General features: G+C 73.4%; 103 protein-coding genes and 3 tRNA genes (1 of these 106 cut by a window edge). 34 read left to right on the top strand and 72 right to left on the bottom strand.

Translation table 11 applies throughout. The annotated features are described in order from the left end of the window. Positions 1-529 carry the 3' portion of an AraC family transcriptional regulator gene (locus ACFVNO_RS04830; protein ID WP_378889408.1) on the top strand. The gene continues 368 nt to the left of window position 1, outside the view, so only the last 529 of its 897 coding nucleotides appear in the window; the start codon falls outside the window, past its left edge; it ends in the stop codon at positions 527-529. On the opposite strand, the gene ACFVNO_RS04825 is transcribed toward ACFVNO_RS04830, so the two are convergent. Next, entirely contained in the window at positions 444-1,370 is a 927-nt protein-coding gene (locus ACFVNO_RS04825) for an NAD(P)-dependent oxidoreductase (protein WP_378889405.1), read from the bottom strand. The two genes, ACFVNO_RS04830 and ACFVNO_RS04825, sit on opposite strands and share 86 nt — an antisense overlap. 150 nt (positions 1,371-1,520) lie before the next feature. On the opposite strand from ACFVNO_RS04825, the gene ACFVNO_RS04820 reads away from it, so the two are divergent. Beyond that, entirely contained in the window at positions 1,521-2,078 is a 558-nt protein-coding gene (locus tag ACFVNO_RS04820) for a TOPRIM nucleotidyl transferase/hydrolase domain-containing protein (protein ID WP_355255814.1), read from the top strand. 20 nt (positions 2,079-2,098) lie between these two features. On the opposite strand, the gene ACFVNO_RS04815 is transcribed toward ACFVNO_RS04820, so the two are convergent. Genes ACFVNO_RS04815 through ACFVNO_RS04800 form a run of 4 tightly spaced genes read right to left on the bottom strand, consistent with a single transcriptional unit; the run spans position 2,099 to position 5,769 of the window. Continuing rightward, on the bottom strand, positions 2,099-3,196 hold the full coding sequence (locus ACFVNO_RS04815; RefSeq protein ID WP_378889401.1) for an NAD(P)-binding domain-containing protein: 1,098 nt from the start codon (positions 3,194-3,196) through the stop codon (positions 2,099-2,101). 10 nt (positions 3,197-3,206) lie between these two features. Then, entirely contained in the window at positions 3,207-4,406 is a 1,200-nt protein-coding gene (menC, locus tag ACFVNO_RS04810) for an o-succinylbenzoate synthase (protein ID WP_378889397.1), read from the bottom strand. Beyond that, positions 4,403-5,041, bottom strand: a complete 639-nt coding sequence (locus ACFVNO_RS04805; protein ID WP_220562366.1) for a MurR/RpiR family transcriptional regulator — start codon at positions 5,039-5,041, stop codon at positions 4,403-4,405. Before ACFVNO_RS04805 ends, menC begins: the two co-directional genes overlap by 4 nt. Continuing rightward, complete coding sequence (locus ACFVNO_RS04800; protein ID WP_378889975.1) at positions 5,038-5,769, bottom strand: GNAT family N-acetyltransferase; 732 nt, start codon at positions 5,767-5,769, stop codon at positions 5,038-5,040. The genes ACFVNO_RS04805 and ACFVNO_RS04800 overlap by 4 nt, the downstream gene beginning before the upstream one ends. 102 nt (positions 5,770-5,871) lie before the next feature. Here ACFVNO_RS04800 and ACFVNO_RS04795 point away from each other — a divergent pair, with 102 nt between their 5' ends. From ACFVNO_RS04795 to ACFVNO_RS04785, 3 genes are all read left to right on the top strand, one after another. After that, positions 5,872-7,008 (top strand): M20/M25/M40 family metallo-hydrolase, encoded by a 1,137-nt coding sequence (locus ACFVNO_RS04795; protein ID WP_378889392.1) that lies wholly within the window; start codon positions 5,872-5,874, stop codon positions 7,006-7,008. Between the two features lie 83 nt (positions 7,009-7,091). Next, entirely contained in the window at positions 7,092-8,534 is a 1,443-nt protein-coding gene (locus ACFVNO_RS04790; protein WP_378889389.1) for an SLC13 family permease, read from the top strand. Between the two features lie 9 nt (positions 8,535-8,543). Then, positions 8,544-10,154: an amidohydrolase family protein gene (locus tag ACFVNO_RS04785; RefSeq protein WP_378889386.1), complete on the top strand. Its 1,611-nt coding sequence runs from the start codon at positions 8,544-8,546 to the stop codon at positions 10,152-10,154. On the opposite strand, the gene ACFVNO_RS04780 is transcribed toward ACFVNO_RS04785, so the two are convergent. Then, positions 10,138-10,509, bottom strand: coding sequence for a cupin domain-containing protein (locus ACFVNO_RS04780; protein ID WP_355255820.1), 372 nt, complete (start codon positions 10,507-10,509; stop codon positions 10,138-10,140). The two genes, ACFVNO_RS04785 and ACFVNO_RS04780, sit on opposite strands and share 17 nt — an antisense overlap. A gap of 103 nt (positions 10,510-10,612) precedes the next feature. Between ACFVNO_RS04780 and ACFVNO_RS04775 the strand changes: the two genes are divergently transcribed. Together ACFVNO_RS04775 and ACFVNO_RS04770 are read left to right on the top strand one after the other, a co-directional pair. Beyond that, positions 10,613-11,596 carry a DUF5937 family protein gene (locus ACFVNO_RS04775; RefSeq protein ID WP_378889382.1) on the top strand — a complete coding sequence of 328 codons (984 nt, stop codon included), beginning with the start codon at positions 10,613-10,615 and terminating at the stop codon, positions 11,594-11,596. Between the two features lie 216 nt (positions 11,597-11,812). After that, positions 11,813-12,073, top strand: coding sequence for a hypothetical protein (locus ACFVNO_RS04770; RefSeq protein WP_220562373.1), 261 nt, complete (start codon positions 11,813-11,815; stop codon positions 12,071-12,073). A gap of 156 nt (positions 12,074-12,229) precedes the next feature. On the opposite strand, the gene ACFVNO_RS04765 is transcribed toward ACFVNO_RS04770, so the two are convergent. Then, entirely contained in the window at positions 12,230-12,796 is a 567-nt protein-coding gene (locus ACFVNO_RS04765) for a TetR family transcriptional regulator (RefSeq protein ID WP_355255826.1), read from the bottom strand. A 22-nt stretch (positions 12,797-12,818) separates the two neighbouring features. Then, positions 12,819-14,324, bottom strand: coding sequence for an MFS transporter (locus ACFVNO_RS04760; RefSeq protein ID WP_378889378.1), 1,506 nt, complete (start codon positions 14,322-14,324; stop codon positions 12,819-12,821). Between the two features lie 139 nt (positions 14,325-14,463). Here ACFVNO_RS04760 and ACFVNO_RS04755 point away from each other — a divergent pair, with 139 nt between their 5' ends. Together ACFVNO_RS04755 and ACFVNO_RS04750 are read left to right on the top strand one after the other, a co-directional pair. Next, a complete protein-coding gene (locus tag ACFVNO_RS04755) occupies positions 14,464-14,985 on the top strand; it encodes an SRPBCC domain-containing protein (protein ID WP_355255832.1) in 522 nt (173 codons plus the stop codon). Between the two features lie 252 nt (positions 14,986-15,237). Further along, positions 15,238-15,582, top strand: coding sequence for a DoxX family protein (locus tag ACFVNO_RS04750; protein ID WP_355255844.1), 345 nt, complete (start codon positions 15,238-15,240; stop codon positions 15,580-15,582). On the opposite strand, the gene ACFVNO_RS04745 is transcribed toward ACFVNO_RS04750, so the two are convergent. After that, positions 15,567-16,793, bottom strand: coding sequence for an MFS transporter (locus tag ACFVNO_RS04745; RefSeq protein ID WP_378889373.1), 1,227 nt, complete (start codon positions 16,791-16,793; stop codon positions 15,567-15,569). The genes ACFVNO_RS04750 and ACFVNO_RS04745 overlap by 16 nt on opposite strands. Positions 16,794-16,908: 115 nt before the next feature. Between ACFVNO_RS04745 and ACFVNO_RS04740 the strand changes: the two genes are divergently transcribed. After that, the gene (locus ACFVNO_RS04740; RefSeq protein ID WP_378889370.1) at positions 16,909-17,823 is read left to right on the top strand and encodes a LysR family transcriptional regulator; all 915 of its coding nucleotides are present in this window, start codon (positions 16,909-16,911) and stop codon (positions 17,821-17,823) included. Positions 17,824-18,057: 234 nt separating this feature from the next. Here the strand turns inward: ACFVNO_RS04740 and ACFVNO_RS04735 are convergent. Both ACFVNO_RS04735 and ACFVNO_RS04730 read right to left on the bottom strand, forming a co-directional pair. After that, positions 18,058-18,131, bottom strand: a tRNA-Pro gene (locus ACFVNO_RS04735). Positions 18,132-18,299: 168 nt separating this feature from the next. Further along, positions 18,300-18,920 carry a TetR/AcrR family transcriptional regulator gene (locus ACFVNO_RS04730; protein WP_355255853.1) on the bottom strand — a complete coding sequence of 207 codons (621 nt, stop codon included), beginning with the start codon at positions 18,918-18,920 and terminating at the stop codon, positions 18,300-18,302. A 93-nt stretch (positions 18,921-19,013) separates the two neighbouring features. Between ACFVNO_RS04730 and ACFVNO_RS04725 the strand changes: the two genes are divergently transcribed. The 7 genes from ACFVNO_RS04725 (at position 19,014) to ACFVNO_RS04695 (ending at position 27,889) form a co-directional block, all read left to right on the top strand. Continuing rightward, positions 19,014-20,546 carry an MFS transporter gene (locus ACFVNO_RS04725; RefSeq protein WP_378889365.1) on the top strand — a complete coding sequence of 511 codons (1,533 nt, stop codon included), beginning with the start codon at positions 19,014-19,016 and terminating at the stop codon, positions 20,544-20,546. 280 nt (positions 20,547-20,826) lie between these two features. Then, on the top strand, positions 20,827-22,074 hold the full coding sequence (locus ACFVNO_RS04720; protein ID WP_378889362.1) for a helix-turn-helix domain-containing protein: 1,248 nt from the start codon (positions 20,827-20,829) through the stop codon (positions 22,072-22,074). Positions 22,075-22,273: 199 nt separating this feature from the next. Then, positions 22,274-22,777, top strand: coding sequence for a hypothetical protein (locus ACFVNO_RS04715; protein WP_355255862.1), 504 nt, complete (start codon positions 22,274-22,276; stop codon positions 22,775-22,777). A 518-nt stretch (positions 22,778-23,295) separates the two neighbouring features. Then, positions 23,296-23,892, top strand: a complete 597-nt coding sequence (locus ACFVNO_RS04710) for a TetR/AcrR family transcriptional regulator (protein WP_378889358.1) — start codon at positions 23,296-23,298, stop codon at positions 23,890-23,892. Positions 23,893-23,968: 76 nt separating this feature from the next. Beyond that, on the top strand, positions 23,969-25,240 hold the full coding sequence (locus ACFVNO_RS04705) for an MFS transporter (RefSeq protein WP_378889355.1): 1,272 nt from the start codon (positions 23,969-23,971) through the stop codon (positions 25,238-25,240). 286 nt (positions 25,241-25,526) lie between these two features. Further along, a complete protein-coding gene (locus tag ACFVNO_RS04700; RefSeq protein ID WP_378889352.1) occupies positions 25,527-27,305 on the top strand; it encodes a TIGR03767 family metallophosphoesterase in 1,779 nt (592 codons plus the stop codon). Positions 27,306-27,457: 152 nt separating this feature from the next. After that, positions 27,458-27,889 carry a cyclopropane-fatty-acyl-phospholipid synthase family protein gene (locus ACFVNO_RS04695; RefSeq protein ID WP_220562397.1) on the top strand — a complete coding sequence of 144 codons (432 nt, stop codon included), beginning with the start codon at positions 27,458-27,460 and terminating at the stop codon, positions 27,887-27,889. 38 nt (positions 27,890-27,927) lie between these two features. Here ACFVNO_RS04695 and ACFVNO_RS04690 read toward each other — a convergent pair whose 3' ends face one another. Further along, a complete protein-coding gene (locus tag ACFVNO_RS04690; RefSeq protein WP_378889349.1) occupies positions 27,928-28,410 on the bottom strand; it encodes a TipAS antibiotic-recognition domain-containing protein in 483 nt (160 codons plus the stop codon). Positions 28,411-28,619: 209 nt separating this feature from the next. Here ACFVNO_RS04690 and ACFVNO_RS04685 point away from each other — a divergent pair, with 209 nt between their 5' ends. The 3 genes from ACFVNO_RS04685 to ACFVNO_RS04675 all read left to right on the top strand — a co-directional run bounded on the left by ACFVNO_RS04685 (position 28,620) and on the right by ACFVNO_RS04675 (position 30,887). Then, positions 28,620-29,444, top strand: coding sequence for an SAM-dependent methyltransferase (locus ACFVNO_RS04685; protein WP_355255879.1), 825 nt, complete (start codon positions 28,620-28,622; stop codon positions 29,442-29,444). Positions 29,445-29,532: 88 nt separating this feature from the next. Continuing rightward, the gene (locus tag ACFVNO_RS04680; RefSeq protein ID WP_378889345.1) at positions 29,533-30,369 is read left to right on the top strand and encodes a DUF1963 domain-containing protein; all 837 of its coding nucleotides are present in this window, start codon (positions 29,533-29,535) and stop codon (positions 30,367-30,369) included. Between the two features lie 113 nt (positions 30,370-30,482). Next, positions 30,483-30,887, top strand: a complete 405-nt coding sequence (locus ACFVNO_RS04675) for a four-helix bundle copper-binding protein (RefSeq protein ID WP_355255885.1) — start codon at positions 30,483-30,485, stop codon at positions 30,885-30,887. 91 nt (positions 30,888-30,978) lie between these two features. Here ACFVNO_RS04675 and ACFVNO_RS04670 read toward each other — a convergent pair. From ACFVNO_RS04670 to ACFVNO_RS04660, 3 genes are all read right to left on the bottom strand, one after another. Beyond that, positions 30,979-31,052 (bottom strand) — tRNA-Pro (locus ACFVNO_RS04670). 96 nt (positions 31,053-31,148) lie between these two features. Next, the gene (locus ACFVNO_RS04665) at positions 31,149-31,808 is read right to left on the bottom strand and encodes a dienelactone hydrolase family protein (protein WP_378889341.1); all 660 of its coding nucleotides are present in this window, start codon (positions 31,806-31,808) and stop codon (positions 31,149-31,151) included. 81 nt (positions 31,809-31,889) lie between these two features. After that, positions 31,890-32,255, bottom strand: a complete 366-nt coding sequence (locus ACFVNO_RS04660; RefSeq protein ID WP_355255891.1) for a VOC family protein — start codon at positions 32,253-32,255, stop codon at positions 31,890-31,892. Positions 32,256-32,420: 165 nt separating this feature from the next. Here ACFVNO_RS04660 and ACFVNO_RS04655 point away from each other — a divergent pair, with 165 nt between their 5' ends. Further along, positions 32,421-33,359 (top strand): helix-turn-helix domain-containing protein, encoded by a 939-nt coding sequence (locus tag ACFVNO_RS04655; protein WP_220562408.1) that lies wholly within the window; start codon positions 32,421-32,423, stop codon positions 33,357-33,359. Further along, positions 33,356-33,919: a dihydrofolate reductase family protein gene (locus ACFVNO_RS04650; protein ID WP_355255894.1), complete on the top strand. Its 564-nt coding sequence runs from the start codon at positions 33,356-33,358 to the stop codon at positions 33,917-33,919. Before ACFVNO_RS04655 ends, ACFVNO_RS04650 begins: the two co-directional genes overlap by 4 nt. Here ACFVNO_RS04650 and ACFVNO_RS04645 read toward each other — a convergent pair. Further along, the gene (locus tag ACFVNO_RS04645) at positions 33,898-34,419 is read right to left on the bottom strand and encodes a DUF523 domain-containing protein (RefSeq protein ID WP_355256040.1); all 522 of its coding nucleotides are present in this window, start codon (positions 34,417-34,419) and stop codon (positions 33,898-33,900) included. The two genes, ACFVNO_RS04650 and ACFVNO_RS04645, sit on opposite strands and share 22 nt — an antisense overlap. Before the next feature lie 235 nt (positions 34,420-34,654). On the opposite strand from ACFVNO_RS04645, the gene ACFVNO_RS04640 reads away from it, so the two are divergent. Then, positions 34,655-36,082 (top strand): MFS transporter, encoded by a 1,428-nt coding sequence (locus ACFVNO_RS04640; protein WP_378889972.1) that lies wholly within the window; start codon positions 34,655-34,657, stop codon positions 36,080-36,082. A gap of 75 nt (positions 36,083-36,157) precedes the next feature. On the opposite strand, the gene der is transcribed toward ACFVNO_RS04640, so the two are convergent. The 16 genes from der to uvrB all read right to left on the bottom strand — a co-directional run bounded on the left by der (position 36,158) and on the right by uvrB (position 54,672). Next, the gene (gene der / locus ACFVNO_RS04635; protein WP_378889969.1) at positions 36,158-37,621 is read right to left on the bottom strand and encodes a ribosome biogenesis GTPase Der; all 1,464 of its coding nucleotides are present in this window, start codon (positions 37,619-37,621) and stop codon (positions 36,158-36,160) included. Between the two features lie 207 nt (positions 37,622-37,828). Next, positions 37,829-38,533: a (d)CMP kinase gene (cmk, locus tag ACFVNO_RS04630; RefSeq protein WP_378889336.1), complete on the bottom strand. Its 705-nt coding sequence runs from the start codon at positions 38,531-38,533 to the stop codon at positions 37,829-37,831. A 103-nt stretch (positions 38,534-38,636) separates the two neighbouring features. Continuing rightward, positions 38,637-39,749 carry a prephenate dehydrogenase gene (locus ACFVNO_RS04625; protein WP_378889966.1) on the bottom strand — a complete coding sequence of 371 codons (1,113 nt, stop codon included), beginning with the start codon at positions 39,747-39,749 and terminating at the stop codon, positions 38,637-38,639. Positions 39,750-39,866: 117 nt separating this feature from the next. After that, a complete protein-coding gene (gene aroH, locus ACFVNO_RS04620) occupies positions 39,867-40,229 on the bottom strand; it encodes a chorismate mutase (protein ID WP_220562414.1) in 363 nt (120 codons plus the stop codon). A gap of 111 nt (positions 40,230-40,340) precedes the next feature. Next, positions 40,341-42,269: a pseudouridine synthase gene (locus tag ACFVNO_RS04615; protein WP_378889332.1), complete on the bottom strand. Its 1,929-nt coding sequence runs from the start codon at positions 42,267-42,269 to the stop codon at positions 40,341-40,343. A 268-nt stretch (positions 42,270-42,537) separates the two neighbouring features. Continuing rightward, the gene (scpB, locus tag ACFVNO_RS04610; RefSeq protein ID WP_220562416.1) at positions 42,538-43,113 is read right to left on the bottom strand and encodes an SMC-Scp complex subunit ScpB; all 576 of its coding nucleotides are present in this window, start codon (positions 43,111-43,113) and stop codon (positions 42,538-42,540) included. Then, positions 43,110-43,952, bottom strand: coding sequence for a segregation/condensation protein A (locus tag ACFVNO_RS04605; protein WP_355255905.1), 843 nt, complete (start codon positions 43,950-43,952; stop codon positions 43,110-43,112). Before ACFVNO_RS04605 ends, scpB begins: the two co-directional genes overlap by 4 nt. Before the next feature lie 121 nt (positions 43,953-44,073). Further along, on the bottom strand, positions 44,074-44,466 hold the full coding sequence (locus ACFVNO_RS04600; protein WP_220562418.1) for a hypothetical protein: 393 nt from the start codon (positions 44,464-44,466) through the stop codon (positions 44,074-44,076). Beyond that, positions 44,463-45,422 carry a ParA family protein gene (locus tag ACFVNO_RS04595; RefSeq protein WP_220562419.1) on the bottom strand — a complete coding sequence of 320 codons (960 nt, stop codon included), beginning with the start codon at positions 45,420-45,422 and terminating at the stop codon, positions 44,463-44,465. Before ACFVNO_RS04595 ends, ACFVNO_RS04600 begins: the two co-directional genes overlap by 4 nt. Positions 45,423-45,640: 218 nt before the next feature. Continuing rightward, positions 45,641-46,681, bottom strand: coding sequence for a tyrosine recombinase (locus tag ACFVNO_RS04590; protein WP_355255909.1), 1,041 nt, complete (start codon positions 46,679-46,681; stop codon positions 45,641-45,643). Further along, positions 46,678-47,343 carry an NUDIX domain-containing protein gene (locus ACFVNO_RS04585; RefSeq protein ID WP_378889324.1) on the bottom strand — a complete coding sequence of 222 codons (666 nt, stop codon included), beginning with the start codon at positions 47,341-47,343 and terminating at the stop codon, positions 46,678-46,680. The genes ACFVNO_RS04590 and ACFVNO_RS04585 overlap by 4 nt, the downstream gene beginning before the upstream one ends. A gap of 42 nt (positions 47,344-47,385) precedes the next feature. Then, entirely contained in the window at positions 47,386-49,026 is a 1,641-nt protein-coding gene (locus ACFVNO_RS04580; protein WP_220562422.1) for a CTP synthase, read from the bottom strand. A gap of 656 nt (positions 49,027-49,682) precedes the next feature. Beyond that, entirely contained in the window at positions 49,683-50,606 is a 924-nt protein-coding gene (locus ACFVNO_RS04575; RefSeq protein ID WP_355255914.1) for a hydroxymethylglutaryl-CoA lyase, read from the bottom strand. A gap of 89 nt (positions 50,607-50,695) precedes the next feature. Next, the gene (locus ACFVNO_RS04570) at positions 50,696-51,691 is read right to left on the bottom strand and encodes a GNAT family N-acetyltransferase (RefSeq protein ID WP_355255917.1); all 996 of its coding nucleotides are present in this window, start codon (positions 51,689-51,691) and stop codon (positions 50,696-50,698) included. A gap of 302 nt (positions 51,692-51,993) precedes the next feature. After that, on the bottom strand, positions 51,994-52,428 hold the full coding sequence (locus ACFVNO_RS04565) for a DUF3060 domain-containing protein (RefSeq protein ID WP_220562425.1): 435 nt from the start codon (positions 52,426-52,428) through the stop codon (positions 51,994-51,996). Positions 52,429-52,575: 147 nt separating this feature from the next. Next, positions 52,576-54,672, bottom strand: coding sequence for an excinuclease ABC subunit UvrB (gene uvrB / locus ACFVNO_RS04560; RefSeq protein WP_355255920.1), 2,097 nt, complete (start codon positions 54,670-54,672; stop codon positions 52,576-52,578). A gap of 244 nt (positions 54,673-54,916) precedes the next feature. On the opposite strand from uvrB, the gene ACFVNO_RS04555 reads away from it, so the two are divergent. Together ACFVNO_RS04555 and ACFVNO_RS04550 are read left to right on the top strand one after the other, a co-directional pair. After that, positions 54,917-56,098 (top strand): hypothetical protein, encoded by a 1,182-nt coding sequence (locus ACFVNO_RS04555; protein WP_355255923.1) that lies wholly within the window; start codon positions 54,917-54,919, stop codon positions 56,096-56,098. Positions 56,099-56,291: 193 nt separating this feature from the next. Then, a complete protein-coding gene (locus tag ACFVNO_RS04550) occupies positions 56,292-57,335 on the top strand; it encodes a hypothetical protein (RefSeq protein ID WP_378889316.1) in 1,044 nt (347 codons plus the stop codon). A gap of 168 nt (positions 57,336-57,503) precedes the next feature. On the opposite strand, the gene coaE is transcribed toward ACFVNO_RS04550, so the two are convergent. After that, positions 57,504-58,106, bottom strand: coding sequence for a dephospho-CoA kinase (gene coaE, locus ACFVNO_RS04545; RefSeq protein ID WP_355255929.1), 603 nt, complete (start codon positions 58,104-58,106; stop codon positions 57,504-57,506). 55 nt (positions 58,107-58,161) lie between these two features. On the opposite strand from coaE, the gene ACFVNO_RS04540 reads away from it, so the two are divergent. Beyond that, positions 58,162-59,574 (top strand): hypothetical protein, encoded by a 1,413-nt coding sequence (locus tag ACFVNO_RS04540; RefSeq protein ID WP_355255932.1) that lies wholly within the window; start codon positions 58,162-58,164, stop codon positions 59,572-59,574. On the opposite strand, the gene ACFVNO_RS04535 is transcribed toward ACFVNO_RS04540, so the two are convergent. The 4 genes from ACFVNO_RS04535 to polA all read right to left on the bottom strand — a co-directional run bounded on the left by ACFVNO_RS04535 (position 59,561) and on the right by polA (position 65,388). Further along, on the bottom strand, positions 59,561-60,052 hold the full coding sequence (locus ACFVNO_RS04535; RefSeq protein WP_355255935.1) for a GNAT family N-acetyltransferase: 492 nt from the start codon (positions 60,050-60,052) through the stop codon (positions 59,561-59,563). The two genes, ACFVNO_RS04540 and ACFVNO_RS04535, sit on opposite strands and share 14 nt — an antisense overlap. Positions 60,053-60,228: 176 nt before the next feature. Further along, complete coding sequence (rpsA, locus tag ACFVNO_RS04530) at positions 60,229-61,719, bottom strand: 30S ribosomal protein S1 (protein ID WP_220562431.1); 1,491 nt, start codon at positions 61,717-61,719, stop codon at positions 60,229-60,231. Between the two features lie 460 nt (positions 61,720-62,179). Next, positions 62,180-62,623 (bottom strand): alternative ribosome rescue aminoacyl-tRNA hydrolase ArfB, encoded by a 444-nt coding sequence (gene arfB / locus ACFVNO_RS04525; RefSeq protein WP_355255938.1) that lies wholly within the window; start codon positions 62,621-62,623, stop codon positions 62,180-62,182. Between the two features lie 20 nt (positions 62,624-62,643). Further along, the gene (gene polA, locus ACFVNO_RS04520) at positions 62,644-65,388 is read right to left on the bottom strand and encodes a DNA polymerase I (protein ID WP_378889309.1); all 2,745 of its coding nucleotides are present in this window, start codon (positions 65,386-65,388) and stop codon (positions 62,644-62,646) included. Positions 65,389-65,442: 54 nt separating this feature from the next. Between polA and ACFVNO_RS04515 the strand changes: the two genes are divergently transcribed. Then, positions 65,443-65,850 carry a hotdog fold thioesterase gene (locus ACFVNO_RS04515; RefSeq protein WP_355255944.1) on the top strand — a complete coding sequence of 136 codons (408 nt, stop codon included), beginning with the start codon at positions 65,443-65,445 and terminating at the stop codon, positions 65,848-65,850. Between the two features lie 365 nt (positions 65,851-66,215). Next, complete coding sequence (locus tag ACFVNO_RS04510) at positions 66,216-67,469, top strand: ABC transporter substrate-binding protein (protein ID WP_355255947.1); 1,254 nt, start codon at positions 66,216-66,218, stop codon at positions 67,467-67,469. Between the two features lie 1,021 nt (positions 67,470-68,490). On the opposite strand, the gene ACFVNO_RS04505 is transcribed toward ACFVNO_RS04510, so the two are convergent. The 5 genes from ACFVNO_RS04505 to ACFVNO_RS04485 form a co-directional block, all read right to left on the bottom strand. Beyond that, positions 68,491-69,435: an ABC transporter ATP-binding protein gene (locus ACFVNO_RS04505; protein ID WP_378889304.1), complete on the bottom strand. Its 945-nt coding sequence runs from the start codon at positions 69,433-69,435 to the stop codon at positions 68,491-68,493. A 2-nt stretch (positions 69,436-69,437) separates the two neighbouring features. Next, positions 69,438-70,280: an ABC transporter ATP-binding protein gene (locus ACFVNO_RS04500; protein ID WP_355255953.1), complete on the bottom strand. Its 843-nt coding sequence runs from the start codon at positions 70,278-70,280 to the stop codon at positions 69,438-69,440. Beyond that, complete coding sequence (locus ACFVNO_RS04495; RefSeq protein WP_355255956.1) at positions 70,270-71,262, bottom strand: branched-chain amino acid ABC transporter permease; 993 nt, start codon at positions 71,260-71,262, stop codon at positions 70,270-70,272. The genes ACFVNO_RS04500 and ACFVNO_RS04495 overlap by 11 nt, the downstream gene beginning before the upstream one ends. An 11-nt stretch (positions 71,263-71,273) precedes the next feature. Further along, positions 71,274-72,833, bottom strand: coding sequence for a branched-chain amino acid ABC transporter permease (locus ACFVNO_RS04490; RefSeq protein ID WP_355255959.1), 1,560 nt, complete (start codon positions 72,831-72,833; stop codon positions 71,274-71,276). 316 nt (positions 72,834-73,149) lie between these two features. After that, a complete protein-coding gene (locus ACFVNO_RS04485; RefSeq protein ID WP_220562440.1) occupies positions 73,150-73,719 on the bottom strand; it encodes an ANTAR domain-containing response regulator in 570 nt (189 codons plus the stop codon). A gap of 156 nt (positions 73,720-73,875) precedes the next feature. Here ACFVNO_RS04485 and ACFVNO_RS04480 point away from each other — a divergent pair. The 3 genes from ACFVNO_RS04480 (at position 73,876) to ACFVNO_RS04470 (ending at position 76,064) form a co-directional block, all read left to right on the top strand. Next, positions 73,876-73,958 (top strand) — tRNA-Leu (locus ACFVNO_RS04480). Between the two features lie 103 nt (positions 73,959-74,061). Continuing rightward, a complete protein-coding gene (locus ACFVNO_RS04475) occupies positions 74,062-74,856 on the top strand; it encodes a transcriptional regulator (protein ID WP_378889299.1) in 795 nt (264 codons plus the stop codon). 248 nt (positions 74,857-75,104) lie between these two features. After that, positions 75,105-76,064 carry a DUF1266 domain-containing protein gene (locus tag ACFVNO_RS04470; RefSeq protein ID WP_220565249.1) on the top strand — a complete coding sequence of 320 codons (960 nt, stop codon included), beginning with the start codon at positions 75,105-75,107 and terminating at the stop codon, positions 76,062-76,064. A gap of 199 nt (positions 76,065-76,263) precedes the next feature. On the opposite strand, the gene pyk is transcribed toward ACFVNO_RS04470, so the two are convergent. The 6 genes from pyk to gltB all read right to left on the bottom strand — a co-directional run bounded on the left by pyk (position 76,264) and on the right by gltB (position 86,104). After that, entirely contained in the window at positions 76,264-77,697 is a 1,434-nt protein-coding gene (pyk, locus tag ACFVNO_RS04465) for a pyruvate kinase (protein ID WP_355255965.1), read from the bottom strand. Between the two features lie 326 nt (positions 77,698-78,023). After that, complete coding sequence (locus ACFVNO_RS04460; protein ID WP_355256050.1) at positions 78,024-78,956, bottom strand: prenyltransferase; 933 nt, start codon at positions 78,954-78,956, stop codon at positions 78,024-78,026. Between the two features lie 71 nt (positions 78,957-79,027). Next, positions 79,028-79,435 carry a DUF2784 domain-containing protein gene (locus ACFVNO_RS04455; RefSeq protein WP_355255968.1) on the bottom strand — a complete coding sequence of 136 codons (408 nt, stop codon included), beginning with the start codon at positions 79,433-79,435 and terminating at the stop codon, positions 79,028-79,030. Between the two features lie 24 nt (positions 79,436-79,459). Next, positions 79,460-79,885 (bottom strand): DUF2784 domain-containing protein, encoded by a 426-nt coding sequence (locus tag ACFVNO_RS04450; RefSeq protein ID WP_355255971.1) that lies wholly within the window; start codon positions 79,883-79,885, stop codon positions 79,460-79,462. A 168-nt stretch (positions 79,886-80,053) separates the two neighbouring features. Continuing rightward, a complete protein-coding gene (locus ACFVNO_RS04445) occupies positions 80,054-81,511 on the bottom strand; it encodes a glutamate synthase subunit beta (protein ID WP_355255974.1) in 1,458 nt (485 codons plus the stop codon). A 30-nt stretch (positions 81,512-81,541) separates the two neighbouring features. After that, the gene (gene gltB, locus ACFVNO_RS04440) at positions 81,542-86,104 is read right to left on the bottom strand and encodes a glutamate synthase large subunit (RefSeq protein ID WP_378889294.1); all 4,563 of its coding nucleotides are present in this window, start codon (positions 86,102-86,104) and stop codon (positions 81,542-81,544) included. Between the two features lie 564 nt (positions 86,105-86,668). On the opposite strand from gltB, the gene ACFVNO_RS04435 reads away from it, so the two are divergent. Further along, entirely contained in the window at positions 86,669-88,363 is a 1,695-nt protein-coding gene (locus ACFVNO_RS04435; protein ID WP_378889291.1) for a bis-aminopropyl spermidine synthase family protein, read from the top strand. Between the two features lie 40 nt (positions 88,364-88,403). On the opposite strand, the gene ACFVNO_RS04430 is transcribed toward ACFVNO_RS04435, so the two are convergent. The 14 genes from ACFVNO_RS04430 to hisI all read right to left on the bottom strand — a co-directional run bounded on the left by ACFVNO_RS04430 (position 88,404) and on the right by hisI (position 100,364). Continuing rightward, positions 88,404-89,393 carry a hypothetical protein gene (locus ACFVNO_RS04430; RefSeq protein ID WP_378889288.1) on the bottom strand — a complete coding sequence of 330 codons (990 nt, stop codon included), beginning with the start codon at positions 89,391-89,393 and terminating at the stop codon, positions 88,404-88,406. Positions 89,394-89,637: 244 nt separating this feature from the next. Beyond that, positions 89,638-90,798: a hypothetical protein gene (locus tag ACFVNO_RS04425; protein WP_378889286.1), complete on the bottom strand. Its 1,161-nt coding sequence runs from the start codon at positions 90,796-90,798 to the stop codon at positions 89,638-89,640. 142 nt (positions 90,799-90,940) lie between these two features. Further along, entirely contained in the window at positions 90,941-92,035 is a 1,095-nt protein-coding gene (gene lgt, locus ACFVNO_RS04420) for a prolipoprotein diacylglyceryl transferase (RefSeq protein ID WP_355270082.1), read from the bottom strand. A gap of 55 nt (positions 92,036-92,090) precedes the next feature. Next, the gene (locus tag ACFVNO_RS04415; protein ID WP_220562450.1) at positions 92,091-93,068 is read right to left on the bottom strand and encodes a thioredoxin domain-containing protein; all 978 of its coding nucleotides are present in this window, start codon (positions 93,066-93,068) and stop codon (positions 92,091-92,093) included. Between the two features lie 49 nt (positions 93,069-93,117). Continuing rightward, positions 93,118-93,624 carry a MauE/DoxX family redox-associated membrane protein gene (locus tag ACFVNO_RS04410; RefSeq protein WP_220562451.1) on the bottom strand — a complete coding sequence of 169 codons (507 nt, stop codon included), beginning with the start codon at positions 93,622-93,624 and terminating at the stop codon, positions 93,118-93,120. 337 nt (positions 93,625-93,961) lie between these two features. After that, positions 93,962-94,768: a tryptophan synthase subunit alpha gene (trpA, locus tag ACFVNO_RS04405; protein WP_220562452.1), complete on the bottom strand. Its 807-nt coding sequence runs from the start codon at positions 94,766-94,768 to the stop codon at positions 93,962-93,964. After that, positions 94,768-95,985 (bottom strand): tryptophan synthase subunit beta, encoded by a 1,218-nt coding sequence (gene trpB / locus ACFVNO_RS04400; RefSeq protein ID WP_355270080.1) that lies wholly within the window; start codon positions 95,983-95,985, stop codon positions 94,768-94,770. The genes trpA and trpB overlap by 1 nt, the downstream gene beginning before the upstream one ends. A 258-nt stretch (positions 95,986-96,243) precedes the next feature. After that, on the bottom strand, positions 96,244-97,050 hold the full coding sequence (trpC, locus tag ACFVNO_RS04395) for an indole-3-glycerol phosphate synthase TrpC (RefSeq protein WP_355270079.1): 807 nt from the start codon (positions 97,048-97,050) through the stop codon (positions 96,244-96,246). A gap of 243 nt (positions 97,051-97,293) precedes the next feature. Continuing rightward, a complete protein-coding gene (locus ACFVNO_RS04390) occupies positions 97,294-97,665 on the bottom strand; it encodes a CD225/dispanin family protein (RefSeq protein ID WP_378889281.1) in 372 nt (123 codons plus the stop codon). A gap of 43 nt (positions 97,666-97,708) precedes the next feature. Continuing rightward, complete coding sequence (locus tag ACFVNO_RS04385; protein WP_378889279.1) at positions 97,709-98,233, bottom strand: DUF2752 domain-containing protein; 525 nt, start codon at positions 98,231-98,233, stop codon at positions 97,709-97,711. Between the two features lie 93 nt (positions 98,234-98,326). Then, on the bottom strand, positions 98,327-98,686 hold the full coding sequence (locus ACFVNO_RS04380; protein ID WP_355270077.1) for a CD225/dispanin family protein: 360 nt from the start codon (positions 98,684-98,686) through the stop codon (positions 98,327-98,329). Between the two features lie 315 nt (positions 98,687-99,001). Beyond that, complete coding sequence (locus tag ACFVNO_RS04375; RefSeq protein ID WP_220562458.1) at positions 99,002-99,274, bottom strand: HGxxPAAW family protein; 273 nt, start codon at positions 99,272-99,274, stop codon at positions 99,002-99,004. Continuing rightward, positions 99,274-100,023, bottom strand: a complete 750-nt coding sequence (locus ACFVNO_RS04370; RefSeq protein WP_378889276.1) for a Trp biosynthesis-associated membrane protein — start codon at positions 100,021-100,023, stop codon at positions 99,274-99,276. The genes ACFVNO_RS04375 and ACFVNO_RS04370 overlap by 1 nt, the downstream gene beginning before the upstream one ends. Beyond that, positions 100,020-100,364: a phosphoribosyl-AMP cyclohydrolase gene (gene hisI, locus ACFVNO_RS04365; protein ID WP_220562460.1), complete on the bottom strand. Its 345-nt coding sequence runs from the start codon at positions 100,362-100,364 to the stop codon at positions 100,020-100,022. Before hisI ends, ACFVNO_RS04370 begins: the two co-directional genes overlap by 4 nt. Positions 100,365-100,515: 151 nt before the next feature. On the opposite strand from hisI, the gene ACFVNO_RS04360 reads away from it, so the two are divergent. Continuing rightward, on the top strand, positions 100,516-101,520 hold the full coding sequence (locus ACFVNO_RS04360; RefSeq protein WP_220562461.1) for a sugar isomerase: 1,005 nt from the start codon (positions 100,516-100,518) through the stop codon (positions 101,518-101,520). A gap of 13 nt (positions 101,521-101,533) precedes the next feature. On the opposite strand, the gene ACFVNO_RS04355 is transcribed toward ACFVNO_RS04360, so the two are convergent. The 10 genes from ACFVNO_RS04355 to hisD form a co-directional block, all read right to left on the bottom strand. Then, positions 101,534-103,390: an ABC transporter ATP-binding protein gene (locus ACFVNO_RS04355; protein WP_355270073.1), complete on the bottom strand. Its 1,857-nt coding sequence runs from the start codon at positions 103,388-103,390 to the stop codon at positions 101,534-101,536. Next, a complete protein-coding gene (locus ACFVNO_RS04350) occupies positions 103,387-105,363 on the bottom strand; it encodes an ABC transporter ATP-binding protein (RefSeq protein WP_355270071.1) in 1,977 nt (658 codons plus the stop codon). The genes ACFVNO_RS04355 and ACFVNO_RS04350 overlap by 4 nt, the downstream gene beginning before the upstream one ends. A 269-nt stretch (positions 105,364-105,632) precedes the next feature. Beyond that, positions 105,633-106,211, bottom strand: a complete 579-nt coding sequence (locus tag ACFVNO_RS04345) for a peptidoglycan-binding protein (RefSeq protein WP_378889273.1) — start codon at positions 106,209-106,211, stop codon at positions 105,633-105,635. 229 nt (positions 106,212-106,440) lie between these two features. Continuing rightward, the gene (gene hisF / locus ACFVNO_RS04340) at positions 106,441-107,214 is read right to left on the bottom strand and encodes an imidazole glycerol phosphate synthase subunit HisF (RefSeq protein ID WP_355270067.1); all 774 of its coding nucleotides are present in this window, start codon (positions 107,212-107,214) and stop codon (positions 106,441-106,443) included. After that, the gene (priA, locus tag ACFVNO_RS04335) at positions 107,211-107,960 is read right to left on the bottom strand and encodes a bifunctional 1-(5-phosphoribosyl)-5-((5-phosphoribosylamino)methylideneamino)imidazole-4-carboxamide isomerase/phosphoribosylanthranilate isomerase PriA (RefSeq protein ID WP_355270065.1); all 750 of its coding nucleotides are present in this window, start codon (positions 107,958-107,960) and stop codon (positions 107,211-107,213) included. The genes hisF and priA overlap by 4 nt, the downstream gene beginning before the upstream one ends. A gap of 31 nt (positions 107,961-107,991) precedes the next feature. Beyond that, entirely contained in the window at positions 107,992-108,654 is a 663-nt protein-coding gene (hisH, locus tag ACFVNO_RS04330) for an imidazole glycerol phosphate synthase subunit HisH (RefSeq protein ID WP_355270063.1), read from the bottom strand. Positions 108,655-108,667: 13 nt separating this feature from the next. Beyond that, on the bottom strand, positions 108,668-108,826 hold the full coding sequence (locus ACFVNO_RS04325) for a hypothetical protein (RefSeq protein WP_220562468.1): 159 nt from the start codon (positions 108,824-108,826) through the stop codon (positions 108,668-108,670). Between the two features lie 2 nt (positions 108,827-108,828). Then, on the bottom strand, positions 108,829-109,422 hold the full coding sequence (gene hisB / locus ACFVNO_RS04320) for an imidazoleglycerol-phosphate dehydratase HisB (protein ID WP_306371343.1): 594 nt from the start codon (positions 109,420-109,422) through the stop codon (positions 108,829-108,831). Positions 109,423-109,453: 31 nt separating this feature from the next. Then, the gene (locus ACFVNO_RS04315; RefSeq protein WP_378889266.1) at positions 109,454-110,551 is read right to left on the bottom strand and encodes a histidinol-phosphate transaminase; all 1,098 of its coding nucleotides are present in this window, start codon (positions 110,549-110,551) and stop codon (positions 109,454-109,456) included. 98 nt (positions 110,552-110,649) lie between these two features. After that, complete coding sequence (gene hisD / locus ACFVNO_RS04310; RefSeq protein WP_378889263.1) at positions 110,650-111,945, bottom strand: histidinol dehydrogenase; 1,296 nt, start codon at positions 111,943-111,945, stop codon at positions 110,650-110,652. 258 nt (positions 111,946-112,203) lie between these two features. Here hisD and ACFVNO_RS04305 point away from each other — a divergent pair, with 258 nt between their 5' ends. Beyond that, positions 112,204-112,764 carry a ferritin gene (locus tag ACFVNO_RS04305; protein WP_355270058.1) on the top strand — a complete coding sequence of 187 codons (561 nt, stop codon included), beginning with the start codon at positions 112,204-112,206 and terminating at the stop codon, positions 112,762-112,764. Positions 112,765-112,981 lie beyond the last annotated feature (217 nt).

Raw genomic sequence — 112,981 nt, 5'->3', positions numbered from 1 at the left:
GCCCGCCGAGCGGGTGCCCCGCGCCCTGCTGCGGTGGCTGGGCACCATGGACGACCCTTTGGACGGCCTGGCCGGGGCGGAGCTGGCCGCGTCCCTGGCCGACCTGCTCCTGGCCTGGTCGGGGCGGTCCGCCCCGGCCCGGCCCCGGGGCGGTCCCCTGCCGCTGGCGGCGCTGGAGCGGGCGCGCGGGCTCATCGCCGACGACCCGGCCGCCGCGCACTCCGCCGAGGAGCTGGAGCGGGCCTGCGGACTGGACCGGTGGACGGTCGCGCGGCGGTTCCGCGAGGCGTTCGGCACCAGCCCCACCCGGTTCCGCGCCATGCGGCGGCTGGACCGGGCCCGGCGGCTGATCGCCTCGGGCGTCCCCCTGGCCGCGGCGGCGGTGGAGGCCGGGTTCGCCGACCAGAGCCACCTCACCCGCGTCTTCAAGGGCGCCTACGGGCTCACCCCCGGCCGCTGGGCGGCGGCGCTGGAGCGGATGCCCGCTCCGGAGCGGGGCCGGGGTCGGCCGCCCGCAGCGCCTCGATGACGGCGGCCATGTCCCGGCCGCCGTGGCCGGAGCGGTCGGCGTCGGCGAACGCGCGCAGGCACGCCTCCATCAGCGGCGCCGCCGCACCCGCCGCACGGGCGGCCTCCACGACCAGGCGGCTGTTCTTGAACACGTCGGTGACCGCCGCCTGCGGCGCGAAGTCCCCGGAGACGAGCTTGTCCGCCTTGGCCCGGGAAACGGCGCTGGCCATGGGCCCGGCGTCCAGGACACGGGCCAGCAGGCCCGGGTCCAGCCCCTGGCGCTCGGCGAAGTGGAACGCCTCGGCCAGCCCGGTGACCAGGGTGATGAGGAAGGTGTTCACCGCGAGCTTGAGGGTCAGGGCGGCGGGCACCGGCCCGCACACGACCTGGTCGGCGCACAGCGGCGCGATGATCCGGGCGGCCTCCGCCACCGGCTCCGGGTCGCCCGCGAGCATCGCCACCAGGGTCCCCTCCTCGGCCGGCCCGCGCGAGCCCGAGACCGGGGCCTCCACGTAGCGGCCGCCCGCGGCCTCGATGTCCGCCCCCAGGGAGCGGGAGGCCGCCGGGGCGATCGTGCCCATGTGGACGACCGTGCGCCCGGCGACGCCGACGGCCACCTCCCCCTCCGCCGTGCGGCCCAGCACGGCGTCGGCGGCCGCCTCGTCGGAGAGCATGAGGATCACCGCGGAGCAGGAGTCGAACACCTCGGCCGGGTTCGCGGCGATCCGCGCGCCCGCGCGTTCCAGGGGCCCGCACCGGTGCGGGGACCGGTTCCACACCACGAGGTCGGTGCCCGCCCGCAGCAGCCGCAGCGCCATGGGGGTCCCCATGATCCCCAGTCCGACGAAACCGATCGCCATGTCCTCGTCTCCTCCCGGGAGGGTGCCGTCCGGGCGCCGCCCGGCGCCCCGCACGTATCGGAGCACCGCGGGGCCGAGCGCGTCTTGAACGATCGTGCGGCGGCGAAAACGGCGTGCGGCCACCGGTCCGCGGACCGTAGTGTGACGCCCGTGGAAGGGCTGAACGGCTTGGGCACCGCGATCCTCGTCGAGGGCGAGAGCGATCGCGCCGCCCTGCTGGCCCTGGCCCCGGGGCGCGGACTGGACCCGCGGCTCCTGGGCGCGGCGATCGTGCCGATGGGCGGGGCCACCAACGTCGGCCGCTTCGTGGCCCGGCTGGGGCCGCGGGGCGCCGGGCTGCGCCTGGTGGGGCTGTGCGACGCCGCCGAGGAGCGGCACTTCGCGCGGGCGTTCGCCGGGGCGGGCCTGGGCCGGGACTTCCACGTGTGCGTGGACGACCTGGAGGACGAGCTGATCCGCGCGCTGGGCGTGGCCGGGGTGGAACAGGTGATCGCCGGCCAGGGCAGGGAGCGCTCCCTGCGGATCTACCGCAGGCAGCCCGCGCACCGGGGCCGGCCGGCCGACCGGCAGCTGCACGGGTTCATGAGCAACAACAAGGAGCAGTACGCCCGGGCGATGGCACGGGCCCTGGCCCCCGAGCGGGTGCCGGGGCCGCTGGCGGCGGTCCTGGCCGCGCTGGAGGCGGCGGCCGGGGAGGCCTCCGCCTGAACGGGGCGGGCCCGGTCGGCTCAGGCGGCGGCCGGTGCACCGCGCAGGTACTCCACCACCTGGCGGGCGACGGTCCGCCCGGCCCGGTTGGCGCCGATGGTGCTGGCCTGCGGCCCGTACCCGGCCAGGAACACGCGCGGGTCGCGCACCGAGCGGCCCTGCTCCACCCTCACCCCTCCCCCGGGTTCGCGCAGCCCCAGGGGGGCCAGGTGGGTGAGCTCGGCGCGGAAGCCCGTGGCCCAGATGATCGCGTCCACGGGCTCGAAGGTCCCGTCGGCCCAGCGCAGCCCGTCGGGCTCCACGGCGGCGAACATGGGGCGGGCGACCAGGAGCCCGCGTTCGACGGCGGCCAGGTTGCGCGGGGTGGCGGGCAGGCCCGTGCCACTGGAGATGCTGGGCAGCGGCCGCCCCGCGCGGGCGGCCTCGTCCGCCCGGCGCACCGCGGCGACCCCGGCCCCGGGGTCGTCGGTGAACCGCACCGGGCGGCGGGTGACCCAGACCGTCGAGGCGGCCACCCCCTCCAGTTCGTGCAGGAAGCCGGTGGCGGAGGTGCCCCCGCCCACCACGGCCACGCGCAGGCCCGCGAAGTCCCGCGCGGACCGGTACTGCGGCGTGGACACCTGCACGCCCCGGAAGTCCGCGGCGCCCGCGAAGTAGGGGCGGAAGGGCCGGGCCCAGGTGCCGCTGGCGTTGACCAGCGCCCGGGTGAGCAGGGCTCCCCGGTCGGTCTCCACCCGCAGGCGGCCGTCGCCGGCCTCGCGGACCGCCGTGACCTCGACCGGGCGGCGCACCCGCAGGTCGAAGGCGCGCTCGTAGCGGTCGTAGTACTCACGGACGACGTCGCGGGCCGGGCGGTCGCCGTCGGCGGTGGCGAAGCTCAGCCCCATCTCCCGCATGCCCGGCAGGTCGTCGACCTTGTGGGCGTCGTCCAGGCGCAGCGCCTCCCAGCGGAACTGCCAGGCCCCGCCGGGGGCGGGCCCCCGGTCCAGGACCACCGCGTCGGTGCCCGGTACCAGGCCCAGGCGGCGCAGGTGCCAGGCCGCCGACAGGCCGGCCTGGCCCGCGCCCACCACGACCGCCTCGGCCTCCTGCGGCTCCCCCGGTGCGGTGCCCGTCATGGCGTCCCCCTTAGCGTCGTCGCCGTCCATGGGCAACAACGCGCGGCGGGGTTTCTTCCCGGTGCGGCGCCGGGGCTCGGACGGCCGCGGCGGAGGCCTCCCTGACCAGGCTCCGGGTCGCCACCGTGCGCAGGAAGCCGGTGTCCGGCACCCACCCCGCCCCCGGCCGCGACGGCACCCGCACGGTCCCGCCGGTGCACACCACCGGTTCGGTGGTGATGTCGCGCGCGTAGTACTTGTCCGAGCCGGACACGTCCGAGGGCAGGGTGAACCCGGGCAGGGAGCTGAGCGCGACGTTGGCCGCACGGCCCACGCCGAACTCGTGCATGCCGCCGCACCAGACCGGGACGCCGTGGTCGCGGGCGATGTCGTGCGCGCGCACGGCCTGGGTCAGACCGCCCATCCGGGACACCTTGATGTTGAGGACGCGCCCGGCCCCCAGGGCCAGCGCGGTGTTCAGGTCCTCGGGGTCCTCCACCGACTCGTCGAGGCAGACCGGGGTCTCCATGGTCCGCTGGAGCCGGGCGTGGGCCAGCAGGGCCGACGGGGCGAAGGGCTGCTCGACCATGAGCAGCCCGCACCCGTCCAGTTCCCGCAGGATCGCATGGTGCTCCTCGGTGTCCTCGTAGACGCCGTTGGCGTCGACGTGGACGGGCACGCCTGGGAAGGCGGCGCGGACGGCCCGCACCGGCTCGACGTCCCAGCCCGGCGCGATCTTGAGCTTGACGCGGCGGTAGCCCTCGGCGACGCGGAGCCCGACCTGTTCCAGGAGGGCGTCGATCCCCGGTTCGATCCCCAGGGAGACGCCCGCCTCCACGGTGTCGCGCCCGCCGCCCAGCGCGCGGGCCAGGGGCACGCCCCGGCGCAGCGACCACAGCGCCCAGGCCGCCATGTCGAAGCCGGCGCGGGCGAAGCGGTTGCCGCGCACCCGGGCCATGGCGCGGGCCAGCTCCCCGGGGTGCTCCCAGTCGGTGCCCAGGACGATCGGCACCAGGTGGTCGACCGCGACCGACCAGCAGGTCTCGACCGTCTCGGCCGAGTAGAAGGGGCCACTGGGCGAGGCGATCTCGCCCCATCCCTCCGCCCCGTCGCCGTCGGTGAGCCGGACCAGGATGTGCTCCAGCTCCGTCTTGGCGTGGGAGCTGGTCTGGAAGCGGTGGACCAGGGGCAGCCGCACCCGGTGGAGTTCGATGCGGTCGATGCGGGTCATTCTTCCTCCGTGTAGAGGCCGAGTTCGGCGGAGAGGGCGTCCCGTTCGCGCAGGCGGCGCCCGGCCCCCTTGGAACTGGCGATGGTCAGGGTCGCCAACAGGTGCAGGGAGAGCGCGACCGAGGTGGGCGAGTTGGTGTAGGAGGCGCTGGAGAGGTCCAGGACGACCGCGGCCGCGGCGTAGCGGACGAGCGGGGCGTCCTCCGCGTCCGTGATGAGGACGAGGGTCCCGCCGCGCTCGGCGTAGGTGCGGGCGACCTCGACGGTCTCGCGCCGGTACCGGGACAGGGAGACCGCCACCAGCAGGTCCCCGGCGCGGATGTCGCTGAGCACGTCGAGGGCGCGCAGCGCGGAGCCGTCGACGAAGTGGACGCCGGACAGGCCCGCCGTGAGGTCGGAGGCGAGCATGCAGGCGTAGCCCAGGGACTTGCCCGAGCCCAGGAGGTAGCGGCGGCGGGCGGAGACGATCAGGGCGGCGGCCCGCTCGATGGCGTCCTCCTCCGCGGCCCAGGCCAGGGCGGTGTCGAACTCGGCGCGCTGCTGTTCGAGGACGCGCTGCTTGAGCACCTGGGCGGAGCGGCGCTGGACGTTGCGGTCGAAGCGCTCGGACGGGGTGGTTCCGCGCTGGGGGGTCATGTCTCTCCTCGACTGAAGGTGTAGACCACGGTGTCGGGAGCATTCTCCGGCCTGGCGACCGAGACGAGCCGCAGGCCTTCCGTGAAGCGGGCCCGCAGTTCCGCCGAGAGGCGGGCCCGGTCCCCGGGGTCCTCCGCCGCGGTCCGGGGCCCGGCGGGCGCGGTGACCGTGGTGCGGTGGCCGGGCCCCTCGGCCCGCGGCCGGCCGGCCGCGGATCCCAGGCTCCAGCTGACGATGACGCGGTCGGAGCCCCCGTCGTCGTAGAAGTCGGGGAGGAAGCGGATGCCGACCGCTCCGAGGACTTCGAGGTTGAAGTGCGCGTTGCGCAGCGAGTAGGGGTCGAAGGCCCAGCGCATGGTGTCCACGCCGGTCCTGCGCGCCGCCTCGGCCTGCCCCCGCTTCAGGGCCCGGCCGACGCCGCGCCCCTGGACGGTCGGGGCCACGACGGCGGTCTGAGAGTAGTGGTAGGGCGCTCCGCCGTCGACGGCGTGGACGCCGTAGCAGAAGCCGACCAGCGAACCGTTCTCGTCGAAGGCCCCGAGCACGCTGCCCCCGTTCTCGCGCAGGGCGGCGAGGAGGCGGGGGCTGACCGCGTGCTCGGGTCCCTCGTAGCCGAAGACAGAGCGGTAGAGGCCGGAGGCCGCGGACCACTCCGCGGCGGTGGTGAGGTCCCGGACGGTGATCCCGTCCGAGTCCGGGCGTCCGGGGGAGGAGTGCTGGACACGCATCGTCACGCTTCGCCTCCGGAGAAAGATAGCGAACGTATCATTCGACCTTCAGGTGCTTTTTCCCTATTGACAGGATTTTTGTGGCAACCATAGCATCCGTATATGAAACGGATCACCACTGCTCCCCCGGTCTCCGACGACCCCCTCGGCACCCTCCGCGCGCTCACCCTGCTGGAGTCGCCGAGCGGGGACACGGCGGCCCTGGCCGCCCTGGCGGGGGTGCTGGAGCCGCTGGCGCGCCGGGCGGGAATGGACACCGCCCGCCGGGCCGGGACGGCGGGTGACCACCTCCTGTGGTCGTTGCCGGCACGCGGGGTCGACGGCCCGCCGCTGCTCTTCCTCAGCCATTACGACACGGTCTGGCCGACCGGCACCCTGGACTCCATGCCCTGGAGTGTGGAGGGGGACGTGGTCCGCGGGCCCGGGGTGTACGACACCAAGGCCGGGATCGTGGCCCTGCTCGCCGCCGTCGAACGGGTCGTCGCCTCAGGGGAGCCCCACCCCGAAGTGCGGGCGGTCGTCGTGGCCGACGAGGAGGTCGGATCGCCGACCGCGGGCGACCTGGTCCGCTCCGAGGCCGAGTCGGCCCGGGCCGTGCTGGGCCTGGAGCCGCCCCACCCCGGCGGGGACCTGAAGACCGGCCGCAGGGGCAGCACCCGGGCCCGCATCGAGGTCACCGGTGTGGAGTCGCACGCCGCCCTGGACCCCGACGCCGGCACCAACGCCATCGACGAGCTCATCGACCAGCTCCTGGGGGTGCGCGAGGTCGCCTCCCGGCTCCCGGTCCTGCTCAACACCGGCACCGTGCGGGGCGGCGGCCGGACGAACGTCGTCGCCGGCCGCGCCCACGCCGACCTGGGCCTGCGCTTCGCCGACCCGGAGAACGAGCGGACCGTCCTGGGCGCCCTCGAAGGGCTCACCCCGGTGCGCCCGCACGCCCGGGTCGCCTCCCGGCTGCTCTCCCACCGGCCCACCTGGCGGGAGGACGACGCCTCCCGGGGCCTGGCCGCATCCGTCGCGGAGATCGCCGCGGGCATCGGCCAGAGCCTGGGCGGGCGCCCCGCCGACGGGGCCGCCGACACCAACACCACCGGGGCCCTGGGCGTCCCCACGGTCGACGGGCTGGCGCCGCACGGCGGCGGCGCCCACGCCCGGGACGAGTGGGTGTCCGCGTCCGGCCTCACCGAGCGGATCGACCTGCTCGCCGCCCTCGTCACCGGCCTGCACCGCACCGTCTGAGACGGCGCCCGGCCACCCGGGGCCGGCCCCTTCCGGGGCCGCCCTCCTCCTCCCCCTCCCCTCCCACGATCCCGAGGAAGACCATGACCGCCTCTCCCCCCGAACGGACCGCCGACGGCGCGGCCGCGACGGCGAACACCCCCCGCGGCGCGCGCGTCGTCCGCGTCCTGAACCCGGTGCTGTCGGCCGTCGGCCTGGCGGCCTGCCTCGTCTGCGGACTGCTCTACGAGCCGCCCACGCTCTGGGGCCTGCTGCCCATCCTGCTGTTCGCCGCCCTGGTCGTCCTGGGCATGAACATGCTGCCCGCCTCCGTGGTCAGCACGGTCGGCGGCCTGCTCATCCTCATGCCGGGCCCCGGCGCCATGGCCGACATCGCGGTGGCGTCGCTCGGCAACCAGGTGACGCTCATCGGCGTGATCATCATGTTCGGGGCCGCAGTGGGCGAGGTCATGCGCCGGACCCGGGTGGCCGACGTAATCGTCGGCGGGATCGTCGGCCTGGTCGGCGGGCGCGGCCCCCTGGTGACCGCGTTCGCGGTCATGGTGGCCTGCCTGGCGCTCGTGGCCTCCCTGGGGACCCTGGCCGGGGCCCTGGCCATCGCGGCGCCCCTGGTCATCCCGGTCGCCGCCCGCCTGGGCTACACCCGCAGCGCGACCGCGGCGATGATGTTCATCGGCGGCTGCGCCGGCCTGGCCCTGGCCCCCTTCGCCGGGTCGAACGTCGCCATCATGACGGCGGCGGACGCCGGCTACCTCGAGTACCTCCTCTACGGCGCGCTGCCCCTCACGGCGGTCTCGCTGGCGGTGGGCCTGCCCGTGGTGCGGTGGATGCAGCGCCGCACCGAGGGCACCGGGGACGAGTACGGCGAGGCCGACATGGTCCAGGGGACGGACCGCCCCGACCGGCGCGCCCGCGCCGCGACCGCGCTCTTCTCCGTCGTCCTGGCGGGGTCGGTGGTGTGGGCCGTGGTCTCCGGCGTCGGCATCCTCTTCCCCCTGGTCGCGCTGCCCGTCCTGGGGCTGCTCACCGGTCTCGTCGGCGGGCTGGGCCCGGTCGGGACCCTGCGCGCACTGGGCACGGGGGCCAGGAGCATGATCGGCATGCTGGTGCTGTTCGTCCTGCTGGCGGTGCTGTTCGTGGTGCTCGACTCCCTCCAGCCCTTCGACGTGATCCTGGAGCTGTACGGCGAGCGGCTGGAGGGCCTGGGCCCCTTCGTGTTCGCGATCGCCATCGCCCTGCTCGGCTGGGTCGGGGTCCCCGGCGCCACCGCTGCCCAGGTGGTGCTGATCGACGAGCTGTTCGGCGGCCTGGCCTCGAGCATCGGCATCGGCGTGGCCACGTGGATCATCGTCCTGCTCTTCGCGTCCAAGGCCGACACGTACGGCCCCTTCCCCAACGCGAACATGGTCGGCGCCATGGGCATGGCACGGTCGACGAACCTGAAGAACGTCCTGATCACCGGATGGGCGGTGCTGATCCCCGTCTGTGCGGTCTACACCCTCATCATGTTCATCGAGACCCGCTGAGGAGAACGCGTGCACGACATCGTCATCATCGGAGGGACCGTCGTCGACGGTACGGGGGCGCCCGGCCGCCGTGCGGACGTGGCCGTCGACGGGGACCGGATCACCGCGGTCGGGACCGGGCCCCTGCGGGGGCGCAGGACCATCGACGCCACGGACCGGATCGTGTCACCGGGGTTCGTGGACCTGCACTCGCACGCGGACTTCACCCTGCCCGCCTCGCCGGGGGCCGTCACCCAGCTCGCCCAGGGCGTGACCACCCTGGTCACCGGCAACTGCGGTCACTCGCCGTTCCCGCTGACCGAGCGGAACAGGGACGCCGGAGGCTTCGCGGGCTTCGACCCGGCCGCCCTGGACTGGTCCTGGACGGACGCCGAGGGGTACGCCGCCATGCTGGACGCGCGGCGCCCCGGCGTGAACGTGGGACTCCAGATCGGGCACAACATGATCCGCTCGGCGGTCCTGGGCGGCGAGGACCGCGCCCCCGGCGACGCCGAACTGGAGGAGATGCGAGGCCACGTGTCCCGGGCGGCGGAACAGGGCGTGCTGGGCTTCTCCACCGGGCTCATCTACCCGCCCGGCCTGTTCGCCGCCACGGACGAGGTGGTAGCGCTGGTGCGGCGGGCCGCCGAGCACGGCATGCTGTACTCCACTCACGTCCGCAACGAGACCGACCGGGTCCTGGAGGCCGTCGCCGAGGCCCTGGAGACGGCCCGGTCCGCGGGGGCGCGGCTCCAGGTGTCGCACCTGAAGAGCATGGGCCCGGGCAACCACGGGCTGGCCCTGAAGGCGCTGGACCTCATCCTGCGCGAGCGGGAGCGGGGGCTGGACGTGACCTGCGACGTCTACCCCTACACCGCGTCCAGCACCTCGCTGGCCTCGCGGTTGCCGGCCTGGGCCCTGGACGGCGGCGCGGCCGCCGTCGCGGCGCGGCTCGCGGACCCGGCCGAGCGCGCCCGGATCGTCGAGGGCCTGCACGAGCGCTTCGGCCGGGACATCGACCCGGCGGGCATCGTCCTGGCCGAGCCGGGCCCGGGGCCCTTCGCGGACCGGGCCGGGTGGTCGGTCACGGAGATCGCCGCCGAGCGCGGCATGGACCCGGCCGAGGTGGTGCTGGCCGTGCTGGCCGGGCACGGCGACGTGGCCATCGTCAACCACGCGATGTCCGAGGACGACGTGCGGGGCGTGCTCGCCTCCCCGATCAGCGCCGTGGCCAGCGACGGGTGGGTCCTGGACGCCTCCGGCCCGGGGCGGCCGCACCCGCGCAGCTTCGGGACGTTCGCCCGGGTGCTGGGCCGCTACGTGCGCGACGAGGGGGTCCTGGGCCTGGAGGAGGCGGTGCGCAGGATGACGTCCCTGCCCGCGGCGAGGGCGGGGCTGGCCGACCGCGGGGTGCTGGCGCCCGGGTCCGCGGCGGACGTGGCGGTGTTCGACCCGGAGCGGGTCGCGGACCGGTCCACCTACGAGGACCCGTGGCGGCTCTCCGTCGGCACCGAGGCGGTACTGGTCAACGGGGTCCCCGCCGTCGAGGGGGGCGAGGCCACCGGCGAGCGGCCCGGGCGGGTCCTGCGCCGGGCCGCCTGGGGCGCCGGTCCCGGAGGGCGGGTCACAGTTCGTCCTTGAACTCCTGGATCATGGTGTCGGAGGCGTGCACGCACATGATGCGCAGGCGTCCGGTGCCGGAGTTGACGAACCCGTGCCACACGTGGGGGCCGACCACCGCGGTGTCCCCGGCCCGGGCCACCAGTCGCTCCTCGCCGATGGTGATGGTGGCCTCGCCCTCCAGGACGGTCCAGGTCTCGCTGTAGGGGTGGCGGTGCAGGCCGGGGCCCTGGCCGGGCTCGTTGTCGACGAGGAAGAAGCTGATCCCGGAGCCGTACCTGCGGCCCTCGAAGAGCAGGGTGCGGCGGGCCTCGCCGATGACGATCTCGTCGAACGGGATGGCGCGGGGGGCCGCGGTGTTCGCGGTGGTGTCCATGGTTTCCTCTTCTCCTGTGGGGCCTCCGAGCGGTTCGCGTCCCCGCCGTCCGGCCGATGTCCCCACTCTGGCGGGCGGGCCCGGGAGGCTCTACTGTTTCGACATGGATCGAAAGAGCGCCCGGTTCCACATCGGCGCCGACGACGTGTCGGCCATCCGGTTCGGGGTGTCCCCGGGCCACGAGCTGGCGCACGCCGTGCGCATCCTGCTGAACCCGCAGCGGCACCCGCTCCAGTGGGGGTGGCTGCGGTCGGTGCGGGCGTCGGTGCCGGCCGCGGCCCTGGACCGGCTGACCGCGGTGATCCGCCGGGAGGGGTACTTCCCGGACTTCCTCACCGCGGCGCCGAGCTGGGACATGACCCCCGAGGAGGAGATCGAGCGGCTGCGCGCGGTGCCGATGGACGCGGTCCGCTTCGACCTGGGCAAGGTGCTGGTGCGTTCAGAGGGGCGCGCCAGGGACCTGGTGGCGGGCATGATCGAGCACCCGCGGCGGACCCGGGACATGATCGCCGACGCCTGGGAGCAGGTGTGGGAGGCGACGATGGCCCCGCACTGGCCGCAGATCCGCCGGCTGATGGGCGCGGACATCGACCTGCGGATGCGGCGGATGGGCGCCGGCGGGGTGGGCGCGATGGTGGCGACCCTGCACGAGACGGTGCGCTGGCATCGCAACACCATCGAGGTGTCGCTGCGCATGCACGACGAGGACGTGCGGTGCGAGGGCAGCGGGGTGGTGCTCGCCCCGTCGGTGATGGGCACCGCCCGGTGCGCGGTGCTCACCGAACCGCCGGTCCAGCCCTCCCTGTTCTATCCGGTGGACGGGCTGGCCGAGACCTGGATCCACGGCCCCGCCGCCGAGGAGGCGCTGACGGAGCTGCTGGGCGCGGGCCGGGCCCGGGTGCTGGCCTGCCTGGACGGGCCCCGGACCACCTCTGAGGTGGGCGACGCCTGCGGGATGGCGGTCTCCACGGCCTCCCACCACCTGGGGGTGCTGCGCCGCTCCCGGCTGGTCCACGCCCGCCGGGAGGGGAACCGGGTGCTGCACACCCGCACCCCGATGGGCGAGACCCTCCTGGGCCGCGGCTGACCGGGCGCTCCGCCGCCCCGGCCACCCCGACAGAACACGATAAAAAACCAGAATTCGTATATATGAATTCGCTTGACCATTGCTTTACCCCCGCTTTCCCCCGGCTTTAGACCCGTGGAATTTATGATCATCTCGATCCGGATGAGCGCGATCGCGCACCCGCCCCATCGGGTTCCTTTCCGGTCACCCTTTACGGGACAAAAGAAGAGGTGGTTCGTGAAGTTCGCCAAGACGCTCGCCGTCGCCGCCATGACGACCGTCGTCACCCTCGGTCTCGCCTCCCCCGCCGCGGCGGTCGAACCGACCCCGCAGTGCGAGCACAACGGCAACGTTCCTCCCTGCTGGGAGTACTACTCCTGGTACTGGACCTACTCCGCCTGCCACGAAGAGGGGCGCAAGCAGGTGCAGAGCAGCCGCTACTCGGACTACCTCTGCGACGGCGGGGCCACCGTCTACCTGTGGCTGCGCCGCGTCTGATCCCGGCCCGAACGAGAAGGGGCCCCGCCGGAATTCCGGCGGGGCCCCCGCATATCCGGACAACACGGGGTTCGAAAAACAGCACCCGCCCGGAACGGGAAAAGGGATTCCGAAAACGGCACCCCGCGCCGCCCGGAACGGTTTCGGGCCGGGCGGTCACCGGCCTCCGGTGAGGGCGTGGCTCAGGACCGCGTGCAGGTGGTCGACGTCGGCCTCGGCGCCCCCCAGCAGCAGGGAGGCGCACAGCCCGTCGGAGGCGGCGACCAGGGCCTCGACGGCGGCCGGGTCGTCGGTGCGGGCGCGGGCCAGCCCGGCGACCTCCTCCCGCCACCGCCGGGCCAGCGGGCGCAGCGCGGGGCGCCGCGCCGCCAGGGTGGACAGTTCGCGTTCGGCGAGCGCGCGCTCGCGCCCGGGGCCCGCGGACTCCGCGAGGAGCTCGGCCAGTCCCCGCAGGGTGTCCCCGCCGGCGGCGGTGACGGCCCGGATCCTCGCGGTGTAGTGGTCGGCGACGGTCGACAGCGCCGCCACGAGGAGGTCGTCGAGCGTGGCGAAGTAGTAGGTGGTCAGACTGGCGGTCACCCCGGCCTCGCGGGCGACGGTGCGGTGGGTGACGCCCGCGGCGCCGTCGCGGTGCACGACCCGCAGGGTCGCGTCGATGATCTCGGCCCGGCGGCGCTCCCCCCTGATCCTGCGCCCGTCGGTGACCGCCGTCGTCTCGCCCATGGTGCCTCCCTCACCGCCCAGGCTAGTGGCCGCCGCCCGTTCCGGCCCCGATGGGGCGGACGTGCCGCAGGGCGACGGCGCAGACCACGGCGAGCACGGCGACGACCGGTCCGGTCGCCAGGGCCGCGAGGTTGAGCCCGGCGACGAACGCGTCGACGGCGTCCCGGACGGTGGCCTCGGGCAGCCGGTGGGCCACCGACCGCACGCCCGACAGACCCTCGCCGACCCGCGCGGCCACGGCGGCGGGCGCGTCGTCCGGAGGGGCGACCCTGGAGCGGTGGACGGCGGTGGACAGCCCGCCCAGCAGCACCACGCCGACCGCCAGCCCCAGTTCCTGCACGGTTTCGGACACCGCCGCCGCCGAACCCGCCCTGTCCGCGGGCGCCGCGCCCACGACGATGTCGGTCCCCAGGGCCGCGATGGACCCGAGCCCGAGGTAGACCAGGGTGAACCCGGCGACCACGCAGACCCGCTCCCCCGGGCCGGCGGCGGCCAGCAGCGCGTACCCGGCCAGCGAGGCGCCGAGGGTCGCGGCCATGACGGTGCCGGGGCGGATCCGCCGGGCGGCCAGCGGGGCGCCGACCGCGGCGGCGAGCATCGCCAGCGCGGGCGGTCCCATCCACAGCCCCGCCTCGGTGGCGGGGAGCCCTTCGACCAGCTGCAGGTACTGGGTGACCAGGAACATGACCCCGCCGACGCCGACCAGCCCGACCAGCAGCACGAGCAGGGCGGCGGAGAAGGCGCGGTCGGCGAACAGGGACACGTCCAGCAGCGGCTCCGGGGAGCGGAGCTGGCGGCGGACGAACAGCACCGAGCAGACCGCGCCCAGCAGGGCGGCGCCGAGGGTCCACGGGTCGGGCCCGTCGGCGGCCAGGTGCTTGACGGCGTAGACCAGCGGCAGCAGCGCCCCCAGCGACAGCGCCACGCCGGGCAGGTCGAAGCCGCCCCGGCCGGGGTCCCGGTGCTCCGGCAGCAGGAACGGGGCGGCGGCCGCGACGACCGCGGCGACGGGGACCGCGAGCAGGAACACCGACCCCCAGGGGAAGTGCGCCAGCAGGGCGCCGCCGACCACCGGGCCCGCGGCCATCCCCAGCGCGAACATGGTGGCCCAGATCCCGATGGCCAGGGCGCGGTGCCGGGGGTCGGGGAACAGCGTCCCCACCAGCGCGAGGGTGGAGGGCATGAGCGTGGCCCCCGCGACGCCCAGCAGCGCCCGGGCGGCGATCAGCCACTCCGCGGTGGGGGCGAACGCCGCGAGGACCGAGAAGAGGCCGAAGGCGACGACGCCCACGGACAGCAGCCGGCGGCGGCCGATCCGGTCCCCCAGGCTCCCCATGGTGATGAGGAACCCGGCGATGAGGAGCCCGTAGGCGTCCATGATCCACAGGGTCTGCGCGGCCGTGGGCTCCAGGTCCGCCGCCAGGCTCGGCAGGACGAGGTAGAGCACCGTGACGTCCAGGCCGAGCAGCACCGTCGGCAGTGACAGCAGCGCGAGACCGGCCCAGGCGCGCGCTCTGGGGCGTTCCACGGGTGTCTCCCTTCTCTCGAGAAAGTTGAACGAGAGTACAAGTTGTACCATCGTTCAATTTTTTGGGGAAGGGGCGGCCCCGGGCGGGGAACGTGAGCGGAACCGGAATCAGGGCGGGCGGGCGGCGGTTGGCAGCGGTATGACCGAGACCTCCCCCGTACTGCACGGCACCTTCACCGTGCCCTTCACGCTGGCCGCCACTCCCGGCCGGGTGTTCGCCGGATTCTCCGACGAGCCGCTGCGCCGCCGGTGGTTCCGCATGCCGGGACCGTCGGCGACGGCCCGCCACCGGCTGGACTTCCGGACCGGCGGCACCGAGGAGGCCGGGAGCGTCTTCCCCGGCACGGAGGGGCCGGAGGAGCTGGAGTACCGGTCCCGGTTCCTGGACATCGCGCCCGACCGGCGCATCGTGTACGGGTACGAGGCCCGGGTGAACGGGGTGACCCGGTGGACCTCCCAGGTGATCCTGGAGTTCGCGCCCGAGACCGGGGGGACCCTGCTGACCTGGACCGAGCAGTACGCCTTCCTGGTGCTGACCGGGGACGGGTCCCAGGACGTCGCCCACCTGAAGGGCGCCACCCGGCTGCGCCTCAACGGGCTGGCCTCCGTCGTGGAGGACCGCCCGGCCCCGGGGCGCCCGCTCAGCCGCCCCCGCCGGTAGCCCCCGGGCGGGTCACCGGTCGCCGGTCCACGCCTCCCCCCGCCATCCGTCATCCGGGTACTCCTCCCCCTGCCAGCGGCCGTCCGACCAGTGCTCGTCCGGGGGTGCTCCGCCCGGCCGGCGCCCCGCCCCGGGCGGAGCACGGGGGCGCCGCCCGGGGCGGTCCCCGGGTCCGGGCGGCGCGGTGTCACATCAGGGGGACGCGGTCCGTCCCAGGGGTGTAAACGACCCCGAACGGTCCGGAGCCGAACGATGTCCTTTCTCCACCTCGCCGCCGTCCTGCCCGCGGCGCTCCTCTGCGCCGCCGCGGCGGTCGCGAACCTCACCGGCCACCGCTACCCGCGCGAAGAGGCGGACCGGCTGGGTGTGCCCCGCACGTGGATCCCGGTGCTGGGGACACTGCTCGGCGCGGGAGCGCTGGGGCTGCTGGCCGGCCTGGCCGTACCCGCCGTGGGGCTGGCCGCCGCGGCGGGGCTCGTCCTGTACTTCATCGGCGCCCTCGTCGCCCACCTGCGCGTCGGGGACCTCCGCCTCGGCGCCTGGGCGCTGTTCTCCGTCCTGTCCGCGGCGGCCCTGACCGCCTACCTGCTGTTCTGATCCCGGGCCCCCGGCCGCCCGCCCGCTCCGGCCCCCGCACCCAGGGCCCCGACGGCGAGGGCGGCCAGGGCGAGCCCCGCCGCGCCCCACAGCAGCGGGGCGGTCCCCGCGGTGTCGACGACGGCTCCCCCTGCGAAGGCGCCCAGAGCGATGGAGGCGGTGAAGACCCCGGCGTACAGGCCGGTGACGTGTTCGACGCGGTCCGGCGCCGCCGCGGTCATCCAGAGCTGCCCGGCCACGGAGAGCCCGCCGTAGGCCGCGCCCCACAGGGCGACCGCCGCCACCACCGCGGCGGCCGTCCCGGAGGCCGCCAGAACGGCGACGGCCGCGGCGATCCCCCCGGCCAGCAGCAGGACCGTCGGTCCGGGCCGACGCGCCGCGAGGGCCCCGGCGCCGAAGTTGCCGACGAGCCCGAAGACCCCGTACAGCAGCAGGAGCACGGCGATCGCCCCCGCCGGGAACCCCGCCCGGTCCTCCAGGACCGGGCGGACGTAGGTGTAGGCGGCGAAGTGCGCGACGACCAGGAGTGCCACGGCGGCCAGGCCGGCGGCGACCGCCGGGCGGAGCAGGCGGCGGCGTTCGCCGCCGCCCTCCGCTCCGGCGGGCTCCGGGCGCCGCAGCCGGGGCAGCACGGCGGCCAGCCCGACGGCCAGCACGAACGCGAGGACGGCGAACACCGCGAACGCCGCCCGCCAGCCGGCGAGGCCGCCGACCAGGGTGCCCAGCGGCACGCCCAGGACGGAGGCCGCGGCCACCCCGCCGACGGTGACCGACACGGCCAGGGCGGCGTCGCGCGGCGAGACCAGGCGGACGGCGACCGCCGCCGCCAGGCCCCACACCGCCCCCATCCCGATCCCGAGGACGATCCGCGAGACGACGAGGAGTCCGAAGCCCCCGGCCAGGGCGGTCAGCAGGTTGCCCAGGCCCAGGACGACCATCGCCGCCGCGAGCACGGCGCGGCGGTCGAGGTCCCCCAACAGGCGGGGCACCACGGGCGCGACCGCCGCAGCGACCAGGCCGGTGACCGTCAGGCTGGTGCCCGCCGCCCCGGGGGACACCCCGAGGCCCTCCGCCATCGGGGTCAGCACCCCCACGGGCAGCATCTCGGACGTCACCACGGTGAACGTGGCCGATGCCAGGACGGCGACCGCGGCCCGGCCGCGGGGAGAGGTCCGCGCGTGATCGCGCGCGGGAGGAGAGAGTCGTTCCATGGGGTCCACCCCACCGCTCCGGAGCCCCGGGAACAACGGCGATCCGCTCAAGGATCGATGAGCTAGGCTCATCGATATGCCGGACACCCCTCCTTCGACGAACCGGGTCCCCCCGATGAACCAGGTGCACCTCCAGCAGGTCGAGTGCCTGGTCACCCTGGCCGAGGAGCTGCACTTCGGCCGGACCGCCGAGCGCCTGGGCTACTCCCAGTCCCGTGCCAGCCAGCTCATCGCCTCGCTGGAGGGGCGCGTCGGCGCGCGGCTGGTGGAGCGCACCAGCAGGCGGGTGGCGCTCACCCGCCTGGGTGCCGAGTTCGTCGAAGAGGTCCGCCCCGCCTACCGGGCACTGGCGGCCGCGTTCTCCCGGGCGCGCGAGAACGCCATGCGGGGAGCGCTGCGGGAACTGCGGATCGGCTTCACCGGCATGGTGTACGAGGAGGTCACCCGGACGTTCCGCGCCCTGCGGGAGGAGCACGGGGTCTCGGTGCACACCTGCGACCTGCCCCTGGGCACGCCCTTCGCGGCGGTGCTGGAGGGCGCGGTGGACGCCGTGATCGCCGAGCTCCCCGTCCACGAGCCGGAACTGACGGTCGGGTTCCTCTTCCCGCCCCAGGACCGGCTGCTCGCCCTGGCCGGTGACCACCCGTGGGCGGACCGGGAGGCGGTCCCGGTGGAGGACCTGGCCGGGTCCGACCTGCTGCACCGCGTCGGCGACGCCCCGGACTACTGGACGGCCGCCCACACCCCGCCGGCCACGCCGGCGGGCCGCCCCATCCCCTCCACCCGGGGTGTCGCCACCCTCCAGGAGGGGCTCGCCCTGGTGGCCTCAGGGCACCACACCATGCTGGTCTGCCGCCCGCTGAGCGAGCACAGCACCCGCGCGGACGTGCGGTTCCTCCCGGTCCGGGGGCTGGAGGGGGCGAGCCGCCTCGGGCTGCTCTGGCGGACCGACCGCACCGTCCCCCCGCTCACCGTCCTGGCCCGGCTGCTGGCCGACGCCCACGGAGCGCCGCATCCCTCCCCCGCCTGACCCGCCCCCGCGAGCGCCGGACGGCGCGCCGGGGCGCTCCCCGGCGTGCCCCCCTGCACCGGGCACCCAGACCACGACACCTGGGAGGACGCCGCCGCCACCCACCTCCGCGGCGTCGTCTGGCCGCACCGCCCGAGGCGGTGCGGCCGCGGTCCCGGACGGCCGACGGGGGCACCGGTGTGCTCCCCCGGCGCACGGAAAAGGGCGTTCACCTCGGTGAACGCCCTTCATCTGTCGGGACGGCGGGATTTGAACCCACGACCCCTTGACCCCCAGTCAAGTGCGCTGCCAAACTGCGCTACGTCCCGCCGGCGCCACCGCGGCGGCGCCAACAGGTAAGACTGTATCGCATGTTCGTACGGCTCCGAACCGCCGCCCCAGGGGTGTACGGGATCCGCGGACCGGCGGCCCGCCCCGCCCGTCGGCCGGGCGAACACCTCCGAGGAGTCGACGGGGCACGCCTCCGCGGCGGCCGGCTACCGGGGGTGCGCGCCCTCGGCGTGTCCGGCGGCCTTCGCCGCCAGGGCGTCGTAGTCCGATGCCAGGCCGCGGAGCAGCCCGGTGACGGCCCGACCGATCTCCCGGGCGTCCACCGGCGCGTGCCCGAACAGCAGCCGGTAGTGCACCAGCGATGCCAGGCCGTCCACTGTCAGCTCCAGGTCGGCGTCGGCGCGCAGGTCACCGCGCTCGCGCCCCTTCTCCAGGGTGGTGCGCACGGCCGCCCGGGGCGGGTCGAACAGAGTGTCCATGAACGTGCGGCGCAGTTCGGGGTCGGATGAGCAATCGGCCAGCAGGGGTCCGAAGAACTCCGGTCCCATACACCGGAAGGTCCGGGCGAACAGCGCCAGGGATTCATTGAGGTCGCACAGGGTGCAGCCGGTGTCGGGGGTCTCCACCCGCCCCAGACGGCGGCTGAGTTCGGCCAGCACCAGCCGCTGCCGGTCGGGCCAGCGCCGGTACACCGCGGCCTTGCTCACCCCGGCCCTGCGGGCGACGCGCTCCACGGCGAGTTCGCGGTAGCCCGACTCCTCCAGGAGGTCGGACACCGCACCGAGCACCGCCCGGTCGATCTGGGCGTCGCGTGGACGACCGCTCATTGACGTTCCCCTCCTTCAGTGCCTACCCTTTCATTTCGATTCGGTCCGTACCGTATCGTATTCACTCAGGACCTCCGAGAGCGAGGAACCCCCATGACCGCCGAGCCCCCGTCCCCTGTCGACCACCCGCCCGCCCGTGCCGGGCGGCGTGAGTGGGCGGGCCTGGCCCTGCTCACCCTCCCCCTGTTCGTGCTCGCCCTGGACGCGAGTGTGCTGTTCCTGGCCGCTCCGCACATCGGTGCCGACCTGGCCCCCGACGCGAACCAATGGCTTTGGATCATGGACGTCTACGGCTTCATGATCGCCGGGTTCCTCATCACCATGGGCGCTGTCGGCGACCGCATCGGGCGTCGCCGGCTGCTGCTCCTGGGCTCTGCCGCATTCGCGCTCGCCTCCCTGTGGGCTGCGCTGGCCGACTCCCCGATCGCCCTCATCGCCGCCCGTGCGGTGCTGGGCGTCGCCGGGGCCACCCTGATGCCGTCCACGCTCGCCCTCATCCGCACGATGTTCCGTGACGACCGCCAGCGCACCACCGCCGTCGCCGTATGGATGACGACCTTCTCGGTGGGTGTGGCCCTGGGTCCGCTCATCGGCGGGGCCCTGCTGGAGGTCCTCCCCTGGGGATCGGTCTTTCTGCTCGCCCTGCCGGCGATAGTGCCGGTGGTGCTGTTGGGGCGGATGCTGCTTCCCGAGAGCCGCGACCCCGCCCCTGCCCGGACCGACCTGCCGGGGGCCGCCCTGTCGGTGATCGCGATGATCTCCCTCGTGTACGGGCTCAAGGAGCTGGTCGCCCAAGGGCCCGAACCCGCGGGGGCGATCGCCCTGCTGCTGGGCCTGGCCGCCGGAACGGTGTTCGTGCGTCGGCTGCGCCGGGTGCCCGCCCCGCTGGTGGACCCGGCGCTGTTCGCCTCCAGGGCCCTGCGCACGGCCCTGGTCCTGCTCCTGCTCGGAGTTTTCAGCGCAACCGCGGTGAACTTCCTGGTGCCCTCGTTCCTACAGGCGTCCGCCGGCGCGGGACCGCTGGTGGCAGGCCTTCTGACGGCGCCCGTGGCGGTGGCGGCGATCGGCGGTTCGCTGGCCGCCCCCGCCATGGCGGGCCGCTGGGGACCGCTGCCGGTGATCGCGGGCGGCGCGGTGCTCTCCCTGGCGGGCCACCTGGTCCTGGCCCAGGCCGCGGCCGGTGGGCCGGTGTGGGCGCTGGTGGCCGGGGGCGCGCTGGCGGTGCTGGGCGTGAGCCCCACCACGGTGCTGGGCACCGACCTGGTGGTGTCCTCGGCCCCCGAGGAACGCGCGGGGTCGGCGGCCGCGCTCTCCGAGACCGGCGGCGAGCTGGGCGTCGCCCTGGGCATCGCGGTGATGGGCGGTCTGGCCTCGGCCGTGTACCGGTTCCGGGTGGAGTCCCTCCTGCCCGCGGAAGTGGACCCGGCGACGGCCGCGGCCGTCGCCGAGAACGCGGTGTCCGCCGAGCGGGCGGTGTCAGGCCTGCCCCCGGACACGGCCGGAGCGGTGCTCACCGCGGCCGGGGAGGCCTTCGCCTCGGGTGTCTCCGCCGCAGGCTACGCCTGTGCCGCCGTCGCCCTGCTGCTGGCGGGACTGGCGGTGCGCTCCGCCCGCACACGGCGGTGACCACCGCAGCGACGGACGCGCGCCGCCACCGGGCCGCGGTGATGATGGTCGGCGGTAGCGATGTGCGGGTTCAGGGGTTCCGGGCCTTCGCACCACCGGTGCGCGATTCCACCCTGGTGCGCGATTCCACCCTCCGGCGGTCCGGCGACGGATCGTGGGGAAACCCTCCCGGAGCGTGCGCGCCGCCCCTACGCTGGTGCCGTCCGCCCGCGCGGCACGGCCGGCGCGGCACCGGCGGACGGCACGGGCCGCCGCGGCGGCGTATCGGGAAGGACTCCGCATGGCCTCCGACGGCATCGGGGAGATCGAGGAAACCGCCGGCTCCGACATCCCCTTCGGCACCCGCCTCAAGCTCCACCGCTCCCGCAGAGGGCTGACCCGCGAAGTCCTGGGCGGGCTGGTGGGCCGCTCGGCCTCCTGGGTGAAGGCCCTGGAGACCGGCCGCCTGGGCACCCCCAAGCTGCCGCTGCTGCTCAAGCTGGCGGACGCCCTGCGGATACGCGACCTGGCCGAGCTGACCGGGGCCGGGTCGATCCCGGTCGAGCCGTTCAGCGGCCCCGGGCACCGGCGCCTGCCCGCCGTGCGGGCGGCGGTCAACGCCTTCGCGCCCGACGCCGACCGCCCCGTGCCGGGGCTGCCCCACCTGCGGGCCCGGCTGCGCGGGGCGTGGCGGGCCCGGCACGCGGCCCCCGACCACCGCGAGGTGCTGGGCGCGCTGCTGCCGGAGCTGATCGAGGACGCGCAGGCCGCCGTGCACGCGGCGGACCGCGAGTCCCACCGGCGGGCCGCCCGCGCGGTACTGTCCGAGGTGTACTCGCTGGCGCAGTTCTTCATCGCCTACCAGCCCGCGCAGAGCCTGCTGTGGCGGGTGTGCGAGCGCGCCGTCGTGACCGCGCGCGAGGCCGACGACCCTCGCGCCCTGGGCATCGCCGCCTGGCTGATGGTCCAGGCGCACCGCGACGCCGGCGACTGGGACGCCGCGGACGCGGTGGCCGAGGGGGCGCTGGCGCACCTGGGCGCCCACCTGGACCGGCGGGATTCCGACGAGCTCCGGTCGCTGTGGGGCTCCCTGCAGTTCGAGGCCGGGTACACCGCCGCCCGGCGCGGCGAGAGCGGCGCGGCCTGGCACCGGTGGGACACGGCGCGGCGGGCCGCGGAGCGGCTTCCGGCGGGGTTCTACCACCCGGTCACCTCGTTCTCCCGGGCCGTCATGGGCGCGCACGCGGTGACGGTGGCGGTGGAGCTGCGCAACAGCGGCGAGGGGGTGCGCCAGTCGCTGCGGTCGGAGGCGCACACCATCCCGTCGCGGCCGCGGCGGGCCCGGCACCGGATCGAGCAGGCCCGGGCGTACCGGCTGGACGGGCGGGAGGGCGAGGCACTGCGGCTGCTGGCGCAGGCGCACGCGATCGCCCCGGAGACCATCCGCTACAACGGGCACGCCCGCGCCATGATCATGGAGGGCCTGCACTCGCGCGAGCACCGCGCGCGGGCGGCCGGACTGGCCGACCGGGTGGGCGTCCCGGCCTGAACCGCACCCGCCCCGCCGATCGGAGCGCCCGTGACCCGGTCTTTGCCCGGCAGGGGGCACATTCCCTACCCCCTGCGGGGCGCGGACCGGGTTAGCGTCGGTGGGGTCCCGGACCGGGAGGGGGTCCGGGACCCCACCGACGGTTTCGAGGAACACCGACGATGATGCGCATCGGCGGCCGCCCACGGGGGGCTCGCGAGTGAACGGCGGAGCGGTGACGCCCGCCCCCGGCGACAGGACCGCCTCCCGGGAGACGGCGCGGTCGGAGGACGGCGGGGCCGGGGAGGCCGTGAAGGCGGTGGTGGTCCACGACCGGGCGGAGATCGAGGCCTGGGCGCGGGCCCGGGGCGTCGCGGTCCGGCAGGTGGACGAGGACTGGGAGTCCATCACCTACGAGGCGGAGGCGGTGGAGCCGGGCGGGACGCGGGCCCGCTGCCGGTACCGGTACCCGATCCCGCGGCCGGCGGCGCTGCGCCGCCTGGCCCGGACCTACGTGGTGGGGATGGTGCACGACGCGGGACGGGCGCGCTGCCACCACGTGCGCCGGGTGATCCCGGTGGGCGCGACCGAGGACGAGCTGCGCCGCAACGCCGTTCTCGTCGCCTCGGCGCTGATCGACCTGCAACGCCATGAGCGCTGCGGCGCCAGCGTGGTCACCCTGACCGCGTACACGGTGGTGTCGGCCCTGGAGTGGAAGGGCTGACCCGGCGCCGGGCGGCGCCTGCGGCGGCGCGCGGCGCCGTGCCCCCGCACCGGTCCCTGGCCCCGCGGCACCCCGCCCGTGAGCCACGTCACCCGCATCCCACCGGCGACCCGTGCTAGGTTCCATATTGAAACGATCGGTTCAAAACGGATCGCCCCCGCGTTCCCACGGCCCTGCCCCGCCCTCCCCTGCACCCCTTCACGGATCGGACGACCGACGACATGAGCGACATCCTCGACGGCAAGCGGACCCTCGTGACCGGCGGAGGCCGCGGCATCGCGCCGGGCCGGTCCGGCGCCCCGGAGGAGATCGCCGAGGCGGCCGCCCGCCTGGCCTCGCCCTCGGCGGGGTACGCCACGGGCGCGCGCCCGGGCGTGGACGGGGGGGTCCGACACCTGAACCCGCCGACCCGCCGCCCCCGCAGCCCACCGTCCGGCCCGCCCCTCCCCGCCCCTTCCTCCCCGAACCCGCGCACCGGTTCTGGTCCGAACGTTCCACAACCGGGTAGCGTGGCGTCCATGGGAAGACCACGGGGGTTCGACGAGGAGCAGGTGGTCAGGGCCGCCCGCGACGTGTTCTGGGAGAAGGGGTTCGACGGGACCTCCACGGCCGACCTGTGCGCGGCCACCGGACTGAACCGCTCCAGCCTGTACAACACGTTCCGGTCCAAGGAGCACCTGTTCCTCAGGGCCCTGGCGCGGTACACCGAGGACACCACCGACGGCCAGGTGGAACTCCTGGACGACGACGGCCTCAGCGGCCTGGACCGCATCCGGGCGCTGCTCGCCCGCATCGTGGACGACGCGGTGCGGATCCGGGAGGAGGGCCCCGGGTCGGGCTGCTTCGTGGTCAACACGACCACGTCGTTCGCCGCGCACGACCCGGCGGTCGCCCGGCTGCTCGGCACCGACCGCGACCGGCGCCTGGCGTCGCTGCGCACGGCCGTCCTGGCGGGCCGCGCCGACGGGTCGGTCCACCCGGACCGCGAGCCCGAGGCGACGGCCTGGTACATCGTCTCGGTGATCTCCGGCATCCGGGTGGCCGAGCAGTCCGGCGCCCGGCGGGAGGTCCTGGAGTCCGTCGCCGGGACCGCGGTCGAGGCGCTGCGGGCCTGAGCCCTGCCCCTTCCGGCCGGGCTTCGCACACCCCGATTTTGAAACGATCAGTACAAAAACCCAAAGGAGAGCCCCCGTGCCCCCTGCCGTGCCCCTCCTGGCACTCGGCCTGTTCACCATGGTCACCAGCGAGTTCCTGGTCGGCGGCCTCATGCCGCAGATGGCCGAGGACCTGGGGGCCAGTGTCACCCGCATCGGCCACCTCATCACCGCGTTCGCCCTGGCCATGGCCCTGGGCGGCCCGGCCGCCGCCCTGGCGGTGCGCCGCCTGCGCCCCGACCGCGCCCTGCTGGCGCTGTTCGCCGTCTTCCTCCTGGGCAACGCCCTGGCCGCCCTCGCCTGGTCCTATCCCGCCGTGTTCGTCGCCCGGGTCCTCACCGGGGCGGCCGCCGGCGGCTTCTTCGGGGTGGCGGTGTCCACCGCCTCCCGCCTGGTCCCCGCCCACCTGCGCGGTCGCGCCGTCGGCACGGCCCTGCAGGGGGTGATGGTGGGCACCCTGCTGGGGCTCCCGCTGTCGACGCTCCTGGGCGGATGGCTCGGCTGGCGGGCCGCCTTCGCCGCCGTCGGCGTCCTCACCGTCGCGGTGGCCGCGGCCACCGCCCGCTACCTGCCCCGGCTGGAGCCGACCGCGGCCGGCCGCGGGCACGGCGGCGGGGTCGACGCCGGGACCGGTGGCGGGGTCGACGCCGGGGACGGCGTGGACGGCGCCGGGATCGCGAAGGGGACCGGGGCCGGCGAGGCCGCCGCGTTCCGCGACCCCCGCCTGTGGGCGGCCATGGCCACCTCCACCCTGATCATCGGCGCGACCTTCAGCGCGTTCAGCTACTTCACCCCGATCCTCACCGAGGTCACCGGCCTGCCCCGGGAGCTGGTCCCGCTGCTGCTGTTCGGCTACGGCGCGGCCACGGTCGCGGGCACCGCCGTGGTGGGCCGGCTGGCCTCCTCCCACGCGGTCGCCGCCATCGTGGCGGGGCTGGCCCTCAACACCGTGTTCCTGACCGGGTTCGCCCTGTTCGCCGCGTCCCCGGTCCCGGCGCTGATCGCCATGGCGGGCATCGGCCTGGTCGGCATCACCCTCAACCCGGCGATGGTCACCCGCGTGCAGCGGGTGGGCGGGGCCGGGACCATGGTCAACACCGCGCACAGCTCGTTCATCACCCTGGGCGTGGTGGTCGGCTCCTGGGCGGGCGGGGAGGGCATCGCGGCCTTCGGGCTGCGCGCGCCCCTGTGGATCGGCGCCGCGCTCGCGCTGCTCGCCCTGCTCGCGATGGCGCCCGCGGTCCTGGCCTCCCGGCGGTCCGGCTCCCCCGCCGGGGCGGCGGCGGTGTCCGCATCCGGCCAGATATGAAAAACCCTCACCTTTATGACGGTTCACCGAGGCCGCCGCGAACGGCCGGCCACCGGGCTCCGACACCGCGGTGACCGGCCGGGACACACGCGGGGTCGGTGCTCCGTCACCGAGCGTTCCCGATCCGGAGCCGAACCGGGAATCGTACCCACCGGCCCCGCGCCCCTCCCCGCGGGGGTGCGGGCCCCCGCCCGCACCCCCGTTGCCAACGGGCCGGTCCCGGTCTTCAATGACGACGCCCCGTCCCCCGCAAGGCCCGCCCCCGGGCCGAAAGGACACCGTGCCCATGGCCTCCCTCGACCGCCGCCGCTTCCTCCTGGGGAGCGGCCTCCTGGGGACCGCAGCCGGGCTGGGCCTGGCCGCCCCCGCGCACGCACTCGACGCCGCCTCCCTCGACCGACTCGTCCGCCGGAGCCTGGCCCGGGCCGCCGCCCCCGAGGGCACCACCCTGGTCCAGGCCGCCGCGGCCGTCGGCGACGGCTACCGCCTCCTGTCCGCGGGCCCCGGCTGGCCGCTGGAGGTCCGCGAGGACCTCGTCCCCGCCCGGTCCGGCCGCGACGACCGGCGCGTCCCCCTGGCCGCGTTCGTCCAGTTCACCGACCTGCACATCGTGGACGCCCAGAGCCCGGTCCGCTTCGAGTACACCCACCCCCTGCTCGGCTCCAGCGCCCACCGCCCGCAGGAGACCCTGTCCGCCGTCGGCGCCTCCGCCCTGGTCTCCCGGGTGAACTCCCTGCGGGTCGGGCCGATCACCGGGCGCCCCTTCGACTTCGTCATGACCACCGGCGACAACACCGACAACCACGAGCTGATCGAACTCGACTGGCTCATGGCCGTGTTCAACGGCGGAGACCTCACCCCCGACACCGGCGATCCGGGCCGCTACGAGGGCGTCCAGGACAGCGGGTCCGAGCTGTACTGGCACCCCGAGCGCGACCTCGCCGACCGCTACAAGGCCGACCACGGCTTCCCCGTCCTGCCCGGGTTCCTGGCCGCCGCCCGGGCCGGGTTCCGCGCCCCCGGGCTCGACGTCCCCTGGTACTGCACCATCGGCAACCACGACGACACCCCGGCCGGGTCCCTGCCCGCCGGGACCCTGACCGAGTGCTTCACCGGCGACCGCAAGATCATGTACACCGACGACCGGGCCGCCGCCCGCACCGCCGAGGCCATGACCGAGGCCGACAGCGTCGGCGAACTGCCCGCCGCCGTCGAGGGGCTGGCCGAGCCGGGGGCGGCGACCGCGGCCGGGTCGATCGTCTCCACCGTCACGGCCGACGAGCGCCGCGCCCCCTTCGACACGGCCGGGTTCGTCGCCGCCCACCGCGACGGGGCCAACACCGGCCCCGGGCCGGTCGGCCACGGCTTCACCGAGGAGAACGCCGACGGGGTGGACTGCTTCTACACGTTCACCATCGCCGAGGGCGTGACCGGGATCAGCCTCGACACCACCACCCTCGCCGGGCTGGCCAACGGCTCGATCGGGCACACCCAGTACCGCTGGCTGGAGAACACCCTGCGCGCGGGCAGCCCGGTCTACTACGACCTCCTCGGGCGGCGGCGCTCCCAGCAGGTGACCGGCGAGCTGTTCGTACTGTTCAGCCACCACACCAGCGACACCATGGACAACCCGCTGCCGGACCGGCGCCGCCCCGCCGAGCTGCGCTACACGGGCGGGGTGCTGGTGTCGCTGCTCAAGCGGTACCCCAACGTCCTGGCCTGGGTGAACGGGCACACCCACCGCAACACCGTGCGGGCGCACACCGCCGACCGCCCCGAGTGCGGGTTCTGGGAGATCAACACCGCCTCGCACATCGACCACCCGCAGCTGGCCCGCTGCATCGAGATCGTGGACAACGCCGACGGCACGGTGTCGCTGTTCACCACGCTCATCGAGGCGGACAGCCCCTACCGGGTGGAGCACGGCGACTTCTCGGCGGACGGCCTGGCCTCGCTGTACCGGGAGCTGTCGGTCAACGACCCCTACGCCGACGGCGCGAACCTGGGCTCGGCCCGCGACCGCAACGTCGAGCTCCTCGTCCCCGCCGTCCCCCCGACCCGCTAGCCCCCGACCGGCGGTTCCCGGGCGTCCCGCCGTGCCGACCGCGGCACGGCGGGACGCGGGGCGAAGGAACCCGGCACGGCGGGACGGCGGGGCAGAGGAACCCTGCACGGCGGAACCCGCCGCGGCGGCCGCCGTCCGCCTACCATGTCCGCATGAGCGCCTTGTCCCCACGGCTGCGGGCGGTCGTCGACGCCCTCCCGCTGCGTCCCGGTCTGCGCGTGATCGAGATCGGCTGCGGCCCGGGCGCCGCGGCGCGCGAGGTCGCGCACCGGGTCGGCCCGGACGGCCACGTGCTCGCGGTCGACCGCTCCGCCGCCGCGATCGCGCAGCTCACCCGCTCGGCGCCGGACCTGATCGCGGCGGGCCTGCTCACCGCCCGGCAGGGCACCGCCGAGCAACTGGAGCTCGCCGAGGGCGAGGAGCCCTACGACCTCGCCTTCGCCGTCCGGGTGGGCGCGTTCGACGGGCGCCACCCCCGCGCCGGCGCGCTCGCGCTCGAACGACTCGCCCGCGCCCTCGTGCCGGGAGGCGTGCTGCTCATCGACGGCGGCGACCCGCTGCGCGAGGTGGCCCTGCCCTCCTGACCCGCCGCCGGCCGACGGCACCCCGGGGCCGGACCGGCTCAGCCCCCTTCCCGCGCCCGTTCCCGCCGCCGGGCCCGCTCCGCGTTCGCGACGATCGCGGCCCGCAGCCACTCCGCGGCGCCGGGGGCGGTGTTCTCCTCGATGCCCTGCCGGTACCTCTCGTCCTGGACGTAGAGCTCGCTCTTGGCCACGTGGAACCCGTGGTCCATCGCGTAGAACCACCGCGACACGTGGAGCCGGGACGCCTCCGCGACGTCCATCGCCTCCGTGCCGCGCGGGTCCGCGCCGGCGGCCATCAGTTCGCGGATCCTCGCCTCGATGGCCGCGTTGTCCCGGTTGATCCGCTCCCACTCGGCCCGGCCGTACCCGGCGACGCGCCGGGCGGAGTCGGCGTACGCCTCGGTGCCGCCCCACCGGTGTTCGACCTCGTCGAGGTACTCCTCCTCGCGGTCCGCGAAACCGCCCCAGACCTCGCGCTTGTCGTCGTCCGACAGCGGGGACCCCGCTTCTCTCCTCGTCATGCCGCCATGGTGCGCCCTGACGCCGCGTCGGGGTCAAGTGCTCGGCGACCGGGCCCCACGTGTTCCGCGGACGGCGCGGCGGATCCGGCGGGTGCGGTGTCGTCTAGTGTGGGGGCGAACGAGAACCCCGCCGTGGCCGGGCTTTGCGGCGTTCGGACGCCGACGGCCCGCCTCCGCGGCGGCCCCCTGCGCACCGAGGTGGTTGCCCCATGACCGACGCCCCGTCCCCGTCCTCCCCCGCGGGCTCCGACGACCGCCCCCCGGCCATCGACACCACCCGGACCCACTCGGCCCGGATCTGGAACTACTGGATGGGCGGCAAGGACCACTACCCGATCGACCGGATCGCGGGCGACGCGGTGGCCGAGGGCTTCCCGGAGATCGTGGACCTGGCCCGCACCAGCCGGAAGTTCCTCATCCGCGTCGTCACCCACCTGACGCGGGACGTGGGCATCCGCCAGTTCCTCGACATCGGCACCGGGATGCCCACCGCCGACAACACCCACGAGGTCGCCCAGTCGATCGCCCCGGAGTGCCGGGTGGTCTACGTGGACAACGACCCCCTCGTGCTCGCGCACGCGCGCGCCCTGCTGGTCGGCACCCCCGAGGGGGCCACCGACTACATCGACGCCGACCTGCGCGACCCCGACACGATCCTGGAGCGCGCCGCCAAGACCCTGGACTTCGACCAGCCCGTCGCGCTCATGCTCATGGGGATCCTGGGCCACATCCCCGAGGACGACGTCCAGCCGATCGTGCGCCGCCTGCTGGACGCCCTGCCCTCCGGCAGCTACCTGGCCAGCTACGACGGCGCCAACACCAGCGAGGCCTACAACAGGGCCATCGAGGCCGGCAACGAGCAGGGCGACGTCCCGTACCTGCTGCGCAGCCCGGAGTTCATCGCCGCCCGGTTCGAGGGCCTGGAGCTGCTCGAACCCGGTGTGGTGCCCTGCCCCCGGTGGCGCCCGGCGCCCCTGGAGGCCCACACCAAGCGCGGCCTGGACCAGTACGGCGGCGTCGGCCGCAAGCCCTGACCCCGAGGCCCGGGCGAGCGGTGCCGTGGCGGCGCCGCCCGCCCGGACCGGGGGCGGGAACGTCCGCCGCAGGGTCTACGGTGTCCGCGTGACGAACGGAACGGACGAGACCGTGGACAGGGTGCGGCGTTTCCGCGCCGGAGCAGCGGAGCGGGGCCTGCCGCCGGACGCCGCGGAGAGGTGGGTGCGGTCCCTCCGGCCCGCGGCGTACCTGGCGGACGGCGGCGACGGACCGGTGGCGGCCCGCCTGGGCGGGCGGCCGCGGCTGCCGCACGGGGCGCCCGTGCCCCCGCACGGCTTCGTCGCCTCCGTCGACTGCGCCCTCCTGCGCGCGGACGCCACCGACCTGCCGCTGCCCGCCGACGGCCACCTGCTGTTCTTCGCCGTGCCGGACATCGACTTCACGGGGCGCCGCGAGGACGTGGTGCGGTACGTCCCCGCCGGGACGGCGACGGCCGAGCTCCCCGACGGCGAGGGCAGGGAGCTCTTCCCCGGGCGGGAGCTGCGCACGGTGGCGTACGCGTCCAGCGCCCAGGAGTCCGGGAGCTTCACCAGGAGTCAGTACGGGGATCCCCCGCCCCAGGACGAGTACGAGCGGACCTACAGGCTGTCCGAGGCGTGGCAGGCCGCGGGCGGTGACGGCGGCGGCGACTGGCGCCTACAGCTGGGCGGCCACCCTCTGGTCCCCGACATCGACCCCCTGGAGGGCCTCCGCGGCTACGACCCGGACGAGGAGGGCTCCGAGCGCACCCGCACGGGCGGCCGCGACGACTGGACGCTGCTGGCCACCTGGCGCTGCGGCGACGACGCCCTGGACGAGGTCGGGCTGGACGGGCTCGTGGTCCACTGGCTGGTCCTGCGCCGGGACCTGGCCGCCCTGCGCCTGGACCGGGTGCTCACCTTCGTGGACATGTGGGCCCCGTAGGGAGCACGACCCCCTGACCTGGGACGCGGCGTTTACCGCCGCGTCCGGCGGTCAGTGGCGAACAGGACGGGGTCCGGCGTCCGGGCCGGAGCCCCACTGTGCCAGGAGGCGTCATGAGTACGGCGGGTCGGATGCTGGAGAGCCACCCCGGGGGTCCGGGCGGGGTGGACGGCGAGAAGCTGCGGGTGTGCATCGAGGCGTGCTTCGAATGCGCCCAGGCCTGTACCGCCTGCGCGGACGCCTGCCTGGGCGAGGAGGCGGTCGCGGAGCTGGTCACGTGCGTGCGCACCGACCTCGACTGCGCCGACCTGTGCGAGACCACCGGTCGGGTGATCTCGCGCCGCACCGGCCACGACGCCGACGTCGCCCGCGCGGTGCTGGAGGCCTGCGCGCTGGCCTGCGAGAGCTGCGCCGACGAGTGCGAGCGGCACGCCTCCATGCACGAGCACTGCCGGGTGTGCGCCGAGGCGTGCCGCCGCTGCGCCCGGGCCTGCCGGGAGCTGGCCGGCTCCCTGTGACCGGCCGGGGCGCCGGCGCCCCGGCCCGCGCGTCGGACACACGCCCGGAACACGAAGAAGGGCGTTCACTCGCGTGAACGCCCTTCGCCTGTCGGGACGGCGGGATTTGAACCCACGACCCCTTGACCCCCAGTCAAGTGCGCTGCCAAACTGCGCTACGTCCCGTCGGGCCAGGCCGCTGGCCTCGCCGACGGGAAAGACTCTATCGCATCCGCCGGACCCTCCGCACCGCAATTGCGGGTGCGCGGCGCCGCACCTCCCTCATTCCCCGCGTCCGCCCATCGCGCGGGCGAACCAGGCGGAGGCGGCGCGGGCCGCCTCCTCCAGGGCGCCCTCCTCCTCGAACAGGTGCCCGGCGCCGGGGACCACGTGGATCCGGCCGGGCCCGCCGAGTTCGCCGAGGGCGCGCTCGTTGAGTTCCAGCACACGCGTGTCCGCGCCGCCGACGACGAACAGGACCGGGGCGCGCACCCGCCGCAGCGCCTCCTCGCCGGCCAGGTCGGGGCGGCCGCCGCGGGAGACCACGGCGGCCACCCGTCCGGGGCGCTCGGCCGCGCACCGCAGGGCCGCGGCGGCCCCCGTGCTGGCGCCGAACAGCCCGACCGGCAGCCCCGCCGTGCCCTCCCACTCCGCCAGCCGGTCCACCGCGCCCGTGAGGCGCCCGGTGAGCAGACCGATGTCGAAGCGCAGCCCGGCCGTGGCCTGGTCGACGCGCTCCTCCTCCGGGGTGAGCAGGTCGAACAGCAGCGTCGCGATCCCCGCGTCCCGCAGGACGGCGGCGACGGCCCGGTTGCGGGGGCTGCGCCGGGAGCTGCCGCTGCCGTGGGCGAAGGCCACCGCGCCGACGGCGGCGGGCGGCAGGTCCAGGTCCCCGTCGAGTGCGGCGTCCGCGGTGTGCACCGTCACTTCACGCCCTCTCATGGCGTCTCCTCCCGGTCCCCTCGACGGGTCCGCTACCCCCGGGCCCGGAACGCACACACGCGGCCCCGCCTCCCGGGCCGGTCATCCGCCCAGGGTGCCGTCAAGCCGCTCGACCAGGCAGAACTCGTTGCCCTCGGGGTCGGCCAGGACCGCCAGCAGGTGACCGTCCTCCTCGAAGACGGGCCGCAGCACCCGCGCGCCCAGGGCGCGGACCCGCGCGATCTCGGCCTCCACGTCGTGGACGACCATGTCCAGGTGCATCCGGTTCTTGCCCGCCTTGGGCTCGGGCACCTGTTGCAGCAGCAGGTCGGGCCACCGCCCGCCCGGGTCGCGCAGCGCCAGGTACGGGCCGTGCTGCGCCTCCTCCCGCTCGAAGCCGAGCACGGCGCACCAGAAGTCGGCCGCGGCCCGCAGGTCGCCGGTGTCGAGTACGCAGACCAGTCGCATGTGCCCTCGCTCCTCCGCGGGGCCGAAGGCCCGGTGCCCCCGGCCGGATGCGGCACACCCTACGCCGCGGCGGCGCGGCCGCCCACCGCCCGCGCGGGCCCGCCCCGACACGGGTGCGCAAGAACGGTCAAGCGCCGCCCGGGGCCGCCCGAACATACTGGTCCCATGACCGAACCCACCACCGGCCGGGACCGGCTCCGCGAGCTCCTCGACGCGGTCCTGGCGGACGAGGACGGCGGTGAGGGCACCGCCTTGGCCGCCATGGCCGAGCGGGCCTACAGCTCGCCGTTCCACTTCTCCCGGCGGCTGAGCCGCGACACCGGGGAGTCACCCGTGGCGCTGCGCCGCCGGGTGCTGCTGGAGCGGGCCGCCTGGCAGATCCGGCAGGGGTCCAGCGTCACCGACGCCGCATTCGCCGCGGGCTACCGGTCGGTGGAGGGGTTCATCCGCGCGTTCGGGCGGGCCTTCGGGCACCCGCCGGGGGCGACCACCTCCGGCAGCGGCACCTGGCTGCCCGCGCCGAACGGCATCCACTTCCACCCCCCGATCCACCTGTGGATCGAGTCGCCACCCCAGGAGCGCCCCGCGATGGACGTCGTGTCCCTGCAGGTCCACCACGACATCGCCGACACCGGTCGGCTGATCGAGGCGGCCTCCGGGCTGTCGGAGGAGGCCTACCGCAGGGTGCACGCCCCCGGGTGGACCGTCCTCACCTGGGACGGGCCCGAGGAGTCGATCGCCGCCGTCCTGGACCACCTGGTGTGGGCCAAGGAGGTGTGGTGCGCGTCCGTCGACGGCACGGACTTCCCCGAGCGCGGCGGCGACGGCCTGGAGGAGCTCGCCGAGCGGCACCGGGTGATCGGCCCGCACTGGGTGGCGACGGTCGAGGGCATCGGCCGCCGCGGCGCCTGGGGCGACCGCCTGGTCGACGCCCTGTGCGATCCGCCGGAGAGCTTCGTGCTGGGGTCGGTGGTCGCGCACGTCCTGACGTACGCGGCGCACCGCAGGCAGCTGGTGCGGCACATGCTGCGCGCCGAGGGGGTGGAGGTGGACCACGGGGATCCCATCGAGTGGTTGCAGGACCGATACGGAGGCACATCATGACCCGGACCGTCTACAACACCGCGACGAGCCTGGACGGCTTCCTCGCCACGGAGGACCATTCTCTGGAGTGGCTGTTCGCCGCGGAGGCCGAGGGCGTGGCGCAGGGCGAGAGCGCAGAGAGCGAGGTCGAGGAGTTCATGAAGGGGGTCGGCGCCGTCCTCATGGGGGCCACGACCTACGAGTGGGTGCACCGGCACGAGGGCGACAAGGACTGGGCCTACGACATGCCGTCCTGGGTGCTGACCCACCGGGAGCTGCCGCCGTTCAAGGGCGCGAACGACATCCGGTTCGCGGCCGCCGACTCCGACGACGAGCTGCGGGCCCTGCACGCGAAGGTGGTGGAGTCGGCCGGGGGCAAGGACCTGTGGCTGCTCGGCGGCGGCCGGATCGCCGCGGACCTGGCCCGGCTGGGCCTGCTGGACGAGGTGATCGTGTCCATCGCCCCGGTCACGCTGGGGTCGGGCGCCCCGCTGCTGGCGGGCCGGGTGGACCTCCGGCCGCTGGACGTGCACCGGACGGGGGCCTTCGCCTGCGCCCGCTACGAGGTCGTGCGCTCCTGAGCCCGGCCGTCGCCGGCGCCCCGCAGGCGGGCGTCGGCGGCGGCGAGCCCGTGCTCGTTGAAGACCGCGACGCCGTTCCCGGCCAGCAGGTGGGCGGTGACCCCGCGCCCGACGCGCTTCCGCCCGGTGAAGGTGCCGTCGTAGACCTCGTGGAGCCCGCAGGAGGGGCTGGACTCCTTCAGGACGGCCACGGTCGCCCCGCGCTCGCGTGCGAAGGCCAGGGCGGCGCGGGCCCCCGCGACGAAGTACGCGGTGACGTCGTCGCCGTCGGGGGTGAGGATGCGGGCCCCGCCGTCGAGCACGTCGGCGGCGGTGGCCCCGGGCTCGATCTCGGCGGGCGGCCGCGGCACGGGCAGCCCGCCCGCCACCTCGGGGCAGTGCACCACCATGCGCCCCTCGGCGCGCCAGCGGTCGAGCAGGGCGTCGTCGACGGTCTTGGCGCGGCCGTCGTAGCGGACCGGGCGGCCCGCCAGGCAGGCGCTGACCAGGACCTTGTCCATGTTCCTCTCCTCCCGGGCGACACCGACCACGTTACCGCTCCTCCGTCACCGCCCCTCCGCGCCGGAGGCATGGGGCGACACGGACGGAACACCCCGACAATCCAGGCAATATCACACAAGGTCGCTATCGTGTTGCTTTGAGTGATTTCATGGAGGGGGACACGTGAGCGAGAACCGGCCCGGGGAGCAGCCCGGGAATCCGCCGGGCGAGGCGGCCGCGAAGCAGCCGGCGGCGCTGGCCACCGAGCACCGCACCACCCGCAAGGCCGTCACCGCCGCCGCGATCGGCAACGCCACCGAGTGGTACGACTTCGGCGTCTACAGCTACCTGGCCGTCACCATCGGCCTGGTGTTCTACCCCTCGCAGTCCCAGGGCGTGCAGCTCATCGCCACCTTCACCACGTTCGCCGCGGCCTTCCTCGTGCGCCCGCTCGGCGGCCTGTTCTTCGGCCCGCTGGGCGACCGGATCGGCCGCAAGCACGTGCTGGCCTTCACCATGCTGCTCATGGCGGTCAGCACGTTCTGCATCGGGCTCATCCCCTCGGCCGCCACCATCGGCATCGCCGCGCCGGTCCTGCTGCTCGTCGCCCGCATGCTCCAGGGCTTCTCCACCGGCGGCGAGTACGGCGGCGCCACCACCTTCATCGCCGAGTACGCGCCCGACAAGCGCCGCGGCTTCCTCTCCTCCTGGCTGGAGTTCGGCACCGTCAGCGGGTACGTGGGCGGCGCCGCCATCGTCACCGTCCTGACCCTGCTGCTGGGCCCGGACACCATGCTCGCCTGGGGCTGGCGCATCCCCTTCCTGCTCGCCCTGCCGCTCGGCGCCGTCGGCCTCTACCTGCGGGTCAAGCTGGAGGAGACACCGGTGTTCTCCGACAGCGCCGAGCACGCCGAGGGGTTCGCCAAGGACCCCGAGGGGCACCGCCGCAAGGGGCAGCTGCGCGAGACCGTCGTCGGCCAGTGGCGGAACATGCTGCTGTGCATCGGCCTGGTGCTCGTGTTCAACGTCAACAACTACATGGTGACGGCGTACATGCCCACCTACCTGGAGGCCGAGCTGGGGTACGGCTCGACCGCGGCCCTGCTGCTCACCCTGGCCGCGATGGTCCTCATGCTGGTCGCCGTCACCGGGTTCGGGCGGCTCAGCGACCGGGTGGGGCGCAGGCCCGTGCTGCTGTCGGGCAGCCTGTTCTCCATCGTGCTCACCCTGCCCGCGTTCTGGCTGCTGCAGACCGGCAACCCGGCGGGGGTGGCCCTGGGCATCGTGGTGCTGGCGATCACCCTGGTGCACTTCTCCGGCGCCGCCCCGGCGACGCTCCCGGCGTTCTTCCCGACCAGCGTCCGCTACGGCGCGCTGGCGATCAGCTTCAACATCTCGGTGGCGCTGTTCGGCGGCACCACCCCGCTGGTGGCCGAGTCGCTGGTGCAGTCCACCGGCAACCTCTACTCGCCCGCCTGGCCGGTGATGGCGGCCGGCGCCGTCGGCCTGGTCGTGGTGTGGCGGATGCAGGAGAGCGCCGGGCGCCCGCTGCCGGGCGCGCCCGCCATCCCCGTGCCCGAGCACACCCCGGGCGGCACCCGGCTGCCCTACCCGCGCCCCACCGGCGAGAGCGGGCCCCACGTGCCGCCCAGCAACGTGCGCAGGCTGCCCTCCGAGTCCTGAGCCGCGGACAGGCGAAGGGGGCGCCTCCCTGCCGGGAGGCGCCCCCTTCGGCGTCCGGGCCGCGCCCGTGCGCGGTCAGCGGCGGCGGCGCTGGCGGTCCGGGCGCACACTGCCCTTGGACGCCTTGCCCACGGGCCCGCCCTTCTTCTCCCGGATCCTCATGCTGATGTGGATCGGCGAGCCCTCGAACCCGAAGTCCTCGCGCAGGCGCCGCTCGATGAACCGCCGGTAGTTGTCCTCCAGGAACCCGGTGGTGAACAGCACGAACTGCGGCGGCTTCGCCCCCGCCTGCGTCGCGAACAGGATCTTGGGCTGCTTGCCTCCGCGCACCGGCGGCGGGGTCGCCGCCACCAGCTCCTTGAGCCAGTTGTTCAGCTGCCCCGTCGGGATGCGCTGGGACCAGCCGGCCAGGCTCGTCTCGATCGCCGGGACCAGCTTCTCCATGTGGCGGCCGGTCCGGGCGGAGATGTTCACCCGGGGCGCCCAGGCGACCCGCGCCAGCTGGCGGTCGATCTCCTTCTCCAGGTAGATCCGGCGCTCCTCGTCGAGGATGTCCCACTTGTTGAACGCCAGCACCAGGCCGCGGCCGGCCTCCACCACCTGCTCGACCACGCGGATGTCCTGCTCGGCCAGCGGTTCGCTGACGTCCATCAGGACCACCGCGACCTCGGCCCGCTCCAGGGCGGTGCCGGTGCGCATGGTGGCGTAGTAGTCGGCGCCCTGGAGGGCGCGGAACCGGCGGCGGATGCCGGCGGTGTCGATGAACTTCCAGGTCTTGCCGCCCAGCTCGATCAGCTCGTCGACGGCGTCGCGGGTGGTGCCCGCCACCGAGTCCACGACCACGCGGTCCTCGCCGGCGAGCCGGTTGAGGAGGCTGGACTTGCCCACGTTCGGGCGCCCCAGCAGGGCCACCCGCGGCGGGCCGTCCTCGGTCTCGGGCGCCTCGGCCTCCCGGGCCTGCTCGGGGAAGGCCGCCACGACGGCGTCCAGCAGGTCGCCGGTGCCGCGGCCGTGCAGGGCGCTGATGGGGTAGGGCTCGCCCACGCCCAGGTTCCACAGCTCCAGCGCGTCGGACTCCTGCATGCTGCCGTCGACCTTGTTGGCCGCCAGCACCACGGGCCGGTTGGTGGCGCGCAGCACGCGGGTGACGGCCTCGTCGGCGTCGGTGATGCCGACCGTGGCGTCCACCACGAACAGGACCACGTCGGCGGTCTGCGCCGCGTATTCGGCCTGGCGGGCGACCATCGCGGCCAGCCCGCTGACGCTGGTCTCCCAGCCGCCGGTGTCCACCAGGGTGAACTGGGTGCTCTGCCACTCGGCGTCGTAGGCGACCCGGTCCCGGGTCACCCCCGGCACGTCCTCGACCACGGCCTCGCGGCGGCCGATGATGCGGTTGACGAGACTGGACTTGCCCACGTTGGGGCGGCCCACCACGGCCACCACCGGCAGCGGGGCGGTCTCGCCCCCGGTGCCGATGTCGGCGTTCTCGAAGTCGTCGTTCACGTACTGCTCCCGGTCCTTGAGTCCCCGCGCGCCCAGGATGCGTGCCGCGGGGAGTGCGAAAGCCGACCGGCCGCGCCCGTGCGATACGGGGCGGCCCGATCGGCGCGGACGCCGTCGGCGTCCGCGTGTGTACCGCGAAGGGCAACCTCCGCGGGTGTCCGTGTGTTCCCCCCGGTGTCCGATGTCACCCCGCGCTCACGGGGCCGGACCGGGGAGGGGCGGCCCCTGCGGGCGCCCGGAGGGTCAGGCGCGGGCCGCCGCGGCGGCCTCGTCGACGAGCTTGACGACCAGGGCGACGACCTCGTCCAGGTCCAGCCCGGTGGTGTCCAGCTCGGCGGTGTCAGAAGTCAGCGTCAGCGGCGAGTGGGCGCGGCTGGAGTCCAGCTTGTCCCGCAGCTCCAGGGCGGCCTGGGTGCCGGCCACGTCGCCGGTGCGGATCTCCTTGCTGCGGCGCTGCGCGCGGGCCTCCGCGCTGGCGGTGATGAACAGCTTCACCGGGGCGTCGGGGGCGACCACCGTGGTGATGTCGCGGCCCTCCACCACGATGCCCGCGCACTCGCGCCGGGCGGCGTCGATGATCTCCCGCTGGGCGCTCACCAGCAGCTCACGGGCCCGCGGCACCGCCGAGACGGCGCTGACACTGCCGGTGACCTCCTTGGTGCGGATCTCCACGGCCACGTCGCGGCCGTCGACGGACACCGTCGGGGCGGCCGGGTCGGTGCCCATCTCGATGACCGGGCGCCCGACGGCGGCGGCCACCGCGGCGGAGTCGTGCACGTCCACGCCGTTGTCGAGCATCCACCAGGTCAGCGCGCGGTACATGGCGCCGGTGTCGAGGTAGCGCAGGCCGCGCGCCCTGGCCACACCCTTGGAGGTGCTCGACTTGCCCGACCCGGAGGGACCGTCGATCGCGATGACGATGCCCTCGGTGCTGCCCTGCCCGCTCACGTGATCCTGCCTCTACCGCTCGTCGTACTGCCGACGCCCCAGCCTACCGGCGCGGAACACTCGCGGCGTCCACGCGCGGCACCGCCCACGCGGTGCGCGCCGTTCAGGCGCCCGGGTGGACCGACCAGCCGTCGGCGGCCAGCGCCCGGCCGAGGGTGTCCACCCCCGCGGGCAGCACGTACAGCTGCGCCACGCCCAGCGGCAGGCCCGGGGTGTGCTCGATGCGCACGTCCTCGATGTTCACGCCGGCGTCGGCGGCCGCGGCGAACAGGCGGCCCAGGGTGCCCGGCTCGTCCGGGATCACCACCGGGATCACCGTATAGTCCGGCAGCGTCGGCTCGCCGTGCTTGCCGGGGATGCGCCCGTGCCCGTCCCGGCCCCGGACCAGCAGGTCCCGCACCGGTCCGGCCTCCATGTCCGGCCCGGCCAGCGCGTCGGCGGTCCGGAACAGGTCCTCGGCCACCGCGCGCAGCACCCGCGCGACCGGGGCGGCGTTGTGGGTGAGGATCTCCGTCCACAGCGACGGGTCGCCGCCCGCCACCCGGGTGACGTCGCGCAGGCCCTGGCCGGCCAGGGTCAGGGCGTCCTCGCCCGCGTCGAGCAGCCGGGCCGCCACCGCGGAGGAGGCCAGGTGCGGGACGTGGGAGACCAGCGCCACGGCCCGGTCGTGCGCGGCGGCGTCGACGACCAGCGGGTCGGCCCCGCACAGGCGGGCCACCTCCGCGACCCGCTCGACCGCGCCCGGGTCGGCCTTGCCGGTCGGGCACAGCGCCCACGAGCGGCCCAGGAACAGGTCCGCGCGGGCCGCGCCCGGCCCCCGCTTCTCCCTGCCGCCCATCGGGTGCCCCGGCACGAAGGTCGCCAGGTCGCAGCCCAGGTCCTCGGCGGCCGCCACCACGCTCGCCTTCACGCTGGCCGCGTCGGTGTAGACGTGCGCGAGCCCGTCGTCCTGGGCCCGGCGCAGCACCTGCGGGACCACCGCGGGCGGGGCGGCGATCACCGCGACGTCGGCCGGGTGGCCGCCGGAGCCCTCCAGCGGCTCCCCCGCGCCCAGGTCGCAGGCCAGCCGCAGGGCGGCCGCGTCCGGGTCGGACAGCAGGACCTCCACGCCGTGCGAACGCAGGGCCAGCGCGATCGACGTGCCGATCAGGCCGGCCCCCAGCACCGCGACCCGGCGCACGGACGGCCGTCCGTCGCGCGCCCCCGCGTCCCCGATCCCGCTCACCGTGCTCCCCCGCCCCGTACGTCCGATTCCGTGTCATCCCAGATTAGGGCGTGTCCGGCGGGCACCGCCCGCGACGGGTCCGCGGAACGGCGGCCGGGGCGGCGGCGCCTACTGCGCGATGTCCAGCCGCAGCGCCTGCGCGCCCCGCAGGTACACGTGGTGCAGCTCCGCGCGCGGGCGGTCGGTCTCCACGTGCGCCATCAGCCGCACCACGCGCGGCAGGGCGTGCGGGACCCCGATCTCGGTGGCGCACATCAGCGGGACGTCGACGAACCCGAGCTCGCGGGCGGCCAGCGCCGGGAACTCGCTGGTCAGGTCCGGGGTGGCCGTGAAGAGCACGCTGATGACGTCCTCCGGCTCCAACCCGTTGCGCCGCATCACCTCGGAGACCAGTTCGGCGGTGGCCTCCAGCACCTGCCCGCGTTCGTCCGCGTCGACCTGCACCGCTCCGCGAATGGCCCGTACCGCCACGTCGATCCCGCCTTGTCCGTCGTTCCGCGTTCCCGTCCCCGGTCGGAGGAACGGGAACGGCGGCCGCGACCCCGGGTCGCGACCGCCGTCAACTGTATAACCAGCCGGGACCTACAGCCCGGCGGCCTTGTAGAGCTCGCTGACCTCGCGCGGGGTCAGCGCCCGCATCGTGCCCAGCTTGAGGGTGTTCAGGTCGATCGGGCCGACCTGGGTGCGGGCCAGGTCCGCGACCGGGTGGCCGACGGCCTCCATGACGCGGCGCACGATGTGCTTGCGGCCCTCGTGGAGGCGGATCTCCACCAGCGCCTTCGCGCCGTCGTTGTCGACCACGCGGAAGGAGTCGATCTCGACCGGGCCGTCCTCCAGCTCCACGCCCGCGCGCAGCTGCTTGACCACGCTGTGCGGGACGGGGCCGGGCACCTTGGCGATGTAGGTCTTGATGACCTTGTACCGCGGGTGGGTGAGCCGGTTGGACAGCTCGCCGTCGTTGGTGAGCAGGATGAGGCCCTCGGTCTCGGTGTCGAGCCGGCCGACGTGGAAGATCCGCTCCTCGGTCTGGCCGGTGTAGTCGGCCAGGGTGGGGCGGCCCTCCGGGTCCCACATGGTGCTCACGACGCCGCGCGGCTTGTTGAGCGCGAAGTAGAGCTTGTCCGGGGACGTGACGACGCGCATGCCGTCGACGCGGATCTCGGACTTCTCCGGGTCCACCCGGGCGCCGAAGCGGCGGACGACCTCGCCGTCCACGCTGACGCGGCCCGCGGCGATCATCTCCTCGCTGGCGCGGCGGCTGGCGACGCCGGCGGCGGCGAGGGCCTTCTGGAGGCGGATGCCGCCCTCGACGTCGGTGTAGCTGTCGCGGGCCTCGTCGGGACGGTCCTCGTCCTTGGGGTCGTACTCCGAACGCAGCGCGTTGAGGCGCTCGCGGGCGGCCTTGGAGAGCTGGTTCTCGCTCTTGATGTCGCCCATGCGCACCTTGCGGCCGCCGGGGAGGTCGCCGGAGTGGTCGATCTTGTGCCGGGGCTTCTTGGGACGCGCGTCCCGGTCGCCCTCGAAGGAGCGCCCGCCGGGACCGCGCGAGTCGCGGTCGCCGAAGGAGCGGCGGTCGTCGCCGTCGCGCCCGCCGCGGAAGCCGCCCTCGCGCGAACCGCCGAAGGAGCGCCCGCCGCGGTCGTCGCGGGAGCCGCCGTGGGAACGGCCGCCGGGACCGCGCGAGTCGCGGTCGCCGAAGGAGCGGCGGTCGTCGCCGTCGCGCCCGCCACGGTAGCCCCCGCGGTCGCCGCCCTCACGGGAGCCGCCGTAGGAACGCCCGCCACGGTCGTCACGCGAGCCCCCGTAGCCGCCACGGCCACGGTCCCCGCCATCACGGCCACCCCGGAAGCCGCCCTGGCCACGGGAGTCACCACCGTCACGCCCACCGCGGTAACCACCACGGTCGCCACCCTCACGCGAACCGCTGAAGGAACGGCGGTCGTCGCCGTCGCGCCCGCCACGGTAGCCCCCGCGGTCGCCGCCCTCACGGGAGCCGCCGTAAGAACGCCCGCCACGGTCGTCACGCGAGCCCCCGTAGCCGCCACGGCCACGGTCCCCACCGTCACGGCCACCCCGGAAGCCGCCCTCGCGGGAGCCGCCGAAGGAGCGCCCGCCGGGACCGCGCGAGTCGCGGTCGCCGAACGAACGACGGTCATCGCCGTCGCGCCCGCCGCGGTAGCCCCCGCGGTCGCCGAAGGAGCGGCGGTCGTCGCCGTCGCGCCCGCCGCGGAAGCCGCCCTCGCGCGAACCGCCGTAGGAGCGCCCGCCACGGTCGTCACGGGAACCCCCGTAGCCGCCACGGCCACGGTCCCCGCCATCACGGCCACCCCGGAAGCCGCCCTGGCCACGGGAGTCGCCACCGTCACGCCCACCGCGGTAACCACCACGGTCGCCGCCCTCACGGGAGCCGCCGTAGGAACGCCCGCCGCCGTAGCCGCCGGAGTCACGTCCGCCACGGGAGTCGCGGTCGCCGTAGGAACGACGGTCTCCACCGTCACGAGAATCACTCATGGAACGTCCCTCACCTGCGCCACGGAAATCACGGCCGCCGCTGCGGCCCCCACCAGTACCACGGAAGTCACGCCCGCCACGGGAGTCACCACCGTCGCGCGGGCCGCGGAATCCGCCGCGGTCCCCGCCGTAGGAGCGGCCTGCACGGCCGCGGTCGTCCCCACCCCGGGGACCTCGTTCGTCGCGGCGGTCGCGGCCGCCGCCGTTGTCGTTTCGATCGCCGCGCTCACCGCGCGGGGCGTAGTCCCGCGCACCGCGGGAACTGTCGTTAGGTGTGCTCACCGGTGTCGTCTAGACCTTCGATGTCGTCGGGCAGGAACGGTGCCAGATCCGGCAGCTCGTCGAGGCTGCGCAGGCCGAGCCGTTCCAGGAAATAGGAGGTGGTCCGGTACAGCAGGGCACCGGACTCCGGGTCGTGACCGGACTCTTCGATCAGCCCCCTCAGTACGAGGGTACGCATGACGCCGTCGCAGTTGACACCGCGGACCGCGGAGACCCTGCCACGGGAGACCGGCTGGCGGTAGGCCACCACCGCCATCGTCTCCAGCGCGGCCTGGGTCAGCCGCACCTCCTGCCCCTCCTTGAGGAAGTGCTCCACGATGTCGGCGCACTCCGGCCGCGTGTACACGCGCCAGCCGTCGGCCACCGCCCGAAGGTCGAAACCCCTGCCCTGCTCGGTGTATTCCCGCGACAGCGATTCGAGCGTCTCGGAGACCACCGCCACCGGCACCCCCAGCGCGCGGGCCAGGTCGTACTCCGAGACCGGCTGGTCCACCACCATCATCACCGCCTCCAGGTCGCGGCGCAGGGTCGGCGGCACCTCGGCGGTCTCCTCCACGGTCACTGGTCCTCCCCCTTCTCCGCGTCCGCCGGATCGGCGTCGTACTCGCTGTCCACCTCGACCTCGCCCTCGCCGCCGGTCCAGGTGACGACCAGCTCCCCGAGCGGCTCGGGCTGGTCGAAGCCCACGTTCGCGGCCCGGTACAGCTCCAGCAGCGCCAGGAACCGCGCGATGACCTCGAAGGTACCGTCGCACTCGGCGGCCAGCTCCGCGAACGTCATGCTCCCCCGCTCGCGCAGCACCGCCACCATCAGCTCGCCCTGCTCCTTGACGGAGGTCTTGGGCTGGTGGATGTGGGTGACCGGGACGCTCGGCGGCTCCTTGGGGGTGAACACCATCCCGGCCAGCGCCGCGAACTCCTGCGGCCCCAGCTTGAACAGCACCTCCGGGCGCAGCGCCTCGAACCGCTCCTCCAGCGGCACGGCGCGCGCGTACCGGCGGCCCTGCGCCCCCAGCCGGTCGCGCAGGAACGCCGCGACCTCCTTGTACGCCCGGTACTGCAGCAGCCGGGCGAACAGCAGGTCGCGGGCCTCCAGCAGGGCGAGGTCCTCCTCGTCCTCCACATCGCCGCGCGGGAGCAGCCGGGCCGCCTTCAGGTCCAGCAGGGTGGCGGCCACGAGCAGGAAGTTGCTGGCCTGGTCCAGGTCCCAGGCCTCCCCGTGGGCGCGGATGTGCGCGATGAACTCGTCGGTGACCTTCGACAGCGACACCTCGGTGATGTCGAGCTTGTGCTTGGCGATGAGCCCCAGCAGCAGGTCGAACGGCCCCTCGAAGTTGTCCAGGTGCACCAGGAAGGCGTTCTCGCCCGCCTCCACGGCCTCGTCCGGAGGTCCCCCCGTCATGCCCCCGGCCCCTCGTCGTCGTAACCCATGCACACAAGGGTGTCACCGGCCAGCCCCCGCCGGTGACACCCTCGGTCGTCCCCGCCCCCCGGTACCCCCTCCGACACCGGGCGGGCGTTGTTCAGTCCTCGCTCAGCCGCCGCACCAGCATGCTGGCGGGCCCGTGCTCCTCGAAGTCGGCGAGCAGGACGGCGACCGCCTCACGGACCAGGCGGCCCCGGTCGGCGGACAGCCCGTGCTCGGCGCGCAGCGACAGCCGGGTCTGCTCCAGGGCCAGCAGCTCGGGCCCGGAGATGTAGACGGTGATCTTCTCGTCGTGGCGCTGCCTGCCGCTGGGCTTGGGTGCGCCGTCGACCACCCTGGTGGAGCCCTTGGCGCGCGCGGGGCGCGTCCGGGGCTCGGTCCTTCGCTGTTCCGGTGCCGTGTACTGGCGTTCGGTCTCCGTGTCGGGCACCGCGTCCACCTCGGTGCCGCTGGGGCGGAAGAACAGTTCGTCCGCCCCGGGTAGGGTCACGCGCCGCGACCGCTGAGAGGCCACCTCGCCAGCACCTCCTTGGCCAGTTCCCGGTAGGCGTTGGCGCCGGCCGAGGAGGAGTCGAACCTGGTGATGGGCTCGCCCGCCACGGTGGCGTCCGGGAAGCGCACGGTGCGGTTGATGACCGTGCCGTAGACCTTGTCGCCGAAGCCGTCGATGATGGTGGACAGGACCTCGCGGGCGTGGAGTGTGCGCGGGTCGTACATCGTGCCCAGGAAGCCGTCGATGACGAGGCGCTCGTTGAGCCGCTCCTGGACCTTCTGGATGGTGTCCATGAGCAGGGCCACACCGCGCAGCGCGAAGAACTCGCACTCCAGCGGCACGATGACGCCGTCGGCGGCGGTGAGGGCGTTGACGGTGAGCAGGCCCAGCGAGGGCTGGCAGTCGATGAGGACGACGTCGTAGTCGTCGATCACCGGTCGCAGCGCCCGGCCGAGCATCTGCTCGCGGGCCACCTCGCCGACCAGCTGCACCTCGGCGGCGGACAGGTCGATGTTGCTCGGGATCAGGTCCAGGCCGTCGATGTCCGTCTTGAGCAGGACGTCCTCGACCGTCACGTCCCGCTGCATGAGCAGGTTGTAGACGGTCAGGTCCAGCTCGCGCGGGTCGAGCCGGCCCAGCCCGACCGACAGGGCTCCCTGCGGGTCGAAGTCGACCAGCAGCACCCGTCTGCCGTACTCGGCGATGGCGGCGCCGAGGTTGATGGTGGTGGTGGTCTTGCCGACCCCGCCCTTCTGATTACAGAGTGCTACAATCCGTGCCGGGCCGTGTTCGTCGATGGGCTCTGGCACCGGATAGGTCCGTTCAGGTCTTGACGCGTGCAGATCGGCCCCCGTGTTGCGTGTCGTGCCCCAGGGGTTGGTCACCGGGTCGGCGAGTTCCTGCTCGCCGACGGCCGCGCCGTGCGCGGCGGCGTCGTTCTCCGACCAGTTCACAACCCTGGACCTCCCCTACGGACCGGCCACGGCCCGAAGGGATGCCGTGCCCCTGGAGCCTGGCGGCCGTCGGAAACTCAATATGTCGACAGCAACGTACCTCTGTGCGGCGACTCTAGAACGCCGACACGACGCACTTCAATGAAACCCGAGTGTAGAATCCCACGTCCTCGCCCCGGAGGGAAACCGAACGCACATATCCGGTCACGCGCGATCCCCTACCCCTGGGGGCTTTCCCGCAGGTCGGAGCCGCCGCGGCGGTGCGCGCGCGGATGGCTGGCCGCGTAGACCTCGCGCAGCCGGTCGACTGTCACAAGTGTGTAGACCTGTGTAGTGGTGACCGAACTGTGCCCCAGGAGCTCCTGCACGACCCGGATGTCCGCACCGCCGTCGAGCAGGTGGGTGGCGAAGGAGTGCCGCAGGGTGTGCGGGGACACCCCCGCCACCCCCGCGCGTTCGGCCACCGCCCCCAGCACGCCCCAGGCGCCCTGCCGGGTGAGCCTGCCGCCGCGCGCGTTGAGGAACAGCGCCGGGCCGCCCCGGCCGCGCCCGGCGCGGGCCAGCACCGGCCGGGCCCGCGTCAGGTAGGCGGCCAGCGCCCGCCGGGCGTGGGAGCCCACCGGAACCAGCCGTTCCTTGCCGCCCTTGCCGGTGATCCGCACCAGCCCCACGTGGTCCTCGGGCACGGGGGCGTCCAGGCCGACGGCGTCGGCCACGTCGTCCACGTCGGCGCCGACCGCCTCGGAGATGCGCGCGCCGGTCCCGTACAGCAGCTCCAGCAGGGCCCGGTCGCGCAGCGCCAGCAGGGCGGCCCGGTCGCCGGCGGCGACGGGGGCCTCCACCGGTCCGGCGGCCGCCAGCAGGCGCTCGACCGTCTCCACCGGGACTGCCTTGGGCAGCCGCATCGGGGTGGCGGGCGGGGCCAGGTCGGCGGTCGGGTCGGTGGCGGCCCGCCCCTCGCGCACCGCGAACCGGTGCAGGCCGCGCACGGCGGCCAGGGTGCGCGCCGCCGACGCCGCCGCCAGCGGCGCCCGCCCGTCCCCGCCCTCGCGCAGGGCCCGCACGAAGGAGCCCGCCACGGCGGGGGTGACCAGGTCGACCGAGTCCACCCCCGCCGCGGCCAGGTACTCCCGGTACCGGCGCAGGTCGGCGCGGTAGGCCGCCAGCGTGTTGTCGGCCAGCGCCCGCTCGGCGCTCAGGTGGTCCAGGAACGCCGCGCACACCCGCTCCACCCCGGAGGGGCCGCCCGCGCCCGTCACGGCTCGGCGGGCTCGCGCAGGCCGGTGAAGCCCTCGCGGGAGGCGGCGTGCGCGGCCAGGACGCCGATCACCGTCGCCCCGTTGTGCAGCCGCCCGGCCAGGGCCAGGCCCACCGCCTCGTCCAGCGGCACCCACTCGGCGACCAGGTCGGCCTCCTCGTGCTGGCGCTCGAAGTCGATCTCCTCGGCCGGCACCTCCGACAGCCCGCGGGCCAGGAACACGTAAATGCGCTCGTTGGAGAAGCCGGGGCTGGGGAAGAAGTCGGCGAGCTCGTGCCAGGTGTCGGCGCGCAGCCCCGCCTCCTCCACCAGCTCGCGGCGGGCGGTGGCCAGCGGACCCTCGCCCTCGCCGTCGATGATCCCGGCGGGCAGCTCCCACAGCGTGTGCCGGGTGGCGTGCCGGTACTGGCGCTGCAGCAGCACCCGGCCGGCGTCGTCCAGGGCCAGCGCGGCCGCGGCCCCCGGGTGCTCCATGTAGTCGCGGGCGGCGAGGCTCGTACCGCGGCCGCCCGGGCCGGGCATCCGCACCCAGTCGGTGCGCATGCCCACCAGGCGGGAGCGGAAGCGGTCCTCGGACCGCTCCACCGGCCACGACGCGGGGGCGTCCGCGATCTTCGCGTCCGCCCCCGTGTTGTCGGTTCCGGCCGGGCGGGTGTGACTCATATGCTCTCGCCTCTCAGGCTCGTGCCCCGCCCGGCCCCACCTTCAGGACTTCTTGTTCTCCAAGGCCGCCGCGATCAGACCGCGGAACATCGGGTTGGCCTTGGTCGGCCGGGAACGCAGTTCCGGGTGCGCCTGCGTGGCGATGTAGAACGGGTGGACGTCCCGGGGCAGCTCGACGTACTCCACCAGCTTGCCATCCGGGGACAGCCCGGAGAACACCAGACCCGCCTCCTCCAGCTTGGGCCGGTAGGCGTTGTTGACCTCGAACCGGTGGCGGTGGCGCTCGGACGCCTGCGCCTGGCCCCCGTACAGGTCGCGCGCCAGGGTGCCCTCGCCCAGGTCGGCGGGGTACAGGCCCAGCCGCATGGTGCCGCCCATGTCGCGCTCGCCCGAGACCACGTCCTCCTGGTCGGCCATGGTGGCGATGACCGGGTCGACGGCCTTGTCGTCGAACTCGGTGCTGTTGGCGCCCTCCAGGCCCAGCACGTTGCGCGCGTACTCGATGACGATCGCCTGCAGGCCCAGGCAGATGCCCAGCAGCGGGACGCGGTTCTCGCGGGCGTAGCGGATGGCGCCGATCTTGCCCTCGATGCCGCGCACGCCGAACCCGCCGGGGATGAGGATGCCGTCGACGCCGTCCAGCTCGGCGGCCGCGCCCGAGGGGCTGGCGCAGTTGTCGCTGGCGACCCAGCGGATGTTCACCCGGGTGTCGGTGGCGAACCCGCCGGCGCGCAGCGCCTCGGAGACCGACAGGTAGGCGTCGGGCAGGTCGATGTACTTGCCGACCATGGCGATGGTGACCTCGTGGTCGGGCTGGTGCACGCGGCGCAGCAGCGAGTCCCACTCGGTCCAGTCCACGTCGCGGAACGGCATGCCCAGGCGGCGCACGACGTAGGCGTCCAGGCCCTCGCGGTGCAGGACCTTGGGGATGTCGTAGATGGACGGGGCGTCGGGGGTGGAGACCACGCCCGCCTCGTCCACGTCGCACATGAGGCTGATCTTGGCCTTCAGGCTCTGGGTGATGGGCCGGTCCGAGCGGCACACGATGGCGTCGGGCTGGATGCCGATGCTGCGCAGGGCGGCGACCGAGTGCTGGGTCGGCTTGGTCTTCATCTCGCCCGAGGGGCCCAGGAAGGGGATCAGCGAGACGTGCAGGAAGAAGCAGTTGTCGCGGCCGATCTCGTGCCGGATCTGGCGGACCGCCTCCAGGAACGGCTGCGACTCGATGTCGCCGACCGTGCCGCCGATCTCGGTGATGACGATGTCGACCTCGGGGTCGTCCATCGCGTAGATGCGCGACTTGATCTCGTTGGTGATGTGCGGGATGACCTGCACGGTGTCGCCGAGGTAGGCGCCCTGCCGCTCCTTGGCGATGACGCTGGAGTAGATCTGCCCGGTGGTGACGTTCGCGGTCGCCGACAGCTCGGTGTCGAGGAAGCGCTCGTAGTGGCCCACGTCCAGGTCGGTCTCGGCGCCGTCGTCGGTGACGAACACCTCGCCGTGCTGGAACGGGTTCATCGTGCCGGGGTCCACGTTGAGGTACGGGTCCAGCTTCTGCATGGTGACCCGCAGCCCGCGCGACTTCAGGAGCCGGCCGAGGCTCGAAGCGGTGAGGCCTTTGCCGAGACTGGAGGCGACGCCGCCAGTAACGAAAAGGTGCTTGGTACTCGCGGCGGATGCCAAAGTGTTGCTCCCGTGGGTTGAGTGGCTACGGCGGGCTCGGAGGAGCCAGAGCGGCCGTGCGGCGGTCCGGTTCCGAGGCGGTGGGATCATCGCTTCGGTCCGCCCGGACATCCACGGGGCACCAGGATAACAGGCCCCCGCGGAACCACATCCGCAGAACACCTTTCCCGGGGCCGCTGTTCCCACCGCGACCTGCGGCGATCCCGGGGGCCAGGGGAAGGCGCCCCCGCGGCGGCGGCCGTGTCGTGTGCGTCACGGTCGCGGAAACGCCCGCCGGAAGGGGCCTCCCGTCCGCCGCCGCCCCTTCCTGCGCCGCCCCCGCTTCGCGACGAACACCACAGGCCCCGCCCGCCCCACCCGTCACCCGGGTGGCCGGTCTCGGACCGGCGGGGACCGTATCCCCGGCCCCTGCCGGACGGGATCCGCGAAGGGACACGCGCGTCCCCGCCGAGCGCGTACGACCGCCCCGGCCCGGGAGGGCCCCGCCCCGGCGGGGGCCGAGAGGACCCGTCGCGAAGGACCCGAAGGGACACGCAGGTCCCCGCCGAGTGCGTACGAGCGTCCCGGCAAGGGACGAGAGGGCCCGTCCCGCGAAGGGCGCGAAGGGTGCCGCGAGCGAGCACCGTCGCCCCGCCCCGGCGGGGCCGGCGGGCCGGTCAGGCGGGGAAGTCCCCGGCGCGGCCCAGGTAGGCCGGGGGCGCCTTGTCCAGGCGCTCGCCCGTCCAGTCGCCCAGGGCGGCGGCCGCCGACAGGCTCACGCCCGTGTGCAGGCCGCTGCGGTGCAGCAGGTACAGCAGGTCCTCGGTGGCGATGTTGCCGGTCGCGGCGGGCGCGAACGGGCAGCCCCCGAAGCCGCCCACGCTGGAGTCCAGCACCCGCACCCCGGCCTCCGCCGCCGCCCAGGCGTTGGCGTAACCGGTGTTGCGGGTGTTGTGGAAGTGGCAGCGCAGCGCGCGCCCGCCGGCGACCGCGGCCACCGCCCCCACGAGTTCGGTGACCTGGTGGGGCACCCCCACGCCGATGGTGTCGGCCAGCGCGATCTCCACCGCCGAGGTGTCGGCGATGCGCCGCACCACCTCCACCACCCGCTCCGTGGACACCTCCCCGTCGAAGGGGCAGCCGAACGCCGTCGACACGGTGACGCTCAGCGGGACGCCGGTGCCCTCCAGGGCCCGGTCGATGTCGGCCAGCGCGTCGAGCATCCCGTCGACGGTGGTGCCCTGGTTGCGCACGCAGAACCCGTCGGTGGCGGGCACCGCGACGTTCACCTCCGACACCGCGGCCTCGAGCGCCCGGTCCAGGCCGCGCCGGTTGAGGACCAGCCCGATGTGGGAGACGCCCGGGGCGCGCCGCACGCCCTTCATGATCTCCTCGGCCCCGGCCATCTGCGGGACCCTCTTGGGGTTGACGAAGCTGACGGCCTCGATACGGCGCAGCCCCGCGTCTGCGGCCCGGTCGATCATCGCGATCCGGTCCTCGACCGAGAGCACCTTCGCCTCGTTCTGCAGCCCGTCGCGCGGCCCCACCTCGACGATCTCGACGTGCTCGCCGCCCGCCGGCCCCCGGTCGTCCACGGTCATGTCCGTCCCCTCCCACGCGCCCGTGCGTTCGCGCACAGGCTAGCCCAGGGGACCGCGGACGCCGGGAGGCGGGGCCGGTCGGCCCGCGGTCAGCGCAGGGCGAGGGCGGGGCGGATCTCCCAGGTCGTCCAGACCGGGCGGTAGCCCATGCGGTGCCAGAACGGGCCCGACAGCGGGTTCATGGCGGCGTAGTTGAGCACCGAGACGCCCACCCCGTGGCTGTCCAGGGCCTGGTGGGCCTGGCCGACCAGGGCGGTGCCGATGCCGTTGCCGCGTTCGGCGGCGGTGACCACGCCGTAGCCGATGTGCGCGATCGGGCGCGCCTTGACCAGGGACTTGGCCCAGCGGGACCGCTCGGGCGGGGACACCCACAGCAGGCCCACGGCGCGGCCGCGCCGCTCGGCCAGCCAGATCCAGGAGCGGTCCCGCTCCAAGGCGCGGGCGGCCACCTTGCGGGTCTGCTCGGCGGTGTCGGGCTGGAGGAAGACGCCGCCGAAGTGCTGCTCGTAGCGGTGCTCCTCCATGAGGAGGCCCACCACCTGGGTGAGGTCGCTGCGGTCGGCCAGGCGGATGGTGACGTCGCGCGGCGGCAGCGACGGGGGCACGCCGCGGCGGCGCTGGCGCGCGGCGAGCACGGTGTAGGGCTGCAGGCCGTGGCGCTGGAGCGGGATGATGCCGCAGACGTCGCGGGCGGGCCAGCTCACCAGGGCGGCCGACTCCGAGCCGGTGCCGGTGGGCAGGTCCTCCAGCTGGTCGCGCCAGCTGGTGAGCAGCGAGTCCAGGGCGCGGGCGGGCTCGGGGCCGCCGACGATGGGGGTCAGCCAGTGCTGGTCGGGCACGCCCCAGATCCGGCCGACCTCGCCGGGCTGGTACCAGGTGTAGTGCATGGCGCCCGCCGCGACCGTGCGGCCGTCCTCGTCGCTGACGGTCAGCAGGGGGTAGGAGTCGGCGGCGAAGCTCACCGGTTCGGGCAGCAGGGGGTCCGCGGCCGCCCAGCGCTGGGCGGCGGACCGCACCAGCGGGTCGAGGCCCGCATCGCCTCCGGGCGACTCATCATGTCGCACCCGGGCGACATAACCGCTCATCCACCCCTCCCCTAGCGGGTCTCACGTGTCCGCCCCCGCCGTCGTGCCGCCCCGACGACGGGCGGGACGAAACGACCGTACCGCCTCAGAGTCGGACGGGGGAACGATACAGCCGACCGACACCGAAAGTTCACCCTCGGTGGTGGCATCCGTCCGATCCGTGGCCCTCCTCCGCGCCGACGCGGACGTGGACGCTGACCACCGTAACCGATCGAAGGTCACTCTCAGGTGGCGGGGCGGTCAATCCGGCGACACGGAATCCCGTCGTGACACGGGATCGCGGCGCCCGGGCGCCGCGGGGGTCACTCCTGGGCGACCCCGCCCTCGGCGACGGTGGTGTTGCGGCCCTGGTTGACGATCGTGGGCTCGCCGCCCGCGAAGGAGATGGTGTTGTCCACTCCGACCAGCACGATCTTGTCGGCCGAGCCCACGTCGACGGTGGAGCCGCGGCCGGTGGCGCGGACCACGCCGCAGGACCCGTCGAGCACCACGACGGCGTCGTCGGCCGAGACCACGACCTCGCGCCCCTCGCACTCCTCGTGGATCTCGGAGCCGTCGTCCACGACGATGAGCACGTCGTGGGCGTCGACGTTCTCCTCGGGGATCGTGACGGCGTCGGACCCGGGCGGCAGGTCGGGGCCCTCGATCTGCTCGCGGCCGAAGGCCAGGCCGCACCCGGTCAGCATGGTGCCCAGCAGCACGGCGCCGCCGGCGACCACCTGGAGTCGAGCCCTCATCGTTTCCCCCACACCCGGATTCATCCGGCAATTGCGACATACATCCTGCGCAAGACCAAGATTATGTCACGCGGAGGTAACTACGCGACCCTATCGTTGCTCCACCGTATCCGGACCGAGACCGAGCGGGGCGGGAAGCCCCACGGCTCAGGGGGTCCCGGCCGCGTCCATGCCCCGCAACTCCCGCTTGAGCTCGCCGATCTCGTCCCGAAGCCGGGCCGCCAGCTCGAACCGCAGGTCCGCCGCCGCCTGGTGCATCTGCCCGCTCAACTGGTCGATGAGGCCCGCCAGCTCCGCCCGCGGCATGTTCGCCGCGTCCACGCCCCGCTCGCCCAGCGCCGGGACCGGGGCCTTGGCCGCCGCGCCCGCGCCGCGGTACCCGCTCGCCATCAGCTCCTCGGTGTCCACGTCCTCCCGGTTCAGGGAGTCCAGGATGTCCGCGATCTGCTTGCGCAGCGGCTGCGGGTCGATACCGTGCTCGGCGTTGTACGCCAGCTGCTTCTCGCGGCGCCGGGTGGTCTCCTCGATCGCCGCCCGCATCGAGTCGGTGACGTTGTCCGCGTACATGTGCACCTGGCCCGCCACGTTGCGCGCCGCCCGGCCGATGGTCTGGATCAGGGAGGTCTCCGACCGCAGGAAGCCCTCCTTGTCCGCGTCCAGGATCGCCACCAGCGACACCTCGGGCAGGTCCAGGCCCTCCCGCAGCAGGTTGATGCCGACCAGCACGTCGAACTCGCCGACCCGCAGCTCCCGCAGCAGCTCCACCCGGCGCAGCGTGTCCACCTCGCTGTGCAGGTACCGCACCCGGATGCCCAGCTCCGCGAAGTAGTCGGTGAGGTCCTCGGCCATCTTCTTGGTCAGCGTGGTGACCAGCACCCGCTCCGAGCGCTCGGCCCGCACCCGGATCTCGTGCACCAGGTCGTCGATCTGCCCCTCGGTGGGCTTGACCAGCACCTCCGGGTCCACCAGGCCGGTCGGCCGGATGACCTGCTCCACCACGTCGCCCGCGCTCTGGCGCAGCTCGTAGCGGCCCGGGGTCGCCGACAGGTACACCGTCTGCCCGATCCGCCCGACGAACTCCTCCCACTTCAGCGGCCGGTTGTCCAGCGCCGACGGCAGCCGGAACCCGTGGTCCACCAGGGTCCGCTTGCGGGAGGCGTCGCCCTCGTACATCGCCCCGATCTGCGGGACCGTCACGTGCGACTCGTCCAGCACGAGCAGGAAGTCGTCGGGGAAGTAGTCCAGCAGCGTGTTGGGCGCGCTGCCCGGGGGGCGCTCGTCGAAGTGCCGCGAGTAGTTCTCGATGCCCGAGCACGTCCCCAGCTGGCGGATCATCTCCAGGTCGTGGGTGGTGCGCATCCGCAGCCGCTGCGCCTCCAGCAGCTTGCCCTGGCCCTCCAGCTCCGCGAGCCGCTCGCCCAGCTCCGCCTCGATCGTCTGCACCGCCCGCGCGGTGCGCTCCTCGCCGGCCACGTAGTGCGAGGCGGGGAAGATGAACATCTCCTCGCTCTCCCCCAGCACCTCCCCGGTCAGCGGGTGCAGGGTGAGCAGCCGCTCGACCTCGTCACCGAACATCTCGATGCGGATCGCCAGCTCCTCGTAGACCGGGATGATCTCGATCGTGTCGCCGCGCACCCGGAACGTGCCCCGCGTGAACGCCATGTCGTTGCGGGTGTACTGCATCTCCACCAGGCGCCGCAGCAGGTCGTCGCGGTCCACCTCCATGCCCACCGACAGCTGCGCCATCCGGTCCACGTACTCCTGCGGCGTGCCCAGGCCGTAGATGCACGACACAGACGCCACCACGATCGTGTCCCGGCGGGTGAGCAGCGAGTTGGTCGCCGAGTGGCGCAGCCGCTCCACCTCGTCGTTGATCGAGGAGTCCTTCTCGATGTAGGTGTCGCTCTGGGGGACGTACGCCTCGGGCTGGTAGTAGTCGTAGTACGACACGAAGTACTCGACGGCGTTGTTCGGCAGCATCTGCCGCAGCTCGTTGGCGAACTGCGCGGCCAGCGTCTTGTTGGGCTGCATCACCAGGGTCGGCCGCTGCAGCTGCTCCACGGTCCAGGCGACCGTCGCCGTCTTGCCGGTGCCGGTCGCGCCCAGCAGCACCGTGTGCGCGTCGCCGCCGCGCACCCGCCGGGTGATCTCCTCGATCGCCTTGGGCTGGTCGCCCGCCGGACGCATGTCCGAGACCACCTCGAACGGGTTCTCACTGCGCTTGATCTCGGTGACCGGTCGCACGTCGCCCTCATCCCCTCGTCGCCCGGGGCCCGACCCCGCACACGGGCCCCCGTCCACCTAACGCTACCGACCGCCCACGACATCCCGCGGCCGGAGGCCGACGCGCCTCCCCGCGGCACCGGAGGCCGGACCGTCCGTCCACAGCCCGCCGAAGACCCCTGACCGGGCGGGGATCCCGGGGTTACCATCGAAATCAGCGCACTGTACCCCCGGAAACCGTGCCCCCGGAATAGAGGTGCCAGCCGTGTCCCACCCCTCCCGACCCACCTTCGATCCGACCCTGCCGCGCCGGACGATCGCCCGTCTGCACGCCCACCCCGAGCGGCTGCTGCCGGATTCGGTCGGCCCCTCCTCACGGCTCACCTGGCGCCGCGGCGCCGCCCTCACCGCCGCCGGCGGCACCTCCCTGGCCGCGCTCGCCCTGCTCGTGCCCGGTGCGGCCACCCCGCTCATCGCCCTGCTGTGCCTCATCGTCACCGCCGTCGTCCTGGGCCTGGTCTCCGACCGGGGCTCGCTCGCCGACGACTGGGCCGACCTGCTCATGCACGGCTTCTGGGCGCTGCCGCTGTCCGCCGCCGCCGTCCTGACCGGCCACGTGGTCCTGGGCGACGCCCTGGAACCCCTGGCCGCCGCCGTCCCCGGCAGCGCCTCCGCCGCCGCCCTCTACCTGGCCGTCGCCGGGGGCGGGGCCGGCGCGATCATGCGCCCGGGCATGCTGCCCCGGCTGGCCTCGGAGAACCGCCGCCGGTACGTGCTGCCCGAGGACTTCGGCCGCCCCTACAGCTACGCCACTCGGCACGAGGAGCCCGAGGCCCACCTGTTCGCCCGCCTGCAGCAGGCCACCGACCGCGTCGAGGAGGGCACCCGCGTGCTGGGCGCCTCCTTCGACGCCGCCCACACCCTGCCGCTGCTCCGCGAGGAGGAATGGCGCATGTCGCAGGAGCTGCTGCGGCTGCGCGCCCTGCGCCGCGAGCTGGTCCAGCGCAAGCGGGAGGCGGTGTCCCGGCAGGTCACCCGGGCCCTGCAGCCGCAGGAGGAGGCGGTGGCCCGCGCCCACGCCGCCCTGGCCGAACGCATCGGCGTCCTGGCCGACTACGGCGAGCGCGTCCACGCCGCGGTGACCGCCCACCGCGAGTGGGAGCAGTGCCAGGCCATCGCCGACCGCGCCGCCGAGTACGCCGACCTGGCCCTGACCACCGCGCGCGGCGCCATGCAGACCGACGAGATCGACGACAGCCTGCTCAGCGTGCGGGCCGCCCACTCGGTCCGGGAGGAACTGGTGCGCGAGGCCGTGGACGCCGGGTCCTCCCTGTCGGCGGCGCTGCACCCCGAGGCCGGGCGGACCCGCCGCGAGCCCCTGGACATCCCCCGACCACGTCAGGCCCGGTCCCCCGAACCCGCGGCCCCGCAGCCGACGGAGGACTGAGGCCGTCCGCACCCGCCCCCGCGCACGGACGCCGGGGCGCGCTCCGCCCTGCCCGGCCGAGGGCCGCCGCGCGGCCGGTAGCGGCCATCCCCGTTTTCCGGGCCCCGCACCCGGTCATCATGGGGGCATCCCACCCCGAGGCCGCCCGCTCCGGCACCCCGTCCACCGACCGCACTCAACGCCGAGGCGGCCCATGCACGCTCGCCCCACGCCCAACCCCGACCACGCCCCCGATTCCGCGACGCCGCCCGGAACACCGCGGCCCGGACCGCACCGGCCCCGGAGCGCCGACGAACGCGTCGCCGCGCTCGCGGCCGCCCCCTACCTGTACCCCCACCCCGACCCCGTCGACGGCGGGCCGCCCGGGACCTGGCCGGAGACCCCCTACCTGCTCCTCCTCCAGGAGGCCACCGACAGCGCCGCCGAGGCCGAACGCGTCCTCGCCCCCGACCCGGACGCCGCGTGGGCGACCGGGCTGATGCGCCGGGCGGAGTGGGCGCAGGTCTACGCGGCCCACGTCATCCGGGCCCTCGTCCCCGATCCGGACACGGAGATCCCCTTCTCCGAGGAGGACCGGCCGGAGGAGGCCGAGGAGGCCGTCCGCCTGGGCGCGCTGGCCCGGCGGGCCGCCCAAGAGCCCGACCGGTACGGCGCCGCCTACCTGGACCGGGTCCGGGAGCTGCGGCGGGAGGTCGAGGCGCACGGGGCCGCCGCGGAGGACGCCGTGGCGGCCGGAGGACCGCGCGCGCCGCGGGAGCACGCCGACGAGCGGCCGCGCGGGGCCGGCGGGATCCCCGTCCTGCTCCCCGGCCCGGTCCGGCGCGCACGGGCCCGGCCGTCGTCCCGGGCGGCCACCGCGCTCACGGGTCTGCTCCTGGTGCCCGCCGGGCTGTCCGCCCTCTCCCAGCCGTACGCCACCGTGCACCTGGCGATCGTGTGCGGGGCCGCCGTGGGCGCCTTCATCGTGTGGAGCAACCTGCGGTACGACCCCGGGACCTCGCGCCTGTACCTGGCGGGCGTCGCCCTGGTCGGCCTCCTCGTCGGCGGCGCGCTGGCCGACTACCTCCACGGCGCCCTGGCGCTCCTGTTCGCGCAGCTCGCCCCGCAGGCCTCCGACGCCGCGCCGGGGGACGTCGTCACCGCCGGACTGTACGGCCTGGCCGCGCTGGTCTGCTGGGTCCTCGCCGCGACCGGCGCCGGCGGCCTGCACCCGCGGGCCGAGCAGGCACCGCCGTAGGGGCCCGGGCCGACCGGCCCCGCCCGACCCGCCGACGGGCGGACGCCCCCGCGTCCGCCCTCCCCACCCCGACCCCGAGGCGACACCCATGCGAGCCCGCACCGCCCCCGGCCCCGCGGCCCCGGCGCGCCCCCGTGCCCGGCCGGGCGCCGCCGCGCCGGTGCCCGGTCAGGACGCCCTGGCCAGCAGCTCCTCCCACACCTGCGCGACCCGCTCCGTGAGCTGCTCCCGGGTCCCGGAGTTGTCCACCACCAGGTCCGCCGCCGCCAGCCGGGTCTCTCTGTCGGCCTGCGCCCGGATCCGCGCCCGCACCTGTTCAGGGTCCATGCCCCGGCTCCGGACCACCCGGTCCACCCGCACCTCGTCGGGGGTGTCGACGACCACCACCACGTCGTACAGCGACTCCAGGCCGTTCTCCACCAGCAGCGGCACGTCGTACACCACCACCGGGGCGCCGTCCGCCTCGGCGCGCGCCATCAGCTCCGCGCTGCGCTCGCCCACCAGCGGGTGCACGATGGCGTTGAGCCGCGCCAGCCGCGCCTCGTCGGCGAACACGATCTCCCCCAGCCGGGGCCGGTCCAGGCTCCCGTCCGGGGCGAGCACGCCCTCCCCGAACTCCTCGACCACCGCCGCCAGGCCCGGTGTGCCGGGCTCCACCACCTCGCGGGCGATCGCGTCGGCGTCGATCACCACGGCCCCGTGCCCGGCCAGTTCCGCGGAGACCGCGCTCTTACCCGAGCCGATCCCCCCTGTGAGTCCCACTTTCAGCATGTCACGACCCTAGTGACCGCCGCCCCTCCACCGCCCCCCACCCCCCGGAGTCCCCGTGACCGCACCCCGGCCGACCGTCCGCCCCGGCCTCCCCCCGGACCGGGTCGCCCGGCTGACCGCCCGGCTCGACGGCCTGACCGCCCCCTCCCGGGCGCTCGACCCGCCCGACCCGGTCCGCGCCCACCTGTGGACGGCCGGCGTCCACATGTACGCGGCCGCCCTCGCCCTGCTCGTCCCGGTGCCCTCCTGGGCCGGCGGGCTCCTGCTGGGCCTGGGGGCGGCGGGCTGCGCGGGCGCGGTCGCCGTGTACGCCCGGCCCCGGACGTTCTCCCCCGCGCTGGGCGGACCGCGGTGGGCGGCCCCGGTCCTGTTCACCGCCCTGGGGCTCTGCCTGGCCGCGGCCTGCGCCGCGGCCGCCCACCTGCTGCACCTCTCCGTCCGGGAGCTGATCGCGGGCCCCGGGGCCGGGGCCGCCCTGCTCTCGGCCGTCCTCGCCGTCGTCGCCCTGGCCGGCGCGCGCCACTGGTCCCGGGACCGGCGGTCCGTCCACGGGGTCGACCACATCACCCCCCACCTGCTGCCCGCCACTCCGTGGGAACCCGCCGCCGAGGAGCCCGGCGGCCTGCGCGCCACCCGCCCGCTGCACCCGCGCGAGCAGGCGCTGGCCGACCTGCGCGCGTGCGTCGACGCCTTCGACGAGCTGAAGCGCACCGGAGCGCCCCTGCCCGGTGCCGGCGGCGTCCTGGGCCGCCTGCGCGACCACGAGTGGCGGGCCGGCCGCATCATGCTGCTGCGCCGCCGCCGGATCCGCCGCGACCTGGCCCGCGGCCCCCTGCCCGGCCCCGATCCGTACGCCGCGGAGGCCGCCGTCCTGGCACCCCTGGCCCGCGCCGCCCTCCAGGCCCACCGGGCCGTCCTCGCCGCCCGCGGCCGGGGGGCGAAGGGCCGTACGGTGCACGCTCTCACCGCCGAGCGCGACAAGCGCCTGCGCAGGCTCCACCCGCGCATCGAGCGCATCCTGCGCTGGAGCCGGGCCGCACCCGCGAAGCCCCGGCCCTACGAGCCCGCCCGCCCGCTCGTCCGCCTGCTGTACGCGGTGGCGGGGCTGGCGGCACTCGGCGCCGCCTGGGCCGCCCTGCTGTACCCCGCCGCGGGAACGGTGCTGCTCTTCGCCTCGGGCCCCGTCGTGTCGGCCTGCGTCCTGCTGTGGGTGCGCCTGCGCTATGCCGAACGGTGGACGCCGAAGCGGATGGCCGGGATGCTCCTGGCCTCGGGCTACATCACCGCCATGCTGTCCTGGGGGTTGTACGAGCTGTGGGAGGCGATCGCGTGGTGGGTCGCCACCGGCCTCTTCTTCGTCGCGCGGGGCGACGCGACGGTGGCCTTCTACCTGTACCTGGTCGCGTTCTTCTGCTGGTTCCTGGCCCTGACCGGTTGGGGGCGCGCCCACCCCCTCAGCCGGAGGTGACCGCCGCCAGCTCCTTGCGCATGTGCACCATCACCAGGTGGTCGGCGACCCGCTCCCGGTGCGTCACCGCGTAGCCCGCACGCCGGTACAGGAGCTGGTTCTGCGCGCTCTGCGCCCCGGTGAACAGGGTCAGCGCCGCCAGGTCGGGCCGCAGGCCCCGCAAGTCCTCCTCCATCCGCTCCAGCAGCGCGGCCGCCACCCCGCGCCGCCGCCGGTCCGGGGCCACCGCCAGCCGGCCCACCACCCCGGTGGTGCCGGTGACCTGCGCGCGCACCGCGCCGATGATCCGGTGCCCCTCGACGGCCTTGAGCACCAGGGACCCGGGGTCGGCCAGCAGCCGCTCCACCCGCTCCAGGGTCTCGGTCAGCGGCAGGATGAACGGGTCCCCGTAGGCCTGGGCCTCGTCGACGAACGCCGCCCGCTGCAGGGTGTGGATCTCCCCCGCGTCGGCGGGGGCGGCCGGGTGGATCTCGAACACGCCGTCTCCTCACACGCCCCGCTCGCCGGGGCACGGCACGAGACTAGCCCGATCGGCCACGACACGGTGCGCTCCCGGCCCAGGACACGGCGAAGGGCCGCCCCCTGGTGGGGACGGCCCTTCGTCAGGCTGTCAGGTCCCGCGGACGGGACCCGCCGAACGGTTCACCGAACCGGTCAGGCGTCGCCGCCGGCGAGCTTCTCGCGCAGGGCGGCCAGGGCCTCGTCGGAGGCCAGGGCGCCGCTGGAGGCGGACTCCGAACCGGAACCGGAGCCCTGGGACCCGCCGGTGTAGTCCTCCTCCTCGGCCTCGACCGGGGCGTTGGCCGCCTCGGCCTCGGCCGCGCGGGCCTCCTCGACCTGCTTGCGGTGCGCCTCGAACCGGGCCTGGGCCTCGGCGTAGCTGCGCTCCCACTCGTCGCGCTGGGCCTCGTAACCCTCGAGCCACTCGCCGGTCTCGGCGTCGAAGCCCTCGGGGTACTTGTAGTTGCCCTGCTCGTCGTACTCGGCGGCCATGCCGTACAGGGTGGGGTCGAAGTCCACCTGGTCCGGCGAGACGCTCTCGTTGGCCTGCTTCAGCGAGAGGCTGATGCGGCGGCGGTCGAGGTCGATGTCGATGATCTTGACGAAGATCTCGGTGCCGACCTGGACGACCTGCTCGGGCACCTCGACGTGGCGCTCGGCCAGCTCGGAGATGTGGACCAGGCCCTCGATGCCCTCCTCGACGCGGACGAACGCGCCGAACGGGACGAGCTTGGTGACCTTACCCGGGACGACCTGACCGATCTGGTGGGTCCGGGCGAACTGCTGCCACGGGTCCTCCTGGGTCGCCTTCAGCGACAGGGAGACGCGCTCGCGCTCCATGTCGACGTCCAGCACCTCGACGGTGACCTCCTGGCCCACCTCGACGACCTCGCTCGGGTGGTCGATGTGCTTCCAGGACAGCTCGGAGACGTGCACCAGGCCGTCGACGCCGCCCAGGTCCACGAACGCACCGAAGTTGACGATCGAGGAGACCACACCCTTGCGGATCTGGCCCTTCTGGAGGGTGTTGAGGAACGTCTGGCGGACCTCGGACTGGGTCTGCTCGAGCCAGGCGCGGCGGGACAGGACCACGTTGTTGCGGTTCTTGTCCAGCTCGATGATCTTGGCCTCGAGCTCGCGGCCGACGTACGGCTGCAGGTCGCGGACGCGGCGCATCTCGACCAGGGAGGCGGGCAGGAAGCCGCGCAGGCCGATGTCGAGGATGAGACCACCCTTGACGACCTCGATGACGGTGCCGGTGACGACGCCGTCCTCCTCCTTGATCTTCTCGATCGTGCCCCAGGCGCGCTCGTACTGGGCGCGCTTCTTGGACAGGATCAGACGGCCTTCCTTGTCCTCCTTCTGGAGGACCAGGGCCTCGACCTGGTCGCCGACGGCGACGACCTCACCGGGGTCGACGTCGTGCTTGATCGAGAGTTCCCGGGACGGGATCACACCCTCGGTCTTGTAGCCGATGTCGAGCAAGACCTCGTCTCGATCGACCTTCACGATGGTGCCCTCGACAATGTCACCGTCGTTGAAGTATTTGATGGTCTCGTCGATCGCCGCGAGGAAGGCTTCCTCGGACCCGATGTCGTTGACCGCTACCTGGGGTGTCGAGGTGGCCTCGGTGCTGCTCGTCATTTGTGGGTGGACTCCGGATACGGACAGATTCAGAAGATGGGCACGCCGCAGATCCGAGCCCGCCGATCCGTCATCCTGAAGGAGAGGAACGGTGCCACCGCGGAAAGGAGCCTTCCGCAGCGACCGACCGCCGGGTCCAGAAGCGTGGACTTTGGTGGTGCCGCCCCTCGGCCTCCCTGGCGGGAGACATCAGACGGCGCACGAACCCACAACGCTCCGGCCAGCATATGAGACAAGGGCTTCCTGGTCAATCGGAACCCTGGAGCGCCAACCCGGCGAAGATCGCAATGGCCGCAATGTACCCGAGGCACAGGTGAAGATCAACTAGACGGCACCGTCACCCGTGAACTGGGTGGACACCTGCCCCCACAGGGGCTCCCGCGGCCCTCCGGGCCGATCGGTGCGGTCCGTACGGGGACGGTCACCCGGCATCACCGGGCGCCCTCCGCACCGGTTCCGGTCAGTCCGAAGTCGGCCGAGAGCGTGACCGTTTGATGTCCCCGCGGCGCTTCTTCGCGTCCAGCCGGCGCTGCCGCGCCGCCCGGCCCGGACGCGTCGCCCTGCGCTCGCGCGGCGGCGGCGCGATCGCCTCCGCCAGCAGCGCGGCCATCCGCTCCCGCGCCTCCGCCCGGTTGCGGGCCTGGGACCGGTGCGTCTGCACCGACACCGTCAGCACCCCGTCCACCAGGCGCCCCGCCAGCCGCTCCAGGGCGCGCTCGCGCCGGGTCCGCCCCAGCGCCGCGCACCCCGCCACGTCCAGCGACAGCGACACCCGGGTGTCGGAGGTGTTGACGTGCTGCCCGCCCGGCCCCGACGAGCGGGAGAACCGCCACGCCAGGGCATCGGCGGGGACGGTGACCGGCCCCACGACCAGACCGCCGTCCCCGGCGGTACCCGTGTTCACGTCACCGTCCCCCTCCCCCGCTAGTGCGCGGCGTCGTGCCAGCTGCGTCCGCCGCCGACCGACACGGCCAGCGGAACACGCAGATCATAGGCGGTGCTCATCTCGTGGCGCACGAGGTTTTCCACCGCCTCCCGCTCACCCGGGGCGACCTCCACCACGAGCTCGTCGTGCACCTGCAGCAGCACCCGGGAGGCGGCCCCGCTCTCGGCCAGCGCCGCGTCCACTTGGAGCATCGCCACCTTGATGATGTCGGCGGCCGACCCCTGGATGGGCGCGTTGAGCGCCATCCGCTCGGCCATCTCCCGCCGCTGCCGGTTGTCGCTGGTCAGGTCCGGCAGGTATCGGCGCCGCCCCAGGATGGTCTCGGTGTACCCCACCCTGCGGGCCTCCTCCACCACCGCGTTCAGGTAGTCGCGCACCCCGCCGAACTCGGCGAAGTAGTCCTCCATGAGCTTCTTCGCCTCCTCCGGCGTGATGCCCAGCTGCTGCGACAGCCCGTAGGCGCTCAGCCCGTACGCCAGCCCGTAGCTCATCGCCTTGATCCGCGACCGGGCCTCGCCGTCGACGTCCCCCACCTCGATGTCGAACACCTGCGCCGCCATCTGCGCGTGGAAGTCGTAGCCGCTGTTGAACGCGTCGATCAGCGCCTTCTCCTGCGACAGGTGCGCCATGATCCGCAGCTCGATCTGGCTGTAGTCCGCGGTGAGCAGCTCCTGGTACCCCTCCCCCACCACGAACGCCCGCCGGATGCGCCGCCCCACGTCGGTGCGCACCGGGATGTTCTGCAGGTTGGGATCGGTGGAGCTGAGCCGCCCGGTCGCCGCCACCGTCTGGTTGAACGTCGTGTGGATGCGCCCGTCGTCGGCGACCGTCTTGATGAGCCCCTCGACCGTGGTCCGCAGCTTGGTCTGGTCGCGGTGGTGCAGCAGCACCCCCGGCAGCTCGTTGTCGGTCTGGGCCGCCAGCCACGTCAGCGCGTCCGCGTCGGTGGTGTACCCCGTCTTGATCTTCTTGGTCCGCGGCAGCCCCAGGTCCTCGAAGAGCACCTGCTGCAGCTGCTTGGGCGAACCCAGGTTGAACTCCCGGCCCACGATCTCGTGCGCCCGCTCCACCGCCGCCCGCGCCGCCGACGCGAACTCGCCCTGCAGCTCCTCCAGATAGGCGCGGTCGGCCGCGATCCCGGCCCGCTCCATGCGCGCCAGCACCGGCACCAGCGGCAGCTCCACCCCGCTCAGCAGGTGCGCGCCGCCGCGCTTGTCCACCTCGGCCGCCAGCACCGCCGCCAGGTCCCGGGTGGCCGCCGCCCGCACCGCCAGGGCCTGCCAGCGGCCGGTGGACCCGCCACCGTCCAGGTCCAGCGCGAGCTGGTCGCCGGGGGCCTCCTCCTCCAGCTCCCGCCCCAGGTACTTGCGGCACAGGTCGACCAGGTCGAACCGGCGCTGCCCCGGCTGCACCAGGTACGCGGCCAGCGCGGTGTCGCTCACCACCCCGCCCAGGTCCCAGCCGTGGGCGCCCAGCGCCAGCAGCGCCCCCTTGTACTCGTGCACCGCCACCGGCCGCTCCGGGTCGGCCAGGAACGCCGCCAGCGCCTCGGTGTCCGCAGCGTCCATCAGCGCCGGGTCCACCGACACCGCCGCACCCGACGCCACCGCGATGGACAGCCCGTCCACCCGGCCGGTGCCGGCGCCCCACGCCCCCTCCAGGGCCAGGCCGGCCGGCGCCGCCGCGGTGACGTCGTCGGCGGCCGCGTGCTCGGCCAGCCAGGCCGCCAGCGTCCCGGTCCCGGCCACCGTCAGGTCGACCTCGAAACCCTCACCCGCCGGGGCCTGCGCGGCGGCCTCCTCCAGGGCCACCACCGCGTACAGGCGCTCACGCAGGTTGGACGCGAACTCCAGGTTGTCGAACAGGGCGTCCACCCCCGCCCGGTCCGCCCGCCCCAGCAGCAGGTCGTCCAGACCCACCCCCAGGTCCACGTCGGTGGCCAGCAGGTTGAGCCGCTGGTTGCGCAGCACGTCGTCCAGGTGGTCGCGCAGGTTCTGCCCCGCCTTGCCGCCGATCTCGTCGATGTGCTCGACCAGCCCGTCCAGCGAGCCGTACTTGACGATCCACTTCGCCGCCGTCTTGGGGCCCACCCCGGGGACACCCGGCAGGTTGTCGGCCTTCTCCCCCACCAGCGCCGCCAGGTCGCGGTACCGCTGCGGGGACACCCCGTACTTCTCCTCCACCGCCGCCGGATCCATCCGGCGCAGGTCCGACAGGCTCTTGCCCGGGTACAGCACCGTGCACGAATCGGTGACCAGCTGGAACGCGTCCCGGTCGCCGGAGGCGATCAGCACCTCCGCACCCGCCTCACCGCCCATACGGGCCAGCGTCGCGATGACGTCGTCGGCCTCGAAGCCCGGCGAGGACAGGTTGGCCACCCCGATCAGCCGCATCAGCTCCTGGGTGAGCGGCACCTGGGAGGGGAACTCCGGCGGCGTCTCCGAACGCCCGTCCTTGTACTCGGCGTACTCCTCGTGCCGGAACGTGGGCCCCGACAGGTCCCACGCCACCGCGACATGGGTGGGCTCCTCGTCTCTGAGCAGCTTCACCAGCATCGACGCGAAGCCGTACACGGCGTTGGTCGACTGCCCGGTGCTCGTGCCGAACTTGTCCACCGGCAGCGCGAAGAACGCGCGGAAGGCCATCGAGTGGCCGTCCAGGAGGAGAAGGCGGGGACGTCCGCCGGCCTGCGATGTCTCGGGGGTCTCACGATTGGTCACCACAGATGAATCCTAGGATGCGACGCGGACACTTCGACGACCGAAAGGCGGAACACCATGGACCCCGAGATGCGGAAGCTGCTCGCCGAGGGCGGCCTGTCCGAGCGCATGGGCATCGAGATCACCGAGGCCTCCGCCGAACGCGTCGTCGGCCGCATGCCCGTCAAGGGCAACACCCAGCCCTTCGGCCTCCTGCACGGCGGCGCCTCCTGCGTCCTGGCCGAATCCCTGGGATCCATCGGATCCACCCTCCACGCCCAGCAGTTCGGCAAGGTCGCCGTCGGCATCGAGATCAACGCGACCCACCACCGCTCGGCCACCGACGGACACGTGACCGGCGTCGCCACCCCCGTCCACCTCGGCCGCACCCTGGCCACCTGGGACATCACCATCACCGACGACCAGGACCGCAAGGTGTGCACCTCCCGCCTCACCTGCATGCTGCGGGAACTGCCGGGCAACTGAAAATACGGCCAGCCGAAAACAGGGCGCCTTCACAACACTGTGAAGTCGCCCTGTAACCCGACCGCAAAGTTCGACGCTCGGACCCCTGTCCGCGCGCCGCCGCGACACTTTGTCACCCCGCGCCCACCCAGGCAGAACCACCGTCCAGACGATGCCCGGGATGACTACAGAGCCATAACAGCCTGACGGCGAGTCGGCACCAACGCGCATTCCACGCTTTCGAACCATGAACTTCCGTGATTAAGCTCCGCTAACGCTCCCGATTAAGTCATGCCACACATCGCGGGCATCAGGGCGCAAGAGCACCATCCGGCACGGCTGCACCACGCAGCACGTGCTCGCCGGTTGAACGGAGTGACCACATCATGGCAAGCAAGAAGGTCCTAGGCCTCACTGCCGCAACCGCGGCCCTGGTACTGGGGCTGACCGCGTGTGGCGGCGGTGAGGATGGAAACGGCGGCGGCGACAGCGCCGGCGGCGGCGAAGCCTTCCAGTTCGGCATCCTCTACCCCCAGACCGGTAGCCTCGCCTTCCTCGGCCCGCCCCAGCTGGCCGGTGCCGAGTACGCGATCCAGGAGATCAACGCGGCCGGCGGCATCCTCGGCACCGAGGTCCCCGCCCCCACCCCGGGCGACGAGGCCGGCGACGCCGCCCAGGCCAACGAGGCCGCCAACTCGCTCGTCTCCGACGGCGTCAACGCCGTCATCGGCGCCGCCGCCTCCGGCATGACCCAGGCGACCTACGACACCATCACCGGTTCGCAGATCGTCCAGTGCTCCGGCTCCAACACCGCCCCGGACCTCACCGACATCGACGACGGCGGCTACTACTTCCGCACCGCCCCCAGCGACCTGCTCTCCGGCCCGGTCATGGCGCGCAAGATCGTCGAGGACGGCCACCAGAGCATCGCCATCGTCTCCCGCGCCGACGACTACGGCGCCGGCTACGCCGGCGGCCTCCAGACCGAGCTGGAGAACCTGGGCGCCGAGGTCGTGGCCAACGAGACCTACGACCCCGACACCACCACCTTCAGCTCCGTGGTCAGCGCCGTCAACGACGCCGAGGCCGACGCCATCGCCCTGATCTCCTTCGAGGAGGGCGCCCAGGTCATCGCCGAGCTCCTGGAGACCGGCACCGAGGGCGACCAGCTCTACATCACCGACGGCCTCAACAGCCCCGAGCTGGGCACCTCCGTCAACGAGAGCGACCCCGAGATCGTCACCGGCATCACCGGTGTCGCTCCCGGCGCCGACAACGAGGCGTTCAACGAGAGCCTGGCCGAGTTCGCCCCGGACCTGGAGACCTTCCAGTTCGGCCCGCAGGTCTTCGACTGCGTCACCGTGATCGCCCTGGCCGCCGAGGCCGCCGGCAGCATCGCCCCGGCCGACTACGTCGCCGAGCTGCCCAACGTCAGCGCCCCCGAGGGCACCGAGTGCACCACCTTCGCCGAGTGCCGCGACCTGCTCGCGGACGGCGAGGAGATCAACTACCAGGGCGCCAGCGGCAACATCGACTTCGACGACAACGGCGACCCGACCTCCGCGACCTTCCAGATCTTCCACTTCGGCGAAGAGGGATACGAGACCCTCGGCTTCGAGGAGTACTCGGTCAACGAGTAACACCACCACCCACCACCCCCCAAGCGCCCCGGGCCCCAGGCCCGGGGCGCTCCCCATTCCCCCGGACACCAACGCAGCACCCCCACCCCCGGGGACCACACCCGGGGGCAGGCCATAGCCGGAGGGCGTCGCAGCGCCTCCGCCGCAGGGGGTTTCCCACCCGACCGGGACCTCCGCCCCAGCCGTGTCACACCAGTAGGGTGCCCGGCCCCAGGGGGTCTTCGCCGAGGTAGTTGTAGGTTTCCAAGAGCTCGGCCGCTTGGGAACGGCGGTCCGCGCCGGGTGGGCCCGGCCCCGGCCGCAGTCGGTGTCCGGCAGACCGCCAGGGGGAATCGTTGGGCTCCCGTCCGGGGTGGTGGGGGTGTGACTGCCGGAGCCGGGTGCACGCGGAGCGCGCGCACCCGCACCGCCTGGAAAGGTTGGGGGCGCCGGCGGCGGTGAGGGGGCTCCACGCTGTCGCCTACTCCCGCGGATGACCGCGGTACGGACGGGAGCGGGGGTGAAAGCCGCACGTACCCGCGATCTTGGCCCCAGACCGGGCACAGGACCGCGCACCTCCACCGCAGGGGGTGAAGGCCGCCCACACCCACAGCCCCAGGGGGTGTCGCCCCATGTACCTGCAACCCCGACCCCAGCCCGGAAACAGAACCGCGGCCCCCGCCCCAAGGGCTGAAGGCCGCACACACGCGCGGGCCTGGGCCCAAGAGGTCAGAGAGACGTGACCGCGCCCCGCCCCGGGAGTGTTGCCGCACGTTCCCACGGACCCCGACCCCAGCCCGGACACAGGACCGCACACCTCCACCGCAGAGGGTGAAGCCCGCGCGTACCCGCGGCATCAGCCAGCGGAGGATCAAAAAGGGAGAACCGCGCCCCCCACCCCAGAAGGTGCCGCCGCGCGTACCCACAGCACCGACCTTTGCGAACCGGAGAAACCACCCCCACAACAAAGGAGGCGGAGCCCTCAGGCCCCGCCTCCCCACTACTCCCCGGCCGGTCTCACAACCCCCCGACCGGTCCCCGGTCAGTCCTTCTTCCCGAGGGTCCCCAGGTACAGCTCGATGACGTTCGGGTCGTTCAACAGGTCCGCACCCGTACCCGTGTACGCGTTGCGACCCTGGTCCAGCACGTACCCCCGGTCACAGATCTGCAGGCACCGGCGAGCGTTCTGCTCCACCATGATCACCGAGACACCCGCCTCGTTGACCTGCTTCACCCGCTGGAAGACCTCTTCCTGGTACAGCGGCGACAACCCCGCCGTGGGCTCGTCCAGCAGCAGCACGGACGGGTCCATCATCAGAGCCCGCCCCATCGCCACCATCTGGCGCTCACCGCCCGACAGCGACCCGGCCTTCGCCTTGCGCCGCTCCCCCAGCAACGGGAACAGCTCCGCCACGAACGTGAACCGCTCCGCGAACGCCTTCGGCCGCAGATAAGCCCCCATCTGGAGGTTCTCCTCGATCGTCAGCGACGGGAACACGTTCTGCGTCTGCGGGACGTAACCCACACCGCGCTCCACCAGGCTGTGCGCCGGCAGACCCGCGATGCTCACCCCCCGCAGCGTCAGACCGCCCTCACGGATCGGGATCAACCCGAAGATCGTCTTGATCAGCGTCGACTTCCCGGCCCCGTTCGGACCGATGATCGCCACGACCTCGCCCTCGGTGAGCGTCAGCGTGCACCCGTTGAGGATGTTCACCCCCGGCACGTACCCGGCCACCAGCTCCTTGGCCAGCACCAGGTAGTCCCCGGGATCACCCACCTCCACGGACTCCTCCATGGCCTGCTCCAGCAGCTCCTCACGGTGCTCCTGGGCCACCACGGCCTCCTCCGCCGACTCCGGGATCAGCTCAGCCTCCGGCTTCACACCGGCCTCGGCCTTCGACCCGGCTCCGGCCTCCGGCTTCACCCCGGCCTCGGCCTTCGGCTCCAACTCCCCGTTGCCGTTCCCGGTCCCGCTCTCACTCATGCTCAGTCCTCCTCACGGGAACCCAGGTAGGCATCGATGACCTGCTGGTTCGAGCGGATGTCCGAGGGACGCCCCTCGGCGATGACCTGCCCCTGCGCGAGCACCACGATCCAGTCGCTGATGCCCATGATCACGTCCATGTCGTGCTCCACGAACAGGACCGTCTTGCCCTCGTCGCGCAACGACGTGATGTGCCCCAGCAGCGACTGCACCAGCGCCGGGTTCACACCCGCCATCGGCTCGTCCAGCATGATCATGTCCGGGTCGGTCATCAGCGCGCGCGCCATCTCCAGCAGCTTGCGCTGCCCGCCCGACAGCGAACCCGCCATGTCGTCGCGCTTGGCGATCAGCTTGAAGCGCTCCAGCAGCTCCAGCGCCCGCTCGGTGTTGGCCCGCTCCTGGCGCTGCCACAGCGGACGCGCGAACGCACCCGCCATCCGCTCCCCCGCCTGGCCCTTGGCCCCCAACAACATGTTGTCGAGCACCGTCAACCGGGTCAGCGCCTTGGTCAGCTGGAACGTGCGCACCATCCCGGCCCGGGCCACCTGGTGGCCCCGCTTGCCGCTGATCCGCTGCCCCTGGAACGACCACGTCCCCCGGTCCACCCGGTCGAAACCGGTCAACAGGTTGAACAGGGTCGACTTGCCCGCGCCGTTCGGACCGATCAGCGCCGTGATCGTCCCGCGCTGCACCTCCAGGTGCTCCACGTCCACCGCGGTCAGACCGCCGAACGAACGCCGCACGCCGTCGACCACCAGGATCGGGTCGGCCTTGGCCGAACCGGGCACCGTCTCGGTGCCCGACATACGGTCGACCACCTTCTGGCCCGTCTCGTCACTTGACATTGATCAGCATCTCCTTGCGGTCCCCGATCAGGCCCTGTGGACGGAACACGATCAGCAGCACCAACATCAGGCCCGCGAACGCCAGCTGGAGCGCACCGTAGTCCGGACCGTCCAGGAAGGGCATCAGCCCCAGGTCGCGGCCGACGTACTTCAGCACACCGTCCGTGAAACTCATCAGGAACCAGAACGCCATCGCGCCCAGGACCGGACCGAACACCCGGCCCGCCCCGCCCAGCAGCAGGATCGCCCACAGGAAGAACGTCACCTGCGGCTTGAACTGGTCCGGCTGGATCGACGCCTGGTGCACCGCCATCATGCAGCCCGCCAGCGCACCGATCAGACCGCCCAGCACCAGGATCTGCATCTTGTACGCGAACACGTTCTTGCCCAGGCTGCGGACCGCGTCCTCGTCCTCACGGATGCCCTTGATCACACGACCCCACGGGCTGTGGATCAACAGCCACGTCAGACCCGCCATCAACAGCACCAGCGACCAGGTCACCACCATCGTCCACAGGTGCGTACCCGTGTACGTCAGCTCACCGAAGCCGTACCGCGCACCCGGCTCGAACGGGTTCAGCTCGCGGAAACCGCCCGCCAGGTTCTGCAGACCGTACACACCGCCGGTCAGCGGCTCGGCGAACCCGGCCCGGTACACCAACCGGACCACCTCCGCCGCCGCGATCGTCGTGATCGACAGGTAGTCCGCCCGCAACCGCAGCGTCGGGATGCCCAGCAGCAGCGCCAGCGCCAGCGCGCACAGCAGGCCCACGCCGAAACCGACCAGCAGCGGCAGACCGAACACCGACACGCTGATACCGACGCCGTACGCGCCCACCAGCATGAAGCCGACCTGGCCGAAGTTCAGCAGGCCCGTGTACCCGAAGTGCAGGTTCAGGCCGATGGCCGCCAGGGCGTAGATCGCCGCGATCGGGCCCAGGGCCGACCGGACCGACTCGACCAGGATAGAAAGGATGTCCATCGTCTTCTCCCCTAGCCGACCCGCTCAGCACGCCCGAGCAGACCCTGGGGCCTGACCAGCAGCATGAGGATCATCAACGCCAGCGCCCACGCCTGCATCAGCTGCGACGGGAACCACAGGGTGGACAGCATCGCCACCAGGCCGACGGCGATACCGCCGACCATCGCACCGTAGGCCGTGCCCAGCCCGCCCAGGATCACCGCGGCGAACATCAGCAGCAGCAGACGGAAGCCCATCTCGTACTGCACCACCTGGTTCAGGCCGTACAGAACACCGCCCAGCGCCGCCAGACCGCCGCCCAGGCCCCACACGTACAGCGTGACCCGGTCCACGTCGATACCCGACGACTCCGCCAGGTCCCGGTTGTCCGACACCGCGCGCATCGCCTTGCCGATCCGGGTGAACTGCAGCAGACACGCCACCAGCACCAGCACCACGACCGCGACGCCCATGATCACCAGGTCGCGCGGGGGCATCGCGATCGGCCCCAGCCGCACCACCTCCTGGATCTGGAAGCCCGCGTACCGGCTGCGGTCCGCACCGAACAGCACCAGGATCACGTGGCGCAGGATCAGCGCCAGACCGATCGACACGATGAACATCTGGATCAGCGCCACGTTGCGGCGGCGCAGGGGACGCCAGATGTACCGCTCCATGGAGGCGCCCAGCACGGCGCCCATCACCACGGCGATACCCGCCGCGATCCACAGCGGGACCTGCCAGCCCACCGAGTCGCCCAGCACGCCCAGCACCGTGGCCAGCGCGATACCGGCGAAGATCGACGACCACTGGGCGATGATCAGGGCGGTCCGCGCCAACCGGGTCTCCAGGAAGGCGCCGATGAGGACCGCACCCCCCAGACCCGCGAAGACCGCGAGCAGGGAGTTGCCCATGCCCGCCGCACCGCTGCTGAACACCAGCGCGACCATGGCCCCGAAGGTGACCATGTCGCCGTGGGCGAAGTTGATCATCTTCGTCGACCCGAAGATCAGCGACAGGCCGATCGCCGAGATCGCGATCACCAGGCCGAAGAGCAGGCCCGCCGCCGTCAGCTGGATGACCCTGGAGCCGAAGGAGCCGCCGGCCGCGGGGGCGACATCGCCCTCCTCCGCGCCCGCGTCGTCCTCGGCCGGGGTCTCCGAGTCCGACGCCGAGGGCGACTCGGCGTCCGACTCCCCGCCGCCTCCGGCGGGTTCCAAAGCGATGATCAGGGGACGCTGATCGTTCGCCTCGACCTCCACCTCGGTCTCGCCGTCGACGAGGATGGCCGTCTCCCGTACGGAGAACTCTGCGGGAACGGACTCCTGGTCCACCACGACGCGGTAGGTGCCCGGTCCGGGCAGCTCCACCACCCAATTTCCATCAGAGTCGGTTTCGGCTGCCCCGATCTCGTCCTCACCGTCGAACACCTGGATCGTGATGCCTTCGACACCCTGATCCCGGTCGTCCGGGTTGCGGATCTGACCCTGCAGCGCTTCACCGCCCTGTTCGTCCGCCGTCGCCGCCGGCCCGGGGATCACCAGGATGGCGGTGATCAGGGCGAGCAGCACGGTCACGAGGCGTGTGCGCACGCGCGCTCCTTGCGCATCTGAGGGTAACGGTGCCGTATGCGCGCATTCGACACCGTTGTCCATTGCTGTTCGGTGCGGCGAGTTTAGCCCGGTTTACCCTGGTCATTCAGCTTCGCTTAAACCACGTGACCCAAATGTCATCCCATCGTGCAGAAACGAGACTGAACCGTCACGGGACCCCCCTTGACGCTGGACACCTGTCTCGTTTCCCACCTGGCGAGTGAGCGATCTGCACATTTCCCACATGCCCCGGACACGACGAGGGGCCGCACCCGGGCGGGTGCGGCCCCTGTTCAGTCCGTCTGCGCGGGATCCGTTAGGCCTGCTTGCCTCCGAGGGTCTCCACGACCGTCTCCGCCACCTTGCGCATGGTCAGACGGCGGTCCATCGAGTTCTTCTGGATCCAGCGGAACGCCTCCGGCTCGCTCATCCCGTGGCGGCTCTGGAGCAGGCCCTTGGCCTGCTCCACCAGCTTGCGGGTCTCCAGCCGCTCCTGGAGGCCGCCGACCTCCGCCTCCAGCGCCGCCAGCTCGGCGTACCGGGAGGTCGCCATCTCGATGGCGGGCACCAGGTCGGCCTTGCTGAACGGCTTGACCAGGTACGCCATGGCACCGGCGTCGCGCGCCCGCTCCACCAGCTCGCGCTGGGAGAACGCCGTCAGGATCACCACGGGGGCGATCCGCTCCCCGGCGATCCTCTCGGCGGCGGAGAGGCCGTCGAGCACGGGCATCTTGATGTCGGTGATCACCAGGTCCGGTTTGAGCTCGCGAGCGAGCCGGATGGCGGTCTCCCCGTCCCCGGCCTCGCCGACGACGGCGTAGCCGTCCTCCTCGAGCATCTCCTTGAGGTCCAGGCGGATCAGGGCCTCGTCTTCCGCGATCACCACGCGGCTCTGCGTCCTCGTCACGTACATGAGGTTACCGAGATCCGCTAGGATGCTGATCGTCGGGCCCGGCAATGCTGGCCAATCGTGACATCACCGTTGGCCGACCGTCGCCGAACCGGACGTTCACTCCCAGACCGCAACAAAACAGACAAACCGGCCGGAATGGCGGAATGGCATACGCGGCGGTCTCAAACACCGCTGCCCGCAAGGGCTTGTGGGTTCGAATCCCACTTCCGGTACCCACAGAGCCACCCACGGGTGGCTCTCGTCATTTCGGACATATCGCCTCTGACCTGGGAAGACACCATCGATTTGTCGTAGGCGTGAGCAAGCATGCGCAGCATGTACTCACGTGACATCGTCGACAAAGCCCTCCACCTCCACACCCAAGGACACAGCGACCAAGCCGTCGCCAACGCCTGCGGCGTCTCCATCTGGACGGTCCGGCACTGGCGCTATGGACGGCGCCGGGGTCCCGACGTCGAAGCCCGCCGCCAGGACCGCACGACCTACTGCCCGCGATGCAGCAGCGGACATCTCGATCCGCAGGCCTACGCCTACCTGCTCGGCCTGTACCTCGGCGACGGCTACATCGGCTGGATCCGCAACGGAGTCGACTATCTCGGAATCGTCTGCACCGACACGTGGCCCGGGCTGATGGACGAGTGCGCGCAGGCCATCGTCCGGGTCTTCCCGGTCAAGGTGTTCCGCGTCCAGCGCAGGGGCTGCACCGAGGTCAAAGCGACCTCCAAGCACTGGCGCTGCGTCTTCCCCCAACACGGCAAAGGCATGAAGCACACGCGCAGGATCTTCCTGAGGCCGTGGCAGCAGGAGATCGTGGACGCCCACCCGGAGAAGTTCATCCGGGGCCTCATCCACTCCGACGGCTGCCGGGTCACCAACAAGGTGCGCAGGATGGTCCGGGGGCAATGGAAGTACTACGAGTATCCGCGGTACTTCTTCACCAACGTCTCCAAGGACATCGCCGGCCTGTTCACGGCTTCGCTGGACCGTCTCGACATCCCGTGGAAGTGCCGGACGAAACCCAACCCCCCGCACCAAGACGTCTTGGTCGTGTCGATCGCGCGGAAGGACGCCGTGGCACGGCTCGATCGGTTCGTAGGGCCCAAGGGCTAGCAAGAACCGGTTAGCGGTTTGACCCCCGGTGTGCCGGGTGGGCGGTTCGGTCGGGGCGGAACGGGTGTAACTACCCGGCCGGTTCAGCACAAAAAGGGCCTTTTGTCACTTCATGCCCGGGCAAGGCGGGTCTAACCGGTCACATCACGGCCACAACCTGAGTACAACCCGTGGGTTCGGTCCCCGCCGCTGCCCGGATTCGATGATCCTTGAGAATCGGAGACGGGTTCTCAGGAGAGGAGCAGCCGGTGCTGACCGTGGCGGCCGGGGTGTTCGGCGCACTGGTGATCGGCGCCTGGGTCGTGGTGGCCTGGGGGTCCGGTCGGCGCCGCCCGTGGCTGCTGGCACCGCTCGCGCTGCTCGTCGTCGTCCTGGTGGCGGTGGCGCCCGGATGGGCGTTCCTGCCCGCGGTGGCGGTGGCGGCCGGCTCCTTCGTCGAGCTGGTGCTGGGGTCGCGCGAGTCCCCCGCGCTGCGCACCCGCGACGCCGACGCCCCCCTGAGCACCGAGCGCTGGGCCGCCGCGGTGGCCGCGCCGTTCCGGGTGGCGCTGGCCGAGCCGTGGGACGTGGTGGCGCGGCCGACGCTGCGCCGCCAGTACCGGCGGCTGTTGGAGCGGCAGTGGGACGTGACGGACCGCGAGTCGCTGCTGGCGGCGGTCGAGCGGCAGATGGACGAGCTGCACCAGGGTCCGAGCCTGGACCTGGTGGTCGACCTGGCGGCGGGGGTGGCGCGTTCGCGGCTGCCGCGCGAGCAGGGCGGCCACTCCACCGGTGAGCAGGTGCGGTTGACGCCGGAGCAGGTGGGCCGGCTGCGGATGGTGACCGGGGTCGCCGAGGGCGACGAGACGGTGATCATCGGCGCCTACCAGTGGTGGAAGTCGGTGCACGTGATCCGGCTGGTGTGCGGGGGAGCGACCCTGGACTGGCTGAGCCCGGTGGAGTCGCAGACGACGCTGCGCCGGGTGGCGTCGGACCTCCAGCGGCGCTATTCCTCGTGGCAGCAGCTGTCGATGGCGTTCCACGCGGGTTACCTGCTGTGGCCCGAGAAGGGTGTGGAGGGCGACCACGGCGGTACCGACCGGGTGTGGGCGGCGCTGGGGATGCTGACGGAGGATCCGCGCAGTCCGTGGAACCTGCTGCCGTGGGACATGCCGTTGGAGCGGGTGATCCCGGAGCCCGGCGGCCAGGAGCAGGAGTCGCACCGCTGACCCGCCGGTCGTCCGGCCGGTGCCGTTCCCGTACGGCCGCGCCCCGTCCGCCTCGTTCCCGGCTCCCGGTTCCCTGCCGGTCCCTGGCTCTCCAGCGGCTTTCCGGCCCTGGTCCAGGTCCGGCTCCGCCCCCGGGTCCGGCCCCGGTCCGCGGGCGCGGCTCATACGCCCCGGACCGGCAACCGGACGGTGAACGGCGTCAGCTTCCGTCCAGGGCGACGGTGTCGCCGAGGCGGTGGACGCGCAGGGAGTTGGTGGAACCGGTGGTTCCGGGCGGGCTGCCCGCCACGATGACGACCTTGTCGCCCTTGGTGTAGTCGCCGAGCTGGAGCAGTTCGCTCTCGACCTGGCGGACCATGTCGTCGGTGTTGTCGACCCAGGGGACGAGGTTGGTCTCCACGCCCCAGGTGAGGGACAGGCGTCCGCGGGTGGCGGTCTCGGTGGTGAACGCCAGCAGCGGGATGGGCGAGCGGTAGCGCGCCAGGCGGCGGGCGGTCTCGCCGGACATGGTGAAGGCGACCAGTGCCTTGGCGCCGATGGTGGCGCCGATCTCCGCGGCGGCGCGGGCGATGGCCCCGCCGGTGGTCTCGGGCACCCGGTTGAGGATGTGCGAGGCGCGCAGGGATTCCTGTTCGGCGGCGCTGATGATGCGCGCCATGGTCTCGACGGTCTCGACGGGGTACTGGCCGACGCTGGTCTCTCCGGAGAGCATGACGGCGTCGGCGCCGTCGAGGACGGCGTTGGCGACGTCGGAGGCCTCGGCGCGGGTGGGCCGGGGCGATCCGATCATGGATTCGAGCATCTGCGTGGCGACGATGACGGGTTTGGCCTTGTCGCGGCAGCGTTCGATGGCGCGCTTCTGGACCATGGGGACGTTCTCGAGGGGGAGCTCGACGCCGAGGTCGCCGCGGGCGACCATGACGGCGTCGAAGACCTCGATGATGTCCTGGAGGCGCTCGACGGCCTGGGGCTTCTCGATCTTGGCGATGAGGGGGACGGTGACGCCCTCCTCGTCCATGATGCGGTGGCACTCCTCGGCGTCGGCGGGGCTGCGCACGAAGGAGAGCGCGACCATGTCGACGCCGTTGCGCAGGGCCCAGCGCAGGTCTTCCTCGTCCTTGTCGGTGAGGGCGGGGACGCTGACGGCGACGCCGGGGAGGTTGAGCCCCTTGTGGTTGGAGACGGTCCCGCCGTAGATGACGCGGGTGTGGACGTCCGTGCCGGTGGTCTTGGTGCATTCCAGCACGATGCGGCCGTCGTCGATGAGGACGCGGTCGCCGGGGCGGACGTCGCCGGGGAGTCCCTTGTAGGTGGTGGAGACCCGGTGGATGTCGCCGGGGACGTCCTCGGTGGTGATGGTGAACTCGTCACCGGGGTTGAGGTCGACGGGTCCGTCAGCGAAGGTGCCGACGCGGATCTTGGGTCCCTGGAGGTCGGCGAGGATGCCGACCGCTCGTCCGACCTCGTCAGCGGCGGCTCGCACGTTGGCGAGGTTGGCGCTGTGGTCGTCGTGGGTTCCGTGGCTGAGGTTGAGTCGGGCGACGTCCAGTCCGGCGCGGACGAGCCTGCGGAGGATCTCCGGGCTCGAGGTGGCGGGACCGAGGGTCGCGACGATCTTTGCTCGACGTGTCACGCGTAACACTTTAGAGCGTCCGGGGGATGCAGTGGTCTAAACCAGGTTGCGAATGGACGTATCTCAGGCTGCGCGAAGGCGAATGGGGGCTGTGCACGAGTGTGTCGCCGGGGGTGTCGGCGGGGTGTCCGGGGTCTTCTCCGAAACCGTGTGCGGGGCCTTCCCGGGGCCGTGCGGGCCCCTCTCCCGAACCGTTGCGGGCTCGTCCCCGGCGTCCTCCTGGAGCCGTGCCGGGATCTCCCGCGGGACGTGTCGGATCCCTCCCCGGAGCCGCTCGGGTCCGTCTCCGGAGCGGTGCCCGTGTCCCGGTCGGGCCCGTGTTCCGGTCAGCGGTCGCGCCGGGGGGTGGGGATGCCGTGTTCGAGGCGTCCGTAGGCGCGCAGGATGCGCAGTCGCTGGACGGTGCGGATGCCTTCGAGTTCGAGGGTGGCGGTGGTGTCCCAGTGGTCCCAGTCGGCGTTCCAGCCGCCGTCGTGGCGCTGGGTCTTCTCCAGGTGGTCGAGGTTGGCGGCGAGTTCGGCGTCGGTGAAGATCGGCCGGGCGATGCAGGCGGGGTCGGGTGCCAGGTCCAGGGGTGTGTGGATGTGGTGGCGGGGGGCTGCGCCGCTGCGGGGCCCGGGGATGTCGGGGGTGTACTCGGGGCGGATGCGGACGACGGCGCGGATCATGGTGGCGAGGTGGTTGACGGTGGCGACGGCGCGGGGGCGGTCGGGGACGTGCTGGAGGAAGGCGCAGATGCCGATGGCCTCGTGGGGGTCGGTCCAGTGGAGGGCGTCGATGTGCTTCCAGCAGTAGGCGGTGGCGCGGTCGCGCCAGGGGTGGGTGATGTTGTGCTTGTGGAGGCGGCCGGTGATGGAGGCGGTGAGGGCGAGGTCGGGGGTGCGGCCGCTGTGTTCGCGCCACCAGGGTGCGGCTTCGGTGTGGCGGACGGCGGGGGTGACGGGGGGCAGGCCGCCGTCGGGTGAGGAGACGGTGGTGAGGTAGCGGCAGATGCTCTGGCCGAGTCCGGCGGGGATGGGGCCGAGTTCGTCGAGGTAGCGCAGGGCGGTGTCGACGGCGAGGGGTTGGCTGGCGTGTCCGCGCAGGTCGGGGTCGAGGGCGTTGCCGTAGCCGCCGTCGATGTTGCGGTAGGCGGCGAGGGCGGAGCGGATGGGGGCGGTGGGGCCGGCCTGGAAGTGGTAGGCGAAGCGGTACCTGTCGATGAGCCGGGCGGTGCGCATGGTGAAGTGTTCTGCGGCGCGGAAGGATTCCCAGGTCACAACGCTCATGTGGGAACGGTACCCGTGGCTCGGGCGGGGGTGCGCGGTCGCGGCCAATCCATTCGTGTTCTTTACGTGGGGTCGCGGCGTGCGGGTCTCCGGTGGCGGTGCGCGGCGTTCCGGCGGTGGCGGAGCGCGCGGGTGAGGGGGACGGTCCAGGTGAGGAGGATGAGGGCGGCCGCGGCGAGGCGGACGGTGGCGAGGTGCTCCTCGGGGTAGACGACGCCGGTGAGGTAGTGGTCGATGAAGCCGGTGGGGGGCAGGCCCTCCTGTCCGGCGTGGTGGCGTGCCCGGCGTTCGACGTGGGTGAGGGGGCATTCCCAGCCGATGAGGGTGATGCCGAGGGCGTAGGCCGTGGCGGCGAGGTGGGGCCACAGGGCGCGGGGCCACTTCCAGGCGGCGAGGCCGCCGAGGAGCACGTAGGCGAGGAAGGCCATGTGGAGGACCATGGCCGTGTCCGCGAGGATCCGGTAGGCCATGTTCCATGGTAGGCGGGGGTGCCGTCAGGTGTCGGTGCGGACCTCGGCCTCGACGCCCGCTCCCCCGCCCGCGCCCTTACCCGCGCGGGCGCGGCGGCGCCGGGCCGTGAGGACGGCGTGGCCGGCCCAGGAGAGGACGACGAGGGCGCCGACGGCGGCCTGGGCCTCGCGGAGGGCTTCGGCGGGGTAGATGACGCCGGTGAGGTAGTGGTCGATGAAGCCCTCTTCTGCGAGTCCGGCCCGTCCGGCGTTCTCCCTCCCCCAGTTCTCCACCAGGGTGAGGGGGCAGGTCCAGGCGAAGACGCTGATGGCGAGGCCGTAGGCGGCGACGGCGAGGTGGGCCCAGAGGGTGCGGGGCCACTTCCAGGCGAGGAAGCCGCCGAGGGCGATGTAGAGGATGAACGCGAAGTGGAGGAGCATGGCGGCGTCGCCGATGATCCGGTAGGCCATGGTCGTTGCTCCCGTCGGGGGGCGGGGGTGCCGGGGCGGGGCCCGGTTCCCAGTGTCGCGGGTGTGTGCGGGGAGCGGGTCACGGCGGGGTCACCGGTGTGCGGCGCCGGACGCGCGCGGGGGCGCGCAGGGTGGTCCCTGCGCGCCCCCGTGGCCGTGGTGTGCGGGTCAGACGAGCGGTCGTGCGGTGGGCGGGATGGCGACGGGCAGGTCGCTGTCGACGCCGGTGAGGTGGCGGTCGACCGCGGCTGCGGCGGAGCGGCCCTCGGCGATGGCCCAGACGATGAGGGACTGGCCGCGGCCCATGTCGCCGGCGCAGAAGACGCCCTCGACGCTGGTGCGGTAGTCGGCGTCGCGGACGACGTTGCCGCGTCCGTCGAGTTCGACGCCGAGCTGTTCGATCATGCCCTCCTTCTGGGGGCCGACGAAGCCCATGGCGAGGGTGACGAGGTCGGCGGGGATCTCGCGCTCGGTGCCCTGGACGGGCTCGAAGCCGTTGGCGGTGCGCTGGACCTCGACGAGCTTGAGGGCGCGGACGCGGCCCTGGTCGTCGCCGAGGAACTCCAGGGTGTTGACGGAGTAGATGCGCTTGCCGCCCTCCTCGTGGGCGCTGGTGACCTTGTACAGCATCGGCATGGTGGGCCAGGGCTGGGAGTCGGGGCGCTTGGCGGGCGGCTTGGGCATGATCTCGAGCTGGGTGACGCTGGCGGCGCCCTGGCGGTGGGCGGTGCCGACGCAGTCGGCGCCGGTGTCGCCGCCGCCGATGACGACGACGTGCTTGCCCTCGGCGTTGATGGGGGCGCGGTCGTAGTCGCCGAACTGGACGCGGTTGGCCTGGGGCAGGTACTCCATGGCCTGGTGGACGCCGGCGAGTTCGCGGCCGGGGACGGGCAGGTCGCGCCAGGCGGTGGCGCCGCCGGTGAGGACCACGGCGTCGTGGTCGGCGCGCAGCCGTTCGACGGTGATGTCGGCGCCGACGTCCACGCCGGTGCGGAAGACGGTGCCCTCAGCGGTCATCTGGGCGATGCGGCGGTCGATGTGCCGCTTCTCCATCTTGAACTCGGGGATGCCGTAGCGGAGCAGGCCGCCGATGCGGTCGGCGCGCTCGTAGACGGTGACGTCGTGTCCGGCGCGGGTGAGCTGCTGTGCGGCGGCGAGCCCGGCGGGGCCGGAGCCGACGACGGCGACCTTCTTGCCGGTGCGCGTGGCGGGGGGCAGGGGCTTGACCCAGCCCTCCTCCCAGGCGCGGTCGATGATGGAGACCTCGATGTTCTTGATGGTGACGGCGGGCTGGTTGATGCCGAGCACGCAGGCGGATTCGCAGGGTGCGGGGCACAGCCGGCCGGTGAACTCGGGGAAGTTGTTGGTGGCGTGGAGCCGTTCGATCGCCTCGGCCCAGTCGTGGGTGTGGACGAGGGTGTTCCACTCGGGGATGAGGTTGCCCAGGGGGCAGCCGTTGTGGCAGAAGGGGATGCCGCAGTCCATGCAGCGGGACGCCTGCTTGGTGACGGTGCCCCGGTCGAAGTCCTCGTAGACCTCGCGCCAGTCCTGGATGCGGACGTCCACCGGGCGGTGAGCGGGGAGCTCGCGTTCGGTGATCTTCAGGAAACCCTTGGGGTCAGCCATGATTGTTCCTCCTTTCGTGTGTGCTGACGCTCAGGACTGCGCGGAGGCCATGACGGCCTCGTTGACGTCGCGGCCGTCCCGTTCTGCTTCGGCCTGGGCGAGCAGGACGCGCTTGTAGTCGCGCGGCATGACCTTGGAGATCCGGTCGAGTCCGGCGTCGCCGGCGGCCAGGAGGCGTTCGGCGACGGTGGAGCCGGTCTCGGCGTGGTGGCGGGTGAGCACGTCGGTGAGGAACGCGCGGTCCTCGTCGGTGGGTGCTTCGACCTCGACCATCTCGGTGTTGACCCGGTGGGGGTCGAGGTCGAGGACGTAGGCGATGCCGCCGGACATGCCGGCCGCGAAGTTGCGTCCGGTGCGTCCGAGGACGACGGCGCGGCCGCCGGTCATGTACTCGCAGCCGTGGTCGCCGATGCCCTCGACGACGGCGAGGGCGCCGGAGTTGCGGACGCAGAAGCGTTCGCCGACGATGCCGCGGAGGAAGATCTCCCCGGAGGTGGCGCCGTAGCCGATGACGTTGCCGGCGATGATGTGGTCCTCGGCGGTGAGGGTGGAGGTGTCGGCGGGGCGGACGATGACGCGGCCGCCGGACAGGCCCTTGCCGACGTAGTCGTTGGCGTCGCCCTTGAGGCGGAGCGTGACGCCCTTGGGCACGAAGGCGCCGAAGGACTGTCCGGCGGAGCCGGTGAAGGTGACGTCGATGGTGTCGGCGGGCAGGCCGTCGGCGCCGTAGCGCTTGGTGACCTCGTGTCCGAGCATGGTGCCGACGGTGCGGTTGACGTTGCGGACGGGCAGTTCGAGCTTGACGGGCTGCCCGAAGTCGAGTGCGCCTTCGGCGAGCTGGATGAGGGTGTTGTCCAGGGCCTTCTCCAGGCCGTGGTCCTGGCTGCGGGTGCGGACGCGGTGGTCGCCGGCCCAGGGCTCGACCTCGTGGAGGATCGGGGACAGGTCCAGTCCCCTGGCCTTCCAGTGCTCGACGGCCTCGGTGGTGTCGAGCAGGTCGACGGCGCCGATGGCCTCGTCGAGGCTGCGGAAGCCGAGGGCGGCGAGGTATTCGCGGACCTCCTGGGCGATGAACTCGAAGAAGTTGACCACGTACTCGGCCTTGCCGGAGAACCGCTCGCGCAGGACGGGGTTCTGGGTGGCGACGCCGACGGGGCAGGTGTCGAGGTGGCAGACGCGCATCATGACGCAGCCGGAGACGACCAGGGGCGCGGTGGCGAAGCCGTACTCCTCGGCGCCGAGCAGGGCGGCGATGATGACGTCGCGGCCGGTCTTCATCTGGCCGTCGGCCTGGACGACGATGCGGTCGCGCAGGCCGTTGAGCAGCAGGGTCTGCTGGGTCTCGGCGAGGCCGAGCTCCCAGGGGGTGCCCGCGTGCTTGAGGGAGGTCAGCGGCGAGGCGCCGGTGCCCCCGTCGTGGCCGGAGATGAGGACGACGTCGGCGTGGGCCTTGGAGACGCCGGCGGCGACGGTGCCGACGCCCGCTTCGGAGACCAGCTTGACGTGGACCCGGGCGGACGGGTTGGCGTTCTTGAGGTCGTGGATGAGCTGGGCGAGGTCCTCGATGGAGTAGATGTCGTGGTGGGGCGGCGGGGAGATGAGCCCGACGCCGGGGGTGGAGTGGCGGGTGTCGGCCACCCAGGGGTAGACCTTGTGTCCGGGCAGCTGGCCGCCCTCGCCGGGCTTGGCGCCCTGGGCCATCTTGATCTGGATGTCGTCGGCGTTGGTGAGGTAGTGCGAGGTGACGCCGAAGCGGCCGGAGGCGACCTGCTTGATGGCGCTGCGCCGCAGGTCCCCGTTGGCGTCGGGGGTGAAGCGGGCGGGGTCCTCGCCGCCCTCGCCGGTGTTGGACTTGCCGCCGAGGCGGTTCATCGCGATGGCGAGGGTCTCGTGGGCCTCGGCGGAGATGGAGCCGTAGGACATGGCGCCGGTGGAGAAGCGCTTGACGATCTCCGAGACGGGCTCGACCTCGTCGACGGGGACGGGTTCGCGGACGCCCTCCTTGAGGCGGAAGAGGCCGCGCAGCGTCATGAGCCTCGCCGACTGGTCGTCGATGAGGTCGGTGTACTCCTTGAAGATCTCGTACTTGCGGGTACGGGTGGAGTGCTGGAGCTTGAAGACGGTGTCGGGGTTGAACAGGTGCGGTTCGCCCTCGCGGCGCCACTGGTACTCGCCGCCGATCTCCAGGCGCCGGTGGGCGCCGGAGGCCGGGTTGTCGGTGTGGGCGCGGCGGTGGCGGATGGCGACCTCTTCGGCGAGGACGTCGAAGCCGACGCCGCCCAGGCGGGAGGTGGTGCCGGTGAAGCAGCGGTCGATGACCTCCTGGCCCAGGCCCAGGGCCTCGAAGATCTGGGCCCCGGTGTAGGAGCTGACCGTGGAGACCCCGATCTTGGACATGATCTTCAGGACGCCCTTGCCGTACGCCTTGACGGTGTTGCGGACGGCCGTGTCGGCGTCGACGCCGCCGATGGTGCCGCGCTGGACCAGGTCCCGGACGGTGGCCAGGGCGAGGTAGGGGTTGACGGCGGAGGCGCCGTACCCGATGAGCAGTGCGACGTGGTGGCACTCGCGGACGTCGGCGGCCTCGACGATGAGGCCGACCTCGGTGCGGGTCTTCTCGCGGACGAGGTGGTGGTGGACCGAGCCGGTGAGCAGCAGGGACGGGATGGGCGCCAGGCGGGCGTCGGCGCGCCGGTCGCTGAGGACCAGGATGTGGGCGCCGTCGGCGATGGCGGCGTCGATCTGGGTGTTGAGCTCGGCGAGCCGGGCGGCCAGGGCGTCGCCGCCGCCGTCGACGGGGTAGGTGCCGTCGACGGTGAAGGTCTTCAGTGCGGGTTCGGTGCGTCCGGCCTCGACGATGGCGGCGAGTTCGGCCTGGTCGACGACCGGGGTGGGCAGGACGAGGCGGCGGGTGTCGCCCGGTGCCGCGGTGAGGATGTTGTGTTCGGCGCCCAGGAGCGTGGACAGGCTGGTGACCATCTCCTCGCGGATGGCGTCCAGGGGCGGGTTGGTGACCTGGGCGAAGTTCTGCGAGAAGTAGTCGAAGAGCTGCCGGGAGCGCTCGGAGAGCGCGGCGACCGGGGTGTCGGTGCCCATGGAGCCGATGGGCTCGGCGCCGGTGCGGGCCATGGGGGTGAGGATGACGCGGAGTTCTTCCTCGGTGTAGCCGAAGACCTGCTGGGCGAGGTTGAGCTCGGTCACGGGGACGGGCTCGGCGGCGGGCAGGTCGGCCAGGCGCATGACGCCGGAGTCGATCCACTTCTGGTAGGGGTGCTGGGCGGCGAGTTCGGCCTTGATCTCCTCGTCCTCGATGATCCGCCCCTGGGCGGTGTCGACGACGAAGATGCGGCCGGGCTGGAGCCGTCCCTTGCGGACGACGTCGGCGGGGTCGATGTCCAGGACGCCGGCCTCGGAGGCCAGGACGACGAGGCCGTCCTGGGTGACCCAGTAGCGTCCGGGGCGCAGGCCGTTGCGGTCCAGGACGGCGCCGACCAGGGTGCCGTCGCTGAAGGAGACGGACGCGGGGCCGTCCCAGGGCTCCATGAGGGTGGAGTGGTACTCGTAGAAGGCCCGGACGGCCGGGTCCATCTCGGTGTGGTTCTCCCAGGGCTCGGGGATCATCATGAGCACCGCGTGCGGCAGGGAGCGGCCGCCCAGGTGGAGGAGCTCCAGGGCGTCGTCGAAGGACGCGGTGTCGGAGTCGTCGGGGTCGACGATGGGGAAGATGCGGTCCAGGTCGCCGGGGATGAGGTCGGTGGCGAGCTTGGCCTCGCGGGCGCGCATCATGTTCCGGTTGCCCTTGACGGTGTTGATCTCACCGTTGTGGGCGACGTAGCGGAAGGGGTGGGCCAGCGGCCAGGACGGGAAGGTGTTGGTGGAGAACCGGGAGTGGACCAGGGCCAGGCCGGAGGCGTAGCGCCGGTCGGACAGGTCGGGGAAGAACGGTTCGAGCTGGGGGGTGGTGAGCATGCCCTTGTACACGATGGTGCGCGGGGACAGGCTCGGGAAGTAGACGTCGGCCTCGTGTTCGGCGCGCTTGCGGACGCAGTAGGCGTAGCGCTCCAGGTCGATGCCGGTGAGGCCTTCGGTGGCGGTGCCGGGGGTGCCCGTGATGAAGAGCTGCCCGAAGTAGGGCATGGCGTCGCGGGCGGCCGGGCCGCTGTACTGGGGCTCGAAGGGCAGGTCGCGCCAGCCCAGGAGGGTGAGGCCCTCTTCGGCGACGATGCGGTCGACCACGGCGATGGCCTCGGCGCGGGCGGCGGCGTCGGCGGGCAGGAAGGCGATGCCGGCGGCGTAGGAGCCGGCCTCGGGCAGGGCGAAGTCGCAGACCTCGGTGAACAGCTCGTGCGGGATCTGGGTGAGGATGCCCGCACCGTCGCCGTCGTCGGGGTCGGCGCCGGAGGCGCCGCGGTGGTCGAGGTTGCGCAGTACGGTGAGCGCCTTCTGCACGATGTCGTGGCCGCGGCGGCCGGTGAGGTCGGCGACGAAGCCCACACCGCAGGCGTCGTGCTCGAAGGCGGGGTCGTACAGGCCCTGAGAAGTGGAGATCGCGTTCGCTCGGACGGACGAACGCCGCACCTGACCAGCGGGCATCTACCCTCCTGTCGTCTTTCGTCGGCTTCGTGAAAAGCGCATCCGGGACGACATTGGCCCTGCTGCGTGCGTGAAGTTGTGGGTGCTCGGCCTGTGGACGCCGTGTGGTCCGCCACCGTACCGCGGCCACGTCCTCGTGGTGCGAATGGCGGCCGGTCGCCCTCTTGCGAGCGGTCCTGCCTGTTCCCGCGGGTCCGGCCGCGACGTGGGTCGCAGGTCTAGACCATGGGGTGCCGCGGTGCGCCCCGGGTCGCGTGTCGCGGCCCCCTGCGGGTGGGACCGCGGTTCCTCCTACGGAGGGTTCCCCGTCGGAGGTGTGCCTAGCCGGTTTTTCCACGAGGGAATCCCGCTAAACCTCCCAAAGCGGATAAAACCCGACGGTTGGTCGTGTTCGTCGCTTCGGGCACGCGAACGCCGTGCGCCGCGCCCCCACATTACCCCGGCGTTAACACTCCGCCCAAGGGGGACTCCCCCGGCCGGCCGAGTGATATGTCACTCTCCCGCCGGAAGCGGCCCTGACCTGCGGCCGGACCCGCTCCCTCCGGGGCGTGGGACGATCGGTGCATGGCAGCAGACCCCAACGACCCCGGCGTCCCCGGCCCCCCGCGGACGCCCCTCCCGTCCCCTCCGCCCCTGCCCGGGGCCGCGCTGGACGCGCTGCGCGCCCACGGGGTGGACGCGCCCCGGCTGCGCGCCGTGCTCGCCGCGCTGTCGGACGGCCGCGGCCGGAGCGCCGACGACCTGGTGCGGGCCACCGGGGTCGCCCGCGTCCTGGTGGTGGCGCTGCTGGAGCGGTTGGTGGAGGCCGGGGAGGCCGAGCGCGCGCCCGGCGGTGACCGGGTGCGGCTGGTGCGGCCCGACCACTACGCCGGCGCGGCCGGGGACGCCCTGGCGGACCCGGTGCGGCACCTGGTGCCCGCGCGGGCCGGGGCGGCCGCCGAGATCGCCCGGGCCGTCGCCGAGGGGCCCGCGTCCGACCTGGACCTGGACCACGTCACCGCGACCGCCGACACCGCGCTGCGCCGGGCGCTGTTCCTGGCCACCCGGTTCGACCTCGCCGACCGCACCGTCCTGTGCGTGGGCGACCACGACCTCACCTCGGTCGCGCTGGCCCTGGTCGAGCCCCGGGCGCGGGTCCTGGTGGCCGACATCGACGAACGGGTGCTCGCGCACATCGACGCGGTCGCCGGGCGGCTGGGGCTGGACGTGCGCACCCACTTCGCCGACCTGCGGCTGGGCCTGCCCGCGGGGCTGCGCGGGCAGGCCGACGTGGTGTTCACCGACCCGCCCTACACCGCCGACGGGGTGGAGCTGTTCGTGCGCCGCGGCCTGGAGGGGATGACCGACCCGCGCAGGGGCCGGGTGCTGGTCGCCTACGGGGTCAGCGAGACCACGCCGCGGCTGGCCGCCGCCACGCAGGCCCGGCTGCTCCGGCTGGACCTGGTGCTGGAGGCGATGTGGCCGGACTTCCACCGCTACGAGGGCGCCGAGTCCATCGGGGCCGCCTCGGACCTGTACGTGCTGCGGCCGCTGTCGCGCACCGCTCCCCCGTCGGCGGAGAGCGGTGCCCGCGTGTACAGCCAGGGCGTCAACGCCAAGGAGGCCCGGGGTTCGCTGACCGAGGAGCGGGCGGCCGCCGCGCTGGAGCGGGCCGCCGCCGACTCCGGTGGGCGGCCGGTGCCGGTGGGCGCCTGGCCCGCGGCGGTGCTGCCCGACGCGGGGCGGGTGCGCCTGTCCACGTGGATGGAGGCGCAGGTGCCGCTGTCGGGGCCGCCGGTGGTGGACCTGACCGGCGGCTGGGAGCGGATCGCGGCGCGGGCGGCGCTGGCCTGCCCCGAGGCGGGCGGGTACCTGCTGGTGCCCTCGTCCGCGGCGTGCGTGCGCGACGAGCGGGGCCAGTCGGAGCTGCGGGCCGTGGTGGAGCCCCGGTTCCGGGTGCGGTTCCTGCGCGGTTTCGGCGACCCGTCGCTGACCGCGGTCCGGCTGGTCCGGGCGCCGGAGGCACAGGACCCGGTGGACCGGCTGCTGGCGCACGTCCAGGAGCACGCCCGAGGAACACTGACGTCGGTGCTGCGCGCCGGGGTGGTGCGGGTCGCGCAGGAGGCGGGCGCGCCGGTGAACAAGCGCACGGCCCGGCTGGCGGTGGCCGCCGCCCCGCCGTGGGTGGCCGGGCGCACCCTGCTGGACCTGCCCGGGCACCGGTTCGCCCGGCTGCGGGAGGCCGTCGCGGCGGTGTGGGGGGCCGTGGAACGACCCTGAAACGGGGGCGGGGCCGCGCGTCGCGCGGCCCCGCCGGAGGTCAGCTCCCGGCTCCGGGTGCCGTCTCGGTCCCTGGCGCCGTCTCGGTGCCGGGCACGGTCTCGGTCCCGGGCACCGTCTCGGTGCCGGTCCCGGCGCCGGGCTCGGTGGAGGGCTCCTCCTCGCGGAGGTTGACCAGGCGGCGGTACAGCGGGTCACGGAAGTTGCTCAGCGTCACGATGGGGCTGGCCAGGCTCACCCGCTCCTCGACCGACTCGGAGTCGGTGGGCTGCACCCACACCACCACCAGGTAGTGGCCGCTGACCGTGGCCTCGGCGGCGCTGTAGCCCGAGCCGAGGCGGTCGAAGGGCTCGGCGCCCGAGGGCGCGACCACGAAGCCGGGCTCGGGGGCGTCGGCGGGCGGCTCCTCGCCCTCGGGCAGCTCGGGCTCGGCCATGGCGTCGGCCACCGCGCGGCTGCCCTCGGCGTCGGCGAGGTTGAAGATCGCCGTCACGCCGAAGTAGTCGTCGCCCACGTAGGTGGCCCGCCCGGCCTGCGTGCAGTCGGCGTCGGCCAGGGCCTGGACGACCTCGTCCCCCCACACGGCGGCGGCGCAGTCCTCCGACAGCTCCGAGTCCCGCAGGGTGAACTCCATGCCCCGGCTGGAGATCTCGGCGCTGCGGTCGCCGAACAGCTCGCCCTCGTTGAGGGGGCGGCTGTCGGCCTCGCGGGTGCCCAGGACCGTGTTCATCTCGTTGTCGCCGACGCCCTCGACGCTGTAGGCGACCGGCCGGGTGTGCGGTGCGGGCCCGTCCGTGCCGCCGCCGTCGCCCCGGTTCAGGTACAGGACGGCTCCCAGGCCGATGAGGGCGACGACGAGGACGCCCACGACGACGCCGATGAGCCGGCCGTACCGCTTGGGCTCCTGCTTGCGGCGCCCTCCGGCGCGGCGCCGGCCGCCCGCGCGGGAGGCGCGCTCGGCGTCGTCGGGTTCGCTGTTCTTCCTCCGGCGTCCCGCTGTTCCGGACGCCGACGCTTCAGAAGGGGACACCCAGTGGACCTTTCCTCGGATGACGGGCCCGCGTGTGCGCGGTGGACCCGATTGCGCTCGGCGGGGGCGCGGCGGGGGGCCGGGGAGCGCCCCGGGAGCGGTGCGCGCGCCCCGCTCGACCCGGCCGTGGCAGGGCCGGTCGATCTGTCCGAGATCCTATCGGGACGTCCGGGGAACACGAACGGCCGTGCTCAGAGCACGGCCGTTCGTCCGCGGGTGCGCGTCGGGGTCGTCCGACCCCCTGCTACTCCTGCTCCGCCTGGGCGGCGATCACCTCGTTGTAGACGTAGGGGAACGCGTTCATGGACGCCACGGTGACCTTGGCCAGGTCGGTGTCGTCCCCGGGCGGGCTGCCGTCGGTGCGGGCCACCCAGAACACCGCCAGGTAGTGGCCCATGACCTGGGCGGTCGCCTCGCTGTAGCCGTCCTGGAGACCGGGGATCTCGTCGTTGGTGCGGCTGAGCAGGAACCCGGCGCCGGACTCGACGTTGTTCGGGTCCAGTGCGGCCTCGACCTCGGTGGCGGCCTCGGCGTCGGACAGGTCGAACAGGGTGACCTGGGCGACGTACTCCTCGTCGGCGTCGGTGTAGACGCCCGAGGCGGCGTTGACGCAGCCTGCGTCGATGAGGCTCTGGCCCAGGTCGTCGCCCCACACCAGGGAGGTGCAGGAGTCGGTGACCGCGCCGTCGCGCAGCTCCAGCTTCATGCCGTCCAGCTCGACCTCCTGGACGGGGTCGAACACCGCCTCCTGAGTCATCGGCTCCAGGCCCTCGGGGCGCTCGTTGATGGGGCCGAAGACGTCGTCGCGGTTGGCGTTGGACAGGTAGAGCTGCGGTGTGATGGTGCTGTGGCCCTCGGGCGGGGCGACCACGGAGGTGTCGCCGCCGGAGGTGGTGCCGCCCGCCCCGGTGAAGAGCTGGTAGGACAGCAGTCCCAGCAGCGCGACCAGGGAGAGGGCGAAGGCCCCGATGAGGACGCCCAGCACCGCGGTGCCGCGCTTGCGCTTGCTCTGCTCGGCGAGTGTGTACACGATCTGGTTGGGCCGGTCGCCCAAGACCGACACCTTCTTGATCGCGGAGGCGGAGAACGCGGAGACGCGCTTGACCCCGCCCTGCCTGGCGTCCCTGGCCGGGGCGGCCCGGCGGGAGCCCCGGCGGCGGCCGCGGCCGCGGCCGGACCCGGCGCGCTCGTCGTCACCGTCCTGTGCGGTGTCGGAGTTCCCGCCGGCGCCTTCGTCCCCGGCGGCGGTGTGACCGTACTCGGCGGAGAAGTCCTCCTCCGGGTCGTAGTCGTATTCCTCGTCGTGGCCGTAGTCGTCGGCGCGGTCGCGGATCGGGCCGGTGTCGGCGCGGCGGCTCCCGCCGCGGCGTCCTTTACGGCCGGGACCGGACTCGGCTCTGCTCACGGTCTTTCTCAATCGTCAACCCGTGGTCTGCTCGAAAGGTACGGGGGCACGTGCGGGCACGTCGTCACCCTCGTGGGTGTGGATGTGGTGTCGTGCGCGGCCGCCGCGCCCGTGGAGACGGGCGTCGGCGTCCTTCCCGTGTCTACTCGGGCTTCGTCCCGGAACCGGTTCCCTCGTCGTTCGAGGTCGAGCCCTCGCTACTAGATCGCTCGGGGCTCGGGTGGTATTCCGTCCCGGCGTCGCCCCCCCGGGTCCCGAGGTCGGAATCCCCTGTGTCGGTGGTGCTGTAGACGGTGTCGTCGTTACCCATCTCACCGTCGGCGGTGGGCCCGAACACCTGGGTGCCGGCGTCGGCGCCGTGGGGCACGACCGCGGTGGAGAAGGAGTCGAGGCGGCGGCCGGCCCAGACGAAGTAGGCCAGGGCGCCGGCGAAGACCAGGATGGAGGTCCAGTTGTTCAGGCGCAGGCCGAAGAAGTCGTTGGCGGGGTCGACCCGCAGGTACTCGATCCAGAAGCGGCCGACGCAGTAGCCCATGACGTAGAGGGCGAACAGGCGCCCGCCCTGGAGGGAGGACTCGAAGCGGCGCCCGGCCCAGGCGAGCAGGACCGCCAGGCCCAGGCACCACAGGGACTCGTAGAGGAAGGTGGGGTGGTAGGTGGTGACGCCGAACTCCATGCCGGGGCGCAGGTGGCCCTCGGGGTAGGGGAGGATCTCCACGGCCCAGGGGAGGTCGGTGGGGCGGCCGAACAGCTCCTGGTTGAAGTAGTTGCCCCAGCGGCCCAGGGCCTGGGCGAGGGGGATGGTGGGGGCGATGGCGAAGGAGAGCTTGGTCATCGACAGGCCGCGCTTGCGGGCGACGATCCACACGCCGACGGCGCCCAGGGGGATGGCGCCCCAGATGCCGAGGCCGCCCTCCCAGATGTAGAGGGCGCGGATGGGCTCGCGCCCCTCGGCGAAGTACAGCTGGGCGTCGCTGATGACGTGGTAGAGGCGGCCGCCGATGAGGCCGAGGATGACCGCCCACACCGCCATGTCGAGGATGGTGCCCTGCTCGCCGCCCATCGCCTTCCAGCGCTGTTCGCTCCACAGGACGGCGACGATCACGCCGGCGAGGATGCACAGCGCGTAGAAGTGGATCTCCAGGGGCCCGATCGGGATCGAGTTCACCTGCGGGCTGGGGATGGCCGCGAGGGCGCGGCCGGTGGCGGCCGCGCCCTCGCTGACTGTCGACGACAATGTCACTGCTCTGCTCTCGGGTTCGCCCCGCGTGCGGGGGGTGTCTTCAGGGGTGTTACTGCGCGTCACCCCCGTTGTCCAACGGCTGGGTCTCGACCTTACCGGGGTCGGCGGAGGCGATGGCTTCGGAGAGTCCCCGGACCGTCATGGCGGTGTTGTTGTCGAGCAGGACGCCGTTGAGGTAGACGGAGGGGGTGCCGCGGAACGCGTTGTCTCCGCTGTAGCGAGTGTAGGCGCTGCCCGTGGCGTCGATGAGTTCCCCGGTGTAGGTGCCGTCGAGGAACGCGGGGTCGTGGCCGTTGTCGGCGCCCCAGGCCAGCAGGTCGCTGAGGACCATGGTGCCCAGGGTCTCCTGGCCGATCTCCCGGACGGCGTCCTCGGTGAGTGCGGGGAGGAACTCCTCGGTGAACTCGGTGACGACGGCGGCCTCCTCCTCCAGGCGGGCGCCGAACTCCTGCTGCTGTTCGGGCGAGGTCTCCAGTTCGGCGAACCACTGCTCGAGCTGGTCGGTGGAGAAGCCCTCGCGGCCCTCGGTGGGCTGGTTCTCGAAGAGCAGGTCGTTGTACTCGACGAAGACGCCGTGGTCGGCGGCGATGCGGGCGGCGGCGCCGCCGCGCAGCGAGTTGCTGCTGATGGGCACCTGCTGCTGGGCGAAGATGCTCACCGGGCGGAAGTGGACGATGGCCTCGCCCTGGGCGGCGCGCTCCTTGAGGAGGCTGCCGTTGGTGAGCTCGAACTGGCGGCAGGCGGGGCACTGGTAGTCGGCGTAGATCTCGACGACGGGGGCCTCGACGCCCTCGTTCGCCATGACGACGCTGCCGTCCTCCTGGAGGGTCTGGGTCGCCAGGGGGCCGGTGTAGCCCTCGTCGCGGTCGGAGTTGAGCACGGCGTAGCCGATCCCGACGATGAGGACGATGACGGCGGCGGCGACGCCGATGACGATGAGGTTCTTGCGCCGCGCGGCGGCCTTCTTCTCCTTGGCCCGCTGTTCCTTGAGCCGTTCACGGGCGCGCTTGCGCGCTTCGCTCCCCATGGTGGTGTTCCTTCTGTTCCTGAGTCGGGGTGTGGTCGTGGGCCGCGGGTCAGCGGAAGAGGCCGAGCGGGCGGTCCAGGGCGAGGGGTGAGCGGGGCCACAGGGCGATGAAGGCCCCCAGTGCGGCGAAGCCGATGTCGCGGGCGATGGAGAGGCCGTAGGTGGTCTCGCCGGGGTCGACGGCGCCGCCGCCGCCGAAGCAGCCGCAGTCGATGCTCAGCCCGCGGGCCATGGCCGAGAGGATCCCGGCGATGAAGACGACCATGAGCAGGGCGGTGACGGCTCCGGTGAAGCGGGTGGCCAGGCCGACCAGGAGCAGGACGGCCAGGGCGAGCTCGAAGAGGGGGAGGGTGTAGCCGATGAGGCGGGCGATCTCGTGGGGGAAGAGGTCGTAGGCCTCGACGGCCTGGACGGAGAGCGCGGGCGGGTACTTGGAGACGGCCGCGTAGATGAGGATCCCGGCGAGGGCGATGCGGCAGGCGAGGGTGAGCCAGGGTTGGACGGCGGCCCAGCGCGACCCGGGGGCGGGGGCGGGGGTTTCGTCGGGTGTGTCCATGTCGGGGGCCTTCGGGGTTCGGGGGCCGATCAGTTGCAATCTGCGCCCATTCAATCGCTCTCGGTGACCATGCAGATCCTACCGGCTGTGACCGCCCGCTGACTCCGGGCGCTGGAACCGGGGCGCGTGAAGAGGCGGACCCGGCGTCCGCCACCCCCCAATCACACCACCGCGGAGCCCTCGCGCGCGGCGTTTCCCCGAGCCCGAAGGTCCCTTCTCACCCGATTCTCACCGGCTTAACCTTCTTAACCCCGCCCTTGACCGGCCCGGACACGGGAAACGGGCCGCCCCCGGGTGTGGGGGCGGCCCGCCCGCGTCCTGCTTTTCGGCGTCCCGGTCAGCGGGACCGGACGCCCGCCGCCAGTTCCTCGGCGAACGACGTCACCGCGATGAGCCCGGTCTCCAGGTCCGGGGCGTCCAGCACCCGCTGGCAGAACCCGGCGCCGACGATGACGCCGTCGGCGTAGGCGGCGACCTCGGCGGCCTGCGCCCCCGAGGAGATGCCCAGGCCCACGCAGATCGGCAGCCCCGACTCGCGGGTGGCCTCCCGGGTGCGCCGCACCAGCTCGGCGGCGGTGCCGGCCACCTGGGTGCGGGTCCCGGTGACCCCCATCAGCGAGGCCGCGTACACGAACCCGCTGCACGCCCGGGTGGTCAGCTCCAGCCGCCGGTCGGTGGAGGAGGGCGCCACCAGGAAGATCCGGTCCAGGCCCGCGGTGTCGGAGGCCGCGATCCACTCCTGCGCCTCCTCGGGGATGAGGTCGGGGGTGATGACCCCGGCCCCGCCCGCCTTGGCGAGGTTCCCGGCGAAGCGCTCCACTCCGTAGCGCTCGATCGGGTTCCAGTACGACATGACCACGGCGGCCGCGCCGGTCTCGGCGGTCGCCTCCACCACCCGGAACACGTCGTCGGTGGTGGTCCCCGCCGCCAGCGCGGCGTCGGCCGCCCGCTGGATGGTGGGGCCGTCCATCATCGGGTCGGAGTAGGGCAGGCCCACCTCGATGACGTCGCAGCCGCCCTCGACCATGGCCCGGACGACCTTGATCGAGGACTCGACGTCGGGGAACCCGGCCGGGAGGTAGCCGATGAGGGCGGCCCGGCCCTGGGCCCGGGCCTGGGCGAGCTTGTTCTGGAGGGTCGTCATCACGCCTCGTCCTTACCGTCGATCAGGCCGAAGTAGGCGGCCGCGGTGTCCACGTCCTTGTCGCCGCGCCCGGAGAGGTTCACCAGGATCACCGCGTCGGGGCCCAGCCGCTCCCCCAGCTTGCGGGCCCCGGCCAGGGCGTGGGCGCTCTCGATGGCCGGGATGATGCCCTCGGTGCGGCACAGCAGCCGGAAGGCCTCCATGGCCTCGGCGTCGGTGATCGCCTCGTAGTTCGCCCGGCCGGTGTCGGCGAGGTAGGCGTGCTCGGGGCCCACCGCCGGGTAGTCCAGCCCCGCGGAGATGGAGTGGCTGGGCAGCGTCTGCCCGTACTCGTCCTGGAGGACGAAGGTGCGGGCGCCGTGGAACACGCCGGGGCTGCCGGAGCTGATGGAGGCCGCGGTGCGGGGGGTGTCGGCGCCGTCGCCCCCGGCCTCGAACCCGTACAGGGCCACCGAGGTGTCGGGGATGAACGCGGCGAAGACCGCCATGGCGTTGGACCCGCCGCCCACGCAGGCCGCGACCGCGTCGGGCAGCCGGCCGACCCGCTCCAGGACCTGCTCGCGGGCCTCGGCGCCGACCACGAAGTGCAGGTCGCGGACCAGCTTCGGGAAGGGGTGGGGTCCGGCGACCGTGCCGAACAGGTAGTGGGTGCGGTCGACGTTGGCGACCCAGTCGCGGAACGCCTCGTTGATGGCGTCCTTCAGGGTGCGGCTGCCGATGGTGACGGGGACGACCTCGGCGCCGAGCATGCGCATCCGGGCGACGTTGAGCGCCTGGCGGCGGGTGTCCTCCTCGCCCATGTAGATGACGCACTCCAGGCCCATCAGGGCGCAGGCGGTGGCGGTGGCCACCCCGTGCTGGCCGGCGCCGGTCTCGGCAATGACGCGGGTCTTGCCCATGCGCTTGGTGAGCAGGGCCTGGCCCAGCACGTTGTTGATCTTGTGCGAGCCGGTGTGGTTGAGGTCCTCGCGCTTGAGCAGGATGCGGGCGCCGCCGCAGTGCTCGGAGAAGTTGCGGGCCTCGCTCAGGGCGCTGGGGCGGCCGGTGTAGTCCTTGAGGAGTTCGGCCAGCTCGGCCTGGAAGGCCGGGTCGTGGCGGGCCTTCTCCCACTCGGTCTCGACCTCGTCGAGGGCGGCGATGAGCGCCTCGGGGGCGAAGCGGCCGCCGAAGCGGCCGTAGTGCCCGCGCGCGTCGGGCAGCTGCGGATCGTGGCTCATGGGACTGTCCTTCGGGTGCGGGGCCGACGGCCCACCCCCCTCGCGCGGGCGCACGGGCGGGGTGCGCGCGCCGACCGTTCCGTGCGCCGCGGCGTGTCCTGGGCCCGCGGCGCGTTCTGACTTCGGGTCAACGCGGCGACGGGAACCCGCGAACGCGCACGCTGCGCGGCGGATTCCCTAGAGCCATCGCCATCGGCGGCCGGTGCGGGCCGTGATGGCGGTGTGCGCCGTCGTTCCTCCCATGGAGCCGTCCGTCCCCTAGTTCCGGTCGCGCAGGGCGGGGTGGGCCCCGGCGGTGACCAGGTCGGCGACGGCCTCGCGCGGGTTGCGGCCGCGCACGAGGCTCTCGCCGACGAGGACGGCTCCGGCGCCGGCACCGGCGTAGGCCAGCAGGTCGTGCGGCCCGCGGATGCCGGACTCGGCGATCTTGACGATGTCGGAGGGGATGCGGGGGGCGACGCGGGCGAAGGTGTCCCGGTCGACCTCCAGGGTCTTGAGGTTGCGCGCGTTGACGCCGATGACGGTGGCCCCGGCGTCGAGGGCGCGGTCGACCTCCTCCTCGTCGTGGACCTCCACCAGGGGCATCAGGCCCAGGGAGCGGGCCCGCTCCACCAGGGACACCAGGGCCTCCTGGGGCAGGGCGGCGACGATGAGCAGGACGGCGGAGGCGCCGTGGACGCGGGCCTCCCACAGCTGGTAGGAGCTGACGACGAAGTCCTTGCGCAGCAGCGGGGTGTCGACGGCGCGGGCGACGGCGCGCAGGTCGTCGAGGCTGCCGTTGAAGCGGCGCTGCTCGGTGAGGACGCTGATGAGCGCGGCCCCGCCGGCCTCGTAGTCGCGGGCCAGGGCGGCCGGGTCGGCGATGGCGGCCAGCGGGCCCTTGGAGGGGCTGGCGCGCTTGACCTCGGCGATGACGTGGACACCGGGGCGGCGCAGGGCGGCTTCGGCGTCCTTCGGGGTGGGCGCCGACGCGGCCTGCTCCTTGAGCGCGTCCAGGGGCAGGGCCTCCTGGCGCTCGGCCAGGTCGGCGCGTACTCCGTCGAGGATCTCGTCGAGCACGCTCACGTGGTTACCGCTCCCTATCGTCGTGGCCGGGCGCGGCGCTCGCACAGCTGGGCGGGCCGCGGGGCGCGGCTCGGCCCGCTGGGCCTGCTTCGCGCCGTGTGCGCTCATCGTATCGACCCCCGGGGCCCGGAACGCCGCCGCCCCCGCGCACACGGCGTGTGACGGGGGCGACGGTGGTGTCGTGCGGGGCACGGTGCCGGGCGGCTCGTCCGGGTACGTCCGGGAACGCGCGGCCGGTGCCCGCTAGTAGGTGGTGGGCGTGGAGCTCATGGCGACGCCGAAGATGACGACGAAGAACAGCACGTACACGACCACGAACACGATCATGAGGATGAAGCCGATCAGGCTGATGATGCCCATGATCTTGGCGATCTTCGCCGACTCCTCGGCGCCCGCGTAGTCCCCGGCCTGCCACTTGCTGTTCACCTGGAGCGAGAAGATGAGGCCGATGATGCCGATCACCGTGCAGCCGAAGATGCCCAGGATGTTGTGCACCAGGTAGTTCTTGGGCGGACCGCCGGCGGGCGGTTGGGGCTGGCCGCCGAAGCCGCCGGGGGGCGGGCCGTAGCCGCCGGTCGGGGGACCGTAGCCGCCGGAGGGCGGTTGGTAGCTCATGTGCGGACCTTTCGAGGTACGGGGATGCGTGAAACGGCTCTGGTCACCAGCCGGGGAACAGCGGGGTCCCCGGCGCCAGGAAGGAGAACCACGGCAGGTTCCGGGCCACCCAGAAGACCATGATGACGGTGGTGAGGGTCCACAGGAACCAGACCGGGGTGGGTCTGGGCGGCGCCTTGGGCGGACGGACGGTGGCGGCGATCCACCGGATGTACGCCCACAGGATGTAGGGGGCGAGCAGGGCCAGCAGCGGGTTCATGCTGATGGCGCCGAGGACGTCCCCGTGGGTGGTCAGCGCGATGGCGCGCATGGTGCCGCAGCCCGGGCAGAAGGTGCCGGTCATCAGCAGCCAGGGGCAGGTGGGGTAGTTGCCCGGCTCGCCGGGGCTCACGAAGTGGAGCAGGGTGGCCCCGGCCAGGAAGACGGCGCCCGCGCCCAGCGGCCACACGGGGGCCGGGATCCGGTGCAGGCTGCGCAGGACCCGCTGGCCCCGGGAGGGGGCGGCGTGTCCGTCGGGTTCGGCGGGGGCGGCGGTCCCGTGTCGGGGACCGGCGTGTTCGGGCTCCACGTCCACCAGCTTAAGGGTCGTTCTCGGGCGGGAAAGGTTCTGCCCCCGGACGGTTCCGGTCCGGGGGCAGAGGGTCGGGGGAACGCTCCCCGTTTAGTAGTACGTGGGGGTGGCGCTCAGAGCGACGACGACGCTGCACGCGTACAGCCCGATGCTCAGGATGTAGCTGATGCTGCCCAGGATGAACGCGATCTTGGTCCACTTCTTGGCCTGGGCCTGGGCCTCCATGGCGCCGGCCTGGTCGCCGCGGCTCCACAGGTCGTTGACCTTGGTCGCGTTGATGATCGCCGGGATGGCGAACGGCCAGCAGCAGAAGATGGCGACGATGGCCCAGACGAGCCCGTTGTCGGGAGGGGTGGCGCCGGGGGGCGGGCCGTAGCCGCCGCCACCGGGGGGCGGGCCGTAACCGCCGGGTCCGGGGGGACCTGCGGGGGGCGGGGGACCATAGCTCATGGGAACAACTTTCCAGACTGCGGACAAGGGATTTTCGGCTCGCGACGTGCGGCAGGGCAGACGGGACCGACGAAGGGGCAGGGTCGGATCACCGGTGCGATCACGCCGCGGGCGACTACGCATGTTGCCAGACCGGGGGGACGATCCACCAGTCGGCCGGTACACGCGGTCACGGCCGGTGGAGAAAATCTACCCGCCCCATGGGACCTTCGTCCATTTTCCGTTACTCAGTCGTTGTGAGCTGCGGATTCTCCGGTTCTGTCCGGAAGTGGCCGTGGAATCCCCTGGGGCGGGCGTGTTCGGGGCGCGAGCCGGCTAGGCGGCGACCTTCTTGCGAGACGCTTCCCACTCTTCGCGGGTCGGCGGCACCGGGCGCGGCTCCTTGCGGCCCAGGCCGACCTTCTTCATCACACCGGCGATGACCGCCAGGACCACACTGGCGCCCAGGCCGATCACGGTCCAGGTGATGAGGTCCCCGCCCAGGATGATGGCGGCGGCCGCCACCGTCCAGGCGACGATCCAGGAAACAGTGAGGAACCAGGCGGAGACGGTGTTGCCGTGGTCGTCGTGGTGTTCGTCAGCGGCCATCAGGGCTTCTCCTTCGAGTCGGCCGACCTCGGGGTCGGCGGTGCGGGTTCGGTGCCGTCCCCGGTGGCGGCACCGCCCGCGGGGCGCGCGGGAGCGGTGTCGCCGTCGGGGGCGTCGAGTGTGGGGTCGTCACCCGCGTCGAGCGATTTCCACAGGTCGGCGGGTGTGCCCGTGGCGTTCGCGCGCGGTGCGGCGTCCCGATCGTACCGGGTCCCCATGCCCGGCCAGGCGGGGGCACGGAGGAGGGCGAGGACGCCGGCGGCCGCGATCAGCGCGGCGCCCGCGGCGGCCATGGCCGGACCGGCCGCCAGGAGCTCGGGGGTCCCGGCCGCGCGGGCGGTGCCCGCGGCGGCGGCCGCGTCGACGGCCTCGGCCAGCGCAGCGGGGCGCGCCGCCGCGACGACGGCGCTCAGGGCGTAGCCGCCGCCCAGGGCGAGCAGGGCGCCGATGAGGCGGCGCGCCCACCCGCGGGCGGCGTAGATCCCGGCGATGCCCGCCAGCGCGGCCCAGCCGATCCCGGCCGGGACCCCGGTGAGGTCGCCGCCGGTGATCTGCACCGGGGCCGGCACGACCGGTCCCGCTGTGGTGAGGTCGCCGGTGGCCCAGGCGCGCCCGGCGGAGGCGAGCAGCAGCCCGGCCCCGGCGGCCAGGCCGAGGACGGCCGCGGCGAACTCGCGGCGGGCGCGCCGCGCCGCCGGGTCGGCGGGCGGCGCGGCGGCGGTGGTCTCCTCGGGTGCGGGCGGGGTCACAGCAGGCGCCCGGCGTCGAAGCAGGTGCGGTCGCCGGTGTGGCAGGCCGCCCCGGTCTGGTCGACCTTGAGCAGCAGGGTGTCGCCGTCGCAGTCGAGTGCGACGGACACCACACGCTGGGTGTTGCCGGAGGTGGCGCCCTTGACCCAGTACTCGCCGCGGCTGCGCGACCAGTAGGTGGCCGCACCGGTGGTGAGGGTGCGGTGCAGGGCCTCGTCGTCCATCCAGGCGAGCATGAGGACCTCGCCCGTGTCGTGCTGCTGCACGACGGCGGGGACGAGTCCGTCCTCGGTGCGTTTGAGGCGGGCGGCGATGGCCGGGTCGAGGCTGGTGACGCTCATGTCCTCCAGGTTATGGCCGCCCGCCGGCCGGGTGTCACCGGGGCGTGTCCAGTGCGGGCCGCGGGCGTTCCGGGGCGGCGGGTGTCCTAGAGTGCGCCCGGAGCCGCCGTGCACGGCGGACGCGAGCAGACGAACGGATGTGGGGGTTCCCGTGACGGCCCAGGCCCTGTCCGCCGACCTGGCGGAGATGCCCGCCTCCCTGAACGCGCTGGCGGAGCGGTTCCCGCGCTGGGACCCGTACGCGGCGCTGCCCGCGCTGCTGGACGACGAGCCCGCGGCGGTGCGGTTCCTGGGGATCGGCGCGGCCCGGGGCGTGTGCGAGGTGGCGGCGGCGCGGCTGAGGCTGGCCGGCATCGGCGCGGTCGCGGACTCCTCCGCGTCCGCCCAGGAGCCGCCCGCGGGTCCGGAGACCCTGGTGGTGGGGGTGAGCCTGGGCGGCGGCCAGCGGGAGCTGTGCACGGTCCTGGACCGGTACGTGGGCCGCTCCCCCGTGGTGGTGCTGGCCGCCGCGGGCTCCGAGGCCGTGGTGGCGCGGTACGCGGACCTGCTGGTGCCGCTGCACGCCGGGGACGAGCGGGCGGGGCTGGGCTGCCGGGCCTACCAGCACGCGCTGGGGCTGGCCCTGCTGCTGGGCCACCGGCTGGGCGCTCCGGTGCTGGGCGGCAGCCGCAACCTGCCGAGTCTGCTGCGCCGGTCGGCCAACGCGGTGCAGGCGCTGCTGGCGTCGGCGCACACCTGGGTGCCCGAGGCCGCGCGGGCGCTGGAGTCGCCGCACGGGGTGCACCTGGTGGCGCCGGCCGAGCGCACCGCGTCGGCGGTGCAGGGCGCCCAGCTGCTGCGCAAGGGCCCGGTGGCGGTGGCGCACACCTGTGAGACCGGCGAGTGGTCGCACACCGACCGGTACCTGGCGGCGGTCACCGACTACCGGGCGCTGCTGTTCGCCGGGTCGGCCTACGACGAGCGGTTCTCCGAGCACCTGGGGCAGCTGCGGGGCCGGTTCGTGGCGGTGGGCCCCACCCCCGGGCGCGAGAGCGTGCCGGGGGCGGAGCTGACCGTGCGCTACCCGGGCGACACCGACCCCGACGTCGCCCTCCTGGTCGAGACGGTGGTCCCCGGCCTGGTCGCCGCCCACCTGTGGCGGGAGTCGGGCCGGTGACCGGCGGCCCCGGTCACGCCGAGGAGCGCACCCAGGAGGCGTACAGGTCGGCGTAGACGCCGGGCCGGGACACCAGTTCCGCGTGGGAGCCGCTCTGCACGATACGGCCGTCGTCGAACACCAGGACCCGGTCGGCGGCCTCGGCCGTGGACAGGCGGTGGGCGATCGCCACCGAGGTGCGGCCCCGGGTGAGCCGGTCCAGGGCGCGCTGGATGCGCATCTCGGTGTGCGGGTCGACGGCGGAGGTCGCCTCGTCCAGGACCAGCAGGTCGGGGTCGGCGACGTAGGCGCGGATGAGCGCGACGAGCTGGCGCTCGCCCGCCGACAGCGACTCCCCGCGCTGACCCACCGGGGTGTCCAGGCCGTGGGCGAGGCTGTCCAGCCACTCGTCCAGTCCCAGGTCGGTGATGGCGGTGCGCAGTTCGGCGTCGGTGCTCTCCGGGCGGGCGAAGCGGATGTTGTCGCCCAGGGAGCTGTCGAACAGGAAGCCCTCCTGGGGGACCATGACGACCCGGCCGCGCAGCGACGAGAACGCGATCTCGCGCAGGTCGGTCCCGTCGAGCAGGACAGTACCCCGGTCGGGGTCCATCAGCCGGGTGAGGAGCTTGACGAACGTGGTCTTGCCGGACCCGGTCTCCCCCACCACGGCGAGCCGGGTGCCCGACTCGATGGTCACCGTCACGTCGTCCAGGACGACGGGGCCGTCCGGGTAGGAGTAGGTGACGCGGTCGAAGTCGACCCGCACCGGTCCGCGCGGCAGCACCGTCCCGGCCTCGCCCGGGTCGGAGATGTCGGGGACGGTGTCCAGCACGCCCAGGACGCGGCGCCAGCCGGCGATGGCGTTCTGCGCCTCGTTGAAGATCTCGGTAGCCATCATCATCGGCTGGATGAACAGGGTCATCAGGAACAGGAACGCGATGAGGCGGCCCGCGGTGAGGTCGCCGTCCAGGCCCAGCCACACCCCCAGCAGGACCACGGCGGTGTTGCCGATCGCCGAGACGATCTCGGCGAACGGGGACACCGCCACCGACAGCCGCTGGGCGCGCACCTGGGCGCGGCGGGTGGCGACCACGGTGGTGTCGATGCGGCGGGCGGTGCGCTCCTCGGTGCCGTGGGCGCGGATGACGGCGGCGCCCATGACGGTCTCGCCGATGACGCCGAGCATGTCGCCGGTGTTCTCGCGGACCTTCAGGTAGGCCTTGGACAGCAGCTTCTGGAGCCAGCGCACCCCGAACAGCAGGGGCAGGAAGCACACCCACACCACGATGGTGAGCTGCCAGGAGTAGACCGCCATGAGGACGGTGGCGATGAGCAGCTGCCCGGCGCTGACGATGAGGAGGATGCCGCCCCACTGCATGAACGTGCTGATCTGGTCCACGTCGCTGGTGACGCGGGAGACCAGGGCGCCCTTGCGCTCGCTGTTCTGGGTGAGCACGGACAGGTCGTGGACGTGCCGGAACGCCTTGCGGCGCAGGGTCGCCAGCCCCGACTCGGTGGCCTTGTACAGGCGCACGTTCATCAGGTAGGAGCAGACCATGGTGACGACCAGCAGGCCCGCGCAGACCGCGACCATGCGGACGACGAAGCCCAGGTCGGGGCCGCCGGCGGCGGAGATGCCGTTGTCGATGATCTGCTGGACGGCGATGGGCACGACGACCTTGCCGACGGTGGCGATCACCGCGAAGGCGAGGGTGAGCCACAGGCCCTTGGCGAACTCCGGGGACAGGCGCAGGCCGCGCTTGAGGGTGTCCATCGCGGACCCGGTGGACCGGTGCAGGGACACCGAGGAGTCGGCGCGTCCGGGGGCCGCGTCCCGGGACCCCGCGGGTTCGCGCTCGTCTTCCTCTCGGGTGGGTGCGGGTGCGCTCATCGGCTCGTCTCCTCGGTGAGGTCGTCGCCGCGGACCGCGGCTCGGCGGGTGGGGTCGACGGGGGCCGGGCCCTCCGGGACGGGTGCGCGCGCGGCGTCGTTCTCGGCGGAGGCGCGCTCGTAGGCGGTCACGAGCCGGTTGTAGCCGGGTGAGGTCTCCAGGAGTTCGGTGTGGGTGCCGCGGGCCAGGACGCGGCCGCGTTCGAGGTAGACGACCTCGTCGGCGAGCTCGATGGTGGCGCGGCGGTAGGCGACGACGACCACGGTGGCGGAGGCGTCGCGTTCGCGCAGGCCGCCGAGGATCTGCGCCTCGATCTGCGGGTCGACGGCGGAGGTGGCGTCGTCCAGGATGAGCAGCCGCGGGTCGCGGACCACGGCGCGGGCCAGGGCCAGGCGCTGGCGCTGGCCGCCGGACAGGGTGGTGCCCTTCTCCCCCAGGGGGGCGTCCAGGCCGCCGTCGAGCTCGGCGATGAACCCGTCGGCGCGGGCCAGGCGCAGCGCCGCCCACACGCGTTCGTCGTCGATGTCCTCGCCCAGGGTGATGTTGCCGCGGACGGTGTCCTCGAACACGAAGGTGCTCTGCGGGACCAGGGCGGCGTGCCGGGGGATCTGGTCGCGGGCCAGTTCGCGGACGTCGACGCCGTCGTAGGAGACGGTGCCCTCGTCGGGGTCGACCAGGCGCATCAGGACGGTGGTGAGCGTGGACTTGCCCGAGCCGGTGGGGCCGACCAGGGCGACGGTGCGGCCGGGGGCGATGTCCAGGTCGACGCCGTCCAGGACGGTGGTGCGCGGGCCCTGCGCGTCCTCGGACATGAGGTCGCGGCCGTCGCTGTCGTAGGAGTCGGCGTAGGAGAAGACGACGCCGCGGGCGCTCAGGGCGATGCCGCCGGCGCTCTCGTCCAGGGTGCGGTCGCCGTGCTCCATGGAGCCCTCCGAGCGCAGCACCGACTGGACGCGGTCCCAGCCCACGACGCTGCGGGGCAGGTCGCCCAGGATCCACCCGAAGGAGCGGACGGGCAGGGACAGCAGGGTGAACAGGAAGGCGATCTGGACGAGGTCGCCGGGGTCGATGGCGCCGGTGGACAGCCGCCACATGCCCAGCAGCAGGACGGCCAGGACGCCGAGGTTGGGCAGGGTCTCGATGACGGGGTCGAACATCGAGCGCATGCGGCCGACCTGGATGAGGGCGTCGCGCAGGCGGTGGGCGGACTCGGTGAAGCGCTCGGTCTCGGTGTCCTCCCGGCCCAGGGTCTTGACGACCAGGGCGCCGTCGAAGGACTCGTGGGCGACCCCGCTGACCTCGGCGCGCAGTGCCTGGGCGCGGGAGGCCATGGGCGAGACGCGGCGCTGGAAGACGACGTTGACCAGGACCAGGAAGGGGAAGACGACGAAGGCGACCAGGGCCAGCAGGGGGTCGGTGACGAGCATCGCGACGGCGGCGATGACGAGCATGAAGACGCTGCCCACGGCCATCGGGAGCGGGGCGAGCGGCTGCCAGGCGGCCTCGACGTCGGCGTTGGCGTTGGACAGCAGCTGGCCGGTGGGGTGGCGGTGGTGCCAGGCCAGCGGGAGTTCGAGGTACTTGCGGGCGACGGCCCGGCGGTAGCGGGCCTGGAGCCGGAACTGCATGAGGGCGGCGAGCATGCGGCGCATGGCGATGCCGACGGCCTTGCCCAGGCCGACGGCCATGAGCAGGGCGCCCGCCCCGACCAGGGCGGCGGTGGTGGTGGCCCCCTGGTCGAAGGCCGGGATGATCGTGTTGTCGGTGAGGTACCCCAGCACGGAGGCGGAGCCGACGGTGACGGCGGCGTGCAGCATGGCGCCGACGACGGCGACGCCGAAGATCCACGGCTCGGTGCGGGCGGCGACCCACAGGACCTTCATGCCCCGGCCGAACACCCCCCGGTGGGCGGCTGCCGAGCCGTCGGCGTCCTCCTCGGTGCGTTCTCCCGCGGTTGCCGTGCCCTGCGCCATGCGCCCCCCGTTCTCCTTGCGCGCACGGGCGGGCCCTCTGGGAGGGCTCCCGGCGCGGACCGTCCACGGTGCCCCGGCCTCCGGGCATGCCGAAGGGCACGGGGCACGTGCGGTGCCAACTTATCCAGCGGCACCGACAGGTTCCACCGGATTGTTTCAGCGCCCGACCGATCGGTGCTATTCCGTCCAGCCGATGACGAAGCGGACACGGGTCCGCCCCCCCGAGGGGAGGGGCCGGACTCCTGGTGGGGCGGGATCCTACGGGATCCTCACCTGTCGTAGTCCTGGTAGGTGACCAGGGCGCGGAACGTGTACTCGCCGGTGATGCCGTCGACGCCGATCCCGAAGAAGTCCTGGACCCAGCGGACGGCGTCCTCGGTGTCCGGGCCGTAGATCCCGTCGACGCCCAGGTGCGCCTCGAACTTGGCGTTGATCAGGTGCTGGACGGCGCGGACGACGTTGCCGCGGGAGCCGGGGCCGTACTCGCCGAAGGTCTGCTCGCGCAGCAGCAGCCAGGTCTCGGCGTTCAGGGTCCCGCTGTCCTCCAGGTCGTTGGCGGCCTGGTAGTCGAGGACCGCGGCGCGGAACTCGCCGTCGAACTCGGCGTCCTCGGCGCCGGGGTCGAAGCCCTGCTCGGTGATGAGGAGCTTGGCGGCGAGGATGTCGGCGTCGACGTCGCCCATCGAGTACTCGGGCCAGGGCGTGGCCTCGATCTCGGCGAGGGTGTCGTCGGACGTGGCGGCGAGGTCGTCCGCCGAGGCCGCGGAGGCGCCCGTGAGCGCCGCGGCGGTCGCGAGCAGAGCCGCCGCCAGGAGGGCGGTGATGCGTGTGGTGATGGTGCCTGACATGGAGGCCGGTCCTTTCCCCGTGTGTCGTCCCCGTCACATGGTGGGATGTGCAGGGTGCGCACCGCGTTCACAAATCCGCCGCCAATACCTCCAAAAAGACAGATTTCCCTATCCCCATGGGACATTTTGTCCAAGTCGTGTGAACCCGGCGGGGGTCTCGCGCGTGCCCCCCGGCCCGTGGAAAGGGAAAGGACCCGGCGCTCGGCGCCGGGTCCTTCGGAGGGCCGGGTCAGCGGACGGAGTGGCCCGCCGCGCGCAGGCTCTCCTTGACGTCGGCGATGGTGAACTCGCCGAAGTGGAAGACCGTGGCGGCCAGCACCGCGTCGGCGCCCGCCTCGACCGCCGGCGCGAAGTGCTCCACCGCGCCCGCGCCGCCCGAGGCGATCAGCGGGACGTCCACCCGGGCCCGCACCGCCCGGATCAGCTCCAGGTCGAAGCCCCGCCCGGTGCCGTCGGCGTCCATCGAGTTGAGCAGGATCTCCCCCGCCCCCAGTTCGGCGGCGCGCTCGCACCACTGGAGGGCGTCGATGCCGGTCCCCCGGCGGCCCCCGTGCGTGGTCACCTCGAACCCGCTCGGGGTGGGCGCGTCGTCCCCGCGGACGCGGCGCACGTCCGCGGACAGCACCAGCACCTGGCGGCCGAACCGCTCGGCGATCTCGCCGATCAGCTCCGGCCGGGCGATCGCGGCGGTGTTCACGCCCACCTTGTCGGCACCGGCCCGCAGCAGCCGGTCCACGTCGTCGGTGGTGCGCACGCCGCCGCCCACGGTCAGCGGGATGAAGACCTGGTCGGCGGTGCGGCGCACCACGTCGTAGGTGGTCTCCCGATCGCCGCTGGAGGCGGTGACGTCCAGGAAGGTCAGCTCGTCGGCGCCCCCGGCGTCGTAGGTCCCGGCCAGTTCGACCGGGTCGCCCGCGTCGCGCAGGTTCTCGAAGTTGACGCCCTTGACCACCCGCCCGGCGTCCACGTCCAGGCAGGGGATGACACGGACCGCGAGGCTCATCGCTCCGCCGCCACGGTCGCCAGGGCGTCCTGGAGGGTGAACGCGCCCTCGTACAGGGCGGTGCCCATGATGGCGCCCTCCACGCCCAGGGGCACCAGGCCCGCGATGGCCCGCAGGTCGTCCAGGCTGGACACCCCGCCGCTGGCCACCACCGGCTTGTCGGTGCGCTCGCACACGGCGCGCAGCAGGTCCAGGTTGGGGCCCTTGAGGGTGCCGTCCTTGTTGACGTCGGTGACGACGTACCGGGCGCACCCCTCCGACTCCAGGCGCTCCAGGGTCTCGAAGAGGTCGCCGCCGTCACGGGTCCAGCCGCGGGCGGCCAGGGTGGTGCCGCGCACGTCCAGGCCGATCGCGATCCTGTCCCCGTGCTCGGCGATGATCTTCGCGCACCACTCGGGGTTCTCCAGGGCGGCGGTGCCGATGTTCACGCGGGTGCAGCCGGTGGCCAGTGCGGCGGCCAGCGACGCGTCGTCGCGGATGCCGCCGGACATCTCCACCTTGACGTCGAGGCGGTCCACGATGTCGCGCAGCAGGTCGCGGTTGTGGCCGCGACCGAAGGCGGCGTCCAGGTCCACCAGGTGGATCCATTCGGCGCCCGCCTCCTGCCAGGCCTGCGCGGCCGCGAAGGGGTCGCCGTACTGTCCGCCCGACCCGGCCCTGCCCTGGACGAGCTGGACGGCCTGGCCGCCGGACACGTCCACGGCGGGCAGGAGTTCGAGTGCGGGCGGGTTGGTCTCGCCGGTCATGGGGCCTTCTCGTGCTCGTCGGTCCGGAAAACTATGTCTGCGGGAGGGTGGCGACCCAGTTGGCCAGGATGCGGGCACCGGTGTCGCCGGACTTCTCGGGGTGGAACTGGGTGGCCCACAGCGGCCCGTTCTCGACCGCCGCCACGAAGGGCTCTCCGTGCTCGGCCCAGGTCACCCGGGGCGGGGCCATGCGCGGGTTGTCGAAGGCGAGCTCCCACTTGCGCACCGCGTAGGAGTGCACGAAGTAGAAGCGGTCCTGCGGCGTGATGCCCGCGAACAGCTGCGAGTCCTGCGGGGCGCGGACGGTGTTCCAGCCCATGTGCGGCAGGATCGGCGCGTCCAGGCGCTCCACCGTGCCGGGCCACTCCCCGCACCCCGGGGTCACCTGGTCCTCGGCCTGCGGGTCGGCGCGCTCCACACCCTTGTCGAACAGCACCTGCATGCCCACGCAGATGCCCAGGACCGGGCGGCCCCCGGCCAGGCGGCGGCCGATGATGCGGTCGCCGTGCGCCTGCTTCAACCCGGCCATGCAGGCGCTGAAGGCGCCCACGCCCGGGACGACCAGGCCGTCGGCGTCCAGCGCGGCGTTCGGGTCGGAGGTGACGGTGACGTCGGCCCCGGTGCGCTCCATGGCGCGCTGGGCCGAACGCAGGTTGCCCGACCCGTAGTCGAACACGACCACGCGTGGCGGCATGGTGTTCCTCCCCTTAGAAGTAGCCCAGGCGCAGGACGCCCGAGGCCACGGCGAGCACCGTGCACCCGGCCAGGGCGACGGCGATGGGTTTGTTGGCCTTCCACATGGCGTAGGCGCCTCCGCCGAGGAAGCCGCCCAGCACGATGAGGGCGAGGCCCCACAGGTCGTCCATGTCTACAGGGCGCCCTTGGTGGAGGGGATCCCGGTGACGCGGGGGTCCTTCTCCGTGGCGAAGCGCAGCGCCCGCGCCAGCGCCTTGAACTGGCACTCGACGATGTGGTGGGCGTTGCGGCCGTAGGGGACGCGGACGTGCAGGGCGACCCGGGCCTGGGCGACGAACGACTCCAGGATGTGCCGGGTCATGGTGGTGTCGTAGTCGCGGCCGATGGTCGGCGCCATGCCCTCGGGCTCGCTGTGCACCAGGTAGGGGCGGCCGGACACGTCGACGGTCACCTCGGCCAGGGCCTCGTCCAGGGGCACCTTGGCGTCGGCGAAGCGGCGGATGCCGGCCTTGTCGCCCAGGGCCTCGCGGAAGGCGGCGCCCAGGGCCAGCGCGGTGTCCTCCATGGTGTGGTGGGAGTCGATGTGCAGGTCGCCCTCGGTGCGCACGGTCAGGTCGAACAGGCCGTGCTTGGCGAGCTGGTCCAGCATGTGGTCGAAGAAGCCGACGCCGGTGGAGACGTCGGCGACGCCGCTGCCGTCCAGGTCGATCTCGACCAGGACCTTGGTCTCCTTGGTGGCGCGCTCCACGCGTCCGATGCGGCTCATGGTGGGTCCTCCTGTTGGGAAAAGGGGCGGGTCAGCGTCCGGTGACGCGCAGCAGGGAGTCGCGGAAGGCGGCCATCTCCTGCGGGGTGCCGACGGTGACGCGCAGCCAGCCGGGCGGGCCGACCTCGCGGATGAGGACCTGGTGGTCGAGCAGGGCCTTCCACACCTCGGTGCGGTCCTCGAACTCGCCGAACAGGACGAAGTTGGCGTCGGAGTCGGCGACGGTGAACCCGTGGGCGCGCAGCCACTCCACCAGGGAGTCGCGTTCGGCGCGCAGGTCGGCGACGGCGCCCAGGAGCTCGTCGGCGTGGTCCAGGGCGACCAGGGCGACGGTCTGGGTGACGGCCGACAAGTGGTACGGCAGGCGGACCAGCTGCAGGGCGTCCACCACGGCGGGGTGCGCGGCCAGGTAGCCCAGGCGGGCCCCGGCCAGCGCGAACGCCTTGGACATGGTGCGCGAGACGATCAGGCGCGGGTGGTCGGCCAGCAGGCGCAGGGCGCTGGGGGTGCCCTCCCGGCGGAACTCGGCGTAGGCCTCGTCCACGACGACCACGCCCGGCGCGGCGGCGGCGATGCGCTCGATGTCGGCGATCGGCAGGGCCGTTCCGGTGGGGTTGTTGGGCGAGGTCAGGAAGATGACGCTGGGCTCGTGCTCGGCGATGGCGGCCAGGGCGGCGTCCACGTCGATCCGGAAGTCGGCGGTGCGGGGCACCGCCGCCCAGGCGGTGCCGGTGCCGCGGGAGATGATGGGGTGCATCGAGTAGGACGGCTCGAAGCCCATCGCGGTGCGGCCGGGCCCGCCGAAGGCCTGGAGGATCTGCTGGAGGATCTCGTTGGAGCCGTTGGCCGCCCACACGTTGGCGGTGGTCAGCCCGTGGCCGAGGTACTCGGCCAGGCCGCGGCGCAGCCGGACGGCGTCGCGGTCGGGGTAGCGGTTCAGGCCCGCCGCGGTCTCGGCGACGGCGTCGGCCAGGGCGCGGGCCAGCCGCTCCGACGGCGGGTGCGGGTTCTCGTTGGTGTTGAGGACCACCGGCACGTCGATCTGCGGGGCCCCGTAGGGCGAGCGGCCGCGCAGGTCGTCGCGCAGGGGCAGGTCGTTCAGAGTGAAGCTCACGGGTGTCACGCTCATGGTCGGTCGTGGTCGGTGCGGCGCGCGGTGCCCGCGGAGGCGGGCCGGACCCGGGCGGGGTCCGGGGCGCCGCACCGTCCGGTCGGTCGCGGCTCCGGCTAGGCCGTGGGGAACCGCGCGGCGACGGCCTCGCCGTGGGCGGGCAGGTCCTCGGCCTCGGCGAGGGTGATGACGTGATGGGCGACGTCGGCCAACGCGTCGCGGTCGTACTCGACCACGTGCACCCCGCGCAGGAAGGTCTGCACGCTCAGGCCGCCGCTGTGGCAGGCGCACCCGCCGGTGGGCAGCACGTGGTTGGACCCCGCGGCGTAATCGCCGAGGGAGACCGGGGCGTAGGCGCCGACGAAGATCGCCCCGGCGTTGCGCACGCGGGCCGCGACGGCGGCGGCGTCGGCGGTCATGACCTCCAGGTGTTCTGCGGCGTAGGCGTTGACGACGTCGAGCCCGTGGTCGAGGTCGTCGACCAGGACGATGCCGGACTGGGGCCCGGACAGGGCCTCGCGGACGCGGTCGGCGTGCCGGGTGGCGGCGGCGCGGACGCGCAGGCGGTCGACGACGGCGTCGGCCAGGGCCTCGTCCGGGGTGACCAGGACGGAGGCGGCCACCACGTCGTGCTCGGCCTGGCTGACGAGGTCGGCGGCGACGTGGTCGGGGTCGGCGGTGGCGTCGGCCAGGACGGCGATCTCGGTCGGGCCCGCCTCGGCGTCGATGCCGATGACCCCCTTGAGAAGGCGCTTGGCGGCGGCGACCCAGATGTTGCCGGGGCCGGTGACCATGTCGGTGCGGGCGCACCCGCCGGCGCCGTAGGCGAACATGGCGACGGCCTGGGCGCCGCCCACGGCGTAGACCTCGTCGACGCCGAGCAGGGCGCAGGCGGCGAGGATGGTGGGGTGCGGCAGGCCGCCGAACTCCTTCTGCGGCGGCGAGGTGACCGCCAGGGAGCGCACGCCCGCCTCCTGGGCGGGGACGACGTTCATGACGACGCTGGACGGGTAGACGGCGCGGCCGCCCGGCACGTAGAGGCCGACCCGGTCGACCGGGATCCAGCGCTCGGTGACGGTGCCGCCGGGGACGACCTCGGTGGTGTGGTCGGTGCGGCGCTGGTCGCGGTGGACCTTGCGGGCGCGGCGGATGGACTCCTCCAGCGCGGCGCGCACGGCCGGGTCGAGGCCGGCCAGGGCGGCGTCGATCGCGTCCTTGGGGACGCGGATGTCGGTGAGCCGAACCCCGTCGAAGCGCTCGGTGAGCTCGATCAGCGCCTCGACACCGCGATGGCGGACGTCCTCGCACAGGGGGCGCACGCGCTCGGCGGCGTCCGCCACGTCCATGGCCGCGCGCGGAAGGGCGTCGCGGGGGTCGTCCTGGCTGCCTCGGAGGTCGATTCGACTGATCACGCCCCCAGTCTAGGGGGCGATGCCCGACGGGTGGGCTCGGGCGTCCGGATGGTGGACACCACACCGGCACCGATGGGGCGGGTCTCCGCCTTCGGGGCATTCGCCACCAGCGGGAACGAAAACGCGAAATAAGTTCCGCCTTACTTTGGCATACCTTACCTAAATGAACCCAAGAAAGGCTTGGAAAGGCTTGCCTAACGAATTCTTCGGCGTTTCGCTGATTTCCGATAATGGCTTTGCATGGGCTATTGTAGGGGCATGACTTCGAACAAGAGCAGCGATAGTGGCCTTTCCAAGTTCCACCGTCTCCTCGTCGACCAGGTGCGGCACGAGTTCACGGCCTCCCACCAGTACGTGGCCCTCGCCGCCTGGTTCGACACGCACGACCTGCCCCAGCTGGCCCGGGTGTTCTACGAGCAGTCCCTGGAGGAGCGCGACCACGCCATGATGCTGGTGCGCTACCTCATCGACCGGGACGTCGACTTCGCCCTCCAGGGCGTGGACGAGATCGAGACCGAGTTCGCCGCGCCGCGCGACCTGGTCGCCCTGGCCCTGCGCCAGGAGCGCGAGGTCTCCGACCAGTTCCAGCGGCTGGCCAAGGTCGCCCGCGACGAGGACGACTACACCGGCGAGCAGTTCCTGCAGTGGTTCATCCAGGAGCAGGTGGAGGAGATCGCCAAGATGTCCACCCTCCTGAACGTGGTGGACCGTTCCAACGGGAATCTGTTCGACGTGGAGACCTTCGTCGCCCGCGACATGCCCAGCGAGGACAACGGCAGCCAGAGCGCTCCGGCCACCGCCGGCCCCGCCGTTTCCTAGGGCCTGTTCTCCAGGTGTTCCCCTGTGCCGCCGGGGTCCGTGAGGAGCCCGGCGGGGTTCTCCGGGCCCGGAGGAGTGGTCCTCGGGGGAAGCGTGCGGCCGCAGGCCGTCCGTTGAGGACCTTCCGCCATTCGTCGGGCGGGCCGGAGTACGGCCGGGGTTCGAAAAGAACAGCTCGGACACCCGGCGGGGGCGCCCGGTTCCGACCGGGCGCCCC

Source organism: Nocardiopsis sp. NPDC057823 (assembly GCF_042797335.1).
Classification (GTDB): domain Bacteria; phylum Actinomycetota; class Actinomycetes; order Streptosporangiales; family Streptosporangiaceae; genus Nocardiopsis; species Nocardiopsis changdeensis.
This window is presented reverse-complemented; position numbering and strand designations above follow the sequence as displayed.

Coding starts and splice junctions, on each gene's coding strand:
- ACFVNO_RS04825 (WP_378889405.1), bottom strand. CDS start 1,370: ATGGCGATCGGTTTCGTCGGACTGGGGATCATGGGGACCCCCATGGCG.
- ACFVNO_RS04815 (WP_378889401.1), bottom strand. CDS start 3,196: ATGACGGGCACCGCACCGGGGGAGCCGCAGGAGGCCGAGGCGGTCGTG.
- menC (WP_378889397.1), bottom strand. CDS start 4,406: ATGACCCGCATCGACCGCATCGAACTCCACCGGGTGCGGCTGCCCCTG.
- ACFVNO_RS04805 (WP_220562366.1), bottom strand. CDS start 5,041: ATGACCCCCCAGCGCGGAACCACCCCGTCCGAGCGCTTCGACCGCAAC.
- ACFVNO_RS04800 (WP_378889975.1), bottom strand. CDS start 5,769: ATGCGTGTCCAGCACTCCTCCCCCGGACGCCCGGACTCGGACGGGATC.
- ACFVNO_RS04795 (WP_378889392.1), top strand. CDS start 5,872: ATGAAACGGATCACCACTGCTCCCCCGGTCTCCGACGACCCCCTCGGC.
- ACFVNO_RS04790 (WP_378889389.1), top strand. CDS start 7,092: ATGACCGCCTCTCCCCCCGAACGGACCGCCGACGGCGCGGCCGCGACG.
- ACFVNO_RS04780 (WP_355255820.1), bottom strand. CDS start 10,509: ATGGACACCACCGCGAACACCGCGGCCCCCCGCGCCATCCCGTTCGAC.
- ACFVNO_RS04775 (WP_378889382.1), top strand. CDS start 10,613: ATGGATCGAAAGAGCGCCCGGTTCCACATCGGCGCCGACGACGTGTCG.
- ACFVNO_RS04765 (WP_355255826.1), bottom strand. CDS start 12,796: ATGGGCGAGACGACGGCGGTCACCGACGGGCGCAGGATCAGGGGGGAG.
- ACFVNO_RS04755 (WP_355255832.1), top strand. CDS start 14,464: ATGACCGAGACCTCCCCCGTACTGCACGGCACCTTCACCGTGCCCTTC.
- ACFVNO_RS04750 (WP_355255844.1), top strand. CDS start 15,238: ATGTCCTTTCTCCACCTCGCCGCCGTCCTGCCCGCGGCGCTCCTCTGC.
- ACFVNO_RS04745 (WP_378889373.1), bottom strand. CDS start 16,793: ATGGAACGACTCTCTCCTCCCGCGCGCGATCACGCGCGGACCTCTCCC.
- ACFVNO_RS04740 (WP_378889370.1), top strand. CDS start 16,909: ATGAACCAGGTGCACCTCCAGCAGGTCGAGTGCCTGGTCACCCTGGCC.
- ACFVNO_RS04730 (WP_355255853.1), bottom strand. CDS start 18,920: ATGAGCGGTCGTCCACGCGACGCCCAGATCGACCGGGCGGTGCTCGGT.
- ACFVNO_RS04725 (WP_378889365.1), top strand. CDS start 19,014: ATGACCGCCGAGCCCCCGTCCCCTGTCGACCACCCGCCCGCCCGTGCC.
- ACFVNO_RS04720 (WP_378889362.1), top strand. CDS start 20,827: ATGGCCTCCGACGGCATCGGGGAGATCGAGGAAACCGCCGGCTCCGAC.
- ACFVNO_RS04710 (WP_378889358.1), top strand. CDS start 23,296: ATGGGAAGACCACGGGGGTTCGACGAGGAGCAGGTGGTCAGGGCCGCC.
- ACFVNO_RS04700 (WP_378889352.1), top strand. CDS start 25,527: ATGGCCTCCCTCGACCGCCGCCGCTTCCTCCTGGGGAGCGGCCTCCTG.
- ACFVNO_RS04695 (WP_220562397.1), top strand. CDS start 27,458: ATGAGCGCCTTGTCCCCACGGCTGCGGGCGGTCGTCGACGCCCTCCCG.
- ACFVNO_RS04690 (WP_378889349.1), bottom strand. CDS start 28,410: ATGACGAGGAGAGAAGCGGGGTCCCCGCTGTCGGACGACGACAAGCGC.
- ACFVNO_RS04685 (WP_355255879.1), top strand. CDS start 28,620: ATGACCGACGCCCCGTCCCCGTCCTCCCCCGCGGGCTCCGACGACCGC.
- ACFVNO_RS04675 (WP_355255885.1), top strand. CDS start 30,483: ATGAGTACGGCGGGTCGGATGCTGGAGAGCCACCCCGGGGGTCCGGGC.
- ACFVNO_RS04665 (WP_378889341.1), bottom strand. CDS start 31,808: ATGAGAGGGCGTGAAGTGACGGTGCACACCGCGGACGCCGCACTCGAC.
- ACFVNO_RS04660 (WP_355255891.1), bottom strand. CDS start 32,255: ATGCGACTGGTCTGCGTACTCGACACCGGCGACCTGCGGGCCGCGGCC.
- ACFVNO_RS04655 (WP_220562408.1), top strand. CDS start 32,421: ATGACCGAACCCACCACCGGCCGGGACCGGCTCCGCGAGCTCCTCGAC.
- ACFVNO_RS04650 (WP_355255894.1), top strand. CDS start 33,356: ATGACCCGGACCGTCTACAACACCGCGACGAGCCTGGACGGCTTCCTC.
- ACFVNO_RS04645 (WP_355256040.1), bottom strand. CDS start 34,419: ATGGACAAGGTCCTGGTCAGCGCCTGCCTGGCGGGCCGCCCGGTCCGC.
- ACFVNO_RS04615 (WP_378889332.1), bottom strand. CDS start 42,269: ATGAGTGATTCTCGTGACGGTGGAGACCGTCGTTCCTACGGCGACCGC.
- ACFVNO_RS04605 (WP_355255905.1), bottom strand. CDS start 43,952: ATGACGGGGGGACCTCCGGACGAGGCCGTGGAGGCGGGCGAGAACGCC.
- ACFVNO_RS04585 (WP_378889324.1), bottom strand. CDS start 47,343: ATGAGTCACACCCGCCCGGCCGGAACCGACAACACGGGGGCGGACGCG.
- ACFVNO_RS04575 (WP_355255914.1), bottom strand. CDS start 50,606: ATGACCGTGGACGACCGGGGGCCGGCGGGCGGCGAGCACGTCGAGATC.
- ACFVNO_RS04570 (WP_355255917.1), bottom strand. CDS start 51,691: ATGAGCGGTTATGTCGCCCGGGTGCGACATGATGAGTCGCCCGGAGGC.
- ACFVNO_RS04565 (WP_220562425.1), bottom strand. CDS start 52,428: ATGAGGGCTCGACTCCAGGTGGTCGCCGGCGGCGCCGTGCTGCTGGGC.
- ACFVNO_RS04550 (WP_378889316.1), top strand. CDS start 56,292: ATGCACGCTCGCCCCACGCCCAACCCCGACCACGCCCCCGATTCCGCG.
- coaE (WP_355255929.1), bottom strand. CDS start 58,106: ATGCTGAAAGTGGGACTCACAGGGGGGATCGGCTCGGGTAAGAGCGCG.
- rpsA (WP_220562431.1), bottom strand. CDS start 61,719: ATGACGAGCAGCACCGAGGCCACCTCGACACCCCAGGTAGCGGTCAAC.
- ACFVNO_RS04515 (WP_355255944.1), top strand. CDS start 65,443: ATGGACCCCGAGATGCGGAAGCTGCTCGCCGAGGGCGGCCTGTCCGAG.
- ACFVNO_RS04510 (WP_355255947.1), top strand. CDS start 66,216: ATGGCAAGCAAGAAGGTCCTAGGCCTCACTGCCGCAACCGCGGCCCTG.
- ACFVNO_RS04505 (WP_378889304.1), bottom strand. CDS start 69,435: ATGAGTGAGAGCGGGACCGGGAACGGCAACGGGGAGTTGGAGCCGAAG.
- ACFVNO_RS04500 (WP_355255953.1), bottom strand. CDS start 70,280: ATGTCAAGTGACGAGACGGGCCAGAAGGTGGTCGACCGTATGTCGGGC.
- ACFVNO_RS04495 (WP_355255956.1), bottom strand. CDS start 71,262: ATGGACATCCTTTCTATCCTGGTCGAGTCGGTCCGGTCGGCCCTGGGC.
- ACFVNO_RS04475 (WP_378889299.1), top strand. CDS start 74,062: ATGTACTCACGTGACATCGTCGACAAAGCCCTCCACCTCCACACCCAA.
- ACFVNO_RS04455 (WP_355255968.1), bottom strand. CDS start 79,435: ATGGCCTACCGGATCCTCGCGGACACGGCCATGGTCCTCCACATGGCC.
- ACFVNO_RS04450 (WP_355255971.1), bottom strand. CDS start 79,885: ATGGCCTACCGGATCATCGGCGACGCCGCCATGCTCCTCCACTTCGCG.
- ACFVNO_RS04445 (WP_355255974.1), bottom strand. CDS start 81,511: ATGGCTGACCCCAAGGGTTTCCTGAAGATCACCGAACGCGAGCTCCCC.
- gltB (WP_378889294.1), bottom strand. CDS start 86,104: ATGCCCGCTGGTCAGGTGCGGCGTTCGTCCGTCCGAGCGAACGCGATC.
- ACFVNO_RS04435 (WP_378889291.1), top strand. CDS start 86,669: ATGGCAGCAGACCCCAACGACCCCGGCGTCCCCGGCCCCCCGCGGACG.
- ACFVNO_RS04415 (WP_220562450.1), bottom strand. CDS start 93,068: ATGGGGAGCGAAGCGCGCAAGCGCGCCCGTGAACGGCTCAAGGAACAG.
- ACFVNO_RS04410 (WP_220562451.1), bottom strand. CDS start 93,624: ATGGACACACCCGACGAAACCCCCGCCCCCGCCCCCGGGTCGCGCTGG.
- trpA (WP_220562452.1), bottom strand. CDS start 94,768: ATGACGACCCTCCAGAACAAGCTCGCCCAGGCCCGGGCCCAGGGCCGG.
- trpB (WP_355270080.1), bottom strand. CDS start 95,985: ATGAGCCACGATCCGCAGCTGCCCGACGCGCGCGGGCACTACGGCCGC.
- ACFVNO_RS04390 (WP_378889281.1), bottom strand. CDS start 97,665: ATGAGCTACCAACCGCCCTCCGGCGGCTACGGTCCCCCGACCGGCGGC.
- ACFVNO_RS04380 (WP_355270077.1), bottom strand. CDS start 98,686: ATGAGCTATGGTCCCCCGCCCCCCGCAGGTCCCCCCGGACCCGGCGGT.
- ACFVNO_RS04375 (WP_220562458.1), bottom strand. CDS start 99,274: ATGGCCGCTGACGAACACCACGACGACCACGGCAACACCGTCTCCGCC.
- hisI (WP_220562460.1), bottom strand. CDS start 100,364: ATGAGCGTCACCAGCCTCGACCCGGCCATCGCCGCCCGCCTCAAACGC.
- ACFVNO_RS04355 (WP_355270073.1), bottom strand. CDS start 103,390: ATGAGCGCACCCGCACCCACCCGAGAGGAAGACGAGCGCGAACCCGCG.
- ACFVNO_RS04350 (WP_355270071.1), bottom strand. CDS start 105,363: ATGGCGCAGGGCACGGCAACCGCGGGAGAACGCACCGAGGAGGACGCC.
- ACFVNO_RS04345 (WP_378889273.1), bottom strand. CDS start 106,211: ATGTCAGGCACCATCACCACACGCATCACCGCCCTCCTGGCGGCGGCT.
- hisF (WP_355270067.1), bottom strand. CDS start 107,214: ATGAGCCTCGCGGTCCGTGTCATCCCCTGCCTGGACGTGGACGCCGGG.
- priA (WP_355270065.1), bottom strand. CDS start 107,960: ATGACCGGCGAGACCAACCCGCCCGCACTCGAACTCCTGCCCGCCGTG.
- hisH (WP_355270063.1), bottom strand. CDS start 108,654: ATGCCGCCACGCGTGGTCGTGTTCGACTACGGGTCGGGCAACCTGCGT.
- ACFVNO_RS04325 (WP_220562468.1), bottom strand. CDS start 108,826: ATGGACGACCTGTGGGGCCTCGCCCTCATCGTGCTGGGCGGCTTCCTC.
- hisB (WP_306371343.1), bottom strand. CDS start 109,422: ATGAGCCGCATCGGACGCGTGGAGCGCGCCACCAAGGAGACCAAGGTC.
- ACFVNO_RS04315 (WP_378889266.1), bottom strand. CDS start 110,551: ATGAGCGTGACACCCGTGAGCTTCACTCTGAACGACCTGCCCCTGCGC.
- ACFVNO_RS04305 (WP_355270058.1), top strand. CDS start 112,204: ATGACTTCGAACAAGAGCAGCGATAGTGGCCTTTCCAAGTTCCACCGT.